This is a genomic window from Pseudoalteromonas sp. H71, from assembly GCF_001468485.1.
Taxonomy (GTDB): Bacteria; Pseudomonadota; Gammaproteobacteria; order Enterobacterales; family Alteromonadaceae; genus Pseudoalteromonas.
Genome location: NZ_LODI01000001.1, coordinates 104,237 through 219,579 on the forward strand (window position 1 = coordinate 104,237; position 115,343 = coordinate 219,579).

The 115,343-nt window shown below is 39.9% G+C and carries 108 protein-coding genes, 1 tRNA gene and 4 pseudogenes (2 of these 113 running past the window's edge); 48 read left to right on the top strand and 65 right to left on the bottom strand.

The annotated features are described in order from the left end of the window. Positions 1 to 972: the 5' portion of a phosphoserine phosphatase SerB gene (serB, locus tag ATS71_RS00480; protein ID WP_058403048.1), read on the bottom strand. 48 nt of this gene lie to the left of the window's left edge; the window shows 972 of its 1,020 coding nt (coding positions 1–972); it begins with the start codon at positions 970 to 972; its stop codon lies beyond the left edge, outside the window. 142 nt (positions 973 to 1,114) lie between these two features. Between serB and ATS71_RS00485 the strand changes: the two genes are divergently transcribed. Continuing rightward, positions 1,115 to 1,735 carry an AhpA/YtjB family protein gene (locus ATS71_RS00485; RefSeq protein ID WP_058403049.1) on the top strand — a complete coding sequence of 207 codons (621 nt, stop codon included), beginning with the start codon at positions 1,115 to 1,117 and terminating at the stop codon, positions 1,733 to 1,735. Here the strand turns inward: ATS71_RS00485 and ATS71_RS00490 are convergent. The 5 genes and pseudogenes from ATS71_RS00490 to prfC all read right to left on the bottom strand — a co-directional run bounded on the left by ATS71_RS00490 (position 1,702) and on the right by prfC (position 6,975). Then, a complete protein-coding gene (locus ATS71_RS00490) occupies positions 1,702 to 2,469 on the bottom strand; it encodes a TatD family hydrolase (protein ID WP_058403050.1) in 768 nt (255 codons plus the stop codon). The genes ATS71_RS00485 and ATS71_RS00490 overlap by 34 nt on opposite strands. Positions 2,470 to 2,481: 12 nt before the next feature. Then, a complete protein-coding gene (gene pdxH / locus ATS71_RS00495) occupies positions 2,482 to 3,120 on the bottom strand; it encodes a pyridoxamine 5'-phosphate oxidase (protein ID WP_058403051.1) in 639 nt (212 codons plus the stop codon). Between the two features lie 385 nt (positions 3,121 to 3,505). Next, a pseudogene (gene argS / locus ATS71_RS18360) lies at positions 3,506 to 4,093 on the bottom strand (arginine--tRNA ligase domain-containing protein); the annotation flags it as partial. 1 nt (position 4,094) lies between these two features. Beyond that, positions 4,095 to 5,323 (bottom strand): annotated as a pseudogene (argS, locus tag ATS71_RS00500) (arginine--tRNA ligase); the annotation flags it as partial. Between the two features lie 62 nt (positions 5,324 to 5,385). Continuing rightward, positions 5,386 to 6,975 carry a peptide chain release factor 3 gene (gene prfC, locus ATS71_RS00505; protein ID WP_058403052.1) on the bottom strand — a complete coding sequence of 530 codons (1,590 nt, stop codon included), beginning with the start codon at positions 6,973 to 6,975 and terminating at the stop codon, positions 5,386 to 5,388. A gap of 424 nt (positions 6,976 to 7,399) precedes the next feature. Between prfC and ATS71_RS00510 the strand changes: the two genes are divergently transcribed. Next, complete coding sequence (locus ATS71_RS00510) at positions 7,400 to 10,060, top strand: ATP-binding protein (protein ID WP_058403053.1); 2,661 nt, start codon at positions 7,400 to 7,402, stop codon at positions 10,058 to 10,060. 26 nt (positions 10,061 to 10,086) lie between these two features. On the opposite strand, the gene rimI is transcribed toward ATS71_RS00510, so the two are convergent. The 6 genes and pseudogenes from rimI to guaB all read right to left on the bottom strand — a co-directional run. Further along, entirely contained in the window at positions 10,087 to 10,554 is a 468-nt protein-coding gene (rimI, locus tag ATS71_RS00515; RefSeq protein WP_058403054.1) for a ribosomal protein S18-alanine N-acetyltransferase, read from the bottom strand. Beyond that, positions 10,541 to 10,858: a hypothetical protein gene (locus tag ATS71_RS00520; RefSeq protein WP_058403055.1), complete on the bottom strand. Its 318-nt coding sequence runs from the start codon at positions 10,856 to 10,858 to the stop codon at positions 10,541 to 10,543. The genes rimI and ATS71_RS00520 overlap by 14 nt, the downstream gene beginning before the upstream one ends. A gap of 65 nt (positions 10,859 to 10,923) precedes the next feature. After that, a tRNA-Trp gene (locus ATS71_RS00525) sits at positions 10,924 to 11,000 on the bottom strand. Positions 11,001 to 11,154: 154 nt separating this feature from the next. Further along, positions 11,155 to 12,732: a glutamine-hydrolyzing GMP synthase gene (guaA, locus tag ATS71_RS00530; RefSeq protein ID WP_058403056.1), complete on the bottom strand. Its 1,578-nt coding sequence runs from the start codon at positions 12,730 to 12,732 to the stop codon at positions 11,155 to 11,157. Between the two features lie 267 nt (positions 12,733 to 12,999). Then, the coding region (locus tag ATS71_RS18735) for an IMP dehydrogenase (protein ID WP_235591383.1) at positions 13,000 to 13,268 on the bottom strand (269 nt) is incomplete at its 5' end. A gap of 1 nt (position 13,269) precedes the next feature. Continuing rightward, positions 13,270 to 14,471: pseudogene (gene guaB / locus ATS71_RS00535) on the bottom strand (IMP dehydrogenase); the annotation flags it as partial. A 135-nt stretch (positions 14,472 to 14,606) separates the two neighbouring features. On the opposite strand from guaB, the gene xseA reads away from it, so the two are divergent. Next, positions 14,607 to 15,938, top strand: coding sequence for an exodeoxyribonuclease VII large subunit (gene xseA / locus ATS71_RS00540; protein WP_058403057.1), 1,332 nt, complete (start codon positions 14,607 to 14,609; stop codon positions 15,936 to 15,938). Positions 15,939 to 15,951: 13 nt separating this feature from the next. Here the strand turns inward: xseA and ATS71_RS00545 are convergent, their stop codons facing one another. The 3 genes from ATS71_RS00545 to ATS71_RS00555 all read right to left on the bottom strand — a co-directional run bounded on the left by ATS71_RS00545 (position 15,952) and on the right by ATS71_RS00555 (position 18,558). Continuing rightward, a complete protein-coding gene (locus ATS71_RS00545; RefSeq protein WP_058403058.1) occupies positions 15,952 to 16,638 on the bottom strand; it encodes a hypothetical protein in 687 nt (228 codons plus the stop codon). Positions 16,639 to 16,671: 33 nt separating this feature from the next. Beyond that, positions 16,672 to 17,490 carry a serine O-acetyltransferase gene (gene cysE / locus ATS71_RS00550; RefSeq protein WP_058403059.1) on the bottom strand — a complete coding sequence of 273 codons (819 nt, stop codon included), beginning with the start codon at positions 17,488 to 17,490 and terminating at the stop codon, positions 16,672 to 16,674. A gap of 138 nt (positions 17,491 to 17,628) precedes the next feature. Next, positions 17,629 to 18,558 (bottom strand): sensor domain-containing diguanylate cyclase, encoded by a 930-nt coding sequence (locus ATS71_RS00555; protein WP_058403060.1) that lies wholly within the window; start codon positions 18,556 to 18,558, stop codon positions 17,629 to 17,631. Between the two features lie 302 nt (positions 18,559 to 18,860). On the opposite strand from ATS71_RS00555, the gene ATS71_RS00560 reads away from it, so the two are divergent. Further along, positions 18,861 to 19,268, top strand: coding sequence for a hypothetical protein (locus ATS71_RS00560; RefSeq protein WP_058403061.1), 408 nt, complete (start codon positions 18,861 to 18,863; stop codon positions 19,266 to 19,268). A 1-nt stretch (position 19,269) separates the two neighbouring features. Next, positions 19,270 to 19,590, top strand: a complete 321-nt coding sequence (locus ATS71_RS00565; protein ID WP_058403062.1) for a helix-turn-helix domain-containing protein — start codon at positions 19,270 to 19,272, stop codon at positions 19,588 to 19,590. Between the two features lie 174 nt (positions 19,591 to 19,764). Here the strand turns inward: ATS71_RS00565 and ATS71_RS00570 are convergent. Then, a pseudogene (locus ATS71_RS00570) lies at positions 19,765 to 22,639 on the bottom strand (M16 family metallopeptidase). A 257-nt stretch (positions 22,640 to 22,896) separates the two neighbouring features. Here ATS71_RS00570 and ATS71_RS00575 point away from each other — a divergent pair. Continuing rightward, positions 22,897 to 23,853 (top strand): methylenetetrahydrofolate reductase, encoded by a 957-nt coding sequence (locus tag ATS71_RS00575; protein WP_058403063.1) that lies wholly within the window; start codon positions 22,897 to 22,899, stop codon positions 23,851 to 23,853. 85 nt (positions 23,854 to 23,938) lie between these two features. Here ATS71_RS00575 and ATS71_RS18740 read toward each other — a convergent pair whose 3' ends face one another. The 6 genes from ATS71_RS18740 to ATS71_RS00595 form a co-directional block, all read right to left on the bottom strand. Next, complete coding sequence (locus ATS71_RS18740) at positions 23,939 to 24,379, bottom strand: response regulator (protein ID WP_235591384.1); 441 nt, start codon at positions 24,377 to 24,379, stop codon at positions 23,939 to 23,941. Between the two features lie 119 nt (positions 24,380 to 24,498). Continuing rightward, entirely contained in the window at positions 24,499 to 24,666 is a 168-nt protein-coding gene (locus tag ATS71_RS18745) for a hypothetical protein (protein ID WP_235591385.1), read from the bottom strand. A 21-nt stretch (positions 24,667 to 24,687) separates the two neighbouring features. Beyond that, positions 24,688 to 25,671, bottom strand: coding sequence for an ATP-binding protein (locus ATS71_RS18750; RefSeq protein ID WP_235591386.1), 984 nt, complete (start codon positions 25,669 to 25,671; stop codon positions 24,688 to 24,690). Positions 25,672 to 25,774: 103 nt separating this feature from the next. Continuing rightward, positions 25,775 to 26,212 (bottom strand): heme NO-binding domain-containing protein, encoded by a 438-nt coding sequence (locus tag ATS71_RS00585; protein WP_235591387.1) that lies wholly within the window; start codon positions 26,210 to 26,212, stop codon positions 25,775 to 25,777. Between the two features lie 242 nt (positions 26,213 to 26,454). Further along, positions 26,455 to 27,702, bottom strand: coding sequence for a DEAD/DEAH box helicase (locus tag ATS71_RS00590; RefSeq protein ID WP_058403064.1), 1,248 nt, complete (start codon positions 27,700 to 27,702; stop codon positions 26,455 to 26,457). 93 nt (positions 27,703 to 27,795) lie between these two features. Beyond that, positions 27,796 to 28,497: a DUF3581 domain-containing protein gene (locus ATS71_RS00595; protein WP_058403065.1), complete on the bottom strand. Its 702-nt coding sequence runs from the start codon at positions 28,495 to 28,497 to the stop codon at positions 27,796 to 27,798. Between the two features lie 176 nt (positions 28,498 to 28,673). Here ATS71_RS00595 and ATS71_RS00600 point away from each other — a divergent pair, with 176 nt between their 5' ends. Beyond that, positions 28,674 to 29,072 carry a hypothetical protein gene (locus ATS71_RS00600; RefSeq protein WP_058403323.1) on the top strand — a complete coding sequence of 133 codons (399 nt, stop codon included), beginning with the start codon at positions 28,674 to 28,676 and terminating at the stop codon, positions 29,070 to 29,072. A 97-nt stretch (positions 29,073 to 29,169) separates the two neighbouring features. On the opposite strand, the gene gltX is transcribed toward ATS71_RS00600, so the two are convergent. From gltX to proB, 4 genes are all read right to left on the bottom strand, one after another. After that, a complete protein-coding gene (gltX, locus tag ATS71_RS00605; RefSeq protein WP_058403066.1) occupies positions 29,170 to 30,654 on the bottom strand; it encodes a glutamate--tRNA ligase in 1,485 nt (494 codons plus the stop codon). Positions 30,655 to 30,700: 46 nt separating this feature from the next. Continuing rightward, entirely contained in the window at positions 30,701 to 31,060 is a 360-nt protein-coding gene (locus ATS71_RS00610; RefSeq protein WP_058403067.1) for a glutaredoxin family protein, read from the bottom strand. 72 nt (positions 31,061 to 31,132) lie between these two features. Continuing rightward, positions 31,133 to 32,092: a GGDEF domain-containing protein gene (locus ATS71_RS00615; protein ID WP_058403068.1), complete on the bottom strand. Its 960-nt coding sequence runs from the start codon at positions 32,090 to 32,092 to the stop codon at positions 31,133 to 31,135. Positions 32,093 to 32,195: 103 nt separating this feature from the next. After that, positions 32,196 to 33,299: a glutamate 5-kinase gene (gene proB / locus ATS71_RS00620; protein ID WP_058403069.1), complete on the bottom strand. Its 1,104-nt coding sequence runs from the start codon at positions 33,297 to 33,299 to the stop codon at positions 32,196 to 32,198. 116 nt (positions 33,300 to 33,415) lie between these two features. On the opposite strand from proB, the gene ATS71_RS00625 reads away from it, so the two are divergent. Continuing rightward, on the top strand, positions 33,416 to 34,375 hold the full coding sequence (locus ATS71_RS00625; RefSeq protein WP_058403070.1) for a DMT family transporter: 960 nt from the start codon (positions 33,416 to 33,418) through the stop codon (positions 34,373 to 34,375). Here ATS71_RS00625 and ATS71_RS00630 read toward each other — a convergent pair. Genes ATS71_RS00630 through pdsO form a run of 3 tightly spaced genes read right to left on the bottom strand, consistent with a single transcriptional unit; the run spans position 34,270 to position 37,626 of the window. Beyond that, positions 34,270 to 34,863 carry a class GN sortase gene (locus ATS71_RS00630; RefSeq protein ID WP_058403071.1) on the bottom strand — a complete coding sequence of 198 codons (594 nt, stop codon included), beginning with the start codon at positions 34,861 to 34,863 and terminating at the stop codon, positions 34,270 to 34,272. The genes ATS71_RS00625 and ATS71_RS00630 overlap by 106 nt on opposite strands. Continuing rightward, positions 34,860 to 36,866 carry a marine proteobacterial sortase target protein gene (locus ATS71_RS00635; protein WP_058403072.1) on the bottom strand — a complete coding sequence of 669 codons (2,007 nt, stop codon included), beginning with the start codon at positions 36,864 to 36,866 and terminating at the stop codon, positions 34,860 to 34,862. Before ATS71_RS00635 ends, ATS71_RS00630 begins: the two co-directional genes overlap by 4 nt. 25 nt (positions 36,867 to 36,891) lie before the next feature. Then, positions 36,892 to 37,626 carry a sortase-associated OmpA-like protein PdsO gene (gene pdsO, locus ATS71_RS00640; protein WP_058403073.1) on the bottom strand — a complete coding sequence of 245 codons (735 nt, stop codon included), beginning with the start codon at positions 37,624 to 37,626 and terminating at the stop codon, positions 36,892 to 36,894. 202 nt (positions 37,627 to 37,828) lie between these two features. On the opposite strand from pdsO, the gene pdsR reads away from it, so the two are divergent. Continuing rightward, a complete protein-coding gene (gene pdsR, locus ATS71_RS00645) occupies positions 37,829 to 38,518 on the top strand; it encodes a proteobacterial dedicated sortase system response regulator (RefSeq protein ID WP_058403074.1) in 690 nt (229 codons plus the stop codon). Beyond that, a complete protein-coding gene (gene pdsS, locus ATS71_RS00650; RefSeq protein WP_058403075.1) occupies positions 38,518 to 40,647 on the top strand; it encodes a proteobacterial dedicated sortase system histidine kinase in 2,130 nt (709 codons plus the stop codon). Before pdsR ends, pdsS begins: the two co-directional genes overlap by 1 nt. A 188-nt stretch (positions 40,648 to 40,835) precedes the next feature. On the opposite strand, the gene ATS71_RS00655 is transcribed toward pdsS, so the two are convergent. The 4 genes from ATS71_RS00655 to ATS71_RS00675 all read right to left on the bottom strand — a co-directional run bounded on the left by ATS71_RS00655 (position 40,836) and on the right by ATS71_RS00675 (position 44,539). Further along, positions 40,836 to 41,174: a hypothetical protein gene (locus tag ATS71_RS00655; protein WP_058403076.1), complete on the bottom strand. Its 339-nt coding sequence runs from the start codon at positions 41,172 to 41,174 to the stop codon at positions 40,836 to 40,838. A gap of 357 nt (positions 41,175 to 41,531) precedes the next feature. Continuing rightward, entirely contained in the window at positions 41,532 to 41,966 is a 435-nt protein-coding gene (locus ATS71_RS00665; protein WP_058403078.1) for a hypothetical protein, read from the bottom strand. Between the two features lie 115 nt (positions 41,967 to 42,081). Next, positions 42,082 to 42,708: a hypothetical protein gene (locus ATS71_RS00670; RefSeq protein ID WP_058403079.1), complete on the bottom strand. Its 627-nt coding sequence runs from the start codon at positions 42,706 to 42,708 to the stop codon at positions 42,082 to 42,084. Positions 42,709 to 43,285: 577 nt separating this feature from the next. After that, positions 43,286 to 44,539 (bottom strand): multifunctional CCA addition/repair protein, encoded by a 1,254-nt coding sequence (locus ATS71_RS00675; protein WP_058403080.1) that lies wholly within the window; start codon positions 44,537 to 44,539, stop codon positions 43,286 to 43,288. 124 nt (positions 44,540 to 44,663) lie between these two features. On the opposite strand from ATS71_RS00675, the gene ATS71_RS00680 reads away from it, so the two are divergent. Next, the gene (locus ATS71_RS00680) at positions 44,664 to 44,891 is read left to right on the top strand and encodes a hypothetical protein (protein WP_058403081.1); all 228 of its coding nucleotides are present in this window, start codon (positions 44,664 to 44,666) and stop codon (positions 44,889 to 44,891) included. 42 nt (positions 44,892 to 44,933) lie between these two features. Here ATS71_RS00680 and ATS71_RS00685 read toward each other — a convergent pair whose 3' ends face one another. From ATS71_RS00685 to ATS71_RS00700, 4 genes are read right to left on the bottom strand one after another with little or no spacing between them, the layout of a single operon-like run. Beyond that, positions 44,934 to 45,434, bottom strand: a complete 501-nt coding sequence (locus tag ATS71_RS00685) for a DUF1543 domain-containing protein (RefSeq protein ID WP_058403082.1) — start codon at positions 45,432 to 45,434, stop codon at positions 44,934 to 44,936. A 20-nt stretch (positions 45,435 to 45,454) separates the two neighbouring features. Continuing rightward, positions 45,455 to 46,804, bottom strand: coding sequence for a sigma 54-interacting transcriptional regulator (locus tag ATS71_RS00690; RefSeq protein ID WP_058403083.1), 1,350 nt, complete (start codon positions 46,802 to 46,804; stop codon positions 45,455 to 45,457). A gap of 2 nt (positions 46,805 to 46,806) precedes the next feature. Continuing rightward, positions 46,807 to 47,322 (bottom strand): hypothetical protein, encoded by a 516-nt coding sequence (locus tag ATS71_RS00695; protein ID WP_058403084.1) that lies wholly within the window; start codon positions 47,320 to 47,322, stop codon positions 46,807 to 46,809. A gap of 2 nt (positions 47,323 to 47,324) precedes the next feature. Then, on the bottom strand, positions 47,325 to 48,782 hold the full coding sequence (locus ATS71_RS00700; protein ID WP_058403085.1) for a sensor histidine kinase: 1,458 nt from the start codon (positions 48,780 to 48,782) through the stop codon (positions 47,325 to 47,327). Positions 48,783 to 49,090: 308 nt separating this feature from the next. Here ATS71_RS00700 and ATS71_RS00705 point away from each other — a divergent pair, with 308 nt between their 5' ends. From ATS71_RS00705 to ATS71_RS00725, 5 genes are all read left to right on the top strand, one after another. After that, positions 49,091 to 49,324: an EF-hand domain-containing protein gene (locus ATS71_RS00705; protein WP_058403086.1), complete on the top strand. Its 234-nt coding sequence runs from the start codon at positions 49,091 to 49,093 to the stop codon at positions 49,322 to 49,324. Positions 49,325 to 49,348: 24 nt separating this feature from the next. After that, on the top strand, positions 49,349 to 49,576 hold the full coding sequence (locus ATS71_RS00710; RefSeq protein ID WP_058403087.1) for a hypothetical protein: 228 nt from the start codon (positions 49,349 to 49,351) through the stop codon (positions 49,574 to 49,576). A 180-nt stretch (positions 49,577 to 49,756) separates the two neighbouring features. After that, positions 49,757 to 49,993, top strand: a complete 237-nt coding sequence (locus ATS71_RS00715; protein ID WP_058403088.1) for an EF-hand domain-containing protein — start codon at positions 49,757 to 49,759, stop codon at positions 49,991 to 49,993. Positions 49,994 to 50,001: 8 nt separating this feature from the next. Continuing rightward, positions 50,002 to 50,238 carry a calcium-binding protein gene (locus ATS71_RS00720; RefSeq protein ID WP_058403089.1) on the top strand — a complete coding sequence of 79 codons (237 nt, stop codon included), beginning with the start codon at positions 50,002 to 50,004 and terminating at the stop codon, positions 50,236 to 50,238. 167 nt (positions 50,239 to 50,405) lie between these two features. Then, positions 50,406 to 52,094, top strand: a complete 1,689-nt coding sequence (locus ATS71_RS00725; RefSeq protein ID WP_058403090.1) for an amidohydrolase — start codon at positions 50,406 to 50,408, stop codon at positions 52,092 to 52,094. A gap of 52 nt (positions 52,095 to 52,146) precedes the next feature. On the opposite strand, the gene ATS71_RS00730 is transcribed toward ATS71_RS00725, so the two are convergent. Next, complete coding sequence (locus ATS71_RS00730) at positions 52,147 to 52,398, bottom strand: YgjV family protein (RefSeq protein WP_058403091.1); 252 nt, start codon at positions 52,396 to 52,398, stop codon at positions 52,147 to 52,149. 383 nt (positions 52,399 to 52,781) lie between these two features. Here ATS71_RS00730 and ATS71_RS00735 point away from each other — a divergent pair, with 383 nt between their 5' ends. Further along, positions 52,782 to 53,438: a Crp/Fnr family transcriptional regulator gene (locus tag ATS71_RS00735; protein WP_008130963.1), complete on the top strand. Its 657-nt coding sequence runs from the start codon at positions 52,782 to 52,784 to the stop codon at positions 53,436 to 53,438. 97 nt (positions 53,439 to 53,535) lie between these two features. Here ATS71_RS00735 and ATS71_RS00740 read toward each other — a convergent pair whose 3' ends face one another. Both ATS71_RS00740 and pepB read right to left on the bottom strand, forming a co-directional pair. Beyond that, a complete protein-coding gene (locus ATS71_RS00740; protein ID WP_006791881.1) occupies positions 53,536 to 54,102 on the bottom strand; it encodes a phosphoribosyltransferase in 567 nt (188 codons plus the stop codon). A gap of 178 nt (positions 54,103 to 54,280) precedes the next feature. After that, a complete protein-coding gene (gene pepB / locus ATS71_RS00745) occupies positions 54,281 to 55,570 on the bottom strand; it encodes an aminopeptidase PepB (protein WP_058403092.1) in 1,290 nt (429 codons plus the stop codon). A gap of 113 nt (positions 55,571 to 55,683) precedes the next feature. On the opposite strand from pepB, the gene sfsA reads away from it, so the two are divergent. From sfsA to ATS71_RS00785, 8 genes are all read left to right on the top strand, one after another. Then, the gene (gene sfsA / locus ATS71_RS00750; protein WP_058403093.1) at positions 55,684 to 56,403 is read left to right on the top strand and encodes a DNA/RNA nuclease SfsA; all 720 of its coding nucleotides are present in this window, start codon (positions 55,684 to 55,686) and stop codon (positions 56,401 to 56,403) included. A 300-nt stretch (positions 56,404 to 56,703) separates the two neighbouring features. After that, positions 56,704 to 57,147: an RNA polymerase-binding protein DksA gene (gene dksA / locus ATS71_RS00755; RefSeq protein ID WP_006791878.1), complete on the top strand. Its 444-nt coding sequence runs from the start codon at positions 56,704 to 56,706 to the stop codon at positions 57,145 to 57,147. A gap of 18 nt (positions 57,148 to 57,165) precedes the next feature. Then, the gene (gene gluQRS / locus ATS71_RS00760; RefSeq protein ID WP_058403094.1) at positions 57,166 to 58,068 is read left to right on the top strand and encodes a tRNA glutamyl-Q(34) synthetase GluQRS; all 903 of its coding nucleotides are present in this window, start codon (positions 57,166 to 57,168) and stop codon (positions 58,066 to 58,068) included. Positions 58,069 to 58,255: 187 nt separating this feature from the next. Further along, positions 58,256 to 59,677: a polynucleotide adenylyltransferase PcnB gene (gene pcnB, locus ATS71_RS00765; RefSeq protein ID WP_201020852.1), complete on the top strand. Its 1,422-nt coding sequence runs from the start codon at positions 58,256 to 58,258 to the stop codon at positions 59,675 to 59,677. 4 nt (positions 59,678 to 59,681) lie between these two features. Continuing rightward, positions 59,682 to 60,167, top strand: coding sequence for a 2-amino-4-hydroxy-6-hydroxymethyldihydropteridine diphosphokinase (gene folK / locus ATS71_RS00770; RefSeq protein WP_058403095.1), 486 nt, complete (start codon positions 59,682 to 59,684; stop codon positions 60,165 to 60,167). A gap of 31 nt (positions 60,168 to 60,198) precedes the next feature. After that, positions 60,199 to 60,993, top strand: a complete 795-nt coding sequence (gene panB / locus ATS71_RS00775; RefSeq protein WP_058403096.1) for a 3-methyl-2-oxobutanoate hydroxymethyltransferase — start codon at positions 60,199 to 60,201, stop codon at positions 60,991 to 60,993. Next, entirely contained in the window at positions 60,993 to 61,841 is an 849-nt protein-coding gene (gene panC, locus ATS71_RS00780; protein ID WP_058403097.1) for a pantoate--beta-alanine ligase, read from the top strand. The genes panB and panC overlap by 1 nt, the downstream gene beginning before the upstream one ends. Before the next feature lie 28 nt (positions 61,842 to 61,869). Beyond that, positions 61,870 to 62,106: a hypothetical protein gene (locus ATS71_RS00785; RefSeq protein WP_058403098.1), complete on the top strand. Its 237-nt coding sequence runs from the start codon at positions 61,870 to 61,872 to the stop codon at positions 62,104 to 62,106. A gap of 138 nt (positions 62,107 to 62,244) precedes the next feature. On the opposite strand, the gene ATS71_RS00790 is transcribed toward ATS71_RS00785, so the two are convergent. From ATS71_RS00790 to ATS71_RS00845, 12 genes are all read right to left on the bottom strand, one after another. Then, the gene (locus tag ATS71_RS00790; RefSeq protein ID WP_058403099.1) at positions 62,245 to 63,213 is read right to left on the bottom strand and encodes a PstS family phosphate ABC transporter substrate-binding protein; all 969 of its coding nucleotides are present in this window, start codon (positions 63,211 to 63,213) and stop codon (positions 62,245 to 62,247) included. A 90-nt stretch (positions 63,214 to 63,303) separates the two neighbouring features. Next, complete coding sequence (gene phoR, locus ATS71_RS00795) at positions 63,304 to 64,635, bottom strand: phosphate regulon sensor histidine kinase PhoR (protein ID WP_058403100.1); 1,332 nt, start codon at positions 64,633 to 64,635, stop codon at positions 63,304 to 63,306. A 60-nt stretch (positions 64,636 to 64,695) separates the two neighbouring features. Next, complete coding sequence (gene phoB / locus ATS71_RS00800) at positions 64,696 to 65,385, bottom strand: phosphate regulon transcriptional regulator PhoB (protein ID WP_006791869.1); 690 nt, start codon at positions 65,383 to 65,385, stop codon at positions 64,696 to 64,698. A gap of 803 nt (positions 65,386 to 66,188) precedes the next feature. Next, positions 66,189 to 67,253 carry a class II fructose-bisphosphate aldolase gene (gene fba / locus ATS71_RS00805; RefSeq protein ID WP_058403101.1) on the bottom strand — a complete coding sequence of 355 codons (1,065 nt, stop codon included), beginning with the start codon at positions 67,251 to 67,253 and terminating at the stop codon, positions 66,189 to 66,191. Between the two features lie 201 nt (positions 67,254 to 67,454). Next, the gene (locus ATS71_RS00810; RefSeq protein WP_058403102.1) at positions 67,455 to 68,630 is read right to left on the bottom strand and encodes a phosphoglycerate kinase; all 1,176 of its coding nucleotides are present in this window, start codon (positions 68,628 to 68,630) and stop codon (positions 67,455 to 67,457) included. Positions 68,631 to 68,698: 68 nt separating this feature from the next. Further along, complete coding sequence (gene epd, locus ATS71_RS00815; RefSeq protein ID WP_058403103.1) at positions 68,699 to 69,715, bottom strand: erythrose-4-phosphate dehydrogenase; 1,017 nt, start codon at positions 69,713 to 69,715, stop codon at positions 68,699 to 68,701. A gap of 157 nt (positions 69,716 to 69,872) precedes the next feature. Continuing rightward, positions 69,873 to 70,133, bottom strand: coding sequence for a hypothetical protein (locus ATS71_RS00820; protein WP_058403104.1), 261 nt, complete (start codon positions 70,131 to 70,133; stop codon positions 69,873 to 69,875). 26 nt (positions 70,134 to 70,159) lie between these two features. Next, positions 70,160 to 70,891 (bottom strand): SIMPL domain-containing protein, encoded by a 732-nt coding sequence (locus ATS71_RS00825; protein WP_058403105.1) that lies wholly within the window; start codon positions 70,889 to 70,891, stop codon positions 70,160 to 70,162. A 147-nt stretch (positions 70,892 to 71,038) separates the two neighbouring features. Next, positions 71,039 to 71,662, bottom strand: a complete 624-nt coding sequence (locus ATS71_RS00830; protein ID WP_058403106.1) for a 3'-5' exonuclease — start codon at positions 71,660 to 71,662, stop codon at positions 71,039 to 71,041. A gap of 7 nt (positions 71,663 to 71,669) precedes the next feature. After that, positions 71,670 to 73,508 (bottom strand): DUF294 nucleotidyltransferase-like domain-containing protein, encoded by a 1,839-nt coding sequence (locus ATS71_RS00835; protein WP_058403107.1) that lies wholly within the window; start codon positions 73,506 to 73,508, stop codon positions 71,670 to 71,672. A gap of 105 nt (positions 73,509 to 73,613) precedes the next feature. Further along, positions 73,614 to 75,186 (bottom strand): sodium:solute symporter family protein (locus ATS71_RS00840; RefSeq protein WP_235591388.1); only part of this gene is annotated, 1,573 nt, incomplete at its 5' end. Positions 75,187 to 75,347: 161 nt separating this feature from the next. Then, the gene (locus ATS71_RS00845) at positions 75,348 to 75,611 is read right to left on the bottom strand and encodes a DUF4212 domain-containing protein (RefSeq protein ID WP_004586074.1); all 264 of its coding nucleotides are present in this window, start codon (positions 75,609 to 75,611) and stop codon (positions 75,348 to 75,350) included. A gap of 413 nt (positions 75,612 to 76,024) precedes the next feature. On the opposite strand from ATS71_RS00845, the gene ATS71_RS00850 reads away from it, so the two are divergent. Beyond that, positions 76,025 to 79,465: a PAS domain-containing hybrid sensor histidine kinase/response regulator gene (locus ATS71_RS00850; RefSeq protein WP_058403108.1), complete on the top strand. Its 3,441-nt coding sequence runs from the start codon at positions 76,025 to 76,027 to the stop codon at positions 79,463 to 79,465. Between the two features lie 74 nt (positions 79,466 to 79,539). Here ATS71_RS00850 and ATS71_RS00855 read toward each other — a convergent pair whose 3' ends face one another. From ATS71_RS00855 to ATS71_RS00870, 4 genes are all read right to left on the bottom strand, one after another. Continuing rightward, positions 79,540 to 82,182, bottom strand: a complete 2,643-nt coding sequence (locus tag ATS71_RS00855; protein ID WP_058403109.1) for a DUF2339 domain-containing protein — start codon at positions 82,180 to 82,182, stop codon at positions 79,540 to 79,542. A 117-nt stretch (positions 82,183 to 82,299) separates the two neighbouring features. Beyond that, complete coding sequence (locus tag ATS71_RS00860; protein ID WP_058403110.1) at positions 82,300 to 83,661, bottom strand: hypothetical protein; 1,362 nt, start codon at positions 83,659 to 83,661, stop codon at positions 82,300 to 82,302. A gap of 147 nt (positions 83,662 to 83,808) precedes the next feature. Beyond that, positions 83,809 to 84,717, bottom strand: a complete 909-nt coding sequence (locus ATS71_RS00865) for a GGDEF domain-containing protein (RefSeq protein ID WP_058403111.1) — start codon at positions 84,715 to 84,717, stop codon at positions 83,809 to 83,811. A gap of 70 nt (positions 84,718 to 84,787) precedes the next feature. Continuing rightward, entirely contained in the window at positions 84,788 to 85,372 is a 585-nt protein-coding gene (locus tag ATS71_RS00870; protein ID WP_058403112.1) for a YqaA family protein, read from the bottom strand. Positions 85,373 to 85,567: 195 nt separating this feature from the next. Between ATS71_RS00870 and ATS71_RS00875 the strand changes: the two genes are divergently transcribed. Then, positions 85,568 to 86,803 (top strand): TMEM143 family protein, encoded by a 1,236-nt coding sequence (locus ATS71_RS00875; protein WP_058403113.1) that lies wholly within the window; start codon positions 85,568 to 85,570, stop codon positions 86,801 to 86,803. A 5-nt stretch (positions 86,804 to 86,808) separates the two neighbouring features. Here ATS71_RS00875 and ATS71_RS00880 read toward each other — a convergent pair whose 3' ends face one another. Beyond that, a complete protein-coding gene (locus tag ATS71_RS00880) occupies positions 86,809 to 87,636 on the bottom strand; it encodes a helix-turn-helix transcriptional regulator (protein WP_058403114.1) in 828 nt (275 codons plus the stop codon). A gap of 112 nt (positions 87,637 to 87,748) precedes the next feature. On the opposite strand from ATS71_RS00880, the gene ATS71_RS00885 reads away from it, so the two are divergent. After that, positions 87,749 to 90,844 (top strand): beta-galactosidase, encoded by a 3,096-nt coding sequence (locus tag ATS71_RS00885; RefSeq protein ID WP_058403115.1) that lies wholly within the window; start codon positions 87,749 to 87,751, stop codon positions 90,842 to 90,844. A 63-nt stretch (positions 90,845 to 90,907) separates the two neighbouring features. Here ATS71_RS00885 and ATS71_RS00890 read toward each other — a convergent pair whose 3' ends face one another. Both ATS71_RS00890 and ATS71_RS00895 read right to left on the bottom strand, forming a co-directional pair. Continuing rightward, positions 90,908 to 91,354, bottom strand: a complete 447-nt coding sequence (locus tag ATS71_RS00890) for a DoxX family protein (RefSeq protein ID WP_058403116.1) — start codon at positions 91,352 to 91,354, stop codon at positions 90,908 to 90,910. Between the two features lie 194 nt (positions 91,355 to 91,548). Next, the gene (locus ATS71_RS00895; RefSeq protein WP_058403117.1) at positions 91,549 to 92,694 is read right to left on the bottom strand and encodes an iron-containing alcohol dehydrogenase; all 1,146 of its coding nucleotides are present in this window, start codon (positions 92,692 to 92,694) and stop codon (positions 91,549 to 91,551) included. A gap of 450 nt (positions 92,695 to 93,144) precedes the next feature. On the opposite strand from ATS71_RS00895, the gene ATS71_RS00900 reads away from it, so the two are divergent. Beyond that, positions 93,145 to 94,029, top strand: a complete 885-nt coding sequence (locus tag ATS71_RS00900; protein ID WP_058403325.1) for an AraC family transcriptional regulator — start codon at positions 93,145 to 93,147, stop codon at positions 94,027 to 94,029. A gap of 48 nt (positions 94,030 to 94,077) precedes the next feature. Here the strand turns inward: ATS71_RS00900 and ATS71_RS00905 are convergent, their stop codons facing one another. Further along, the gene (locus tag ATS71_RS00905) at positions 94,078 to 94,497 is read right to left on the bottom strand and encodes a VOC family protein (RefSeq protein WP_058403118.1); all 420 of its coding nucleotides are present in this window, start codon (positions 94,495 to 94,497) and stop codon (positions 94,078 to 94,080) included. Between the two features lie 193 nt (positions 94,498 to 94,690). On the opposite strand from ATS71_RS00905, the gene ATS71_RS00910 reads away from it, so the two are divergent. The 3 genes from ATS71_RS00910 (at position 94,691) to ATS71_RS00920 (ending at position 97,753) form a co-directional block, all read left to right on the top strand. Further along, positions 94,691 to 95,059: a hypothetical protein gene (locus ATS71_RS00910; RefSeq protein WP_171034591.1), complete on the top strand. Its 369-nt coding sequence runs from the start codon at positions 94,691 to 94,693 to the stop codon at positions 95,057 to 95,059. Then, entirely contained in the window at positions 95,056 to 95,430 is a 375-nt protein-coding gene (locus ATS71_RS00915; RefSeq protein WP_058403120.1) for a hypothetical protein, read from the top strand. The genes ATS71_RS00910 and ATS71_RS00915 overlap by 4 nt, the downstream gene beginning before the upstream one ends. A gap of 133 nt (positions 95,431 to 95,563) precedes the next feature. Continuing rightward, positions 95,564 to 97,753: a fasciclin domain-containing protein gene (locus ATS71_RS00920; RefSeq protein ID WP_058403121.1), complete on the top strand. Its 2,190-nt coding sequence runs from the start codon at positions 95,564 to 95,566 to the stop codon at positions 97,751 to 97,753. Positions 97,754 to 97,795: 42 nt separating this feature from the next. On the opposite strand, the gene ATS71_RS00925 is transcribed toward ATS71_RS00920, so the two are convergent. Both ATS71_RS00925 and ATS71_RS00930 read right to left on the bottom strand, forming a co-directional pair. After that, the gene (locus ATS71_RS00925; RefSeq protein ID WP_058403122.1) at positions 97,796 to 98,641 is read right to left on the bottom strand and encodes a sterol desaturase family protein; all 846 of its coding nucleotides are present in this window, start codon (positions 98,639 to 98,641) and stop codon (positions 97,796 to 97,798) included. Further along, positions 98,638 to 99,084 (bottom strand): SRPBCC family protein, encoded by a 447-nt coding sequence (locus tag ATS71_RS00930; protein ID WP_058403123.1) that lies wholly within the window; start codon positions 99,082 to 99,084, stop codon positions 98,638 to 98,640. Before ATS71_RS00930 ends, ATS71_RS00925 begins: the two co-directional genes overlap by 4 nt. Before the next feature lie 94 nt (positions 99,085 to 99,178). Between ATS71_RS00930 and ATS71_RS00935 the strand changes: the two genes are divergently transcribed. The 4 genes from ATS71_RS00935 to ATS71_RS00950 all read left to right on the top strand — a co-directional run bounded on the left by ATS71_RS00935 (position 99,179) and on the right by ATS71_RS00950 (position 103,322). Beyond that, entirely contained in the window at positions 99,179 to 100,180 is a 1,002-nt protein-coding gene (locus tag ATS71_RS00935) for an AraC family transcriptional regulator (RefSeq protein ID WP_058403124.1), read from the top strand. A gap of 165 nt (positions 100,181 to 100,345) precedes the next feature. Continuing rightward, the gene (locus ATS71_RS00940; RefSeq protein ID WP_058403125.1) at positions 100,346 to 101,116 is read left to right on the top strand and encodes a substrate-binding periplasmic protein; all 771 of its coding nucleotides are present in this window, start codon (positions 100,346 to 100,348) and stop codon (positions 101,114 to 101,116) included. A gap of 45 nt (positions 101,117 to 101,161) precedes the next feature. After that, positions 101,162 to 102,106 (top strand): alpha/beta fold hydrolase, encoded by a 945-nt coding sequence (locus ATS71_RS00945; RefSeq protein ID WP_058403126.1) that lies wholly within the window; start codon positions 101,162 to 101,164, stop codon positions 102,104 to 102,106. Between the two features lie 127 nt (positions 102,107 to 102,233). Next, positions 102,234 to 103,322 carry a polysaccharide lyase family 7 protein gene (locus ATS71_RS00950; protein ID WP_058403127.1) on the top strand — a complete coding sequence of 363 codons (1,089 nt, stop codon included), beginning with the start codon at positions 102,234 to 102,236 and terminating at the stop codon, positions 103,320 to 103,322. On the opposite strand, the gene ATS71_RS00955 is transcribed toward ATS71_RS00950, so the two are convergent. Then, positions 103,312 to 103,716, bottom strand: a complete 405-nt coding sequence (locus tag ATS71_RS00955; RefSeq protein ID WP_058403128.1) for a nucleotide triphosphate diphosphatase NUDT15 — start codon at positions 103,714 to 103,716, stop codon at positions 103,312 to 103,314. The genes ATS71_RS00950 and ATS71_RS00955 overlap by 11 nt on opposite strands. 181 nt (positions 103,717 to 103,897) lie before the next feature. Between ATS71_RS00955 and ATS71_RS00960 the strand changes: the two genes are divergently transcribed. The 3 genes from ATS71_RS00960 (at position 103,898) to ATS71_RS00965 (ending at position 106,869) form a co-directional block, all read left to right on the top strand. Continuing rightward, positions 103,898 to 105,781: a propionyl-CoA synthetase gene (locus tag ATS71_RS00960; protein ID WP_058403129.1), complete on the top strand. Its 1,884-nt coding sequence runs from the start codon at positions 103,898 to 103,900 to the stop codon at positions 105,779 to 105,781. A 140-nt stretch (positions 105,782 to 105,921) separates the two neighbouring features. Further along, positions 105,922 to 106,212, top strand: coding sequence for a hypothetical protein (locus tag ATS71_RS18755; RefSeq protein ID WP_235591389.1), 291 nt, complete (start codon positions 105,922 to 105,924; stop codon positions 106,210 to 106,212). A 6-nt stretch (positions 106,213 to 106,218) separates the two neighbouring features. Continuing rightward, positions 106,219 to 106,869 (top strand): alpha/beta hydrolase, encoded by a 651-nt coding sequence (locus tag ATS71_RS00965; protein ID WP_235591390.1) that lies wholly within the window; start codon positions 106,219 to 106,221, stop codon positions 106,867 to 106,869. A gap of 154 nt (positions 106,870 to 107,023) precedes the next feature. Here the strand turns inward: ATS71_RS00965 and ATS71_RS00970 are convergent, their stop codons facing one another. Further along, positions 107,024 to 107,368 (bottom strand): PDZ domain-containing protein, encoded by a 345-nt coding sequence (locus tag ATS71_RS00970; RefSeq protein ID WP_058403130.1) that lies wholly within the window; start codon positions 107,366 to 107,368, stop codon positions 107,024 to 107,026. A 77-nt stretch (positions 107,369 to 107,445) separates the two neighbouring features. Next, a complete protein-coding gene (locus tag ATS71_RS00975) occupies positions 107,446 to 107,904 on the bottom strand; it encodes a hypothetical protein (protein ID WP_058403131.1) in 459 nt (152 codons plus the stop codon). A gap of 155 nt (positions 107,905 to 108,059) precedes the next feature. Between ATS71_RS00975 and ATS71_RS00980 the strand changes: the two genes are divergently transcribed. The 9 genes from ATS71_RS00980 to ATS71_RS01020 all read left to right on the top strand — a co-directional run. After that, the gene (locus tag ATS71_RS00980) at positions 108,060 to 108,584 is read left to right on the top strand and encodes a cytochrome-c peroxidase (protein WP_235591391.1); all 525 of its coding nucleotides are present in this window, start codon (positions 108,060 to 108,062) and stop codon (positions 108,582 to 108,584) included. A gap of 177 nt (positions 108,585 to 108,761) precedes the next feature. Beyond that, positions 108,762 to 109,841 carry a methyl-accepting chemotaxis protein gene (locus ATS71_RS00985; RefSeq protein ID WP_058403326.1) on the top strand — a complete coding sequence of 360 codons (1,080 nt, stop codon included), beginning with the start codon at positions 108,762 to 108,764 and terminating at the stop codon, positions 109,839 to 109,841. Between the two features lie 276 nt (positions 109,842 to 110,117). Continuing rightward, complete coding sequence (locus tag ATS71_RS00990) at positions 110,118 to 110,879, top strand: DUF6515 family protein (RefSeq protein WP_058403132.1); 762 nt, start codon at positions 110,118 to 110,120, stop codon at positions 110,877 to 110,879. A gap of 226 nt (positions 110,880 to 111,105) precedes the next feature. Continuing rightward, entirely contained in the window at positions 111,106 to 111,885 is a 780-nt protein-coding gene (locus ATS71_RS00995; RefSeq protein ID WP_058403133.1) for a DUF2189 domain-containing protein, read from the top strand. 202 nt (positions 111,886 to 112,087) lie between these two features. After that, positions 112,088 to 112,450: a DUF2237 family protein gene (locus ATS71_RS01000; RefSeq protein WP_058403134.1), complete on the top strand. Its 363-nt coding sequence runs from the start codon at positions 112,088 to 112,090 to the stop codon at positions 112,448 to 112,450. Between the two features lie 242 nt (positions 112,451 to 112,692). Then, on the top strand, positions 112,693 to 113,208 hold the full coding sequence (gene dps, locus ATS71_RS01005; RefSeq protein ID WP_058403135.1) for a DNA starvation/stationary phase protection protein Dps: 516 nt from the start codon (positions 112,693 to 112,695) through the stop codon (positions 113,206 to 113,208). Between the two features lie 163 nt (positions 113,209 to 113,371). After that, a complete protein-coding gene (locus tag ATS71_RS01010; protein WP_058403327.1) occupies positions 113,372 to 114,163 on the top strand; it encodes a hypothetical protein in 792 nt (263 codons plus the stop codon). Positions 114,164 to 114,274: 111 nt separating this feature from the next. Beyond that, positions 114,275 to 114,982 (top strand): hypothetical protein, encoded by a 708-nt coding sequence (locus tag ATS71_RS01015; RefSeq protein ID WP_058403136.1) that lies wholly within the window; start codon positions 114,275 to 114,277, stop codon positions 114,980 to 114,982. Beyond that, positions 114,982 to 115,343, top strand: the 5' portion of a protein-coding gene (locus ATS71_RS01020; protein WP_058403137.1) for an RNA polymerase sigma factor. 124 nt of this gene lie beyond the right edge of the window; 362 of the gene's 486 nt are visible here — the first part of the coding sequence; it begins with the start codon at positions 114,982 to 114,984; its stop codon lies beyond the right edge, outside the window. Before ATS71_RS01015 ends, ATS71_RS01020 begins: the two co-directional genes overlap by 1 nt.

Below are 115,343 nucleotides of genomic sequence, written 5' to 3' on the forward strand. Positions count from 1 at the left end.
CGAGCCTTTACAAATAGCGGCTTGCGCTTGTTCAACAACCTTAGGTTTACCATGCACTGCAACACCAAGGCCAGCTTTTGCCATCATAACAAGGTCGTTAGCGCCATCGCCAATCGCCACGGTTTGTGTTGTTTTGAGACCTAACTTAGCCTGCAAGGACTCTAAAATAATTGCCTTTTGCTGTGCATCTACAATAGTACCTAACACTTTACCTGTTAGCTTATCGTCTTCGAATTCAAGCACATTTGCATGTACTTCGTCTAAATCAATAAGCTGCTGAACACGCTCTGCAAATGGTACAAAACCACCAGAGGCAATAGCTAAATACCAATTGTGATGTTTTAATACTTGGCATAAAGCTTTTATGCCTGGCATAAGTGGTAAGGTACTTTTTAACTCATCTATAAGGCTTTTTTCAATACCTTTAAGCTTAGCGACTCGTTGATTTAAGCTTTCACTAAAATCAAGTTTACCCGCCATGGCAAGTGCAGTTACGGATGCTACATCATCATAAACATTTGCTAAGCGCGCTATTTCATCGATGCATTCAATAGTAATCGCTGTTGAATCCATATCCATCACTAGCAAGCCTGGCTCGTATAAGTTAGGCGGGGTATTAATTTGTACTAGTTGACATTCTAGTGTTTCTGAAAACGCTTTAAGCGTTAGTGGGTTGATAGATTGCATTGTATTTTGGGTATAAAAGCACAGTGCTGGTGATAACCCTAAATCAGGTTGGTATTTGCAAAGCGCAGTAACCGTTTGCCCATGGTGAGCTAAAAACTGAATGAATGTATCTATACTCGTTGCATTAAAATCACCTGCAAACGCAATGCTAAATAACCCGTCTTGTGTATTTGGTACACCGTCAAACAGCGTAAAAACCCCATTTTTATGAGCAAACCATTGGTTAAGCGTTAACATTGATAATGATTGCTGTGAAATAAGCTGTGCCATGCTGATTTGCGACATGGGATCTCCGTGTTTATTTTTATTTACCTGATTTAAAAAAGTTGATGAAAATAGTGCTAAATTCGCCATCAGGGTCAGTTTAAGGTTATAGTAGTAGTTGTAACATCAAATCAAAATTCTGTCAGCAGCATATACGGTGACTATGAAAAATAACCATCTAAAAAATCCAATATCAGCATCACAAAAAAAGCGACTCTTGCGGTTATTGCTAGCTGCGGGCTGTTTTGTATTGCTTAGCTGGGTTGGTGTAAATAGTAGCTTTCAAAGTCATCAATTGTTGTACGATAGCGCCGATAACACGGCAAAAAGTTTAACCCAATTTATGGCATTAAATGTTAAAACGCCACTGATAGAAAAAAACAAACCCGAACTAAATGCGATATGTAACGATATAGCTAAAGACGAATTTGTACTTTCGGCTACCATTTATGATCATCAAGGCATTTTAGTTGCCAGTAGCGATAATTGGCAGTCGCACCACATTTTAGGTCAACTTCCAGAGTCGACTCCAGGAATAAGTAAACTAAAAACCCCTTTTGTAGAGCCTGTTATAAGTGATGATGACCGTCCTATTGGCTTTGTGTCTGTAACGTATCTAACGCGTGCAGCTATATCGAACAGCCACAGTCATTTTCACGATTTAGGTAGGCAAGTTTTATTAATGCTGGTTATTGCGTGTATTTTTACATGGCAATTAGGGCGTGGTTTAAAACGTTGGCAGGTAAACCGCTATATGCAAAAAACCTCTGAGCAAGATTTATAAAGCGCTTTAGCAAGTGCCTTTTTATCACTAATTTGTTTTAAACCACATAGTACGTTGAACACATTTGGAATGTGTAGCGGCGTATTAATTTCACCTTGATGCCCACTCAGTGGCATTGAGGGCGAGTCGGTTTCGAGCACTAAATGTTGTGGCTCAATTTGAGCAATAACATTACGGGTTTTTAATGCGCGCTCGTAAGTTATAATCCCACCTACACCTAGTTTAAAGCCCTGTTTAATATAATAGTGCGCTTGCTGTAGTGACCCCGAAAACGCATGTATCACCCCACCATATTTTGGTTTACAACGTTTAAACGATTGCGCAATTAAATCATGGCTTTGCCTATGGTGGATAATAAGTGGCAAATTTAGCTCATTAGCAATCGTTATTTGCTGCTCAAATAACCACGTTTGCTTTGTAAGGGCTTCAATGCTTCTATCAAGCCCACACTCACCTATTGCCACCAGCTGGTTAATGTTTGCTTTTGCAAAATCAAACAGCTGCGCAAGATGAGACTCTTTATGATCAGCTAAAAAGTAAGGATGAAGCCCTGCGGCTATATGCAAGTGTGGGTATTTACTTTTAAACTCAATTAACTGTTTAGATTGCGCCAAACTAATACCTGGCACAATAAAGCGCTCAACGCCCTTTGCCACACACGCTTTTATAAGTGATTCGCGCTCTGCGTCAAACTCAGTAAAATCAAGGTGGCAGTGGGAGTCTATAAATTTCATAGCGTAAACCGCTTAAGGGTTTAAGCGTGTTATTTGCCAGCTATTATCATCCTGGCGCTGGTACATAAAGCGGTCGTGTAGACGGTGAGCGCCGCCTTGCCAAAACTCAATTTTAGTAGGCACTACACAGTACCCCCCCCAAAAGTCTGGCAATGGGATTTCACCTTTGGCAAACTTGCTTTTCATATTCGCAAAGGTTTCCATAAGTACTTTTCGCGACGACACGGGCCTGCTTTGTGCTGAAGCCCATGCGGCTAATTGGCTTTCTTTAGGGCGCGATAAAAAGTATTTTGCCACGGCAGATGTAGGCAGCGGTTTAGCCTCGCCGTACACAATTACTTGGCGCTCCATGTGGTGCCACGGAAAATGCAACGATATTTTATTATTACTTTTTAGCTCTTGTGCTTTACGAGAGCCCGTATTAGTAAAAAACACAAACCCATTATCATCAAGGTGTTTTAACAGCACAATACGCTGCGAAGGCTGCCCTGTTTCATCAACCGTTGCCACAACCATGGCCGTTGGGTCTGGAATATTACTATCCACTGCATGCTCAAGCCACGTTTCAAATTGTTTAAATGGGTCATCTTGCAACGTATCTTCGCTTAGCGCGTCTTGTAGGTATTCACGGCGGATATCTTCGAGTTTCATAAACAAATCCTTCTCTGTTTATTAAAGCGTATGTGGGTAAGTAAGGTCAGGCAATTAATCGTTATAAGAACAAAAATAAAAGTGTTTTGTTTAATGTTAGTTTAGTGTTGGGTTTCGTTTCACTCTACCCAACCTACGGTGCTATCAGCTATCAGCTATCAGCTACAAAATTGATTAACTTACAAGAGCTCGTCAAGTAAAGCCTAAAATCACCTGCAAGTGTAGAAGTGCTGATAAAGTGAACTTCACACAGCAGACGTTCACCTAAGTAGCTTAGCCTAAGACAAGGCATCCAACCCTACTTATCCCTATGAGCATACGGTTTGTATGTAATTAGGGTAAGTCGGGGTGGATAACGCAGTATTAGGTTAAAATACGACGGTGATTACATTTGCTCCATAACTTCAATGCCTAACAAATCCAATCCTATTTTTAACGTATCTGCCACCAAATTACACAACACTAAACGGCTGTCACGAACGCTTGGCTCTACGCCTTCTTTAAGTACTGGGCAAGCTTCGTAGAATGTCATGTATAAGCTGGCTAGCTCGTATAAGTAACCACATAATACGTGCGGAGTGGCCTCAGAGATCATTAAATCAAGCACTTCTTCAAGCTGAAGTAGTTTAAGTGCGAGTGCTTTTTCTTGCGGCTCAGCGATGGCTACATCAGCATTTAGCGAAGCGGCATCGACACCTGATTTACGGAAAATACTACGTACGCGAGTATAAGCATATTGTAAGTAAGGTGCTGTAGCGCCTTCAAAGCTTAACATGCTGTCCCAGTTAAATATGTAATCACTGGTACGGTGCTTAGAAAGATCAGCATATTTAACTGCGCCAATACCTACTTTACGCGCAATTTCGCTGCGATCATGATGCCAAACGGGCAAAACTCGTAGCTTGTTTCATCGCGTAAAAGGCCTGCTTTACGTGCTGTAAGCTCTACTTGGTTAAAGTGAAGGCTCTGGCGCNTAACATGCTGTCCCAGTTAAATATGTAATCACTGGTACGGTGCTTAGAAAGATCAGCATATTTAACTGCGCCAATACCTACTTTACGCGCAATTTGGCGCCCATCATGGTGCCAAACGGGCAAAACTCGTAGCTTGTTTCATCGCGTAAAAGGCCTGCTTTACGTGCTGTAAGCTCTACTTGGTTAAAGTGAAGGCTCTGGCGCGCATCAACAAATATTAAAATACGTTCAGCACCCAATTTATTTGAGCGGTAATCACACGCGGCTAAATCGGTGGTTGCATATAAAAAGCCACCGCCTGATTTTTGCACGATAAACGCAGATGGCTCGCCGTCTTTATTTGCAAGCTGATCTAAAAACACCACTTGTGCGCCTTGCGACTCTACTGCAATGTTTTTATCTTTTAATAAGCTAATAATATCGTTAAGCTCGCTGTTGTAGGCACTTTCAGCCATAATATCAGCTTGAGTAAGCGTTACATTTAGACGTTTGTAAACTTCTTCAGAGTGCTTAACAGAGGTTGCTATAAATAGCTTCCATAGCTTTTCACAGTGCGCATCGCCGCCTTGTAGTTTAACGACGTAATCACGGGCTTTATCTGCAAAGCCTTCTTCATCGTCAAAGCGTTTTTTAGCGTCGCGGTAAAACGTTTCTAAATCAGCAAGCGCTACCGACTCTAAGTCTACGCCTTGGCTAATTTGATCTTCTAAATGCGCAATCAGCATACCAAATTGTGTGCCCCAATCGCCCATGTGGTTTTGACGAATGACTTTATCGCCTCTAAATTCTAGTGCGCGTACAATGGCATCACCAATAATGGTTGAACGTAAATGGCCTACGTGCATTTCTTTTGCAAGGTTTGGCGATGAGTAATCTACCACAACAGTTTGCGGGTTAGCGTGCTCGTTTACGGCAAGCTTTGCATCTCTGTTAGCCGCTTCTACGCTTTTGGCTAAAAACTCAGGCTTTAAATGAATATTTATAAAACCAGGGCCAGCAATTTCTGTTTTTTCAGCAATGTCGCTTACATCTAGGTTATCAATAATTTTTTTCGCAAGCTCACGTGGGTTGCTTTTCATTTTTTTAGCGGCGCCCATTGCACCATTAATTTGGTAATCACCAAACTGTGGGCGTGTGCTTTGTGTAACCGCTGGGTTTGTATCTTCAGGTAGGCCTGCTGCGGTCATAGCTGCAATGGCTTTTTCTACTAAAATAGTACGAATGTTCATTATATTATTTACCTTTGTAAGCCCGCCTAAGCAGGCTTTCAGTTGACTGTAGTCAGTTGATTTTAGTTTTCGCGCGTATGGTTAAAGGTTACTTCTGGGTAACGCTCTGTTGATAAATTAAGGTTTACACGGCTCGGTGCTATGTAAGTTAGGTTATCGCCACCATCAAGTGCTAAGTTGCTTTCGCACTTACGTTTAAACTCTTCAAACTTTTTAACGTCAGTTGAGCTTACCCAGCGCGCTGTATTGACGTTTACACCTTCGTAAATAGCATCTACGTTGTACTCAGCTTTTAAGCGCGCTACAACTACATCAAACTGTAGTACACCTACCGCGCCTACAATTAAGTCGTTATTAATCAGCGGTCTAAATACTTGTACTGCACCTTCTTCAGAAAGCTGCACTAAACCTTTTAATAGCTGCTTTTGCTTAAGCGGATCGCGCAAACGAATGCGACGAAACAGTTCAGGCGCAAAGTTAGGAATACCGCTAAATTTAAGCTTTTCGCCTTGCGTAAAGGTATCGCCAATTTGAATTGTACCGTGGTTATGTAGGCCTATAATGTCGCCCGCGAATGCATCTGCTGCACGCTCACGATCGCCCGCCATAAACGTTACCGCATCAGAAATACTGACCTGTTTACCAAGGCGTACATGGTTCATTTTCATGCCTTGGCTGTATTTACCCGACACAATACGCATAAAGGCAATACGGTCACGGTGTTTAGGGTCCATGTTGGCCTGAATTTTAAACACAAAACCAGTAAAGTTTTCTTCTGATGCGACGACTTGGCGGTCTTCTGTTTCACGCGGTAATGGCGTAGGCGCCCACTGCGTTAAACCATCAAGCACGTGGTCAACACCAAAGTTACCTAGGGCTGTACCAAAGTACACTGGCGAAAGTTCACCCGCTAAAAATAGTTCAAGATCAAATTCGTTTGAAGCACCAATTACAAGCTCTAACTCTTCACGTAGTTGCTCAGCGAGTTCTTCACCAATAGCAGTATCAAGCTCTGGGTTATCAAGGCCTTTTACTGTACGTACTTCTTGAATAGTATGGCCTTGGCCTGTTTTATATAAAACCGCTTCGTCGTTATGAATATGGTAAACACCTTTAAACTCTTTACCACAACCAATTGGCCACGTAATAGGCGCACAGGCAATGTTTAGCTCTGTTTCTACTTCATCAAGGAGCTCCATTGGGTCACGAATATCACGGTCACACTTATTCATAAAGGTAACAATAGGGGTAGTACGTAGGCGCGTAACTTCCATCAGTTTACGAGTACGTTCTTCTACACCTTTTGCGGCATCAATAACCATTAAGCACGAATCTACCGCAGTCAGCGTACGGTAAGTATCTTCTGAAAAGTCTTCGTGTCCAGGAGTATCAAGTAAATTAACCAGCGCATTGTTATACGGAAATTGCATTACAGAGGTCGTAACCGATATACCACGCTCTTTTTCCATTTCCATCCAATCAGACTTTGCATGCTGATTAGAGCCACGGCCTTTTACAGTGCCGGCTTTTTGAATCGCTTGTCCGAACAATAGTACTTTTTCGGTGATGGTGGTTTTACCCGCATCCGGATGCGAGATGATTGCGAAGGTACGTCGTTTACTTATTTCGCTAAGGAGATTTTGGTCTGCCATTAAAAAGTTCTTATAGTTTAAATACGGATAATGTCACTATGAAGTGTGCAGACGTTTAAAGGCTAAAATAACTAAACCTCGAAACCTCAACACACCAAAACAAAGAGCAAATTAGCGCCTCATTTGCGATCCGTTATGTTAATCGTAATTGAAGACTATTTTCGCTGATCTTGACCCTTTAAACAATCAATGGTTAGTTATTAACTGATCTTTTTTATTAATATTTAAGCTTAAGCCATTTTGTTTGTAAAAAGACACTGCCTAAATACAAACTATCGACTAATTAAGTAATTAAAACCTCTGTTTATTGGAGCGTATATCTCTAATTAAAGTGTATATTTTAACGATGAGCAAATCGTAGGCTTGTTTAATAAACTTGTAACGCATACTATAAAAAGATTGCGTAAAGGATATTAGTTAGTTAATGAAAACCAGTAAGTTAAGCATTAGATTATTATGGTATATAACCCCGCTTGTTATATTGCCCCTGCTATTTTTAGGTGGCTTTACGTTAACTAATGTAACGAACTCAACTCAAAAACAAGCTGATTTGATCATGAGCCGCTTTGTTGAGCAGCAGCAACAAAAAGCGTTTAACTATATAGACTCTTTTCACTCTACGACTAAGTTACTTTCTCGTTCTCCGGTACTTAACGACTTTTTAGCCAATGACGCCCTTTCAGACGGAAATTATACACGTAGGCTTGGCGCTCTAATGGATGTATTTGCCAGTTATAATGAAGCCTACCCTGATATTATTAGCATAAATTTAGTGTCGGCTAGCGGTAAAAGTGACGCCTATCATTCAAATAATTTAACGATAGCGCCTAAAAACTACCCCTTTTTTAATCAGGTTATACAAAGTAATTTAAGCCAACAGCAGTTTATGGTTCAAAAACCCGACGGCACCACTAGCTTATATTTTGTTCAGCGAATCGACAGCGTGGGTTATTACCTAAAGCGTCCTCAACAACTGGGCTTTATTGTTGTAAATGTTGAACCTTCAATTTTAAATACCAGTATTTTAGAAGCGCCCTATAACAACACGCTTAATTTGTTACTGACCAAAGACGGTAAAATATTATTTAGCTCTAACTATAATTTACGTGGCCAATATATTAGCGAATACGAACTTAACAAGGTTCATGATTTAGCTGACATCGGCACACTTTCTACTATTGAGCTGTCGAGTATAGATAAAATAGAACGTATGATTTTTGCCGTACAAATGAGCGGTGGTTACTATTACGTATCAACGATCCCCAAAGCGGTGCTTCACCAGTCGGGCAAGGCAATTAGTTTAATTACAGGTCTGATTGTTATTATTTCAGTGATCTCGTTACCCATTTTAATATTTGTTGTTGTACGTAACTTATTGTTAAACCCAATAGAGCTATTAGGTGCAGCCAGCCACAGAGTCGGTGACGGAGACTTAGCGGTAAGCTTACCTGCTCATACCGATGACGAAGTGGGAATATTGTTTAACGACTTTAATCACATGGTTAATCAAATTAGGCATTATCAGCAACAGCTCGAAGAATACAAACACCATCTAGAAGACAAGGTAGAAAGCCGAACTCAAGCGCTTGAGTCAATGAACAGCCAACTTGAACTCGCTATTACTCAAGCAGAGCAAGCTAACCAACTTAAAAGCCGTTTTTTAGCAAACATGAGCCATGAAATTCGAACCCCTCTCACCGCTATTATGGGCTTTACGGAGCAGTTGCTACATAACGATAAAATAGTAAACGACAAACAACATTTAAGTACTATTTTACGAAATTCAAAGCACTTACTTGAACTAATTAACAATATTTTGGATTTATCTAAAATTGAGGCTGAAAAGTTAGCTGTCGAGCAAACCTCAGTGAGCGTTGTACAGTTAATTCATGATATTGAATCAATCATAACGCCGTTGGCTCAAGAAAAGCGTTTAGAACTTAATATTATTTTTGACTTACCAATACCGCAAACTATATACACGGATGTAACACGCTTAAAGCAAATTTTAATCAATGTAGCAAACAACGCTGTTAAATTTACAGAGCAAGGGCATGTCACTATTTGTGTACATTATCATGCTAAAAGCAACCTTATTGAATTTGTAATCACCGATACCGGTATTGGTATGTCTGAGCATCAAATTTCTCGTGTATTTAAGCCATTTGAACAAGCAGATGCGACAACCACGCGACGCTTTGGTGGTACAGGATTAGGATTATGCATATCTAAAAACCTTGCACAATTACTTGGCGGCAACATAAAACTAGAAAGCGAAGTCGGCGAAGGAAGTAAATTTTCTATTAGTGCTGCTTGCCACTTAACAGGCAAAACACCAGCGCTTGAGCTCCTTGAAGAGCATTCACAATTAACTCCTGAAAAAGACCCTCTTTTATCATTTGCTACTAACAGCTTTGACGCAAATATTTTGGTAGCCGAAGATAACCCAGATAATCAGTTACTCATTAAGTTGCTTTTGCAAACTTGGGGGCTTGAGCCTGATATAGCAAATAATGGTGCACAAGCCGTAGAAATGGCACTAGTAAACGACTATCAGCTAATTATTATGGATATGCAAATGCCTGTTATGGGTGGGCTTGAAGCCACTAAAATGCTGCGACATGCTGCGTACGACGGTCCTATTATTGCGCTTACCGCAAACGTAATGAATCACGATATTGGCACCTATATTGAGGCTGGCTGCGACAAAGCTCTAGGAAAACCAATAGACAAAGATGCGCTCGAAAACGTACTTGTTAGCTACTTGCATCTTGAAAAAGATAATCAAAATAAGTGGGATGATTTGTTGAAAAGTGAAAAATTTCAGCAAATATCTAATAATTACTTAGCTAATTTACCTGATTATTTGAAGCAAATAAAAACGTTGCATCACACGCAAGATTGGGAAAGCCTAAAAGCAGTAGCACATAGTGTTAAAGGCAGCGCAGGATGTTTTAACTTTGATGCTATTTACAAAAGCGCAGGCGACCTTGAAGAAAACCTAAAAAGTAACGATAAATCACAAAGAGATGAAATTATAAACTCAGTAATAGTGGCAATACAGCAGGCAATTAACTCAAAATAAAACCGTTAGCTGCACGCAACTAAATATCACATAAACCCTAAGCTTAATGCCATACCCATTAAAATGGCATCTTCAAAGCCGTTTTTAGTTGCATCGTCACTTGGGTAATAATTCTTTCGTACCGACATCTCTATAAATCCGGCCTGCTCATAAAGCTTAATTGCGCGTGTATTTGACTCGCGTACTTCTAAAAATAAATTCTCTGCATTTTGCTGTTCACCGTGCTCTATAAATTTACTCAATAGCTGCTTAGCAATCCCCTTACCTTGATGCTCGGGCGTCACGCATATATCCATAAGCGTAAAATCAGGCCCCGCTTTTTCACCAATGTAAAAACCAACGAGTACATCACCATCAAAGGCGGCTAAATTAAAATAACGTCCACCAATACATGAACTCATTGTTTTTAAAGTCCAAGGATGACTGTGGCATGCCTTTTCGATAGCCATCAGCATCTCTACAGCATCGTTATTTACAGGTTTAAAGTTTATCAAGGTGTTCACTTATTAAAGCCCACAAAGCCCGTTTTTGGGTTGCGTTAAGTTGTGAGGATGGTAATTCGAGCTGATCACCCGTTAATTGCATGTGCTCACCTTTAACCACGCTATTTATAGCTACAGGCACTGCTGCACGATGAATATCTGCAAGTAATGAGCTAGAAAGCTCAAGGGATTCAAATAAAACAGGTGTTAATTCATTTTCCACATTACTTATAGGATTTTCAGAGCTGGCAGGTAAAAAATGAGTATTTAGTTCGAGGTTTTCAATACCAAAAACAGCTGCGTACCGTGAATGCATAACGACTCGATGAAATTAGTAAGTAAGATAATATAAGAATTAATAAATACGATGTAAAGAAGAAATGGCAGGGGCGGAGAGATTCGAACTCCCAACCGTCGGTTTTGGAGACCGCTGTTCTACCAATTGGAACTACGCCCCTGCAATGACGACGAATTATAGAGAAGTTTCGCTAAAGGTAAAGAGAAAAATCACACATTTAGTTCAACTGCTTTTTTAATAAGCAAAACGGTGAATTAGCATGCTAATTCACCGTTTTTTATCAGTTTAATTTACCAAACTTAATGCAGGGTAAGTTATTCCCATTCAATAGTTGCAGGTGGCTTACCTGAAATATCGTAAACTACACGTGAAATACCATCTATCTCGTTAATGATACGGTTAGAAACCACACCTAAAAACTCATAGGGTAAATGTGACCAACGCGCAGTCATAAAGTCGATAGTTTCAACACAACGAAGTGAAACAACCCAATCGTATTTACGTGCATCACCCATAACCCCTACCGATTTAACCGGTAAGAACACGGTAAACGCTTGGCTAACTTTATGGTAAAGCTCGGCTTTGTGTAGCTCTTCAATGAAGATAGCATCAGCACGGCGTAATAAATCACAGTACTCTTTTTTAATTTCACCTAGTACACGTACACCTAAACCTGGTCCAGGGAACGGGTGGCGGTAAAGCATGTCGTACGGTAAACCTAGCTCTAAACCAATTTTACGTACTTCATCTTTAAATAACTCACGAAGTGGCTCAACTAGGCCCATTTTCATGTCATCTGGTAATCCGCCCACATTGTGGTGAGATTTAATAACGTGCGCTTTACCAGTCGCTGAAGCTGCTGATTCAATTACGTCAGGGTAAATAGTACCTTGACCTAACCATTTTGCGTTTTTAAGCTTTTTAGCTTGCTCATCAAATACATTAATAAACGTGTGGCCAATAGCCTTACGTTTATCTTCTGGATCTGATTTACCAGCTAAATCATTTAAAAACTGATCTTCAGCATCTACTTTTACAATGTTTAAGCCAAATTTATTGCCAAACATATCCATTACTTGCTGACCTTCGTTTAAACGAAGCAGCCCGTTATCAACAAATACACAGGTTAGTCGCTCACCAATAGCACGATGAATAAGCATAGCCACAACCGATGAATCAACACCACCTGATAAGCCTAAAATAACTTCATCATCGCCAACAGTGTCTTTGATACGCTCAATGGCATCATCAATAATTTTTGCTGGAGTCCACAGTTTTTCACAACCACAAATATCAATTGCAAAGCGCTCTAGTAAACGTTGCCCTTGATGAGTGTGCGTTACTTCTGGGTGAAACTGTACGCCGTAAAAACGTTTTTCTTCATTAGACATAGCAGCATGCGGACACGTTGGTGTTTTAGCTGTTGTGCTAAAGCTTGCTGGTACTTCCATAACTTTATCGCCATGGCTCATCCATACGTCTAAAACGCCGTTGCCGCCATCGGTAATATGATCTTCAATTGCATCAAACAATGCACAATTGCCGACCTTTTCAACTTGCGCGTAACCAAATTCTTTTTTGTCAGAGCTGTGAACGCTGCCACCAAGTTGAGTTGCCATTGTTTGCATACCGTAACAAATGCCTAATACAGGAACGCCTGCATTAAACACATACTCAGGAGCGCGCGGGCTGTTTTCAAGTGTTGTTGATTCTGGGCCACCAGAAAGAATGATACCTTGTGGGTTAAACTCGCGGATTTGCTCTTCAGTCACATCCCATGCCCACAGCTCACAGTAAACACCAATTTCGCGTATACGGCGCGCGATTAATTGCGTGTATTGTGAACCAAAGTCTAAAATGAGAATTCGTGAATCGTGAATATCTTTGCTCATGGAGTATCTCGTAAAGTAGATGCTAATGCTAAATGCCGCTTTGAATACCAATTTTATTAAACATTACTAATTCTTGCAGGCTAAATAACTCACTAACCACGTTAAAAACTTCTTATTTAGGAGAAACTAAAAATCGAAATTTTTGCCTCGTTATTGAGCCATTTATCTGTCGCAATAATTGACCACTTTATTAATGCAATTGGTATTTATATAAACGACTAAAAAGAGGGCTTGCAAAGCAAGCCCAATAAATTATTAATTACGCGCTTAACCTAAGCGGTAATTTGGTGCTTCTTTGGTAATTTGCACATCATGTACGTGCGACTCACCCATACCTGCAGATGTAACACGTACAAACTGAGGTTTTGTATTAAGCTCTTCAATAGTTGCACAACCCGTTAAGCCCATTGCACTACGAAGACCGCCTACCTGCTGGTGAATAATAGTCGCAATTGGCCCTTTATAAGCTACGCGACCTTCAATACCTTCAGGTACCAACTTGTCTGCTTCATTTGATTTTTGGAAGTAACGATCCGNGATGAACCTTCTTTTTGGTCCATCGCGCCTAAGCTCCCCATACCACGGTATGATTTGTAGTAACGCCCTTGGTATAGTTCTACTTCACCAGGCGCCTCTTCAGTACCAGCAAGCATTGAGCCCACCATCACACACGAAGCACCTGCAACAAGCGCTTTTACGATGTCACCTGAGAAACGAATACCGCCATCAGCAATTACTGGAATGTCGCGACCTTTTAAACCATCAACTGCATCAGAAATAGCCGTAATTTGTGGTACACCACAACCAGTAACAATACGCGTTGTACAAATTGAACCTGGGCCGATACCTACTTTTACTGCATCAACACCTGCATCAGCAAGCGCTATTGCTCCTTCAGCAGTTGCAACATTACCCGCTACAATTTGAAGATCTGGATAAGCTTGACGAGTTTGCGATACACGGTCAATTACGCCTTGAGAGTGGCCATGAGAAGTATCAATAAGTAATACATCAACACCCGCTTCAACTAATGCAGCAATACGCTCATCAGTACCGGCGCCAACACCTACAGCAGCACCTACGCGTAAACGACCTAACTCGTCTTTACATGCATGTGGTTTATCTTGCGCTTTTTGGTAATCTTTTACTGTGATCATGCCTTTAAGTTTAAACGCATCATCAACCACTAAAATCTTCTCAATACGATGCTCATGCATTAAGCCTAAAATTTCTTCGCGAGCTGCGCCTTCCTTAACGGTAACAAGCTTTTCTTTTTTAGTCATAACAGTCGAAATTGGCTGTTCAAGTTTTGTTTCAAAACGCATATCGCGACTCGTAACAATGCCTACTAAGGTGTTTTCTGGGTCGGTAACTGGAAAGCCTGAAAACCCTTTTTCTTCGGCAAGGTCCATAGCATCTGCAATTGTTAAATCAGCAGTCACTGTTACCGGGTAAGACACTATACCCGCTTCGTAGGTTTTAACTTTACGTACGTTTTTCGCTTGTTCTTCAATAGTCATGTTTTTATGAATAAAACCAAGACCACCTTCTTGCGCAAGGGCAATAGCTAAACGAGCTTCTGTAACAGTATCCATAGATGCTGAAATAAGCGGCAAGTTAAGTTTGATACCACGCGTTAAGCGAGTTGAAATATTTGCCGTGTGTGGCAAAACAGTAGAATGACTAGGTACTAAAAGTACGTCATCAAAGGTAAGAGCTTCTTTAGCAATTCTAAGCATTTTGGCAACTTCTCACATGTGGATCTAAGATAAGGAATTGCGGCCAAATTTTAACAGCGTTGTTGGCATTCGTAAATAATATTTCGCAAATATTTATGATAAACTTGCTTCATAAATAGTTTTAGGTTGTTTTTTATGTTTTCGAAGCCTTCGCAGACGGTTTATACCGTTTCGCGCCTTAATAGAGAGATCAGAACAGTATTAGAGCAAGGCTTTGCTTCATTAGTGCTGACTGGCGAAATTTCTAATTTTATTGCGCCAGCATCTGGACATTGGTATTTTTCGTTAAAAGATGACAAAGCACAAATTAAAGCCGCTATGTGGCGAGGTAACAACCGAAGCCAAAGTTACCGCCCAGAAAACGGCGCACAAGTAACAGTAAGAGCACGCGTCTCACTTTATGAGCCTCGTGGCGATTACCAGCTTATTGTTGAGCATATGGAACCCGCTGGCGAAGGCCAACTCAAGCAAGAGTTTGACGCGCTAAAAATGCGTCTTGCTGCTGAAGGGCTGTTTAGCTCTGCGCATAAAAAGCCTTTACCGCTAAATATAAACCGTATTGGTGTAATCACCTCTGCAACAGGCGCAGCCATAAAAGATATTTTAACCGTACTTAAACGCCGTGCGCCGCAATTAGAAGTTATCATTTATCCTGCTATGGTGCAGGGCAAAGAAGCTCATGTGCATTTAATTAATCAAATAGAATTAGCTAATGCACGTAATGAAGTAGACGTACTTATTTTAGGACGCGGCGGCGGTTCACTTGAAGATTTATGGTGTTTTAACCACGAACAACTTGCGCGTGCTATTTATCAAAGTGAATTACCCATAGTCAGTGCGGTAGGCCACGAGATAGACACAACCATCAGCGATTACGTTGCCGATGTTCGCGCTGCGACTCCATCAGCGGCTGCTGAGCTTGTAAGCCCTAACACGCAAGAGCTACATAACAAAGTAACGCAACTCATTAACCGTTTAAGCAATGCCTTTAAACACGATATTGCTGATAAGCGCGCGCTTGCTACGCAATTACAGCATCGTCTTAACTTGTGCCATCCGCGCAATCAGCTCAATCAAAAAGCGCAACGATTAGACGAGCTAAGCATTGCTTTACAACAAGCAATGCTGCAGCGTTTGTACCAACAAGAACGTAATCTAAACAGTTTAACATCGCGCTTAATGCGCCAATCACCGGATAAAAAGCTAGCGCAGGCTTCGCATCAACTGTCGCAGTTACAAGCAAGGTTAAAACAGGCTATTCAACAGCAATTACAGCAAGCCAATAATAGCCTAGCATTACAAGCAAGTAAGCTCGACTCAGTAAGCCCCCTTAATGTTCTAGCGCGTGGCTACAGCATCACTAAAACGCCACAGGGGAAAGTAGTTAAATCGGTGGGTCAAATTAAAACAGGCGATGTGTTAATTACAGAGCTTGGCGATGGCATAATAAAATCAACAGCATCATAAAATACGCTTTCAGTTAAAGCTCTGTTGTCATTAATAGAGTTAATTCACTGTCGCTCGAGGTGGAGGTTGTTCTTTTAAACTGTAACCAAAACTCTTGCTTCATTAACTTATCGTTAAGCTCTCGCCAATGGGTATGATCGAATATATCGTTACCCGTTGGCGCTGCTAGTTTAAATTTACAAACCGATGACTTACATTCTGCGCTCACAATATCAGGCATTGAGGTTAAATCTGCGGTAAGTAAAAAATCCTGCAATGCGGTTTCAGTTTGATAAGCCCATTCTTCATTACGTTGTTGTTCATCAAACTGAGCCTGTAAAGCGGCTTCAATATCATTTGGGGCACGCAACTGCTTCACCACATTTTCCATTAACGACTTTTGCTTAGCTAATTGCAGCTTAAGTTGTGTAACTTGTTCTTCTAGGGGGAGCTCATCAATTTCTTGAGGTTCTAAAGCGGTGGAGGTGGTATTTTCATTTTTTTCTAAACTAACGACCTCTTCAGTAACAGCTGGTATCACTTTATTTGGTGTTGCTTCATTGCTTTTAGATTGCTGGGCATGTTTTTTTTGCAAAATAGTATTAATTTGATGTGCCTGTGCTGACTCTAAATCATTTGGGACTAAGTTAAAATAGCCCCAAGTCAAAACTACACCAGCAATAAACCCAACCCCTAAAGTTAACAAGCTATTCTTGTTCATTTTAATTCCCTTAAGTTTTTTTCTACTTACATGTCAAAGCATAGCGCTGGTATGGGATTCGTTTTCAGGCTCTGGTGTCGCTAAAAAGTTTTGGTTCATACTTTGTGCAGGACACGGACAATCCGGTCTGCCAATAATTTTAGCCGGTACGCCGACCGCAGTGGTATGTGGCGGCACCGCGGTTAAAACGACTGACCCTGCGCCAATACGCGCGCCCTCGCCTACCTCAATATTACCCAGCACCTTAGCACCTGCACCAATAAGCACACCGGCTCTAATTTTAGGATGACGGTCGCCTTGCTCGTTACCAGTACCACCAAGCGTTACCGATTGCAGTATTGATACATTATCTTCAATAACTGCCGTTTCACCGATGACAATACCCGTTGCGTGGTCAAACATGATGCCTTTACCAACTTTACAGGCTGGATGAATATCTACGCCAAACACTTCAGAAGTTCGACTTTGGATAAAGCGCGCTAGTTCTTTACGATTCTGTTGCCATAGGCAATTAGCTAATCGGTGAGCCTGAATAGCATGAAAACCCTTTAAGTTTAAAATAACAGTGAGGTAGGTTTCAGCGGCAGGGTCTCTATCTTTCACAGCTTTTATGTCTTCTGCAACAAAAGACAGCATACGGTCGCATTTTACAAATGATTGATCGAATAATTCGCGAATAGTGAATGCCGATACAACTGCATCCGCCAATTTATTAGCAACAATAAAGCTTAACGCCGAACCCAAGCACTCATGATTCAAAATACATGAATACACGTGACTTGCCAAAAGAGGTTCGCGAGTGACGACTTCATTTGCTTCACTTCGAAGCTGTTGCCAAATTTCATGACGCATAATACTGAACTGCCTTAAATTGATATAAAAAAGAGCCTTTAGTCAAGTCTAACGGATTTAAAGGCCTAAGTGTTAACGCCTTAGTTATTTGTTCTGGTTATTAGGTATAACAAAGCATAACTCATAACAACTTATCATTTAGTCAACCACGGTTAAATCGGCCACACATAATAAGTTTTTACCTGTGGCTTTTGCTTTGTACAATAAGTCATCAGCCTCTTTAATCATACTTTCTATCGTGTAATCACTACAAGGAACAACACTTGCCAAACCAATACTGACTGTAAGTGTTTTACTGGGTAAAGACAGTTCGTTACAAATGTTAAGCTGTTTTAGCTGCTCTACAATAGCGTTAATAACCGTGGTTGCTTGTTCAGAGCTTGTGTTGCCATAAACAAGTGCAAACTCCTCCCCGCCAAAACGAGCACAAATATCGCTAGGTCTTTTTGTATATTGCTCAAGAATTGCCGCAACTTGCTTTAAACACTCATCACCTTGTTGATGACCATAAGTGTCGTTTAGTAATTTAAAATCGTCTAAGTCAATGATTGCTAATGAAAGGGGCATATTTAAACGCTTGCACCTATTCCACTCTTGCTCTAAAAAGCTATCAAAATAACCTCGATTAAATATATCGGTTAATCCATCAATATTTGCCAGTTGCTGAACTTCTTCTTCAGCGAGTTTTCGCTCTGTAATATTTTGATGCGTAATTACATAGTAAAAATCGGTATTAAGTTTAAATGGTACAACACGCATCATAAACCAGCGTTTTTCATCATCACTATGACATGGGTATTCTAAATATAAATCGCCTTGCTGCTCGTTAATGACAGCATTAATTCCTTCCAATGCCCTTAAGCCTATTTCGTCACCATTGTCTGCTGCTTTTTTACAGGTAAATAAATAATTTTCTTTTTCCCAAGCACCGCATGAGCAGTCATTTTCTTCACCAAAGTTTTGCCATCCCTTATTTATAAAAACTATTTCTCCTTCTTTATTAATTACGACAACCTGTTCTGGCATGGTATCCAATACCAACTTTAAAAATAATTTATCATCTAGCACGCTTACCTTCAGATTTATTAGAATAATTGTCAGAAAGTATATGTACTTAGCGTTTTTTTGACAAAAATAAATCCGCACTTTTCTTTAATTTTTTTATTTACCTAACCAATAGTTAAAAATGACATGACAGCAACACTAATTTTCAATCAGATCAAAAAGTAAATAAAACATATTAAAATCAGTAATTAAACATACATGACATACACAGTGTCATATGCCAAACTGTTTGCTGGCATACTCCTGACGGCGTAAAAAATAAAAACAAACGCTAAATTAGCATCATCAACTCAACAAGGATAACGATGATGAAAAACGACATATTAAATACTAAAAAACTCGGCTATAAATTTTACTTTCAAGATGGTGATAATCAGATAGCCTGCTTTGGAAGTTACTTTACCGGTAAAGAAGAAGTGTTTATAAATGATGATTTATTTAGTAAAGAGCGCAATATAAATTGTACAAGCACCCACTCTTTTGATTTTGAGAGCTCACAGTACCAAGTAAAGTTTGACATGCTCAACATACTCACAGGGCGAATGGAGTGCACACTTTATAAAGATACAAAAGTCGTTGCCAAACAAATTCAATGCAGTCTTCCTGACGATCCTAAAAAGGCTTTCTTTTTTATTGCTGGTTGCGCACTAGGCGGTGCGGTGTTTGGCTATGCAATTGCAACCATTATTGAACTATTTGTGGGGAAGCTTTAACGTGCAATTAAATCCTACAACTGTTAAATCACTCAGAGGCCAGTTAAATTGGACTCAGCAGCAACTTGCTGACGCTTGCGATGTTAGTTTACGAACAATTCAACGGGTAGAGAAAGAAGGTGCAGCATCAAAAGAAACAACGATGGCTTTATGTGCAGTATTAGAAGTACGTCAAGGTGAATTAATTAAACTTGAAGATGACACTAACTCTTCTACTGTTAATCCAGCTTTAAGCACACAAAATATAACCTCAATTTTAGCATTGTCGTCAGTCATCAGCTTTATATTAGGAATGATCACTGTATTTTTTATAATGAGTTAAGGTAGCAAAAAATGTCGAAATATAAAGCAAAAGAACGACGAGGCCACATTACTTTAATAGCCATAGCAAGCGCAATAATACTTTTAGGGTTAGGGATAAAGGTTGGCTCAATGCTATAAAAAAGCCCCAAATGTGGGGCTTTTCATTATCTACAAGTAGTTTTCGTTTAATGTTTTATTTAAAAACACTGTCCACTTTTACTACTTCGATGTTGTTAGCCTCAATGGCTAATTTATAATCGGCAATGATTTTATCTTCTGCAACAAGCTCTGCTGGTTTTTCTGTGTTGTAAACCATTGGCGAGGTTTGCTCTGACGCTAAACGTTTTTTCATGTCTTCGCCGTCACCGGTAATAAACACATACTGCACGTTATCAGTTTGCAGATTATCTTTAATTACGCGATTCACATCACCAAGCGTTAGCTTTTCAAGCTTACTTGTCACGTATTTTACAAACGATTCTGTGTTATAAAATTCGCTATCCAATGCATAACCTAACTGACGGTTTTGACTTGCTACAAGCTGCGGCACGTAGTTAATTAAAAAGTTACGTGTTGCCTCAAAGTCTTTTTCGGTCATGCCATTTTTAATTAATCTATCTAGCTCAAATAATGCGGTACGCGTTGCAAAGTGTGCATCGTTATTAGAGCGCAGCGGGCGCAACCAAATTTGGAATATTTGCTCAGAGCGTCCTAAATTTGCATCTGGTTTAGTTTGAAACATACCACGTGGGAAGTATTCTATGTACGAATAATCACCGTAATTCATACCGCGTGTTTGACGAATTCGCTCATACAAGTATGAGTTAGAACTACGATGCTCACCAAAGTATGAGCGCACAAGCCAAAGTGCTGTCCAATCTTCGCTGCTACGAATAGTATCAATAGGGAAACCAAACGATACCGCAGTAGATTGCGCCGATTTTTCAACAATAGTAGCATGATGACCTTTAAGTTCTGGTGCATCAGGGATACTTAAACGGCTTTGCTCGCCTTTAGGTAGGGTTGCTAAATCGCTCATCATTTCGGCTTTAAGCGCGTTAGGCACAGCGCCAATTAAACCCAATGTTAGTTTAGATTGGGTAAGCTCTGTGTTGTAAAATGCTTTTACATCATCAAGAGTAAGTGCTTCTAAGTCTGAAATATCACCATAGTTGTAGCTCTCGTATGGGTGGCCTTTATAAAGCGTACTGTAAAGTACTTCTTTACCTAGCTCTTCATCATTAGAGGCTTTTAAGCCAGACTTAATACCGTCGATCATTTCTTTTTTAAGGCGTTTAAAGTCATCGTCTCTAAAACCTGGGTTAAGTAGTTGCTCGCTTATAAGTGCATACCAAGTTTCAGCGTTATCTTTATGAATACGCCCCTGGAACGACAGCATTTCTTTATCTATTTGGTAACCAAAGCTACCCGCAAGCGGATAAAGCGCTTTTTGGATTTCCTTGTAGCTGGTACTTTGCGAACCACCTCGAGCAAGCATAGCGGCGGTAAGTGCGGCTACACCTTTTTTACCCTTCGGCGGCTGCACCTGTATTGAATAAAAAGTTTACATCAACCAGCACCGAGCTATTAGTTTTATCAAGCACTTTAAATGCCGGTGCCTCTGGCGCTTGCTCAAGCTTTGCAACCACCTCGCTTAAACTCGCCTCTTGCTCAAACCCCGGTGCTTTCTCAAGTGCCGACATTGTCACTGTAGTGCGGGTGTTATCTACAAAGTATTTATTAGCAACCGCTTTAATATCCTCAGCGGTGATGCTGTCGGCTGATTTATAAAGCTGGTTAATAACCTCAGGGTCGCGCTCAAAATGCATGTAACTCGCAAGCGTTGATGCTATTGCTTGCGACGAATCTAAACCATTAATAAAGCTATATTTAAGATTAGATTTTAAGTCACTTAATTTTTGTGCATCAACCAATTCTGTACGTGCTTTTGCGTAAGTGCGATTAATTGCATCGCGTGCTTTAGCTAAATCTTCTTCGTTTTCTACTTTTACAAATACATGCAGTAGGCCCGGATCTTTGGTTTCTGGATTATAGGTAAACATTTGGCTAGCAATTTGTTTATCAACAACCAGCTCTTGGTATAAATCTGAGTTGTTTGAAAAATAAAGCTGTGAGATTAAATCAAGCGCAGCTCGGTCTTTTTTAGCAGGCTCCCACGGCGCACCTTTGTACGATACCAGTAACCAATGCCCTGGTAAGGCTTTATTTTGCTCATGTAAATATTTAGGTGCTTGCTGTTTTGGCTCAGCTTTAATATCGGCAACGTAATCGCCTTTTTCCCAACCACCCCAGTGCTTTTTAACCATTGCCATAGTGGCTTTAGGGTCAACATCACCCACAATAACTAGCGATACATATTCTGGCTTATAAAATTTATCAAAAAATTCTTTACCGTAAGCCATTTGGTCTGGCATGGCTTCTATGTCTTCAAAAAAGCCCATTGTGGTGTGTTTGTAAGTATGCTTTTCAAAAGCCTCTGCACGCACAGCACTTAATAACTTGCGAATCGGGCTGGCGTTATTTTTTAAGTACTCACCTTTTACCGTCAATGCTTCGGTTCTAAATTGCTCTTCGGTGTAGGTTAAGTTTTGGAAAATATCAGCTTCAATCTCAAGTACTTTATCAAGGTGCTGCTTTGAAAAGTTTAAATGGTAGTTAGTGTAATCGTTGGTGGTGTATGCACGGTTATCAACCCCTGCATTTTTGAATATGGCGGTGTATTCGTCTTGCGGAAATTTTTTAGATCCTTTAAATACCATATGCTCAAAAAAGTGAGCAAAGCCGGTCTTGCCCGCCTCAACTTCGTTGCGAGATCCAACAGAAACCGGTATTTGCAGCGAAACTACATCAGGGTAATCCGTTTTAACAACCATGACTCGAAGGCCATTATCAAGCTCTTTAATAAGGTAATCTTGTGAAAAAACACGGTCATCAGCTTTTTTTATTTGTTCTTGTTTTGCTGTTTGCGTTATTTCATTTTTTTGCATTGCACAGCCAGTTAAAGCGAGTGATACCGCAAGGCTTGTTGCTAATAATTTAAATTTCATAATTGTCCTTTAGTAAATTGAGCAAAGTTGTTGTCAAAATATTTACAATTTCACTGCTAATTATGCCCCAAAGCCAATAAATATAAGAGCCCTCAGCGACTTTATTATGTAAACAACTGTGTCATGCACTTAATTTAGGAACATCTTTGTATGAATAATCCTCACGATGCTTGAAAAACTTTCACTTAAAAAATCTATCTAGACGTCTAAATGGCTGCTATATTAATTCTATCAACCATTGAGCTGGAATGAGGATTATGGCTTTATCACTGCAAGAGAAAATTGAGGACACTAATCAAGGTGTTTATCTTATTGGTACAACGCCCCCTAAAATAGGCACTGATGAAGCGCAATTAAAAACCATTGCAGAAAAACTATTAGGCCGCTTACACGAAATTGAATACGACGGTGTTGTTATTTACGATATTCAAGATGAGAGTAGCCGTACTAATCAGGCTCGTCCGTTTCCATTTAAGCAAACTGTTGATCCGCGTGAATACAGTAAGTTGTTAAAAGATTTATCACGCCTAGATGTAATTACATATAAAAGTGTAGCTCAGCGCGGTGTAGCAGAATTTAAAGATTGGCTAAATGAAACTAAAAATGAATTTGATTTAAAAAACGTTGTTTTAGTAGGTAGCCCATCGTCAGTAGGTGATATAAAACTAAGCCTACCCGACGCTTATAAAACATTAGCGAAGCAAAGTGATGACTTCTTTTTAGGAGGCGTAACCATTGCAGAGCGACATGCAAGTAAACGTAATGAACACGAACGCTTAATAGAAAAAACAACGCAAGGTTGTCAGTTTTTTATATCGCAAGCAGTTTATAACGCACAAGCCACTATTGATTTAATAACAAGTTACGCGCGTACCTGCAAGGCACAAGGCGTTGCACCAAAACGTATTATACTCACGTTTACACCATGTGGCGGTGAAAAAACCCTAGAGTTCATGCAGTGGCTAGGTATTTCAGTACCAGAGGCGACTAAATGGCGCATGCTTGACGCCGACAACACCTTGAGTGAATCGGTGCGTATTTGCCGCGAAAATCTCGATTCAATTTTAAAAAGCTGTGCACACTTAGACGTGCCACTAGGTTTAAACATTGAAAGCTTAACAAACCGAAAAGAAGAAATTGACGCATCAATAAACTTATACCGTTTATTAAAAGCAACAATGGAACTCAACCTAGCTGAAAAACAAATTGCTTAATAGTTAAACAACCCCCCCCCTTCTTGGCAAGCTACAGGCTTGCTTTTATTATCTCACCAACCTTAAAAAAACTTAAAAACAAAAATTAAATACACACCCACTTTGCTATTACCTCAAACATACTTTCAACTTTAATGGGTTTTGAAATATAGCCATTCATACCGCAATCTTGCGCCTTTAATAAATCGGTTTCTCTAGTATTAGCAGTCATTGCAATAATGGGTAAGTTTTTAAACTTAGCTTGTTTTTTTATTTCTATGGCTGCCGTATAGCCATCCATTCTAGGCATTTGGCAATCCATCATCACCCCATCGTAAGTTTTTTGTTTTAGCGCGTCTAACGCCTCAAAGCCATCATTGGCAATATCAACAATTAGGCCATTCTTACGAAGTATTTGTGTTGCTACTTGTTGATTAAGTAGGTTATCTTCAACCAATAAAATATGAAAACATTGCAGTTTTTGTAGTGTATTTTGTGTATTTGAGCTCTCTAATAATTCTGGTTTTTTTAGTGTTTTTATATGCATAATTTGTAAAAGCACGTTATGCAATGTGCTTTTAATTATTGGTTTTATAAGTACTTTATAAGTGTTTTCACCAAACCCTAATAGGCTTTCGTTAAGTGCTTTATTTTCACAAGGCGCTACTACAATAAGTTTTTTGCATTTAACTTAAGCTCATTACGAAGAGACTGTGCAGCACTGTCATGATTTAAATTTAACGTTCGCCAATCTATAAATATAAAATCGTAATTTTGCAGTCCGCTTAACCGGTCTAGTACTTGGTTGATGTTATTTACAATATCAAATTTCACTTCAAAACCTAAAAGCAGCGTTTATAATGATGTTAACTGACTATCTGAACTTTCAATAACAAGTGCCCGCTTGGCTCTAATATGTGATATATCAAACTCACTTTGCTTAGTCGAATAATTAAGTGGAATAGTAAAACTAAAGCAGCTCCCCTTATTTAACTTGCTATTTACTGCAATATCTCCCTGCATTAGTTCAACCAATGTTTTGCTTATTACCAAACCAAGCCCCGTTCCACCAAACTTTCGGGTTGTCGATACATCAGCCTGAGTAAAAGGTTTAAACAGTGAGTCAACTTGTGCTTGGGTCATCCCAATGCCGTTATCTGAAATAGAAAAAGCGACGCTGCAACAGCTATCTACTTTTTGAACTAATTTAACAGCTAGAATAACCTTACCGCGGGTCGAAAATTTAAGCGCGTTATTAAGTAGGTTTAACAGCACTTGGTTAAGCCTTAATGCATCGCCAATAAAGAAATCAGGCAGCAGAGGGTCAATATCAAACACCACTTCAATTTTTCTTTGTGATGCTAACGTACTAATAATATTTATAAGATTTTCTAGGAAGGTATTAAAATTAAATTCTTTTTTTTCAAGCTCTATTTTACCCGCTTCGACCTTTGAAAAGTCTAAAATATCATTAATTATCCCTAATAAAGACTCTGCCGAATAATGAATTTTTTCAACATAGTCTCTCTGTTTATCCGAAAGTTCAGTATCTAAAACCAAATAAGCCATACCTATTATGGCATTCATCGGGGTGCGAATCTCATGGCTCATGTTTGCTAAAAAGTCTGATTTAGCCTCATTAGCAGCTTCTGCATCTTGTTTAGCAAGTTTAAGATCGTGGGTCCTATTGGCAACTTCTTGCTCCAAGTTTTCAGCCGCACCTTTAAGCACCTCATTGGCTTCGTAAAGCTGTAATGATTTGGCTTCAAGCAGCTTTTTGGCTTCTTTTCGCGCCAAGCGCTCTCGCTCTAACCTCCGCTGTAAAAGGGCTACATCCATATTTAACCTACCAGTGTTAAGTTAAACGTAGCCACTTGATGATCGTCACTGATCTCGCTGCTTATGCTTATATTTTCCTTAAAATGTTCGGCTGCACCTTCTATTAACCCTTCAGCAAGTACAGCAAAGGGTTACTCGAATGGTAAATCATCCGCATTTGGGTATCACTTAATCGTTTGGTTTGAAAGCTAGGTAACTCAACGTCGGTATATAGTTTTTCAACTTCTACATGCACGTGCCTATCTATGGTACATAAAAAGTCAAATGTGGTAGTGAGCTCTTCAAAAAATTGTGGATAGTAGACTAAAAAACGCTTTAACAAATATTTCCCGTACTCTTTAACAAGTACATCAATCGGAATATTAACAATGCCACTCAGTGAAGTTACTAACTTTAAAAGCTCCTGCTTGTTATAGTTACCGACACTGGTATAAACCCCATTAGAATCCAGCTCGTTTTGCTCAATAATTTGATCGGCAACGGCTGGTGAAAATGTGATCTCGACCATTTCTAAAAATTCAGTAAAAATAATGCCTTTCATCGCTCTAGCAACTTATTAGTCGTAGATTAAGTATAGATTTAAACTGTAGTAATGCACATTTGTAAGAAGAAAAAACACTTACAATGTATTCCTATTTAAAGGGGGTTTTACTTATTTAGCCGCTTTATGTAAAAGTGACTATTAAAATAAGCGCAGCTGATGTGTATAAAATTGCTAAATACTATTTAAAAACTAATTTTTTATCACTAAATGGGGCATTAACAGCCCCATACTATTGGCTATTATTTACGGCGCCTGCTTGGAGCCCTTTTTCCTGTAATACGTTTTTTATCGCGATCTTTACGCGCTTTGTTGGTGTTTTTGCGGTTATCTTTAGGTGGCTTATTTAAATCAGGTTCATAACCTTCAAGCCATTGTGGTGTTAAGCGGGTATCAAGCAGTACTTCAATTTCTTCAAGTAGCCATTGCTCATCAATACTAACTAATGACATAGCAAGCCCTTGCTCACCTGCACGACCAGTGCGGCCTATGCGGTGTACGTAGTCTTCTGCTATGTATGGCAGCTCAAAGTTTATTACGTATTTAAGCGCAGGAATATCAAGCCCGCGCGCTGCTACATCAGTGGCAACTAATACGCGTGTAGTGCCCTCTTTAAAGTTTTGTAGTGCACGGTCGCGCGCGCCTTGCGATTTATCGCCATGAATAGATTCTGTTTTTAAACCGTCTTTACACATTTCTTTGGCAAGCTTATCGGCCATTTGCTTGGTGCGCGTGAATATAAGTACTTGGCGCCAATTTTTCATGCCAATCATGTGCGATACCAGCTCGCGTTTTCTGTCTTCATCAACAGCGTAAATAACCTGTTCGACTTCAACGGCAGCCGAGTTACGTTTATCTACTTCAATCAACTCAGGGTTTTTAAGTAGCTTTTTACTTAGCTCAAACACGCCGTCATCAAAGGTAGCTGAGAATAATAAGGTTTGGCGATCGCCTGGAATGTGGCGCAAAATACGTTTTATTTCATCAATAAAGCCCATGTCGAGCATGCGGTCGGCTTCATCAAATACCAATGAATCAACACTTGAAAGCACCACACTGCCTTTAACGATATGATCAAGTAAACGCCCTGGCGTTGCAACTATCACTTGCGCCGTTTTAAGTGCTTTAATTTGCGGGCCAATACTTGCACCGCCATACGCTAAAGCGCCCTGAATATTGCTGCCTTGGGCGTATTTTTCAAAACTTGCAAACACTTGCTGAGCAAGCTCACGCGTTGGCGTTAAAATAACCACTCGAGCAATACCTGGCTCATCTTTTTTTGGTGTATTTAAAAGCTTATGAAGAAGCGGTAATACAAAGGCTGCTGTTTTACCTGTGCCTGTTTGCGCGCTGCCCATTACATCGTTGCCCGCTAAAATAGGCGGAATAGTTTTAATCTGAATTGCGGTAGGCGTGGTGTAATTATTTTGCTCAATCGCTGTTAGTAATAACGAATCGAGATTAAGTGATGAAAATGATGTGGCAGACATAGGCTTAGCTTTAAAATAACAAAGAGCGCCATTATACCTGAGCTTTAGCAATAAAAAAGGCGCTATCAATAGCGCCCCATTTAAATGCTAATGTTAAACCGGTTTTAAGGTCGCTTTTCGCTCGTTATAAAATGCAATTAAATCATCAACCGTTGCTTGGCAGTATTCACGAATACCCGACACCACCATGTGCTTTTCACCAAAACCGACTTTTTCGCCGTTTTCTAGTAAATTAAAGCGTAAGGTAATTTTGCCGCGCTTGCCTGTGTATTCAAAACTTGGCTCAGCAAATTCAAGCGTTGGTGCTTTAATCTCAATGTTATCGAGGTTAATAATCATTGACTCGTAAATAACCATAGGCCGCGCAGGGTTAATCATCACCTCTTGCTTGCCCATTAGTGGAATAATGACATGTGGGAAAGCCGTACCAGAAAACTCAACATAGTTTTTTATTAAGCTATTAGTAAGTGTTGGGCATTTGCTTGTTTTACCTTCGCGTTTTACCTTTAAAATTACTTTATCGCCATTGGTTACATCAAACTCGTCCCCCCCTTCAGGGAAGCTAAGTTTGGTGTTTTCGTCAACCATACCAGCAAAGGTAAATTCCATTCGCTCACTAATACCATAGCGGTCTAACACTAAAGAAAAAAGCAAGTCTCCTGGCGCGCAAAACTTTTTGGCATCTTTATCATGAAGTGGATTGTAATCATCGGCAACGCATTTTGCGAAACGACACCCTTGCTCACGAGAAATAGAAACATAATCAGCGTGCTGCTGAAAGTAAGGACTTAACATAGTTTGTTCACTGCTTAAACTGCTTATAACTTACCCATACTACCAGAAAAAAATTAAAGAGAGGTCGAATCACTTACAAAATGATACAACTTACTTTTATTTTTGCTTTGCTTGCTTTTGTTTTTATTGATAATTTGTTGATGGGCCTACAAATAATAACTAAGGGATTGATCATTATGCTGCGTATTTTTGCTTTAACCTGTGTAATAACAACATTAACAGGGTGTTCTGGCGTTACCTATCATACCAATATAAACAACGATGTTTTAGCTGATGAAATTGGTACTTATGTAAATAAAAGAGATCTGCATCAATTTTATAGTGACCAACAAGCTCACGAAAGCGGTGCTTTATTGTTAGGTCGAATTGAAGGCGAGAGCTGTAATGGAGATGGCCGAGGTGAAAGCAGTAACGTTAGTTATAATCGCGCAAAATCAAGTGCCATAGATTCACTTAAAGCGGATGCAATGCGCAGAGGCGGTAATGCCTTTACTATTAATTCTTGTAGTGAAACTCCTCAATCTTATTGCGACATTTCGGTTACTTGTACGGGTCAAGCTTACGATTTGGAATAAATGCAGTAATACCGGAACTATTTAACACTGGCTCCCAAAAACAAAAAAGCCGAACTTATTTACTAAGCTCGGCTTTTAAAAATGCATCATTTAGTCATTATGCACTTGGATATGTGCGGTACGCACGCTCAATATTTTTAGCCTGCTTTTTAGAAATACCTAAATGAGCAAGCGCTACACGTAAACGCGCACGTGATAGGTCAGAGCCCAAAATTTCCATTGCATCAAGTACCGACGTCGATGACGTTTTACCGGTAATTGCTACAAATATCGGCTCTAAAAAGTCTTTAATTTTAAGCTCGTGGAATGTAGCAACCTCTTTTGCAATGGCAAAAATAGCTGGCTTTTCAAAGCTACGTAAGCCTTCTAATTGCCATACAAAAAATTGTAGCGCTTGGCGTATTACGTTTTCGTCAGCTTTGCCCGCTGTTAACAGTGCAGGGTCGTAAGTTGGAATACCGCCAACAAAGTGTCCGGCTAAATCAACCATATCCGACAGCGTGTTAATACGCGTTTTAGCTTCTGGTAATACTTTAGCTAGCATGACACCGTTAAACTTCCAATCAACAAAGCGCTTCACAAGCTCTTCGTCGGTTAGGTTTTCGCGGATCCACGTACCGTTTAACCAGCTTAACTTATCTACGTCAAATACTGGGCCACCAAGCGATACACGCTTCATGTCAAAGTGTTCAATCATTTCATCAAGTGTGAATTTTTCACGCTCGTCTGGCATTGACCACCCCATGCGGCCTAAGTAGTTGAGCACGGCTTCTGGTAGGTAACCCATTTCTTTATAGTAATTAATACTCGTTGGGTTTTTACGCTTAGAAAGCTTTGATTTATCTGGGTTACGTAATAATGGTAGGTGGCCAAGTACCGGCGCTTCCCAACCAAAATCTTCGTAAAGTTTTAATAGTTTAGGTGCTGAGTTAATCCACTCTTCGCCACGAAAAATATGGCTAATTTGCATGTGATGATCGTCTACCACATTAGCTAAAAAGTACGTTGGAAAACCATCGGCTTTTAATAGCACTTGCATGTCTACGTTTTCCCACGGGATCTCAATTTCGTCGCGTAGGTAGTCGTTAAATTTAAAGGTGCCTTCGCTTGGTATTTTCATACGTATAACGTAAGGCTTACCTGCAGCTAAGTTTGCTTTAATTTCGTCTTCGGTGTGGTTCAAACCACGACCATCGTACTTAGGGCGCAGACCTTCGGCCATTTGCTCTTCGCGCATTTGGTCAAGCTCTTCACTGGTTGCAAAACAGTAAAATGCTTTACCTTGCTCAACTAACTGATGCGCGTATTTTTTATATAAATCGCTACGTTCAGACTGACGGTACGGGCCAAAATCACCACCTACATCAGGGCCATGATCCCACTCAAGGCCTAACCAACGCAGGCTATCCATAATAGCTTGCTCTGATTCTGGTGTGCTGCGCACTTGGTCGGTGTCTTCTATACGAAGCACAAACTCGCCGCCTTGCTGTTTAGCAAAACAGTAGTTAAATAAAGCAATGTAAGCTGTGCCAAGATGCGGATCACCTGTTGGCGACGGGGCAACACGAGTACGGATTGTCATGGTAATGTCTCTTTAAATAAGTGAGATAAAAATTATATGGTTACGTTTAAGCAGCTACTTTATTTAAGTACGCAATAATATCGTTAGATTCGTAAAGCCATTGAGTTTGGCCATTTTGCTCTATACGTAAGCAAGGCACTTTAACTTTGCCACCTTGCTCTAATAACTCTTGTCGATATTGCTCATTGTCTTTTGCATCGCGTGTTTCTATGTTCAAGCCTTCGCGCTTAATAGCACGGCGTACTTTCACACAAAACGGGCATGCTTTAAATTGATAAAGTTTAAAATGAGAGGTTTGCAGATCAAGCTTGGCTTGCTCGTCGCTTGCACGCTTTTTACTACGAGGAGTAAATATAAAATTAAAGAATAAAATTATACAACCTAAAAACCAACGAACGAATTTCATGCTTAATACTCTGACTACAACAATTTAAGGAGCCAGATTTTAGCACAAATTTACAATCAAAAAAGCTCAATACTAATGAGAAACCCTGACTTGTTCGCTGAGCGTAAGCTCGTAACATGATGTCACCTTATTCCGTCCTGTTTTTTTTGAGTGATATAACGCCATGTCGGCTTGGTTTACTATGCTTGAAACGGTATCAGCGCTCTGCAGCTTTAAAAAGCCAATACTAATTGTTAACTGCTGTATGTGCTCAAAATCATGGCTGGCCACCCGCTGTTGTAAACGAGTTAGCGCATTAAGTGCATCCGTATTTGTTTGCGACTGAAATACGATTGCAAACTCTTCCCCTCCGTATCTAAAAGCATAATCTTCAATTCTAAAATTATTTTTTATGAGTTTAGCAACTTGTGCAATAACACCGTCGCCAACTACATGGCCAAATGTATCGTTAACATTTTTAAATAAATCAATGTCAACAATGGCTAAATACCAACAGCGTTTTTTATGTACTTGCTCTCGGGGTAATAAAAAACCATTGCCGGTGACTATTTCCATTACTTTTTTGTCAAAGGTTTGACGATTTAAAAGCCCCGTTAAAGGGTCTAAGCGCGACTTATGCAAAATCCATAATTGATTCGCGTATACATTTAAAATGTACATAGCTAATGCACTTATTCTATCGGTTATTAACTGCTTGGTTTTAATAATTAAAACACCCAGAATAGTATCGCTATGATTAACTGGGATGTATGTTGTTACATCATCAGTCGTATGAATAACTCTTGTTTTACTAGGCGTTGCTTTATTGAGTATTAATTGGGCTTGACTGGGCTCTAAGTATGTTAAGTTGCTTTGAGTGTTTAAAAGCAGAGGTGGGGCTTTCAAAGTAACGTGCTTATTTATGTAAATCGCAAAATTATTTTCGCTTAGTAAGTCACCTAACACGTCTATTAAAGCCGAATCTAAATGGCTTTCGTCTTCCTGACAAGTGAGTTCGACTACCCACTCGTGGCCACATGAATTGGCTTGCATTGCCACACCCTGTCTTGAATAATTTTTAACCAGTGTAGACGTAATCTATAACTTTACTAAATAATTAGACAGTTAATTAAAATTCATTCTTTTTAGTTAAGCATTAAAGTAGTACCAAGTCGTCTCTATGCAATACTTCTGAACCAGCGTCATAACTAAGCAACTGAGCAATATTATTTGAATGTGCGCCTTTAATTTTATTAACCTCCGAGCGACTAAAGCGGGTTAAACCGCGCGCAATTACTTGGTTATTTGTATCAATCAAATCTATTAAGTCCCCACGTTCAAAATCCCCAAAGGCATTGGTGACCCCTTTGGCCAATAAACTTGCCCCATTATTTTGCAGCGCACTAATAGCGCCTGCGTCTATTGCTATTTGCCCATTACTTTTAGGCCCGGCTAATAACCATTTTTTGCGACCATCTTTAGGCGCTGTTAACTTTAAAAAGCGCGTACCCGGTAATTTCTCGCTCATGCATTTTAAAATAACGTTGCTGCCAGCGCCTTTGGCAATAATAACTTCAACGCCTGCACGCCTGGCCACATCGGCCGCTTGCAGCTTTGTTGCCATACCGCCGGTACCTAAGTGTGTTCCGCTGCCACCAGCAAGTAGGCGAAGTTCATCGTTTATGTGAGCTACTTCGTCAATAAGCTTTGCATCGGCATTGATGCGCGGATCGCTGGTAAACAAGCCGTCTTGGTCGGTTAATAATAGCAATTTGTCTGCGTTGGCTAATATTGCCACCAAGGCTGATAGGTTATCGTTGTCACCTACTTTAATTTCGCTTGTGGCAACGGCGTCATTTTCATTAATAATAGGCACTACATCGTAGCTTAGTAAGGCCGTTAATGTATCGCGTGCGTTTAAGTAGCGCTCTCTGTCATCAACATCAGCGCGTGTTAACAGCATTTGCCCTACGTTTACGCCATACAAGGCAAATAAACTTTGCCATATATGAATAAGTTGGCCCTGCCCTATTGCGGCTAACATTTGTTTATCAACTAAGCTCGTACCACAGGGTTTTAATAATTGTTCGCGGCCTGCAGCTACAGCCCCACTTGATACTACAATAACCCGATGCCCTTGTTTTTTAAGCTCACAACATTGGCGAACTAACTCAACCATATGGGCTTTATCTAGTTTATCGGTGCCACCAGTTAGTACGCTCGTACCTAACTTTACAACTATTACCTGTTCCCTTTGCATTGTTTTTAGCTATTAAAATTTTATTATGATTTAATTTATACCAGCTCGGTATTTTTGAACAAGTTAAAAATTTTCATGCTAGGATCGCGCTATATTTTATCGTTTAAATAAGTCTTATGCCTGCTAGTTTATGTTTAATTATTGCCACTTTTTTATGGGGCAGTTCGTTCATAGCGCTTAAATACGCCATTGCCATTTACGATCCGGCATTAGTGATATTTTTACGTATGCTTACTACGCTCGTTATTTCATTGTGTTTATGGCGTTATGTTATTCGCTTTGAATATCAAAAAGGTGATTGGAAGTATTTAGTGGGCATGTCGCTTGCTGAGCCTTGCTTGTACTTTTTATTTGAAGGCCACGCAATGGAATATACATCGGCATCTCAGGCGGGTGTTATTGTGTCGTGCTTGCCAATAATAATCGCATTTTTAGCATTTTTTATGCTCAAAGAATACATAAGTAAAGCCATTGTGGTGGGCTTTACGCTATGTATTGGCGGCAGTATTTTACTTACGCTTCTCTCTCCTAGCTCAGAACAAGCGCCTAACCCTATATTAGGTAACTTTTTAGAGCTAATGGCTATGGTGTGCGCTGCTTTTTATACCGTTAGCATTAAACACTTAGCAAACCGGTATTCACCACTGACTTTAATTGCATTACAAGGCATTAGCGGAAGTTTGTTTTTTGCCCCCTTTCTATTTTTTATTGACCTACCCAGCGAAAATCAACACGACCTAACAGCACTTATGAGTATTTTATATTTAGGCTCTTGCGTTACCCTAGGCGGCTACGGTATGTATAACTATGCCATTAGCAAGGTATCGGTGCTTACAGCGGCGGCGTATTCAAATTTAATCCCCATATTTACACTTATTTTATCGGCTATTATTTTGGGAGAGGTACTTACACTTTGGCAGTGGCTTAGTATTTTTGTAGTCTTTATTGGCGTTATGGTTAGCCAGCGCCATCAAGAGCTTGTTGTTGATATACCACTTAGTGAATCCGGTGAAGATATTTCTGCCGATACCAATAACCTCAAATCGGTGCCCGACGCTAATGCATCAAAGGGATAACAGGTAAGTAAATAAAGCCCCGGTGTGCGTAAAAAATCATGCTGCGATTGATGAATTATATCAACCGCCGTGACTGTATACTGCTGTAATTCCCCGCTTTGTAACTGCATAGTAAACTGTTCACCCACTTTAGCGTGCTGCAAAAACGCAAAGTGGGTGTCGTTATGGCCTGCTATTAACGCTCCCTTTTGGCGATCACCCAATTCCCCAGCGGGCAAAAAATGGCTTGGTGCAAATGCTAAATTTCGACCACTCGCACCACCGAGCACACTTAATGTTTTATTATGCGATGGAAAATGAAGCTGCGCGGTTACAAAACTGTCAGCATAAAACCACGGTTTTACTTTTTCACTGGGCCGGCTTAGGGCTTGCTGCCACGCACGCTCAATAAGCACTTGTGCAAACCATGCCTTTGTTTGCATATAAGCTCCGTGGCCAAACAAGCTGAGCCCTATAATTAATAGCCCTGCACTTAACCACTTTTTCATGTTTTAACGCGTCTTTTTAATTTAAGTACACCAAGTGTTATAAGTAACATACTACCTAACATTATATGCAGCCTACTTTGACCATCGGTTTGCGGCAAACGCATTTTCATCCCTTGCGGCACTTGGTTAGCGACTTGAGCAGTTTGATCTGCAACGTCTTTAATTTGAGCATGTTCAATGGCAATAAACGCAGTAAATGGACTTAATAGTTGATGCGTTAATGCTAATTTTTGCACCTTGTCTTTAACACTACTTTGCTCGTTATATAAAAGTAGTGACTTAATTTTTTGACGCGCCCACAGTTTCGCTATGCCTTGAGCACTTGAGCTATTTTGTGTGCTTAATTTAATACTTAAAGGCCCTTGTGCTGTTTGCCCTGTAAGTATCACACTTTTAGCATCATTAAGTTTTATAGCGACCATGATAGGCTCGCCAAAATATAAATCAGGTAAGGGTGATGGCCAAAAATCTAAAGGGTTACCGTTTTCATCGCTTAAAGCTAGCTCAGTAATGGCTGGGTGGGCGAGCTTATCAAATAACTGCTGCATTTTAGGCTGTACTTCTTGTGTGCTGCCAATAAAAGTAAATGTGCCTTTTCCTATATCTGCTGCACGGCGCATAAAAAAGCTATTAGGGGCGCTACCAATTCCTACTGTAAATAAACGGCTATCACCTAATTTAGCCTGAATATTTTTAAATAAAGTAGCTTCGTTACTTACACTGCCGTCGGTTAAAAACACCACTTGGCGTACAAAACCATCAAACGAACTGCCATCAAGTACCGCATCAAGCGCGCCTTGTATTTCTGTGCCGCCATCGGCCTCTAGGCTGTAAATAAAACGCTCAGCTCGGCGTAAGTTAAAATCACTGGCTATAAGAGGCCTATCACTCATGGCTGTGACATTATTATCAAAACCAATAATGTTAAAGCTGTCGTCGCTTTCAAGTAACGACAGCGCATAAAATAACGCTTTTTTTGCCTGCTCAATAGACTGCCCATGCATTGAGCCTGAGGTATCTACTACAAATACCATTTCTCGGGGTAAGCGTTGAGTTTGCGTAAAGTGATCAGCAGGCGGCATTAGCATTGCAAGTCCGTATCGATCGCCATTGTCAAACTGCTGGGTAAAAAAGGCAGCTTGCGCGCTTTCTTTTTGCAGCGGTTTAAACTCAAGAACAAAGTCGCGGTTTATGGCATTTTGCTCGTTTAATGCAACGGTGTATTGGCCAAATGCAGGGTTATGAATATCTACGTTATGAAATTTAGAGTTTATATCCACCAACTCTAACCCAACGTCTATATCTATATTTAAACTAAATTTACTACTAGGTTCGTCGTCATCGTTACACGCCGCGCTTTGTATACTGTAAACAGGGCTTAACCAGCCGCTTGGTGCAGTATTGACGGGAGCTTGGTTTTGCTCATTAAACTCAACTTCACCGCTAATTGCGTGGTAACGTGGCGTAATGGTGGTAGGAAAACGAATGGCAAAAGTGCCACTGCGGTAACTAATAATTTCTTGATACTCAAGCTCAATAACCACCTGCTCACCAGGACCAATATTTGACACATTAGTGACAAACATATTTGCCCGTTGTTGACGCACAAGTGCGGCCTGTTTCCCTGCCTTTTGTGCGTGTGCGTATTTTTTTTCAGCCTCTATTTTTTTATCAATTTGGCCTTTGATGACTCGCTCACCTACACGCATTGTCATGGCATGTACTGCACTTTCGTCGGGTAAGGGAAATACATAACGCGCATTCACCGCAAACGGGTTTTCGTTTTGATAAGTTTGCTTGACAACAACATGGTTAATTAACCCTGTTACAGTCATTTGTGCGTCGCTTTTTAATATAATAGCTGGGCTAACGGGCTTACCTAAGGTGTCGGTTAGTTCAAGCTTTGGCGATTGCGCATAGCTGCTTTTGCTTGCTAATAGCGATATAGCCATGAATATAAAAATGCTTGCCTTAACAAGCATTTTGGTTGGGTTACTCAACATAAAATCACTCCATCGAACGCTAAAGTTAGTTACTCGCCGTTTGGCCATTTACAGATGTTAGTGAACGGGTAGTCAGCGTTACTCGACGGTCAAAAAAGTTATCTTCTAGGGTATTACTGTTTGCCAGTGTGTGTTGCTCACCAAAGGCTTGCGCGCTTAAACGTGTGTGGCTAACGCCGTGTTTTATTAAATAACTTTGCACTGCATTTACACGTTTTTTAGACAGTAAAAAATTAGCCTGTTCATCTCCTCGTTGGTCGGCAAAGCCACTTAAATCAAGCGCTAATTGAGGTTGGTTGTTTAAAAGCACAACTAACTGGTCGAGCTGTTTAGCGAAGTGGGGGGCTATTGCGCTTGAACCCGTTTTAAATTGAACGGTCATCGCAAGCAGGTTATTAATTTGAGATTGTGTTAACTGCTCATTTTGCTGTGCAAGGACCTCTAACTGCTGCTCTAACAGATTGTTATGATTAAGCACATGTTGGTAATCTTTAGTTTTTTGTTTCATTACTGCCAAGGCGCGTTGCTGCTCGTTAATTTTGTTGTCAGCAACCTTTGCATCCCCTATTAATCCACCAGCAAATGCGCCTATAAATGCGCCAATTGGTCCACCAACCACACCCCCAACAATCGCGCCTGCACCTAAGCCTATTGCAGTTTCTTGGGTTGCTTCTTTTGAGGGCGAGTGCTTAGACGTTGCTGACAATGCCGGTGCAGAAAAACTAGCAACAAGCGTTAGCGCGATTAATGCCTTCTTCATAATATGATCCTTAAAATTGATGTTAACTTTGTGATGTTTTGTTTCGATAGATGTATTAAAACAACCTCAAGTGGCAACAAAGGGGATCAAAAATGGCAAACCGCTGAGCAATTGTGGCAAAAAAATGGCAATTGCCTTTTTAACCGTACATAGCTAAAAAACTTCGATATAGTGCGCTTTATAATAAATAGGGGTGTGTAAAATGAAAAAAATAGCCATCATTGAAGATGAAACCGCAATCCGCGAAAACTACATGGAAATGTTAGGCGCACAGGGCTATCAGGTAAGTGGTTACAGCGACCGCATAACAGCAGAAAATGCATTTAAAGACGCACTCCCCGATTTAGCCATTGTTGATATAGGCCTTGGCCACGAAATTGATGGCGGTTTTTTACTATGCCAAACCCTGCGTACTTTATCTAAAACGCTCCCTATTATTTTTTTAACCGCACGCGATAGCGAAATAGACACAGTTTGCGGCCTGCGTATGGGCGCCGACGACTACCTAACAAAAGACATTAGCTTGGCTCATTTAGCTGCCCGAATAGGCGCATTGTTTCGCAGAATGGAAGCTCTTGAACAACCCGCCGATGCCAATGCACTTATAACCCGCGGGCAGCTGGTGCTCGACACGCAACGCATGCAAGTGTTTTGGCAGCAGCAATTAGTGGATTTAACCGTGACCGAGTTTTGGATGCTACATTCACTGGCGCAGCGCCCGGGCCATGTTAAAAGCCGTAACGATTTAATGAGCGATGCAAAAATATATGTGGACGACAGCACCATCACCTCCCACGTAAAACGTATTCGTAAAAAGTTTATCGCCCTTGACTCGCAGTTTGACTGTATCGATACCGTGTATGGCATGGGTTATAGGTGGGAGCAACATTAATGCTTAGATTTGGCCTGCGCAGTAAGTTTATTGTGCTTTCTTGTTTTTTATTTTTACTGCCATGGCTAGGTTACGAATATGTGTGGGAAATGGAAAAGTTTTTACGCCAAGGCCAAGAAAAAACCCTCGTAGGCACAACGCGTGCACTTGCCACTGCTCTGCACGAACGTCCTGCTTTATTTGACGAGCAAACCAACTTTCTAGACCAAGTAATAAAAGGCCGCGATTTATACGCCTATAACCTAAAAAACCCTATTCAGCTCGATGGCAAACTAACCGACTGGGAACCCTACAAAGCGTTGTTCTGGCATTACGATAAACGCTATTTACAAAAAACCAATAAAAACCACCAAGCCAGCGATTTATCGTTCGACCACATGGTAGGTAAATTTGATAACTACTTATACGCCGTTTTTAATGTGACCGACAACACACTTATTTATCGTGCTAAAAACAGCTTAAGCATCACTAATAACGACCATTTAAAAATTGGTTTAAAAACCCCTGATGGCCAGTTTAATACGTATATCATAGCCCCTAGGCAAGACGGCTGGGTTAATGCATTTAATGCAAACACCAAAGCGCCATTTACAAAAATTCAGGGCTATTTTAAACGCACCCAAACAGGTTACACCGTTGAACTGCGCTTTCCGTTAGCCATGCTAGGAAACAAACTGGGTTTTGCTATTGTAGATACCGATAGCTTAAACGAGTTAACTAACGTTATGTCGACCTCTAACTTAAATAACCCAAGCGATTTAGGCTCGGTGCTAGTGCCTTCACCAGAAATTAGCCGAATTTTAAAAGGAATGGGCCACAGCGGCAGCCGTATATGGGTCGTAGACAATCACCACCGCGTGCTTGCACAATCGGGCACCATTCAAAACGCTGATGGTGTATGGGCAGATGGCCTTAAAAATCAGCCGCCTCAAAATGCATGGCAACGTTTTGAGCAAACCTATTTGCACCCACTTTATTATAAAATTTTAACCCGCCCTGAAAACGAATTTATAGATACCCTACACGACGTAGCATCTATGCAAGGCAGTCATTTAGCCAATGCACTAAAAGGCCAACCTGCATCGTCTTGGCGGCTCACCCCCGATAGCAAAGCCGTTATTTTATCAGCGGCCTACCCTATTTGGATTGAAGACAACGTTATTGGTGCAGTAATAGCAGAAGAAACCACCAACGGTGTTCGCACGCTTCGTAATAAATCGCTCGAAAAGTTATTTAACGTTATTTTAGCCGTCATGCTAATAGGGACTGTGACTTTATTCTTTTTTGCATCACGAATATCGAGCCGCATCAGGCGCCTTCGCGATACCGCAGAGCAAGCAATAGATGCACAAGGGCGTGTTACAGGCAGTATTAGTTACAGTGATTCTAATGATGAAATTGGCGACCTGTCGCGTAGCTTTGCAAATATTGTAAGCCGATTGGGCGGCTATACCGACTATTTAGAAAATATGTCGTCGCGTTTATCTCACGAACTACGTACGCCAGTTGCGGTAGTGCGTTCTTCTCTTGAAAACTTACAAAGTTTGGAGCAAACCGAGCTTAGTCAAAAATACCTCGATCGCGCCAGTGAAGGCGTAGAGCGCCTAGGTAAAATAATTACCACCATGAGTGAGGCTACTCGCCTTGAGCAAAGCATTCAAAGCAATGACCCCGAACCATTTGACCTACGCTCTGTTATTAACGGCTGTATGCAAGGGTATTTACTCACTTACCCTAAGCAATTATTTACGCTTGATATATGCCCAAATTCATTACCTATGCAAGGCGCACCAGAGTTTATAGCGCAGCTGCTTGATAAGCTCATTAATAACGCTTTGGAATTTAGTGAAGCTAACACAGCAATTGAAGTCAACCTGAAGCAAAGCGAAAACAAAGCAACATTAACGGTAAGTAATACAGGTACTTTATTGCCTGAAGGGTTGAGCGAGCATATATTTGATTCTATGGTGTCTGTGCGCAGCCAGCACATGCAGCAACAACCGCATTTAGGCTTAGGACTTTATATTGTAAGGCTAGTGTGCGATTACCATAAAGGCAGTGTAAGTGCGCAAAATAATACACAAAATAATGGGGTCACTTTTACAGTAAGTTTGCCGTTAGCAAATTAGTTGAATGATTTTTAGTCTTCATTAGTTTTAACCTGCTCTAGCAGGGGGAACTAATAAGACTCAATTAAACCAAAGAGCTTAATACCAGCTGATTACAAATCATTAGTAAAACGACTAGCAAAGCAGAAAAATAGTGGGTAAACGGGCATAAAAACATAAACGTTATGCTCTGAAGTTTAATACCAGTGCTAGTTACTGACTTTTAAAGTTAAGTAAATATAACCAATATATAAAATTACAAATACATACCCTACAGATATCAAACCATTAAGGCCCCAAACACCATACCAAAACTTACCATAAAAATAAGTACTCTTTCTTAACTTGGTATTAAATAGTGCGATAGATGAAGGAATTAACAACAAGGCTGAAAAACCAAAAAGTGGCGCTACAAAAAACATTAAAAACAAGCCAATAGCACCTTCTGCTGAAGCGCTACTGTCAGGCGAAAGCGGAGCTAAGGCCCAAAACAAACACAAAAATGACACTATTGATGTCAATAAACCTAAAAATTGAATTGAACGCATACCTTCCTTGTTATTACACCTTTATCAATCTTATGTCTTTAATCATATTCACGGACATTTTTGCCCACAAGAGAATACCAATAAAACCTAAACCAAGTAACAAGTAGTGCTTAATGTTGCTTAACCCATCAGCATACATAAAGATAATAAAACTGTACCCAAATAAAAACACCGCAAATAATGGGATGGTAATTATTGCAGCAAATATTCTAAATTTACGTGATTGGCGAACCATAGTATTTCCTAATTTTTATATGTAAAATTGGCTTAAAATGGTTGGCTAAAATGAAGCGAGGCGAACAGCCCGCTGATATTTAGCCTTTGTTAAATTACTCTTTATATTTTTGTTATTTCAATTCAAAGACAATTTTTTATATTTTTGTTAAGAGAATCTTTTTCAAATGCTATAGAAACCATTGAAAGTTTCACCACCAGCTTTTCTCCCTTAAATAGAGCTAAGTCGGTTACTATCTCAGCACCATCAATATCGGAAAGTAAAATAGTTTCATCAATTTTTTTCCAGCCCGATAACCCTTTGAGTAAGATTAATTTACTGTCTATTTTGATTTCGTATTGACGAAAACTGGTTACCATCCACCAAGCAAAAGTAGATGTTGTAAACAAAGCTAGAATTAGCGCCAAGAGTTGTTCAATTAGCGATAACGAAATATTGTTCTCACTAACTAATAAAAGAGCACCTGCGTAAATCAGAAAGAATCCGATAAAGTTAAATAGTAGTAAAAATATCGATTTAAAAATAATTTGAAAAACTGAACTACGGATAACAGACATAGACTCTCTATTAATTTTACGCCCTAATAATGGGCAAAAAATTGTTGGCTAAAATGTTCAGGAACGAAAACAACCAACTGTTTTTTTTCCTTATTTATTAGCTTTTTAGGCATATTTAATACTCAACATACTTTACAATATTGTTTATAAATAAACCCGTATTTTCAACAGAAAGATGTAATATCCAACGGATATGTGGGCTTTCTTTAGATGATACAAAAATACTAAATGGATCGTTAATACTTGAACCTACGCTATTAACAACAAACTTTGAATTAGGAACTGCATTTATAAACTCCTTACAGTCCGAACAAAACCATAAAGAGTAAAATGGAATTCGGTTAATTAATTCAAATTCATTGGCGTTTAATTTTGATATGAAGTTCGTTAAATTATCAAAAAACAGATCTTTATTATATTCACTAGGAAGGTAATACAGTGACACATATTCATTTTCATTTATTCGAGGGCAAGCATTACCAATTACAGATGACCAAAGATATTTATCAGTTGAATCCTCTTTTCCTAAGGCATACTTTGTAATTTGACAGTTCCCGCGTGGGGTTTTGATCGGAGCAGATACGACTAGTGCAACATTGTGAAGAGTTAATTTTTTCTTTTCAGAAGTAGGACAGTAAAATATTGCATCAATATCTTCTTTAATAGGGACATTTAAGAAGAGTATATCTTCTTTTCCCGTAATATATTTACAGTGTGATACAGAGATTGTTTCAGCATACAATTTACTAGCAAAACTAGTAATCAGAACGACAAAGAAAATAAGTGTTTTACGATTTAAAATTGTGAACTTCCTCTAGAACCAAACACCTCAACTGAATATATGCCTAACAACTTTGTATTCGACATATGCCGCTTTATAAGCCGGCACATGTCCAAATATTACAATCAATCTAATGTAGCCAGCTAGTAAGCGCATGTAAACAAATAGTTATATCGCATTTAAATATTCTAAATGTAAAAGTGCCCTAAAATGGTAGAGTTCAGTAATATTGAACAAAAAAGTAATGCGCTAATAAACAGTGAGGAAATAAACAGTCACCTTTCTTTGTAACTATTCACTTTTAATTCAGTCGCGTTCACATACTCTGGGGCTATATTAACACATTAAGCAGTAGGATTTGCCGTGACCCCATCACTTGAACGAGAAGAGCTCGACTTTATTTTTAGTTTATATAAATCAGATAAAAATGCTGAGCCTGAGGCAACTAAACCACAGCACACGCAAGTAAACGACCTTTAAAAAGTACCGCGCCTTGAGGTGCAAGGCATATCGCGGTACTTAATTTAATCTACACAAATTAATTTGCTGTACTTGGCTCACCGCTTAAAAACGCTTTAATACAGTTTATTTCTGCCAGCTTTACCGCTTCGCCTATTGCTGGGCCTTTTTTGCCACTTTTAAGTGCCTGTTGCACTATGTGCTTTTTATCCATTTGCTGTAATTTACTATGAATGGCGCGCAACTTAATTGCCTGCGGGTAAGGCTTATTAACCAGTGTTTCCCCGCGCCCTTGCGCATCACATTGGCAGGCTTGGGTAAAGGCTAAAAAGCGCTCAGGGTGCACCAACCCATTTAAATTAGTGACAATTAATTTATGAATAGTTTGCGGCCTAAGCTGATCAATCGTATGGCATAAAGTGTGGTTATCGCTGGTAAGCATGCCAATATCACGAAAGCGATTAGGCACTTTTAAACGATTACAAAATGACTCTACTACCGCTACACCTTCGCGTTCATGACCGCGTAAATTGCCGCGTATTTTATAGCTAAGGGCTTTACCAAAATCGTGTGTAAGCGCAGCAAAGCGGGTTTCTAAATTAAAATTTAAGTCGGCCGCACGCCTAAGCACCAACATTGTATGCACAAATACATCGCCTTCAGGGTGATGATTGGCAGGTTGTGGTACATTTTTCATTTGTTCAATTTCTGGAAAAATGCCCAGCCCATCTAATGCTTGAAAATAAAGCTCGGGGTACTTTTCGCCAAGCGCTTTTTCGGTTTCTAGCCATACCCGTTCGGGCACTAAATGGTTAAGCTCACCTTTATTTTTAAGCTCTCGCATTAACGCATAGGTACTTGGGTGGATTTGCCAATCACTGCCATAACGTGCTAAAAATCGCGCAATGCGTAACACGCGTACCGGATCTTCTACAAATGCGTGTGTGGTGTGGCGCAGTATTTTATTTTGTAAATCGTGTTGCCCATTAAAGGGGTCAATAATTTTACCGTTTTCGTCAAGCGCCATAGAGTTTATGGTTAAGTCGCGCCTTGCTAAGTCTTCTTCGAGTGTTACGCTAGGGCTGGCGTCTACAACAAAGCCAGTATAGCCTTTACCGCTTTTTCGCTCGGTACGCCCTAATGCGTACTCTTCTTTTGTTTTGGGGTGTAAATAAACAGGAAAGTCGCTACCTATTGGTAAAAAACCAAGCGATTCCATGGTACTTGGCGTTTCGCCAATAACCACATAATCGTTATCTTTTGATGCAATGTTTAGCAGTTTGTCGCGTACTGCCCCGCCAACTAGGTAAACGTTTTTTAAGCTACTTTTCACGTTGTTTCCACACTGATTTACAAACTTCATTTATAGCAATCATATCATTAAAAGCGCTGCTGTTTGCCAAGCATATGTAAGCTCATTACAATAGCGCATCATTTTTTGTTTAAGCAATTATTCAATGAAAAATCATTCATCAAAAAAAGAACTTATGCTGCTGCCAATTTTGTTGGTCGTTATTGTTATGTGTGTAGCGGGTCACTTTTTATTGCAAGCTAATTTTCAAGACAGCAACATGGTTGAATACATGTTAGCAGCTCTGCCGTTCGCTATGTTTGGCTTGGTTATTGTAGCCTTTAAGCTGGCATCGAACAGTGAAAAAGATGAACAAAACGAGCAAGAAAAATAGCAGCGTGAGATAGCTTTATTATTCAAAGTTCAGGTTACTTACTTATAAAACATGGTAACCAAACCAATCCGGTTTTATAGGCTGAGAAAGCCCGCTTGGGGTAAGCTTTATTGTTAATTGACTGTCGAGCAAGTCTATTGCAAAGCAATCGTCTACGTCGTGTAAGTCGTCTTTATGTATATGGCTCAGGCCTGCGAGCAAATCGTGTTTAGCGCGCTGTTTTGCCTCTTCACGGCTGCTTGCTACATACAATGCAAAGTCGTGTTGCTCCGCCATTGAGTCGCTTCTGTAAGCGCCTAAATTTACAAAATAAAGCTGCTTATTTTGTTCAACATAACCGTCTACCACTTCTACTTTGTAGCCATCAATATTATTAACAGCCATAAAACTATCCATGTGTACGCTGTTTTTATCGCCAACCCATTGGCTTTTTAATTTGGTGTAGGTTTGCTCTATGTTTTGCCCAACCACAAACCGAATGTCGTGCATTTCTATGTGGCAACCTTGAATTCGCCCGCCTAAATACACCATAAATAACTGCATGAAGATTCCTTTAATGTTTTTTACGCCAAACTCTCAACATCAATATTGTGTTTTTTAATGAGTTTATAAAAGTCTGAACGATTACGCTTAGCAAGTTTGGCGCCTTCTGCTACGTTGCCGCCGGCCATTTTTAGCGTATTAATAACGTAATCACGTTCAAATTCTTTTTTAGCGTCGTTTAATGAGAGTGGCTCTACGCTTTTTTCGTTACTATCGAGTGCGGCTAACACTAAATGCGCTGAAATAACCTCGCCCGGTGTTAAGGCTACCACTTGTTCAACAACGTTTTGTAACTGACGAATATTTCCTGGCCAATCATAACGTACCAATGCGTGCATGGCATCATTGGCAAAGTGTTTTTCATTTTGGTTCATGCGTTTAGCGATACTTGCGCTAAAGTATTGGGCCAAGAGGCTTATATCTTCACGGCGTTCACACAGTGGTGGTAATTTTAAATTAACCACATTTAGGCGGTAGTATAAATCTTCTCTAAACTGTTGGTTTTTAATGGCTTCGGGCAAGTTTTTGTGAGTTGCCGATACAATACGCACATCAATTGGGATCTCTTCTTGAAAACCCACTGGGCGAATGGTTTTTTCTTGTAGCACACGCAGTAGCTTTACTTGTAAGTTAAGGGGCATATCGCCAATTTCATCTAAAAATAATGTACCGCCCTGCGCTTGCTGAAATAAACCTTGGTGATCTTTTACAGCACCAGTAAACGCTCCTTTTTTGTGGCCAAATAATTCAGACTCTAAAAGTTCCCCTGGTACAGCACCACAATTTATAGCTACAAAGGGCCCGTTACTAACTTGGCTATGCTGGTGAATAGCTTGCGCTAGTAACTCCTTTCCCGTTCCACTGGCCCCCGAAATAAGCACATTAACTTGAGTAGGCCCAAGTAACTTAACTTGTTCAAGCAAGTGCAACATGGCACCACTGCGCGTTACTATATTACTTTTTGATGGGGCTTCATCGGTATTTACACCGTGAATGTCTATTGCATTTGCAAGGCTATCGAATAGCTCGTCTTTATCGACCGGTTTAGTAATAAAAGCAAAAATACCTTGTTTGGTGGCTTCAACCGCATCAGGAATAGAGCCATGCGCCGTCATCATAATTACTGGTAATGCAGGGTATCGACTTTGCAGTTGACGATGCAGCGCCATGCCGTCCATTTCATCCATTCGTAAGTCCGTAATGACGGCATCAAACACGTGGCTTTTTAAAATTTGTAGTGCTGCTAAGCCACTTTCACAAGTTGTTACTTGATAGCCTTTTGATTCAATACGAATAGCAAGTAACTTTAATAAACTTGCATCGTCGTCAACTAATAACACTTTTGCTTGGTGCGGGCTATTTCTGGTCATGGTTACTGCTCCTTAGTGTCTTCGCGAAGTAATAGCTGCTGCTCTATATCTGCTAGCGACGACAGGGTTTTCTGCATTTGGTTATTAAGTGCTTGCTGCTCTTTTTGCGCGTTTATTTGTAAGGTGATTTGCTGTTTTTGCAGCCATAAATACTGTTTTATATCATCAGGCCAAAAATAGGCTAGGTCGAGTTTAAGTAACTTGGTCATTACTGTATTTGGGTCGGTACTTACGTTTAAGCACATAAATTTAAAAAATGCTTTTAGCTCATTTTCACCTTTAAATGACCGCTTTGTTGGTGGCAATGTAAAACCGCCGCATTGATTTGCATGCAGCGCTATAACCCGCTCAGCGGAGGGGTAAACAGGGGCTAATTTAGGCATTGGCTTGGGGCTAGGAGATACATTTTTAGTATTTGATATTTTAGTATCGCCCAGCGCTTGCGTGCCATCATTAAGCTCACAACCCGATACAATTAGGCTACCTGCAAGCACACATAAAATAGTGAGTATGCGCATTGTTAATTAACTCCTAAATTTTTACTGATTGGTATTTTTATTAAAAAACGGCAACCGTGTGGTTTATTTTTCTCAACACTTAATGTGCCTTGTAGCTGCTCAACCGTCTCTTTTACTATTGTTAGGCCCAAACCACTGCCTTGTAAGGTAATACTTTGCTCATGTTTACCTTGATAAAACGCACTAAAAATATGCTTTATTTCGTGCTCTTTAATGCCACAGCCATTATCGGCCACCTCCAAACACAGCTGATGTTGCTCGCATTTTAAATTTACAATCACACCTTGGTTATCATCAGAAAATTTTAAGCTATTTGAAATTAACTGAATTAGCATCATTTCTATTAGTTCATTAGGAAGCGCAAGGACAGTGCTTGAAACAGAGTTTTGCCACTGAATAAGTTGCTTTCGAGCCGTTAGACGATGCTCAAAATGACCATTAATTTTTTTAATTAAATGATTAATATTAACCTCGCTTGAGCTGTTTATTGTTGCTCTAATAGCGTTATAACTGAGTAGGCTATCTATCATCATGCGAAGGCGCACCGTAGATTGAGTTATAAGGGAAAGCACCGCTTTTTGTTCGTTATTAATAGGGCCAACAATTTCATCGGTGAGTAAATCGGTTCCTTCAACCATAGAGGCAAGTGGTGTTTTAAGTTCGTGTGTTACGTGGCGTAAAAACGTATCCTTTTGTTGCTCAAGCATATACAGCTGAGTTTGTACCCACTGTAGTTTTTCTCCGAGTTCGACTAACTCTGACGAGCCTTTTACTGCTATCTTTTGCTGCCAATCCCCCTGCCCGAGCTTATCAATAACCCTAGTAAGCCCTTTTAAGCGCAAACTTATACGCCATAAAAAGCCGCCGCCAACCAATAAAGTAAGAGGAATAAGTGCCACTAGCCAATTTATAAACGACGCTTGTAGGCTGGCTAGCTCGTTTTGGTTATGGGTTATTTGCGCTTCGTTTTTATTTTTGAGCCACACTGTGAGCTCTGTAATTGACTCGCTTATGGGTAAAAAGAGCGCTGCTTTTTGCTGTTTTTTCTCAACGAGCTGGTGTTGTGCTGTTTGCAAAATAGTTAAAAGCTGTGTCCATTGGTTTATGTAGTCTGGGTTTGCATTAATGTATTTGAGTTCATTTATGCTCTGCACAGACGATTGCCATTTATCAACAATGAGGGTGTTGAGCGCATCACTTTTTAACACCCAATTTTGCCTTGTTGCGCGTTCAAGGCTATTAAGGTCTTGCTTTAAATTAGCGAACGATTTTGTGAGCTGGTAATGGTTACTCACAATTTGCTGGGTGGTTGCTAGCTGTTTATTTAACGCATTTAAAAAAACAATAACCACAATAGAGAGTGGCAATAACGACAGCAGCATGCTTAAAGCAAACTGCCCTATTAAATTAGGGCGCCAATTAAGCATTGCATTGTAATGTTTAGCAAACGTTGCAGCCATTGCAGTAAACTCTGTAAGTAAATAACTCGCCTATTATTATCAATACCGCCTATACACATGCTGAACCATATTCATTTTAAATCGCCATAATGTTGCTAAACAGCAACAGCACAACTGATTGATTTAACTAAGATCACAAAAAATACCTTCAACCCTGTTGCTGTATTTACACAAAATTACACACAGTCAGTGTAATTTTTACCTACAAACCCAAACTAAAAAACACAACTCATTGAAAGTAAATAAAAATAAAATTTGGCACCCTTTTTGTAATGGGTGTAATAAATAAATTTAATAGGGAAATACACATGAACATTAACACTTTGGTTTTTTCAACATTACTTGCGTTGGGTTTTGTGAATACAGGCGCATACGCTATGGACGTTGACGCTACGTTTAATGAACTAGATAAGGACAGAAACGGCCTGTTAAGCGAAGCCGAGGCAAAAATGGACGCCGTGCTTAAGGAAAACTTTGCACAAATAGACACAGACCAAAATGGTCAGTTGTCGCTAAATGAATTCAGAAAATTTATTCAATAAATTAACTTCAAAAGGAATGAAATTATGAAACAACTTATTGCTGCTTTTTTATTATTATTTTTAGCTATCAGTGCAACGGTATTAGCTTCTCCTTCGGCCGTGCGATTTGCACACTTAGATACAAACATGGACGGAAGTATCTCGTTTGTTGAAGCTAGGCAAGATAAAGAGCTACTTAGACAGTTTACCGATTTAGACGAAGACAACGACGAGATGATCTCTAAAGCAGAGTTTGAAAACTTTAAGCCATAACAGATTAAGTTTTGCTTAAGCTTTTAACTTGTAAAGTGTACTAAAGCATTTGCCATAATCCCTGAGGGAATGTGTAAAAGGATTTAATGTTGGGAGTTAAATTATGGCAAGTGCTTTATCTAATTAAGCGTAATACCTCATTATTCAATACAACTTAATTAACCTTTTGGAAGGACTACCATGAAGATACGTTACTTTGTAACCACCATAGCGTTGCTTTTAAGTTTTAATGCTTCTGCACTTGATGTAAAACAGCGCTTTGATCACCTCGATACTGATAAAAACGGTTACCTTACTCATAACGAACTAGAACGCCAGCCCCAGTTACTTAGCACGTTTATAATGTGGGATAAAAATCAAGATAAACAAATTTCATTAATTGAATTTAAAAATTACCTTACTAACAATCTTTACTGAGTACTTTAATGAATCCCATACACTTTTTTATTTTATGCGCTCTACTGGTATTTAGCGCATCAAGTTTTGCCATCAGTGACAGCATTAATAACCAATTTAAAAAAATAGACAGAAATAAAGACGGATTTTTAACTCGCTCTGAAGCCTCAATAGACCCAGCCTTGTGGTCTAAATTTGTAAGTTACGACCAAGATAAAGACGGCCGGCTAACACTGAGCGAATACCATTTATATGCCAGCAAGTAGCACAAATTTAATTAACCTTTTTAACCTAACGTTTTAGGCAATTAATTTAATAGCTAAGCAGCTAGCTTAGCTTTAACTGTCTATTTTACGAGCTTATCGCATCCTATTGGTATTCTAAAAAAGAGTTTGCTAGTGTTATTGCACTAAAAATAACAAATCAGTGCACTATGTTACTCAAAAAATTACTTAAACCACTTATACTTGCCAGTCTCTGTGCAGGATCTAGCTTTGCGATTGCGCAAACCAAAGTTATTTATAATGCCAATGGTTATACTCCGCTTCATAAAGGCAAAATGCAAAAAGGCGAGCTTCAACAATTTAGCACTTTGGTTATAAAAGATGGCAAGGTTGTTAAAGTAGGCGGCGACACACTCAAAGAAAGCTTTCCAGATGCCAAGCTAATAGACGCGAAAGGCAACACATTACTACCCGGCTTAATTGATGCCCATGGCCATGTTATTGGGCTAGGCGATAACTTATCGCAGTTAGATGTACGCGGTGCGAAGTCGGTTGATGACGTTACAAATAAATTAAAGCAATTTGCGCAAGGCAAACAAGGTTGGATCATCGGCCGTGGCTGGAACCAAGAGTTATGGCCAGATACACGTTTCCCTAGCGCTAAAGATTTAGACAAAGTGGTAAGCGATCGTCCGGTTGTTCTATCTCGTGTTGATAGCCATGCAATTTGGGTTAACTCAAAAGCGCTTGAACTTGCAGGCATTAACGCCGACACAAAATCGCCAAAAGGCGGTGAGGTAGTTAAAGATGAATTTGGTAACCCTACCGGTATTTTTGTTGATAAAGCTGAATCGTTAATTGTTCAGCACTTGCCAGCCCCTTCAAAACAAGATATTAGCAACTCACTCGATGCCGCAGGTAAGCATTTATTAAGTTTAGGTATTACCTCTACTCACGATGCAGGGATAGATAAAGCCACATGGGAAGTGTACAAAGAGCGCGGTGAACAAGGCAATTTACCTTTACGTATTGTGGCAATGCTAAGCGGTGCTAGCCCAGACTTACCGGCTATGCTAAAAGCCGGGCCATATCACGATAACTACGACTTTATGGAAATTCGTAGTGTAAAAGTATATGCCGATGGTGCATTAGGCTCGCGTGGCGCAGCGCTTATTGAAGATTATGCCGACCGTGCTGGCCATCATGGGTTAATGCTTGAAACCCAAGAGAAACTCGAAGCTTTATTTACGCAAAGCTTTAAAAATGGCTTTACCGCCAACACCCATGCCATTGGTGACAAAGCCAATCGTGTGGTTTTAGACGCTTACGAAAATGTGTTTAAAAAAACAGGCGGTATTTTGCTGCGCAACCGAATTGAGCACGCACAAATAGTAACGCCAGACGATATACCTCGATTTAAAGCACTAAAAATTATTCCATCTATGCAACCTGTGCATGCAACATCTGACATGCATATGGCAGAGCAACGCCTAACTGAAAAGCAACTTAGCTTTGCGTACGCATGGCAAACATTTTTACAACAAGGTTCAGTGGTTGCTGCGGGCTCTGATTACCCTGTAGAGCTTGCAAATCCATTTGATGGTTTATATTCAGCAATAACGCGAATGGATCATAACAAACTGCCTGAAAACGGCTGGCGTCCAAGCGAAATATTAAGCCGCGAAGATGCACTACGTGCATTTACACTGGGCGGTGCTTATGCGGCGCATCAAGAGTTTAAAATAGGAAGCCTAGAACAAGGTAAATGGGCCGACTTTATTTTAGTGGATAAAGATTATTTTAAAGTACCCGTTGAAGATATTTACAAAACTCAAGTACTACAAACATGGATTGCCGGTATGAAGCGATTCGATAACAAAGAGAGCGCAGCTAAATAAACAAAAAAAGGGTTAACGCAAGTTAACCCTTTTTTAATACAAACCATGTCATTTAGCTTTTTGGCTGCTGTGCCTCTGGCTGATCAACTTTTGGCTGGCGATATAATTTTACAATGTGATACAAGTTAACCAATGCCAGTAGCGCGTTGGTAAAAACAACAGGAACAGCACCAATAGCTACGCCATAAGCCGTAAACACAATACACCCTAACATGTTGTACCAACGAAGCTTTACTACATCGGTCATAGTGAGTGATGCAACCAATAAAGCTGACGCAATATAGCCTAAATATTCCCAACTCAATTGTTCTCTCCTAACCTTTGGGTTAGCATTATACTAATGCTACATTATTACAGTTGTAAGTATTGCAAAGTAATAGCACTTTGCTTAATTATGAGCGTTATTTAGAGTTTGAAAATAATTGGCTAGTAAGAGAGTAGCTCTCTTATATTAATAATTAAGCGAAGTGACATACGTAAATAAAAAGCTAACTTGCTTAAAAACCTGAAAAAGTTTGCCGGCAAAAAAACCAACAAATTCTTAAATCATTACACGGGAAATGAAGGTAAAATAATACCCATAGCAAAGCTAAAAGTATTAGTAGCAAGTTAGCGTAAATTCTTAATGTGTTAATGCTACCGTCATTAAAACATAATAAATAGGACAAATGTCCGAAGAGCATATTGATGTTTCAATACCATTTTTCTAGTTATCTTGTTGAACAGTTACTCACCTTTGCCGGTAGTAGTTATCAACAATCAAAAAAAGAAGTGCTGATCCATCAAGATCAGCCTTTAAGCAAGCTTGTGCTTGTGCGCAGCGGCACTGTGTCATTTAGTTATGACGTAGGAAACGGACGACGCCTGCTGCTAGGACAACTCGATTGTAATAATACCCTGATAGGCGAAATAGAAGCGCTCAACAACAATCCGTGTATTTATACGGTAACCTGCTTTAGCGATGTAACTTACAACCTGATTGAATTAAGACACTGGCGTGCATTATTGCTCGAAAAACCAGAGCTTAGCTTATACACGGCACAAACGATTGCTGCTAAGTTTCAAGAAAACCAAAAAATCAACTTAGATAAGTTATTACTGCCACTTAGCTATAACATAGCCAAAGACTGCTTACTGAGAGCCGAGAACAACAACCCTACACTGCTTAGAGCCTACCCAACTGTTAACGCTGAGGCTGAACGCTTTGCAACCACTGAGCGAGCTTACAGGCGTGTTGTGACAGAATTAGTCGAAAAGGGCTTAGTGCAAAGAAGCACAACAGGTTTACAAGCGGTCGATATTCCAATGCTTAGTGAATATGTAGATAGCTTTGCGCAGCTTTAAACACGCAATAAAAAAGGCCAATTAAGGCCTTTTTTATTGCCCTAAAAACGAATAATCAGTTCATAAGGCTAAATGTATATTTAATGTGCTAGGTGTATTAGTCTTCTAGTAAAATGTCGTGAATTTTTACTAAGTCAGATTTACCTTCAATAATTTCATCCGGTGTTAAACCCGATAACTCATGCGGGAATACTAACCACTCTTCCGACTCATGAATGTAGTAGTCAGGTACGGTATCTACTTTTGAATTTTTTGGTTTGTAGTATGGACAAGCAATTCGAATATCGCGCGGTAAGTTTAAGCGCATTAGCTCTGAAAGCTTTTCTTTTAGTGCAACAATACTGCGTCCTGAGTCAAATACATCGTCAACAATAAGCAGTGAATCACCCGCATTGGCGTTTTCTACAATGTAATGTAAACCATGTACTTTAATTTCTTTTGATTGTTGGCCAATACCGTAATAAGACGATGTACGCACTGCAATATGGTCAGTTTCAATGCCTTTGTAATCGTAATATTCTTGAACCGCAATACCAATCGGTGCACCACCTCGCCAAATACCTATAATAAAATCAGGACGAAAGCCGTCTTTGTATACTTGTGCCGCTACGCGGAATGAATCTTCAAGTAACTGTTGAGCTGTGATATAGCACTTATCTGACATAGTTAGAAACCCCAGTGGTGGATATAATATTTGAGTGTAGTTTAGAGTAAAACCAAATTAGTCACTCAAACAGGTATTGGCGAGGGATTTTACCGTAAATTAAATAAAATTGCTTGCTTGTGGATCAAAAAAGGCACCAAACGGTGCCTAATTTCTCTGAATAACGTATTTTTTAGCGTTACGCTTTTTCAAGCAACGTACGAGCAACTGTACGCATACCCTGTGTTGTTGCGCCGGCAGCCCACTGGCTTGTGCTACCCATATTAAATGCAGCCGCTAAGTCAATGTGTACCCAACCTTTGCCATCGTTTGGTACAAAGAAGAAGCCAGCAGCATTTGATGCACCGCCATAGCCGCCACCTTTTTGTGCGCGGCTATTAGCCGTGTCAGCATAAGGTGATGGACAGTTTTGTTGGTGCCACTTTTCAAGTGGTAATGGCCAAGCGGCTTCCATTTCTTGAGAAGCAAAGCCTTCAACTTCGCGTGCCAGCTCTTTATCAAGTGCAAACAGCGCATTGTATTCTTGGCCAACAGCAACCAACGCTGCACCTGTTAATGTTGCTGCGTCAATAATTAAAGGTGCGCCCGTTTCGCCGGCAGCCATTAGACCATCGGCAAGCACTAAACGCCCTTCTGCATCGGTGTTTACAATTTCAACGGTTGTGCCATTTTTGTAAGTAAGAATGTCGCCTAATTTGTAAGCGTGGCCAGAAATTAAGTTCTCAGCACAGCATAAAAATAATTTAATACGCTTTTCAATACCACGATTAATAGCAAGTGCTAAACCAGCTGTTACTGTTGCAGCACCGCCCATATCACACTTCATCCCTAGCATGCCTTCGCTTGACTTAATTGAATAACCGCCCGAATCAAACGTAATACCTTTACCCACAAGGGCTGCACTGACTGGTGCGTTATCGTCGCCTGTAGGGTTGTAATCAAGCTCTAACAATACCGGTGGGCGAACACTCCCACGACCAACAGCATGAATACCAATCCATTGTTGCTCTAATAACGCATCGCCTTTAATTATTTGGTAGCTTACGTGCTCAGGGGCCAGTGATTGAATAAACTCAGCGGCTTTTTCTGCAAGGCTTTCAGGGTAAATATCGTCTGCAGTGCCGTTAACCATTTCACGCGCCCACGTTGCTGAGCTTTTTAAATGCGCAAGTTCTTGCAGATCAGATTGTGCGTTATCAACAAACTCAACACCGTTTAATAGTTTAGGTGTGACAAAACCTTGATAAAAAGCCCATTGGCTTTCTGTGCACCATGTATCGCCCGCAAGTTCAACGTATTTAACGCCTTGATTGGCAATAGTACGCGCTGCTTTTTGAACATTTTTTAATGTTTCTTGCTCAGATAAATGAACGGTTGCACCACGTTCGTTAAATGACAACGTTGCGCTTTCGCCCCAATGACTCGGTGCTGCGTGTTCGCTTAGTTGAACAACAAATTTTTCACTCATGTTAGAATATCCTTGCACTTAAATGTGCTGTTGAGTTTACTATAGTGCGCCTAAGTTCCCAACAGCTTGAGATAAATAACACTCATCACACTATTAACCACATTGGACATACCATGAAGTACACACCAGCATTGCAATCGGCCACATTAATTAAACGCTACAAGCGGTTTTTGGCTGATTTAAAACTCGGTGATGGCGCTGAGTTTACCGCGCATTGTGCTAACACTGGAAAAATGACAGGCTGCGCTGAGCCAGGCTTTACTGCTTTTTATTCAACAAGCGATAACGTAAAACGAAAGTATCCACATTCATTAGAGCTGACCCAAAATGATTTAGGGCACCTTATATGTGTTAATACAGCGGTCGCTAATAAGGTGGTAGAAGAAGCAATTAATCATAATGTAATTAATGAACTAACTGGCTATGAGCAACTTCAAAGTGAAGTTAAATATGGCAGTGAAAACAGTCGCATCGACTTTTTACTCACAAGCCCAAATACTAAAAACTGCTACGTTGAAGTTAAATCAGTCACCTTGCTAAGCCAAGATGAACCGCATAGCGGCCAAGGCTATTTTCCTGATGCACAAACATTACGTGGACAAAAACACCTTCGCGAGCTCATTGAAGTGGTCGAACAAGGCCATCGCGCCGTACTACTGTTCGCTGTTTTACATGAAGGTATAAATGCAGTGAGCGCAGCAGCGCATATCGATGAAAAATACGCACAACTTTTACAAAAAGCCATTGCTAGCGGTGTTGAAGTAGTAGTGTATAAAGCACTCATTTGTGAGAATGAAGTGGTGCTTCATAAAAAAATAGCATTTATACAGTAATGTATAACCAAACAATTACATCAGGTAATTAGAACAAACAACGCGATGAAAATGATTGATGCAATAAAAATCAGTTCCAGAGTTAGCCTTGTTTTTTAAAATTTTGCCCATATGTAAAGGCAAGTTTTACAAACCAGTAAGTTAGTTAATTAAGCACCATCATTAACGCACTTTTTACTCGCAAAGCATGGTTGAAGCTAATTCGTATAATTAAAAATAAATTTGCCTAGGGTATAAGTTTCTGTTATTTATACCGCCGGCTAATGCTGAGGCATTAAATTAAGGATTTAGGAGAGAGTTATGCCAGACCAAAAGAAACATGGTTTATTGGCTCAAGCCGGTTTAGAACCATACCAAGAAAAACCAGGCGAAGAGTATATGAATGAAGCACAACGTGCTCATTTCAAAACGATTTTAGAAACTTGGCGTAACGATTTACGTAACGAAGTTGATCGTACAAAGTCGCATATGCAAGACGAAGCTGCTAACTTTCCTGACCCAGTTGACCGCGCTGCACAAGAAGAAGAGTTCTCTTTAGAACTTCGCACTCGTGACCGCGAACGCAAATTAATTAAAAAAATTGAAAAAACAATTATTTTAATTAAAGAAGATGATTTTGGCTTTTGTGAGTCTTGTGGAATCGAAATTGGTATTCGCCGCTTAGAAGCGCGACCAACTGCTGATTTATGCGTAGACTGTAAAACACTTGCAGAAATTAAAGAAAAACAAGCTGGACGCGGCTAATTAACCTCATTAATTAGCATGTCACCTGCAGCCGTTACTGCGCCTATGCGCAACTATCGCGGTCGTTTTGCACCGTCTCCTTCTGGGCCTCTTCATTTTGGCTCACTTGTTGCGGCTGTAGGCAGCTACCTTGATGCAAAATCAAATAAAGGGTCTTGGCTCGTCCGTATCGAAGATATAGACACCACTCGAGTGGTAAAAGATGCCGACACCGATATCCTAAATACCTTACAAGCCTATTGCCTCCACTGGGATGAACCGGTTGTTTATCAAACCAAACGGCTCGATTTATACCAAGACGTCGTCAGCTCACTTGAAAATCAAAAATGTGTTTATGCCTGCCAATGTAGCCGAAAAGAAATAAAAGCATTGGGTGGAATTTATCAAGGCCAGTGTAAAAATCTTGGGCACTCAACCGATTCAGGCGCACTTCGTTTAACACAATGCCATGCAACCACATATTTTAACGATCTGATTCAAGGTGATATCAGTGTTTGTAGTGAGCTGGCCCACGAAGATTACATAATAAAACGAAGTGATGGCTTATTTGCCTACCAATTAGTGGTTGTTGTTGACGATATTGATCAAGGCATAAATCGCATTGTTAGAGGCGCCGATTTAATAGAACCCACAGCACGACAAATCAGTTTATTTAAGCAGCTCAATCATCCTATCCCTGAGTTTGCCCACTTACCTTTAGCCGTTGCCAAGCCGGGCTTTAAACTATCTAAACAAAACTACGCCCCTGCAATTAGTAAAATAGAGCCAAAACCCACATTAATAAGTACCTTTGAATTTTTAGGCTTGCCAACTCATGCTGATTTAATGGATTTAACCACCGAGCAGCTAGTTGAATGGGGTGTAAATACCTTTGAGTTAAAGCAAGTACCTAAAGTTGCTGAAATACAAATTTCTCAGTAGCAAACAACTCAAGTCAACTAATTTACTAAACTGTGTAAATAAAATCGCGAAAAACAGCTTAATTTCAACACATCAACTTAATTTTTAAACCCTGCTGGTATATGATAGCCGCCTAAATATATGCTATTTAAGTAAGACAGTAAGTATTGGGGTTTAATACCACTATTTGCGGTTGTTTTTGATTGCGATGACATGCCAATCAACACCTTCTAGGAGACGGATTATTATTTCCAAGCTTTTTCAATTTTGCCGACAGATAATCGGCCCAAATACGAGTGCTGAAAATGCCTCTGTAAGCAGCGAACCACTAGTAATCACACGCGGTGAGCATGGTATTTCTCGTAAACAATTTAGCCCAAATGCAATCAAAGTGTTATACCGATTAAAAGACGGTGGCTACGATGCCTACCTGGTTGGTGGTTGTATTCGCGATATATTGTTAGGCCAACAACCTAAAGACTTTGATGTAGTCACTAACGCAACACCCGACCAAGTTAAAAAGCTATTTAGGAACTGCCGATTAATTGGTCGCCGCTTTCGTTTAGCGCACATTGTTTTTGGCCGAGAAATTATTGAAGTGGCAACCATGCGTGGCCATCACGAAGCGCCTGAGTCTAAAAACCAAATAAGCCAATCAAGTACTGAAGGGCAATTATTACGCGACAACGTATTTGGTAGCATTGAAGAAGATGCCGAGCGCCGCGATTTTTCAATTAATGCTTTGTATTACTCAATTAACGACTTTAGCATTCACGATTACGCCAATGGTTTGGCCGCTATTAAAGCAAAACAAATTGAGCTTATTGGCGATCCCGAAACACGATACCGTGAAGATCCAGTGCGTATGTTACGCGCTGTACGATTTGCAACAAAGCTTGATATGAGCATTGCGCCTAATAGCGAAAAACCGATTAGCGAGCTTGCCAGCTTACTTGATAATATTCCGCCGGCGCGTTTGTTTGAAGAAGTGCTAAAACTGTTTTTAAACGGTAAGGCCGAAGCTAACTTTTTAATGCTTCGCCAATACGGACTTTTCCGTGCATTATTTCCTGCGCTTGATAAAATTTTAGAAGCTAACCCTAATGGGCTAGAGCATACCTTTGTTCAGCAAATGTTTCAAAATACCGACAAACGCATAAACGCTGATAAAAAAGTAACACCTGCATTTATTTTTGCCGCGCTACTGTGGTTCCCGCTTTTAGCAATAACCAAAAAGCTTCAAGCAGAAGAAAAACTTAGCGAGTACGATGCCTTTGCACAAGCAATGAATAAAGTACTCAGCGAAAGCGCCCAACATATAGCGGTACCAAAACGCTTTACACTGGGTGCTCGCGATATTTGGCACATTCAGCATCGCCTAGATAAACGTGCAGGCCAACGTGCATACAGGTTAACGCAACAACCACGCTTTAAAGCCGCTTACGACTTTTTATTGTTGCGCGTTGATGCGGGTGAAACTGAGCATGAAGAACTTGCACAGTGGTGGACTCAATACCTTAGCCAAGATATTAACGGTCAAAAAGACATGGTTAAAAACTTAGGTCATCAAGGTGGTCCAAAACCGCGTAAACGTTCTCGTCGCCGCGCACCAAGAAAGCCAGCAGAGTAATAACATGAACTGTGTTTATTTAGGATTAGGTGCAAACTTAAACTCACCTAAAAAGCAGCTTGATAATGCGGTTGCGGCACTTAAAAATCTGCCGCATAGCGAGCTTGTAAGCGTGTCTCATTATTACGCAAGTAAGCCCATGGGGCCACAAGACCAGCCAGACTATATTAACGCTGTTGCCTGTATTAATACCCACCTTGAACCAGAGCAGCTACTTGATTTAACTCAAGAAATAGAACTTAAGCATGGCCGTGTAAGAAAAGCAGAACGTTGGGGTCCACGAACGCTAGACATAGATACCCTTTTGTTTGGCAATAAAATTATTAATACCGCACGCTTGACTGTGCCCCATTATGGCTTGAATGAGCGCGAGTTTGTTGTGTATCCGTTGCTTGAACTTGCGCCTGAACTTATTTTACCTAGCGGAATTGCACTAAAAACCATTGCAACTAATTTACCGCTCAACGACTTACAACAATTACCTCTGTAATTAACCTAGGCTTATGCCTGCGAGGAATATTATGTCTAAAATAACCGTTTCTACTTTAAATAAAATGAAAGCAGAAAATAACAAAATCACGGCATTAACCGCTTACGATGCGAGCTTTGCAAAGTTATTTCATGATAATGGCGTTGACGTTATTTTAGTCGGTGACTCGTTGGGTATGGTGCTACAAGGCGGTGATGACACCCTTGGCGTAACCAACCAGGATATTGCTTATCATACTCGCTGTGTACGTGCAGGAAGCCGTGAATTATTTGTTATTGCCGATATGCCATTTATGACTTATTCAAGCGTTAACGACACCTGTAAAAATGCCGCAGAACTTATGCGAGCAGGTGCAAACATGGTAAAACTTGAAGGTGGTGAATGGCTTTACGACAGCATTAAAGCGCTTACTGAACAAGGTATTCCTGTGTGCGGGCACTTAGGCCTTACCCCTCAATCTGTGCATGTATTTGGCGGTTTTAAAATCCAAGGCCGCGAAGAAGACAAAGCACAAAAAATGATTGAAGACGCCAAAGCATTAGAAGCTGCTGGCGCACAATTATTGGTACTTGAGTGTATTCCTAGTGTATTGGCAAAGCGAATCACTGATGCGCTTAGTATTCCAACCATAGGCATTGGTGCGGGTAATGTGACCGACGGTCAAATATTAGTAATGCACGACCTAGTCGGTATTTCGGCAGGTTATATTCCAAAATTTTCAAAAAACTTTTTATTAGAAACTGGCAACATGCCTGCGGCCGTTCAGAAATATTGTACCGATGTAAAAAGTGGCGCTTTTCCAAGCGCTGAACATGAGTTTAAATAATGCAGTCAATTACTGAAATTAAATCACTACGTAGTCAAATTAAAGCCTGGCGACAAGCAGGCTTAAGTGTGGCGTTTGTGCCAACAATGGGCAACTTACATCGAGGACACTTTTCACTCGTTGAAAAAGCAAAAAACGTAGCCGATAAAGTGGTTGTTAGTATTTTTGTAAACCCGATGCAGTTTGGTGCTAACGAAGATTTAGATAATTATCCCCGTACATTATCAGAAGATAAACAAGGCCTTGCAGAGTTAGGTACTGATATAGTATTTACCCCAAGCGTAGACACAATTTACCCAAATGGGCTTGGCGAGCAGAGCTTTGTTGACGTGCCTGGCGTGTCACTTGGGTACTGTGGCGGTTCGCGCCCTGGGCATTTTAAAGGCGTAGCTACGGTTGTTACTAAGCTATTTAACTTGGTGCAACCTGACTACGCTTGCTTTGGTGAAAAAGACTTTCAGCAACTTCAAGTGATTAAAACGATGACTCGCGATCTATCTATACCAGTTGAAATTATTGGCGTACCTACCATGCGTGAAATATCTGGTTTGGCAATGAGTTCACGTAATGGCTACTTATCAGACGAGCAAAAAATAACAGCCACCGCTTTATTTAAAGCGCTAACCCATTGTGCCGAGCAGCTTAAGCAAGGCAATAAAGATTTCACCGCGCTTAAAACTCGCGCTAAACAAAGCCTAGAGCAAGCTGGCTTAAAACCAGACTATTTTGAGATAGCTCAACGAGATACCTTAAAAACTGCTACACTCGATGATAACCATTTTGTTATTTTAGCCGCAGCCTTTTTAGGCTCTGTTAGATTAATTGACAACATGCAGGTCGATATTTAATTTATTGAGCTCACTTTAAGGATTAAAAATGCATATATTAATAAAAACAAGCGTAGTTGCCCTCACTTTTTTTGTTTTAGCGGGTTGTCAGAATCACGTTGAAAATGCTGAGATGAACCAATGTGCTCAACAAAATTTTCGCTGTGAAAGCACCTGTGATCAGCAAACAACGGCTGAAGGTCTTAAGCAACAAGTGTGCTCTGCAAAATGTGTAGAAACATACAATCAATGTAAAGCACGCGCTGAAAAGTTAGGTGGTATTTAATTCCCTCAAGCTTAAAATTTTAGACACAAAAAAACCGCTCAATATTGAGGTTTTTTTGTGTCTAAAATTACAACCTAACACTTATTCCATGTAATTTTCAGGTAAATCAATGAGCGGTTTTTTTATTGCTTGGATTTATTATTTTAAACCTAGCTTTTTAAGCTCTACTTCAACTAACTTTGCAGAAAGAGGCACATAACCGTCTTTTTCTACAATTTGTTGACCGTCTTTTGAAAGAATCATTTTTAAGAATTCAGCTTCCATTGGAGACAAGGCTTTATTTGGGTGCTTATTAACATATACGTATAAAAAGCGAGAAAGTGGGTATTTGCCTTGCGCAACGTTATCAAGTGTTGCATCAACAAAGTTAGTACCTTTTTTAGATAATGGAACTGTACGTACACCTGACGTTTTGTAACCAATACCTGAGTAACCAATTGCATTTAATGAAGACGAAATTGATTGTACTACAGACGCAGAACCCGGTTGCTCGTTTACATTGTTGCGGAAGTCACCTTTACACAGTGCTTTTTTCTTAAAGTAACCGTAAGTGCCCGATACAGAGTTACGTCCGTATAATTGAATATCACGAGCTGCCCAGCTACCTTCAAGGCCCACATCGCTCCAACGGTTAACTTGCTCTGGCGCACCACATTTACGAGTTGATGAGAAAATAGCATCAACTTGGTCAATACGAAGACCTTCAATTGGGTTATCTTTATGTACGTAAACAGCAAGTGCATCAATAGCTACGCGAACTGCCGTTGGTTTGTAACCGTAACGTTTTTCAAACGCTTCGATTTCTTTTGATTTCATTGCACGGCTCATTGGACCTAGGTTAGCTGTACCTTCGGTTAATGCTGGAGGTGCTGTAGAAGAACCTGCCGCTTGAATTTGAATGTTTACATTTGGGTAAATACGTTTGTACTCTTCAGCCCAAAAAGTCATCATGTTAGCTAAAGTGTCAGAACCTACTGATGAAAAGTTGCCTGATACGCCGCTGATTTTTTGATACTCAGGAATGTCTTGATCTAAAGCCACTGCTTGAGCAGATACGAAAGTTGTAACAGCCACACCCATTGCGGCAACTAAGTTTTTAAATTTCATGTGGGTTCTCCGATTTGTTCGTCCCATTTTCTAACTGCTGCTCACTCTAAAGCGAGTACATGACAATGATATGACTCTTAAATGACACTTTTATGACTTTACTGGATCTTGTTGTTTATTTATCAAATCAACAATCTTATCTGTTGAAAAATAGAAAGAAAAACAAGAGCCTTTACCCACTTCACTCGTAATATTTAATTTACTATCGTGTCGTGTTAATACATGTTTTGTAATTGCCAACCCTAAACCTGAGCCACCGGTGGTTCTGCTTCGTGCTTTATCAACACGATAAAAGCGCTCAGTAAGTCGGTTAATATGCTCTGCAGCAATACCATCACCGTTATCAATAACAGTAAAACAAGCCATATTATTTTTACGAAGCCAACTAACTTGTATTTTCCCACCTGGTTTAGTGTAATGAATAGCATTAAATACTAGGTTAGAAAACGCACTGCGTAGTTCATCTTCAGAGCCTTTAATGTCTAGTGTGCTATCTATATCAAATATTAATTCGTGACCTTTATCTTGGTTAATTGACTGAGCCTCAGTTTGAATATAACCCAGTAACTGGGGCACATTAATGGCTTTATCGTTATCTTGTCGGCGTGAGCCTTCTATGCGGGAAAGAGATAATAACTGGCTTACCAAGCTATCCATGCGTTTACACTGCTCAAGCATCGTCGTTTGTGCTTTATTCCACATTGCTGGGGGCGGTAAGTTATCGCTGTCCATCATTTCTAGATAGCCTGTAACCACCGTAAGCGGCGTACGCAACTCATGCGACACATTGGCAACAAAGTCTTTACGCATTTGTTCAAGCTGCTTTAAACGGGTTACGTCGCGCACCACAACCATTAGCTGTGTGGTTGCATAAGGCATTACCCTAAACTCAAGTACTTGTTCAATAGCATGACCGTTATCAAGCTCTAGTGCTTCGTCAAAATTCCCCTTGTGCATATATTTTGCAAACTTAGGTTCGCGTATTAAGTTATCAAGACGTTGTCCATGATCGGTTGGCCACTGAAGTCCTAACACTTTAAGCGCCAGTTGATTACACCACACAATGCTTAAATCATTTTGAAGCACAATAACGGCATCGGGTACCGCTTCGGCCCCATCACGAAATCGCCTAATTAAATCGGCCAGTTCATTTCGTTTTTTACGGTTACGGTGTTGCAGATGGTAAATACCTTCAAACACCTGCTCCCATGCCCCTTCTCCTTCAGGCGGGTTGAAACTGCGCTGATTTAAAAGCCAATCGCTCAAACGGTATAATTGATGATAATGCCAAACAAGAAGTGAAAAAGAGCCTAAAAATAAAAGCAAAAAAGGTGCGCCAACAAGCACACCAATTAATAATAAGGGCAAAAAATAGATAAACAGGCGTTTAATTAACGCCTGTTTATTAACAACTCGATACATACACTCACTTTACCTTAGAGTAGTCATACACGTATAAAACTAAGCTGGTGATGAAGTAGGTTATAGTTTACTTGAAAAACGATACCCTGCACCACGAACGGTTTGAACCAGACGATCGTGTCCTAATGGGCCAATTGCTTTGCGTAAACGACGAATGTGAACATCAACAGTACGATCTTCAACATACACATTGGTTCCCCACACATGATCTAACAATTGTTCACGGCTGTAAACCCGTTCAGGATGAGTCATAAAAAAGTGAAGGAGCCTGAATTCTGTTGGCCCCATATCAAGCTCATTACCTTCAGAGGTAACACGGTGAGAAATTGGGTCTAAACGCAAGCCATGCACTTCAATAGCTTCTTCTAAAGACGTTGGTGACACACGGCGAATAACCGCTTTAATACGCGCCATTAATTCTTTTGGCGAAAACGGTTTAGTCACGTAATCGTCAGCGCCTACTTCTAAGCCACGTACTTTATCTTCTTCTTCGCCGCGGGCTGTAAGCATAATAATAGGTATTTGGCGCGTGTGCTCGTTTTGCTTAAACTTTTTAGCAATTTGAATACCGCTTCCGCCAGGCAACATCCAATCAAGCAATACCATATCGGGGTAAGGCTCAACCATTGCAGCAATAGCAGAATCATAATCTTCAGCTTCAATTGCCTGAAATCCATTTTGCTCTAATACAAAAACAAGCATCTCTCTGATAGGCGCTTCGTCGTCTACGACTAGTACTTTACGTGACATTCCAATTTATCTCTTAAGCTATCGAATAAGTTTTCATTATTATGACTAAGTATTACATTTTTATGAAAGTGTAACGTGTAAATTAAAATCGGGGTAAAAAAAAGCCAAATTAATAATAAAAACCTCATTCCTGTCACAAATTTATATATTTTAAAATTGATTAACGTTATTAGGGTCTGTTGTTCTTTGCGCATTAAAATTCGTTCGAACTAGGGCTATTTAATCGCGGCGCGAGGTTTGTAATCTAGTGGGCCCGATAACTGCTTCTGCGTTATTCTAGTGGCTTACATACATATAAGAATAGGTAAACTAGGTAAAGCTTCCGCGTCCTGCTCACGCCACTTACCTACATCTATGTAGGTAACAAAAAACTAGATAAACCCTCGTGTTAGCACTTTGCAAAACTAACTTTTTAATATGATCGAATACTGAGATCATTACTTTACTAAGTCTGCCTATGTTTGCAATTACTCAGATTTGAATAGATCTTGATTTTACTAAGCTTAACTTCAAAGATCAGATTTTTACCAAGGTGATCAATTTTGAGATCAACGCTCTACCTACTCAAAAAGTTAAGCTGTTGATTGTTTGTGCAAATTAAAAAAGATCTGATTACTTTTAATGCTAAATAAAACGAAAAATTTAATTAACTTAGTAAAGTAATGATCCAAAAAAGCCTGTGTTAGTAAATGAGTGATCCCTAATAACACAGTTGGTAATTGAATGATCTGCTATGGGCTGGTAATAAAAAAGCCAGTAATACTATTACTGGCCTTTAAATATTGATGAGTTTAATCGATCGATTATTTGATCTGTGGTGCTAACTCGCCGCTTAAGTACTTAAGATGCATGTCATCTAGAGAAATTGGTTTAATTTTACCTGCCTGCCCTGCCGTTCCAAACGAGTTGTAACGCGCAACACAAATCTCTGTCATCGCTTTTGTGGCTTCTGCTAGATATTTACGTGGATCAAAGTTAGATGGGTTAAGCGCTAAATGACGACGAATAGCACCTGTAGACGCTAAACGTAAATCGGTATCAATATTTACCTTACGAACACCGTGCTTAATACCTTCAACAATTTGCTCAACTGGCACACCGTAGGTTTCAGGAATCTCGCCACCGTACTGGTTTATGATCTCTAACCATTCTTGTGGTACAGACGACGATCCATGCATTACTAAATGCGTGTTTGGAATTCGAGCGTGAATCGCTTTAATACGATCAATTGCTAAAATATCGTCCGTTGGTGGGCGTGTAAATTTGTAAGCCCCGTGCGATGTACCACATGCAATAGCAAGGGCATCAACATGGGTTTTATTTACAAAGTCTGCTGCTTCTTCAGGGTCAGTTAGCATTTGGTCGGTCGTTAATTTACCCTCTGCGCCAACACCATCTTCTTCACCGGCTTCACCTGTTTCAAGTGAACCTAATACACCTAACTCGCCCTCAACCGATACGCCACAGGCATGTGCCATAGCAACGGTTTCGCGAGTAACTTCAACGTTGTATTCATAGCTTGAAGGCGTTTTACCATCACTCATTAACGAGCCATCCATCATTACTGATGAAAAACCAAGTTGGATTGAACGCTGACAAACACCCGGTGAGGTGCCGTGATCTTGATGCATTACCACGGGGATATGTGGCCACTCTTCAACGGCTGCTAAAATCATATGGCGAATAAATGGTGCACCGGCGTAAGCACGTGCGCCCGCTGATCCTTGAACGATTACTGGGCTGTTTGTTTTGTCAGCCGCTTCCATTATTGCGCGCATTTGCTCTTGGTTATTCACGTTAAAAGCGGGGACGCCGTAACCATGCTCAGCTGCATGATCTAAAAGTTGTCGCATACTGATTAAAGCCATTGGGTATTCTCCAATTTATCGATAGCATTTCACTGCCATCTAGTTTGAACGGATGTGTTAGTTTGGCGTTTGAATAACACCACGAAAAATCACTGCTCAGCAGTAAAATTACGTCAAAATCAGTTATTAAATTAGGGTGAGAGGTATTTAATAACTAATTGTCGGCGAGGGTTTCCCCTCACCTTACACGGCTAAATAAATTTATTTAGCACGCGACTCTAGCATTTCCACTGCTGGAAGTTTTTTGCCTTCTAAAAACTCTAAGAACGCACCACCACCGGTAGAAATGTAAGAAACTTTATCGGCAATGCCGTATTTATCAATTGCAGCTAAGGTATCACCGCCACCCGCAATTGAAAATGCGTTTGAGTTAGCAATTGCTTGAGCAATAGCACGTGTGCCGTTACCAAACTGATCGAACTCAAATACACCTACAGGACCATTCCATACCACCGTGCCAGCATTTGCAATAATTTTAGCAAGTTGGCTGGCAGTATCTGGGCCAATATCAAAAATCATATCGTCACTAGTTACTTCGCTTACATCTTTAAGCGTAGCAACTGCTGACTCTGAAAACTCATTACCTACAACTACATCGGTAGGAACTGGAATTTCACCATCGTTTGCTTTAGCTGCTGCACATAGACGATTTGCTTCATCCATTAAATCAGCTTCAAAAAGTGATTTACCTACCGGGTTGCCTGCAGCTGCAATAAACGTATTAGCAATCCCGCCGCCTGTTACTAGCTGATCTACAATTTTAGAAAGCGAGTCTAATACTGTTAGTTTAGTTGAAACTTTTGAACCACCAACAATAGCCACTAATGGGCGAGCAGGGTTATCAAGTGCTTTGCCTAGTGCTTCAAGTTCAGCCGATAGTAATGGGCCTGCACAGGCTACATCTGCAAATAAGCCAACGCCATGAGTAGAGGCTTGTGCGCGGTGAGCTGTACCAAAGGCATCCATTACGTATACATCACATAATGCTGCAAGTTGTTTTGATAACGTTTCGTCGTTTTTCTTCTCGCCTTTGTTAAAGCGCACGTTTTCAAATACAACCACTTCGTTATCAGCTACATCTACGCCATTTAAGTAGTCTTTTTCAAGACGTACTGTTTGCTCTAAGGCATCGTTTAAATAGTCAGCTACAGGGGCAAGCGAGTATTCTTCATCGTATTCCCCTTCCGTAGGACGGCCTAGGTGTGACATAACCATTACTTTAGCACCTTTCTCAAGCGCTAATTTAATAGTAGGTAGTGCAGCGCGAATACGCGCATCTGACGTCACTTTACCTGCTTTAACTGGTACATTTAAATCTTCACGAATTAATACGCGTTTGCCGTTTAAATCTAAATCTGCCATTTTTATGACCGACATGAATATCTCCTTAGTTAACGATACTGAACCTGAAAAATACGTTTTAAATTATTATACTAAATATAAAATTAGTGGCTTACAGCAACCATCGCACGCGCGGTGTCGAGCATACGGTTTGCAAATCCCCACTCGTTATCACACCAAACAAGTAACTTTATCAGCCGTTTGTGACTAACACGTGTCTGTGTGCCATCAATAATACAAGAATGTGGATCGTGATTAAAATCAACCGATACAAGCGGCTCTTCGGTGTAACTTAAAATACCTTCTAAGCGGTCTTTCGCTTGTGCTTTGAGTGCATTATTTACTGCATTTAAATCAACATCGGCGTTAACCGTTACACTTAAATCCATCGCCGTAACATTAATTGTTGGTACACGCACAGCAATGGCTTCAAAGCGGCCTTCAAATTTAGGTAATATGCGGTCTATACCACGCGCAAGTTTTGTATCTACCGGAATAATAGACTGACTCGCAGCACGGGTACGGCGTAAATCATGATGGTACGCGTCAATCACTTGTTGATCGTTCATCGACGCGTGAATGGTAGTAATAGCACCCGACTCAATACCAAACGCATCATCTAAAACCTTTATAACTGGCACTACACAGTTAGTAGTACACGAGCCGCTAGATACAATAGTGTGCTCGCTTTTAAGCTCATCGTCGTTTATGCCGTAAACAATAGTGGCATCTACGTCGTTATCAGCCGGATGCGAAAACAACACCTTTTTAGCACCAGCGGTAATGTGTAATTGTGCATGCTCACGCGAGTGATAAACACCGGTACATTCAAGTACAACGTCTACATCAAGGGTTTGCCAAGGTAACTCTACTGGGTTTTCTTCACAAAAAAGTGCAATGGTATCGCCTGCCACACTAATGGTGTCTTCACCAAGTTTTACAGGAAAAGAAAAACGACCGTGGGACGTGTCGTATTTTAATAAATGAGCAATAGCTTCAGGGTCAGCAAGTTCGTTAATCGCAACAATTTTAATCTCGTTGCTCAAACCTGACTCGTATAACGCGCGGACAATATTTCGACCAATACGACCAAAACCATTAATTGCAAGTTTGATTGCCATGAAATATAAAATCCACTCTTTTAGCGTGCAGATAAAGGCTATGTGCCTTTTAGATGGTTGTATTGTAATCGACCTTGCGCCTGATTATAAGAGGGGGCGATCAGAAACTTTAAATTAACGTTTAAAATAACCCCCTATCACTCACATTAAAACTTGTTCATAGCCCGCTGCCGTTGTATGTGCTCGTACCAGAAGATGTTCCTCCACCAAAGCTTTTAGGCGGACTTTTGGGCTTATCCTGTGAGCGATAAAATAACCATAAGCCAACCGCAGCAAAAAACGGAATTAACCAAACCAATATTACTTGCACTACTTTTTGAAACACCTCTAAATCATCGCGCTTTATCAGAAGAACACTAACGATGACGTTCAGTAATACAATGACACCAAACCCAATATAAAAATAATTTAATTCCATTACTCTAATGCCTCCTACCCTAATTGTTATTTTATCTCTAAATCAAACACCACGTTTATAGATGATTTAAATGTAATCGTTTCTTGCAGGTATCTACCTTGCTCGAATGAATTTCTAGTAACTTTAGAGCCGGTCACAACTATTCGCTCAAAACTATCTGCGCCATAACCATAACTTGAACGGTTAAAATTTGAATTAATACTGTAAATTTGTCCAAGTTCTGCCCCAAATGCTTTAGCAAGTTCGCTTGCTTTAACTATAGCGTTTTCTATTGCGCCTTGTGTTGCTTCAGCTTCTAATTGCGCAGCTTTTGAAGACATAAGCTCAATATTCGTCACTTCATTAATTTTTACACTTAGTGCAAAATCGATAAAATCGTTCACTTTTTCAATATCTCTTAATGTTACTTTAAGTGTTCTTGTTGCTACATACCCTGCATTAATTGCTGTACCACTCTCAACATTAAACATATCGTCATCATTATGAGTTAACAGGCTCGAAGCAAAAACATCAGTCTCCTTAACACCATACTTGCTTAACCCTTTAAGTAACAAATTCACTCGGTTATCAACATCACGTTTAGCATCAAGTGATTTGTCTTTAAAGCTTATTACTTCAAAAGAAACTTGAGCCATATCGGGCTTTGCTAATACCTCTGCAGTGCCCTGCATTGCAATATGACGATTAGCAGGCACGCTTGAATTAGCAAAAGTGATAAGTGGTGAAAAGAGTAGAAAAATAGTAATAATAAGTTTCATATTCGTTCCTTGGAGTAACTTGGAGTAATCAGTTAAATAATGACGATATAACTGTACCTATAGTCATACTAATAACTATAAAAGTAAACTGCTCTTTATTGTAAGCGGGAGTTTATCTCGCGCGGCATCCCCCCGCCTTCAGCCAACCTACGTCAGCTCACCTACTTTTAGCTTTTTACCACAACTTATTTGATGACATTGGGCTAAAAGCAGCTCAGCTGTCGCTTGTGCATCGGTAAGCGCATGATGGCAATGATAGCTTGGTAACTCATAGCGAGTGCGGCATGCGTTTAGGGTTAAATCGTCTTGTTTTATTTCAGTTGATTGGTTAAGTAGCCGCTTTTTTTCTATGTGGAGGGTATCGAGTATTAGTTTAGGGCGGGTGGTTATATTGGCTTGTTTTAAAGCAACTTTTAAAAACCCCCAATCAAGAGCTGCATTATGGAACACTAAAATACAATCGTTAAAATGGGCGCTTAAGCTTTTTAAAATACTGTTTAAGCTACGCCCATTAGTAATGGCCTCGTTACTAATGCCATGAAAAATAGGGCTTTGTTCTAGGCTTTTTACGTCTTTATTAATAAAATGCTGCGACTCACTCATTTTTATACATTGATTATCAATCACAACCCATGCAACCGACACTATTTCGTGCTGTTTTGGGTCAAGCCCCGTGAGCTCTAAATCAATCACTAAATAGCGCTGCGATAATGCATTTTGTGCCAGTAGTTGACGGCGTTTTATATACCGCGTAAGTAGCGTTTTTACCATGTGAGCCTCACAAACTGCCTCGCGCAAATTTAAACGCCGCGCCTTGCTGTGCTTGTTTTACCAGATAAAAAGCCTCTTTAAGCTGATGACGCTCTAATGAGTTTAACTTGTTAGGGTTTATGCAGTTACTTGGGAGCCCTTCTTCATTTATTTGTGTACTTAAGCGCAGTTGGGTTAAAAAACGCCAACAGTCTTTTAAGTTGTAAATATCGTCTTTATTGATGAGGTTATACTTTAATAATGCTTCTAGGCGCTCTTGAGTGTTAGCACGTTTGATACCGGCTTTTAATGCGTATAAACGCACAATGTCGTTAATAATCACCACGCCGCGTTTTTTCAAGTCTATGTATTTATGGTTGTTGTCATCTTTTTGTGTTTTAAACTTGTTAAACAGCCCTATGGGCACGCTGTTGTTATTTATATCGGTCGCCATGGCAGCATAAAATAAATCGTTTCGCGATATACGCACTAATTGCTCACAAAATGCGGTGTATAACGAATTTGATCCTTCTATAAAACGTAAATCAAAAAATATTTTACAGTTAAGCATGGCTTCGGGAGTTGGGCTTTTTATCCATTTAAAAAAACGCTCCGACCAATCGTTTACGCTCATGCGGCATAAATCACTACTTGCCATAATGTTACCAGGGCAACGCCTAATACCGCATTCAACTAAATGCTCACAAACAAACTCTCCCATTTTTTTAAAATAAGCATGTTGTTCTTGGGTTAAATCGTTGGGAAGCAGTAGGCCGTTATCTTGATCCGAGTGCAGTGTTTGCTCTTCTCGTGCCTGTGAGCCAAAACAAATAAAGCTAAAACTGGTTGGCGCTGCGCCATGATCTTCTTGAAATAACCTGATCAAGCGCGATGTTAGCGCATCGGTTAATCCACTTAGTAGTTTTCCAATAAGTGAAATATCGTCGATATTATGAGAAAAGCTCTTAAGTAAATCGGGTACCTCTTTTGCGTAACGTTTTAAATCGGTCACGTTATGCGCTTTATAAATGCGGCCAATGAGTTGCACAGGGTCACTTTTTTGTTGGCGCAGTAAATCAGTGCTAGTAAGCATACCTATAGGATTATGGCTTTCATCAAGCACTGGCAAGTGGTGAATATTATATTTGAGCATTAAATGTAGTGCAGAAAAAACACGGTTGTTTTCAAATATAAATTTAGGATTTGTGGTCATTATGCTACTAACTGCATCTTGTGGGTCGACTTCGTCGGCAAGCACACGATTACGCAAATCGCGGTCTGTGACCACGCCAACTAAATGGGCATGTTGAATAACCATGATTGACGATACACCGTGCTCTTTCATTTTTTTAGCGCTTTGGCGAATACTCGCATCGGGCGAAAGTGTAATGGCTGTGCGGGTCATGAGTTCAGATATTCTGCGCTCTGACCAACTGTCGTTTTTACTTTTATAATGTGATGAGAGTAAACGGTTTGCGTGAGCTCTTACAAAATATTGCTCAAACGGTTTGTACTCTCGGCGTAAAAAATCAAAGTGTTCTTGGTTGAGCATATACACTATGCCCTCTTTTTGAACCGCCAATTTATTTTGTATGGCCTCGCCGGTTAAAAGCGAGGGAAAACCAAAATAATCACCTTGCGCTAAACGCGTTACTACATTGCCTTTTGCATCAACTAAATCGTAAAGGCCTGAACGAATTAAAAATAGCTTTGGGTGTTCACTTTGCAGCCACTGCGCCTGATTTTCTCGCGTTAAATAAATAACATCAAGATGGTTTACAAAATAGTCGCAAGCACTGCTATCAAGCATGCTAAATGGCGCCTGAAGGTAAACATATTGGGCCACTTCTTGTTGTTCTACACTCATTGTTACACTCACTAAAAAGTATACACAGCACCAATGTACTCATTATTTATACAAATAAAAAGCCCGACTAAAGTCGGGCTTTTGGTACTTTACATATAAGTTGGCTTAATGCGCGTGCGCTTCTGCCGACCCTTTAGGATTACGAATACCTTCTACCATTTCTTGTATTTCAACTGGTGTTGGCTGAGTGAATTTCAGTACTACGGCAGCAACAACAAAGTTAATTACCATACCGACTAAACCTATACCTTCAGGCGAAATACCTAAGAACCAGTTCTCTGGGCTGTTAAGCTCTGGGCTCACAAATTTAAAGAAGATAATATACGCAGCGGTAAAACCAATACCCGTTATCATGCCTGCAATAGCGCCTTCTCTGTTCATTGTTTTAGAGAATATTCCCATGATAATTGCTGGGAAGAAACTCGCCGCGGCTAAACCAAAGGCAAAGGCCACCACCGACGCTACAAAGCCAGGCGGATTAATACCAAAGTAAGCAGATATAACAATGGCAATCATCGCGGCTAATCGTGCGGCCAGTAGCTCTTGTTTATCACTTATATCGGGTTTCAGAGTACGTTTGAGTAAATCGTGCGAAACAGAAGTCGAAATAACCAGTAGTAAACCCGCTGTTGTCGACAGTGCTGCAGCAATCCCCCCTGCGGCTACAAGTGCAACAACCCATGCAGGTAAATTAGCTATCTCAGGATTAGCCAATACCATAATATCGCGGTCTACTTTTACTTCATTTGCGCTATTTGGATCTTCTATTTTACCTGCTGTGTAGAACATTTTGCCGTCACCATTTTTATCATTAAACGTGATTAGGCCTGTGCGTTCCCAGTTTTTGATCCATGCTGGCGCTTCTGCATACGCTGTACCGCTGCCGTCTTTACCATTGATTGTGTCAATCATGTTTACACGTGCAAATGAGGCAACCGCCGGTGCTGTAGTATAAACAATAGCAATAAATACTAACGTCCATGCTGCTGAGATACGCGTATCTTTCACGCGTGGTACAGTGAAAAAGCGAACAATTACATGTGGTAAACCTGCAGTACCCACCATTAATGCACCCGTAATGGCAAATACGTCAATCATACTTTTTGAACCTTCGGTGTATTGAGCAAAACCAAGTTCTGCGCTTAACCCATCAAGTTTATCAAGCACATACATACCCGAACCGTCACTCAATGTGGCACCAAAGCCTGTTTGTGGAAAAAAGTGACCCGTCATCATCATCGAGATAAAAATAGCCGGTACAAGGTAGGCAAATACAAGTACACAATACTGCGCTACTTGCGTGTAGGTAATGCCCTTCATGCCGCCAAGAACCGCATAGAAGAATACAATCACCATGCCAATGTAAACACCGGTTTCAATTTCTACTTCTAAAAAGCGAGAAAACACAACGCCTACGCCGCGCATTTGCCCTGCAATGTAAGTAAAACAAATGAATATGGCACATAAAATTGCGACTAAACGTGCTGTGCGCGAGTAGTAACGGTCACCAATAAAGTCAGGCACCGTGAATTTGCCGAATTTACGTAAGTAAGGCGCTAAACACATAGCGAGCAATACATAGCCGCCTGTCCACCCCATTAAGTAAACGCCGCCATCATACCCTGCGAACGAAATAATGCCTGCCATAGAAATAAATGACGCGGCGCTCATCCAATCGNTGCGGTTGCCATACCATTAGCAAGTGGAGGCACGCCGCCGCCCGCTACGTAAAATTCGTTAGTTGAACCCGCACGGGCCCAAATTGCAATGCCGATATAAAGCGCAAAGCTTAAACCGACGATTATAAATGTGAGTGTTTGAACATCCATTGCTTAGCTCCTATTCGTCTACGCCGTATTTTTTATCTAACGTATTCATTTTGAAAACGTACACAAAAATCAAAGCAACAAAGGTGTAAATCGCGCCTTGCTGGGAGAACCAGAAGCCAAGTTTAAACCCAAAAAAACGTACTTCATTAAGTACATCAACCAGTAATATGCCAAAGCCAAATGAGACCACAAACCACACTGCGAGTAGTTTAAACAGTAGTGAAATGTTTTCTGCCCAATAAGCTTTTGCTTGTTCTTCGTCTTTAAAAGCCATTTTTATTTTCCCCTTTAAGCACCGCAGTATCGCGATGGGTGGTTTTTTATCTTCGCTAATCAATTTAGCAACGCAGCTCACATATTGAATTGAGACCATAGTCGTAACAGCTAATTAACGTTTACGTAAACTGTATTTAACCTGCTTGATGAAAGCTGTTCTTTTTATTTAATATCAGCATGTTACGCTCACAGCACCTGCTATGTTTGTTGCCTAGTTACCGAGCAACTCATAAATGCGACATTAGTCTAATACGCGGCCGACTTTATTTTTTATTGTTATTATTCAGTAAGATAAATTTAAGTTTTATTAAACAATATAAAATCAGCCCTCACACTTAAGCTCAGTTCTGGTATTGTGTAATGGCCTCTTGGGTTGAGGGGCATTTAAAAATAATAAGGGTTAATAACAACATGACTGCCGTTCTGATAATTGTTGCATTAGGGTATATAGGGGTACTGTTTTGGCTCGCTAACTGGGGTGATAAAACCACGCCTTTGGCAAAGCGTATTAGTCATCACCCTTTTGTGTATTCGTTTGCAATTGGTATTTACTGTACCTCTTGGACCTATTACGGCTCAGTAGGTACCGCGGCCACCAGCAGTTGGAGCTACTTACCTATTTTACTGGGGCCTGCCTTATTGTTTTTTTTCGGGCAAGGATTTTTGCGTAAATTAGTTTTGGTGAGTAAAAAACAAAACATTACCACCATTGCTGACTTCATTTCAGCGCGGTATGGCAAACGCCAAACCACCGCTATTATGGTTACTCTTATAGCCCTGCTGGCAACGATCCCCTACATTGCGTTACAACTTAAAGCGCTAAGCACTAGCTTTTTGCTATTGCAAAACAGCAATAAAATATCAGGCGATATGCTGGCACTTTCTGCCACACTCATCATGGCATTATTTGCAATATTTTTTGGCACCCGCAAAGTAGACGTAACCGAATATCGCTCTGGGTTAATGCTCGCTGTTGCATTCGAATCTTTAATCAAACTTTTTGCATTAATGGCTGTGGCAGGGCTAGCAATTTATACGTTGTTTAATCTACCCGAGGCTACATCGTCCCAGTTGACTGAATCTGCTTGGTCGCACTGGAGCAACTTTAACTTTTTTAGTTTTAACTTTATTGGCCAATCGCTCATGGCAGCGGCGGCTATTATTTGTTTACCACGCCAGTTTCATGTAACCGTGGTCGACAACCAAAATAAGCGCCATTTAAACACCGCTCGCTGGGCGTTTCCGCTTTATTTATTGCTAACCGCAGCAATGATTTTACCTATAGCCACTGCCGCTATTCATCCAAGCATTGGTATTGGCTATTCGCCAGATAGCTTTGTACTGGCACTGCCATTAATTAACGACAACGCCTTTTTAACGACCTTTGTATTTATTGGTGGCTTATCGGCTGCAACGGCCATGATTGTGGTTGCAACACTGACCCTAAGTACCATGATCTCTAACGATGTTGTACTGCCATTAATACTGCGCCGAAAGTTTAAGCGAAATTTAATTACCACCAGCTATAAGGCACAAATTTTATTAGTCAGGCGTTTTACCATTGCCGGTATTTTAATTTTGGCTTACTTTTATCAGCAATGGTTTGGCCATAGCAGCGCACTGGCCAGTATGGGCTTAGTTGCCTTTTCGTTGGTTACTCAATTATTGCCCTCAATAGTGGGGGGGTTATATTGGCGAAAAGGCCATGCCTATGGCGTGTATGCAGGCCTTTTAGCCGGAATAACTTGCTGGGTGCTGTTTTTAATGCTCCCCATTTTAGACGCCGGTAATACGTTAAATAGTGAACTACAACAAACATTAATAACCCGAGGAACACTAATAGCATTATTTGCAAATATTGGCTGCTACATTAGCTTTTCATTGGGAGCTGAAGAGCGTCTTATTGACAAAATTCAGGCCGCTGCATTTGTAAACCCAAAAGATCAGGCCATTTTATCGCGCCGCTTAAACAAAAATGTTAAAGCCACGGTTTACGACTTTAAAATATTACTGCAAACCTTTTTGGGCATACAACGCAGCCAACAGATTTTGGCACATTATGCACTTGCACATCATTTAAACGACAACAACGCCCACCCAGAGCCCGAATTTATTGCCTATTGCGAGCGCGCGTTAACCGGTGTTTTAGGTGCGTCATCTGCACAAGCCCTTATTCATACGGTATCGTCGGGAAAACGTATGGCATTTGAAGAGGTTGTTAACTTTTTTGATGAAACCACACAAGCGCTGCAATTTAACCAAAACCTATTATTTACCTCTTTAGAAAACTTAAGCCATGGAATTTCGGTTGTTGATAAAAACTTAAAGCTCGTGGCATGGAATAAGCGCTACAGTGCCATGTTTAACTACCCTGAGGGTTTTTTAGAAGTTGGCCAACCTATAGAAGATATTATTAGGTATAACGCTAAACGCGGTGAATGTGGGCCTGGCGAAATAGAACGCCAAATAGAAAAACGTGTGCAGCATTTAAAAAACGGCAGCTCTCATCACTTTATTCGTCATCGCCGTAATGGCCAAGTGTTTGAGATGATAGGTAATCCGCTACCTGATGGCGGGTTTGTAACGAGCTTTTCCGATATCACAACTCACATAAGCACGCAAAATGCGCTTGAAGAAATCAATATGGATCTAGAAAACCGTATTGAGGCCCGAACCCAAGAAGTACAAACAATAAATAAAGACTTACAAGCGCAAATAGATAGCCGAGTACAAACGGAGGAAGCACTCACTTTAGCAAAAAAAGAGGCAGAACAAGCAAACGACAGTAAAACACGTTTTTTAGCACTCGCTAGCCACGATATTTTACAACCGCTTAATGCTGCACGTTTATACCTTGCTGCCATTGACGAAAAACAGCTTGATGCCACTAATGCTAATAACTTTAACAAGCTTGGCGACAGCCTCGATTCAACTGTACATTTAATGTCAGCCTTGCTTGAAATAGCCAAACTAGAACAAGGCGCAATGACCCCCACACCGCGCCACTTTTACATTGAAGACATTTTAGCGCCGCTAAAAAGTGAGTACGCTATTTTATCAAGCGATAAAGGCCTTAAGCTCACCGTGCGATCTAAGGCGCAAGTTGTACATAGCGACATTACCTACCTTCGCCGAATTATCCAAAACTTAGTGTCTAATGCTGTTAAATATACAGATTCGGGCCGTGTAGTAGTTGCATGTAGAAACCGAAAACACAGCTTACGGATTGAAGTTTGGGATACAGGGCCTGGTATTAGCGACGTTGAACAAGCCAAAATATTTAATGATTTTTACCGTGTCGAGTCAGGCGATAACAAAGGTGTTGGGCTAGGCCTTGGGGTAGTAAAGCGTATGGCCGACCTGCTTAGCTTGCCGCTAAGCGTGCATTCTGTACCAAATAAAGGAAGCCGCTTTAGTATTGACGTACCTTACGGCGACGCCCAGTTTGTACAGCAAAAAAGTGCAGCGAGTAACCTAATAGAAAACCGCACAGCAATAAATATTATTGCCGTTGACGACGATCCAGAAAACCTAGCAGCCATGGCAAGTTTACTTAAAAAGTGGCAAGCCAATTATACCCTGTTCGATAATGTAGAAAGTGTAATGTCGCATGCTAAAGCACATAGCGCACCCGATGTTATTTTAATGGACTACCAGTTAGGCAATGAGTGCGATGGCATCACTTTAATTAAAACGCTTAGAGAAATATGGCAAGGCGATATTCCGGCTATTTTAATTACCGCAGTGCGCGACACCGAGCTAAAACAAGAAACCAAAGCGGCTAATATTCATTACTTAAGTAAACCTATTAAACCAGGAAAGTTAAAAGCACTGCTTAATCACAGTACTTAATTTTGTTAGTTACTCAGAGCTGAGTAAGCAAAGCCCAGTATATTTACTGGGCTTTGCTTTATAAAATATCAATATTATATAACTTTTGAGCGGCTTCTAAGCTTTTGAAATAACCAACTCAACCCCACTAAAGAGAGCCCTAAACCAATAAACGAAAACGCTTTTAACAGCCCAGTTAAATTAGCCATATCAATTAAAAACACTTTTACAATTACCGCTGCAAGTAACCCTAAGCCTATTTTTTGAATGAGTAACTGGTTTTTAAGGTGCCCTAATATAACCGTACCGGCGCCTAGTATTAGCCAAATAATAGAGTAGCTATACAGCTCTTCATTAGTGGCCCCTTTTGATAGATAAATATAAGGCCCTTGCCAGTATTGGCGAATAAAACTATTAATAGCAATTAAGCCAAGTAAACCTGCCACACCCAGTACAAACGGCGCTACCTTAGCGTTTATAGATTTTATAAGTGAATATAACCACACCGTTAAGCCTGCAGGTACTAACCAAAGCAAAAACAGCCAATTTAGTACAGGGAGTTCACCAATATTGATAGAGGTTAATAACGGGTTATCGTCGAGTAGTGTTTTAACTGAAATAAAACCCGCCCCGCCTGCTAATACACACCCTGCAATTTGATACAGTTTTGCTAAGCTCCCCGCAACACGTGCGCGATGCAAATAAACACAGCCCAGCGCAAGCCAATTACACGTAAGTAATACTTGCTCATAAAAACTAAGCGAGTCAAATTGTGGGTAATGCCCTACTAGCTGGTAACTGGTTTCGGTAGTAATAAATAACGCAAAACAATGAAGAGCGGCCCCTTCTAACCACACTTTTAATTGTGATGTTTTATAGCATTTAGCGGCGGCAAAAAATAATGCGGTACACAGCGGATATACAATAATGCTCCAGTGCAAGCCAAATAATGTAAGCGCTTCGTAACTTGGTGTCCATGGCGTGAGCGTTAAACGCAGTAATAATGCAGCCACTAACGCCTTAATTGGCCAATGCGGCATAGGCACATTAAAACGTTTTATAAGCACACTAATTAACAGTACTTGAATTGCTAATGCAATGGTTAAACCGCTGTCGCTTAATAGCATGGTGATAGCTAAGGTAATATTAGCATTTGCCCCTACCCAATAAGTAAAGCGCTGAAATAGCGTTGTATTATGCTGCGCACACTTAATTAAAATAGCCGCTACAACAAATAATACAAAAGCCCAAAAAGGGTAAGCAGTACTTAATGCGCTATTTGGAATGAGTACATACAAGGTACTTATCATTACAAAAACGCTAAACGCCGCACTAATATGAAAGGCTAATCGTTTTATCTGTTTTTTACCAAAATAAAGCCCGTAGGCCATAAAACCAAAACCAAGCAATAACCCTAGGCCGTATTCGCTTTTAAATATAAATAATCCATCATCAAAAAAAGCAGATAAAGAACTTATTTGCTCTGCACTTATAACCATTAGCGTAGCAATAACAAGAGATAGCCCTTGCCATAAATCCCAGCGACTATTTTTGAGTACTAAAAATAACAACAACCCAATGCTTAAAACACCAATGGTTTGCCATTCTAAATTGTAGTAGCTTATACACATGGTAAAAATTAACGGGACTATAAAAGCCAATAATAAGAGGTGATCGGGTAATACTTTTAAAAGGCGTTTTAAAGAGTGCGGACGATGTTCAATGTTTCTTAATTTAAAGCCCAAACGCGGTATGACAATGAGCCCTATAATACTGAGTAACGCAAAAGTACCAAACAGCCATGGTGTGTCGCTTTTTATCTGCATAATAATAAAACCGACTAAATACCAACCAATGTGCCCTGCCCATAATAAGTACCAAAGCCAAGCTCGCTGCACTTTTTGAGCAACCAACGAGGCAGACAAACTAACAAAGCCCACATACATAAATAACGCAAATACATTATTACTGCCGGTATTAACCCAAATAGGCACGCTGTAAGCACCAATAATTCCGAGCACTGCCAGCAATGGGCCAAGTGTTAGTGCCATCACACTCGCACTTATGGCAATAATAGCTAACAAAATAAACGCGGTTGTTGGGCTAAGCATTTGATAGCTACTGTAAGCTAAAAGCGTTAACGCAAAGCAGGTAATAAAACCACCACTGGCAAGTGCTGCAGGTATGTAATTGTTAAAGCCTTCAAAAACAATACGTTTATAATGTAAGTAACCTGCAACACTAATTAAGCCAAGACCAAATAAGCCACCTAAACTAAGCCTCATTACGGGTGATAAAAGCCCTGCCTCTAAACTGTACTTAGCTAAAAATATGCCACCAAAGGCAAGTGCTATTGCACCTATCCACGTCATCCAGTTCTGCTCAAAGCCAGTGCGTAATGTTTCAAACAATGTGGTAATAAATGAAGGCGTGGCTGGTTTAGTTTTTTTAGGCGCTGCAGGCTTTTGTTTTGCTGTGCCAATGGGTGCGCTTTGCACGGCTAAAGTTGGCTCGGTATTTATAGTAGTGGCTTGAAGTTTAGAATCAGGGGCTTTTACTTCACTCTGTACATTATTAAATGACGCTGCTTTAGAGGCTTGTAATTTAGTTACTTTAGCCCTCAATACTGCAATTTCTTGCTTTAATCCGTTTACTTGTATTAATGCAATTAATCCACACAAAGCACCGGTTGCAATAATCAGCATGACTATCACTATTAACCCAATAAAATCATCCATGGCACACTCTTATTATTTTTTATGCTCTGAGTGTACATAATTATTACTAAGCCGTTAAATTTTGTTCAATAAAAAGCCTAAATACACTCTGTATTTAGGCTTTTAACTCTCATTTTATTATTCAACACTGTTTGTAATTGTGCGATCTAAAGACATTTTATAACCCGATGCCGTGGTTTCATCATGCTCTAAAATGAGTATGTAATTTCCCTCTTGGGTAAAGTCCATATCGCTTTGTTGAATGAGTACAATTTGCTGGCCGTTATCCTCAAAAACAGCATACACCGTATAAATTTCGTTATCGACTACTTGCTCTTCTTGATCGTAGCGGTCTAAGCCATCAACTACATTACTGGTGTCCTCAACAGTTTCACCGTTAAGGGTAAAGTACACATCAATATCAGTTACCGACTGTCCTGCGTAACTTTCAATAAGGTTAATAACCGACACCGTATGACTATAACTGCTTGGTGTTAAATGCTCTTCAACACTCATCATCCGCAAGCCATTATCTGCATCGTTGTAAAAAATACCCACCGCGCTTTGCTCACGTTCAAGGGTCATTAAAAAGTTATCGGCCAGCTTGATACCTTGCTCATCAAACATCGCCACGCTATAACTGTTTGGTAATAGCTCAACGTAGTCGGTATAGTTGTCACTTGAAACTGAATTAGTTGGGGTTGCTGTAGTGCCACGCGTTACACTAAAACTAACTGGTGAGTAGTCATCAATAGTATTAATAAAACGCAGTTGACCTAATGCAGATTGATGCTTAAGTTCAGTAACGTAGTTATTGTCGGTTACTACATCAAGCGTGATACCACTTAACTCGGTGGCATAACTTGGGCGAATAATGGCTACGTAGCTTGCCTCATCATACAAATAAACTGACGATGACTCGTAAACCACATCGCTACTGCCCGCAGGGGTAATAAAAATAGTGTAATAACCTTCATCTACACTTTGTAAATCTAATTCATTTAAGTACTGCGCAGATGCAAACAATGTTGCGCTTTCAAATACGCCATCGTCTGTTGCCAGATAAATATCGTAGCTGGTGTCCTCACCCGTGATGTTAAAAAAGCCAAGGTTAAACTCGCCGGCGTCACTACTAATAGGCACGCTTAATTCAGTAAAAGTGGGTTCTGCAAAATCGCCACTCATAACAACCAATTGCGTTTTATCATCTTTAATTGAAATTTCTTGATCGCTAATAGCGATGTAGCTATCGTTAGCGTCTAAATATTCAAAGCTAACATCAAATGTGCCAGTACTGTAATTATGGCGCGTGGTTACGTCGGCAAAGTCGGCACCTGAACGTTCTGTTTCTTCAACAAATAAGCGCGTATAAGGGCTGTTGTACGAGCCATTATACATTTGAATATAGCCTGTAGAGCTTGCGCTATCATCAGAGCCACAGCCAGATAAAACACCAAGTAAGCTAAGAGGTAAAACCACTTTTAAAAGAGAGTTGGTCATCAAGGGGATTCCTTATTATTAATATCCCCTCTACGACCTTTGCATTTTAATTTAATTTCATGCTTTACAAAGTATTACCTAAGCTGACATTTACTTACGAAAACGTAAAAAAGTGTAGCAAATGTGCAAACAATAAGGACCCGCTATTTACGGCTTCGCTGCGATTTCAAATTGATTCCGGCCATTGTTTTTAGCTTTGTATAAAGCTTGGTCTGCGCGCTTCATTACGCTATCAAATGATTCATTTTTGAAGCGTTTAGCTACCCCAACACTTGCACTAGTATAAAGCTTATCGGTAACCTCAATAGTGCGAGCACTCGCCAATACCGTCTCAGCAAACGCCTGCATTTGCTCCAGAGTGCAATTTGGTAAGTAGCCTGCAAACTCCTCACCTCCAATACGCGCAAAAATATTGCCATCTTCAAACAGAGCGTCTACTTTGCTAGCAAAAGCTTTAAGCACCTTGTCGCCCTTGCTATGACCATAGGTATCGTTAATAGATTTAAAGTGATCAATATCGATGATGATTACCGCGTAAGATTCATCGGTTTCGTTTTCAACGTATTCGTAAAAACATCGCCGATTGTAAACTTGGGTGAGATCATCAATTATAAACTCTTGGGCTAGCCTATTGTGCATTTTTTGCATAAACAACATGGTTTTAAATAAGCCATAAGCCGTAATAACGACCCCTACAGAAATGCATAAATTTTTTATATACAAGGTAACCCACGCAGGCTGAACAACAAGTTCATCAAGCACATCGACCGTCATTCCCACTATCCATAACATTAAACCAATGGTGACATACTGGTAGGCTTTTTTAGCTAATTTGGAACACTGCACAACCCAAAAAACAGTCATTATGACAATAAGATTGATGAGTTCACTGGCAAAGGCAGGGATGCTTTTTTTTGCACCTAACAGAGGAAAATAAGTGAAGTTATAAATGGTGAATACCACTATAAATACTAGCAGCGCAAACATAAGCAATTTATTTAACCGCGTTATACGAGTAAAGCGGGTCAACTTAAGGCTGACAGTTTCAACATTCATCATATAAATAGATTACACTTGAGTTTATAAATCATCTTTAAGAACTATAACACACCTTACAAATTTAGCCTCAAAGTAAGGTGCTGATCCCCCATCCCAGTAAAACTAAAATAGTTAAACTAATCATGGCTTTAACTTTATGCTTACTAATTATACGTTCAGCTTGGTTTCCTGCATAAAACACAACAATAGCAAGTCCAAAGTAACGAATTGAACGAGCAATTGCGCTGGCCAGTAAAAACAGGCCAAGTGAATACTTGGTAGCGCCCGCCGCAAGCATCGCTATTTGAAATGGAATAGGTACTATTCCTAAAGTAATAACAAACCAAAAACCTTGGTTGTCCATTTTTTGTTTAACATTTTCGAACTGTTCAGGGCTTGAAAAAGCACTAATCACCCAATCCCCAACTGCATCAAATAAATAGTAGCCAAGGGCATAACCAAATAATGCCCCAACAACACAGCCCAGCGTTGCCATTAATGCAATCAACCATAGTTTTTCTCGTTGTGCCTGCATAAGTGGCACCATAATCGCTTCTAAAGGAATAGGGACAATTGTGGATTCTAAAAACGACGCAACCGTAATGCCACTGAGCATATGTTTAGACTCTATAAAATTACGTGTTTTTTGTTTTAATTTTTTTTGTAAAGCCACAATTAACTCCTGCCCTATGCTTAATTATCCTGTATTTACATATTAATAATGACACAGTTAAGTTAATACACCCTGAAACTATTAAAACTTGATACAAACAATACCCACTTAACAGGTTAACAAAATAGCAATATTTATAAGAATATTTTACTATGTGCTAATAACGTTAAGCCCTATTTAAGTAGTTAAAAATTTATGCAAAATGCGCGTTTTATTCCCTTTCGCAAGCAAGACATTATTGAAATGTGTAGCAATGAGCTTGAAAACAACACACAACAAACCTCGTTTAAACAATTTTGTGACCTACTTGCTAGCTTTATTCATTTCGATTACCACGCCACACTTGAGTCGCTAAAAAATAACTACGCGCCCTTTGATCCTAATAGCGATACACGCTCTTTAGCGCCGGTATCAAATGCTCAAAAAGCGCAGTGCCAACGTGACTTTGCAAAAGATTTTGCTAAAGTTTTAAACGCGGCTAATTTTGAAGTGGTCACCAATCAAGACTTACAAGATGCACTCAACGAAGAATCCCTTTTTAAAGTGCGCCTTGAGGTGGAATTTGACGACTTTGAAGAAGTGGTTTTTTATCGCCGCGGCGAGTCGCAGCTCACTGAAACCATAACCAGCTTTTGGGGGCTTCGTAAAAAGCCACTGCACTTTACTAATTACGACCGCGTTGCGGTGTTTATTCGTTTTAAAGATAAAGCCCACTTTGACGCTAAAAATAAAACGCCTTTAGGGTTTGAGCCAAGCTCGACCATCGTTAAGCTGTTTCAAAATGTACCTAAAGCCGACCTTGAAATGCTATTTCCTAATAGCGAAGTACGTATGCGCCCTATTGATAAGGTGATTATTGGCTCATCGGCTTTAATTGGCGGTGCCGTGGTTTTAATTACAAAGCTAGGCGCATCAATTTTATTATTATTTGCTTTGTTTGCTTTTTGGGGTGGCTTTACAGATAAAGCCGTAGAAATGACCCAACAACACTTTATTACCTTTACTATTGGCATGGGGGTATTTGGCAGCTTTATTTTTAAAGAGTGGAGTAAATTTAAAAACCGTAAAATTAAATTTATGAAAGCCCTTAGTGATAACCTTTACTTTAAAAATCTTGATAACAACGCCGGTGTTTTTCATACCCTTATAGACGCCGCCGAAGAAGAAGACATAAAAGAAGCTCTACTTGCCTATACGTTTTTATTAAAATCTAAAAGTGGCCTAAACGCTCAAATGCTTGATGAGCAAATAGAGGCGTGGTTTAAAACAAAGTATAAATGCGAACTCGACTTTGAAATTAGCGATGCACTTGAAAAGCTCACCCGGATGCGTTTAGTAACCTGCACTAACGATGTGTATAGCGCAATAAGCCTAGACCATGCAAAAACCATTTTAGATGAGCGCTGGGATAACCTGTTTCAATATAATTAAAATGTTTAAACTAACTTTTTTCTAAACTCTGTGGGTGAAACGCCCACTGATTTTTTAAACCGTTTTGAAAAATTAAATATATTAGGGTACCCCACGTAAGCGGCAATATGGGCAATTGGCCAGCGGGTATTTAAAAGCAAGTTTTTAGCCCGTTTAATACGTAAATAAATAAGCTGCTGCATAGGGCTTTTGCCAAATTGTGCCTGGCATAACCTGTGTAAATGCGGTGCTGAGTAATGTACTTGTTCGCACATAGCCTCTATTGTCCAATCAAACTGCAGGCGCTCTTCTACCTCTAAAAATAAGCTGGTTAATCTATTTTGCCCGCCTATTTGTGGCTCGCTTTGAAGCGTAGTGTTTAAGTAATGACTTAAAATAGGCATTACGCCTTCACGCAAAGTCGCATTTCCTTCGCTGTATAAAAGCTCCATTGCTAAGTGCAGTGGTGTTAATTGTTGATCAGTTAATACCTTAGCGTGCGCTAAATTTAAATGCTGCCAACGCTTGGTATTTGCAAGATTTAGCCAAATCACATCCCACTTTTCGCTTGCTATTTCAACCTCAAAACTTTGCCGTGCTGGCAATATAGCTAAGCTATTTTCGATTAATGGGTATTGGTTATTAATAGTTTTAAGCGTGCCCTGACCACCCAAAGTATAAAACAAAGTGTGTTCAAGCGGGTTAGTACGCGCAACACAATAATCACCCAGTAAATTTGAGCAACCTGCCAGCTCTATTTCAAGGCTTGGCATTTGCGAAAGCGTGTTTAAATCAATAAACCGCTCTGTACACTCTGGGCCAATATCGAGTACATCTTTAATGGTGTTGCGCATAATTTAAAATGATAGTTTTGGACAAATAAAAGAGAGCTTTAAGCATAACCTCAACGTATTATTTTAGCTATATTTAAGCCACTATAATTGCCACACATGCAATAGGACACTAATGAACTCACTACAGCACATAATTAACCGCCGCGATTGGGAAAACCCAATTTCGGTGCAAGTTAATCAAGTAAAAGCGCACAGCCCACTTAATGGTTTTAAAATCGTTGACCATGCCCGTACAAACACGCAATCACAAAAACAAAGTTTAAACGGCCAATGGGATTTTAAATTATTTGATAAACCCGAAGCGGTTGATGAGTCATTACTAAGTGAAACACTCGCCAGCGACTGGCAAAGTATTCCTGTGCCTTCTAACTGGCAATTACACGGCTTTGATAAACCTATTTATTGCAATGTTAAATACCCCTTTGCCGTAAACCCGCCTTTTGTTCCTAGCGATAACCCAACGGGTTGCTACCGCACTGAGTTTACTATTACGGCGGGTCAATTAGCTCAGCGAAACCATATTATTTTTGAAGGCGTAAACTCGGCGTTTCACCTTTGGTGTAACGGTCAATGGGTGGGCTACTCGCAAGATAGCCGCTTACCAAGCGAATTTGATTTAAGCGAACTGTTAGTGGCTGGCACCAACCGCATTGCGGTTATGGTTATTCGCTGGAGCGATGGCAGTTACCTCGAAGATCAAGACATGTGGTGGCTAAGTGGTATATTCCGCGATGTTAATTTACTTACCAAACCGCAACACCAAATACGCGATGTATTTATAACCCCTGATTTAGACGCATGCTACCGCGATGCGACTTTGCATATAAAAACCGCAATAGATGCGCCAAATAACTACCAAGTAGCAGTACAGGTTTTTGATGGTGAACAAGCATTGTGTGAGCCACAAATACAAAGCACTAACAATAAACGCGTTGATGAAAAAGGCGGTTGGAGCGATGTCGTATTTCAAACAATTGATATACAAAGCCCTAAAAAGTGGACCGCCGAAACCCCGACCTTATATCGCTGTGTTGTAAGCCTGTTAGATGAGCAAGGCAGAACCGTAGACGCCGAAGCCTATAACATTGGCTTTAGAAAAGTAGAAATGCTTAACGGGCAGCTTTGCTTAAACGGCAAACCGCTACTAATTCGCGGTGTTAACCGCCACGAACATCACCCTGAAAACGGCCACACAGTGAGCACCGCCGACATGATTGAAGATATTAAGCTGATGAAGCAAAATAACTTTAATGCTGTACGTACTGCTCACTACCCTAACCACCCGCGTTTTTACGAGCTGTGTGACGAGCTAGGTTTATACGTAGTGGACGAGGCCAATATAGAAACCCACGGTATGTTTCCTATGGGTAGGCTTGCAAGCGATCCGCAGTTGGCTGGTGCATTTATGTCGCGCTATACACAAATGGTTGAGCGCGATAAAAACCACGCCTCTATTATTATTTGGTCACTGGGGAACGAATGCGGGCACGGTGCCAACCACGATGCTATGTACGGTTGGTCAAAAAGCTTTGACCCATCGCGTCCAGTGCAATACGAAGGTGGCGGCGCAAATACCACCGCAACCGATATTATTTGCCCTATGTATGCCCGTGTAGATACCCACCTTGCCGATGACGCAGTACCTAAATACTCTATTAAAAAGTGGCTAAGCCTACCAGGCGAAACCCGTCCTCTCATTTTATGTGAGTACGCACACGCAATGGGTAACAGCCTAGGTAGCTTTGACGATTACTGGCAAGCATTTAGAGAGTACCCGCGCCTGCAAGGTGGCTTTATTTGGGATTGGGTAGACCAAGGTTTATCTAAAACTGATGAAAACGGTAAGCATTATTGGGCTTACGGTGGCGATTTTGGTGATGAACTAAACGACCGCCAATTTTGTATAAACGGCTTATTATTTCCAGATCGTACGCCGCACCCTAGCCTGTTTGAAGCTAAATACAGCCAACAGCATTTACAATTCACGCTGCGCGAGCAAACTCAAAACCACTATACCGTTGATGTATTTAGTGATTATTTATTTAGGGCAACCGATAACGAAAAACTGGTTTGGCAGTTAATAGAAAATGGCCAATGTATAGAGCAAGGCGAGCAAATCATTAATATTGCCCCGCAAAGTACGCAAACGCTAACTGTTAATACAGAAACGGTGTTTAAAGCCGGTGCGCAATATCACCTTAATTTAGATGTAGTAATGATTAACGACTCAAGCTTTGCAAGTGCCGAGCATGTATTAAACACCGAGCAATTTAAACTTATAAATAGCCAAAGTTTAAGCGCTGATACATTTAAGCCCACTCTAAACGCTTCAGCACATGGCACACTAAATATTAGTGAGACCGATACACAGCTAAGTATTGAAGGCGATACCTTTAAACTCGTGTTTAATAGCCAATCAGGCCTTATTGAGCAATGGTTACACAATCAAACCCACGTTATTAAAAGTCCACTAGTTGATAATTTTTACCGCGCCCCGCTTGATAATGACATAGGCGTAAGCGAAGTAGACAATCTAGACCCTAACGCATGGGAAGCGCGCTGGCTAAGAGCCGGTATTGGGCAGTGGCAGCGTACATGTCGCTTGTTTGAAGTCGTGCAATCAAACAAAGATATACGTATTACCTGTGTGTTTAGTTATGAATTTAATGGCGTGGTACAAGCAAAAACAACTTGGCTTTATACACTTAATAATAACGGTGAAATTAACTTAAATGTTGATGTACAACTCAACGACACTTTGCCACCCATGCCACGCATAGGGTTAAGTACAACGCTTAATAAACAAAGCGATACACAAGTAAATTGGCTTGGTTTAGGCCCATTTGAAAACTACCCAGATCGCAAAGCGGCTGCGCGTTTAGGTTATTACAATGCGCAACATAATGAGCTACATACACCGTATATATTCCCAACCGATAACGGCGTGCGTAGTGATTGCCAATTACTGAGTATTAATAACTTAACCGTGACCGGTGCGTTTTTATTTGCCGCCAGTGAATACTCTCAAAGCATGCTTACGCAAGCAAAACACACCAATGAGCTAGTAGCTGATGATTGCTTACATGTCCATATTGATCATCAACATATGGGTGTTGGCGGCGATGATTCGTGGAGCCCAAGTACCCATAAAGAATATTTACTTGAGCAAACGCAGTACAACTACTCTTTAACTTTTTCGGCTAAGTAAAATAACGCTTAACCCATGCAAAAATAGCGGCTAAATAAGCCGCTATTTTTTTAATTATAAACGTTATTTATCAGCTAGTTTTTTAGCAATAACACTATCAACCGAAAAGCTACCTGCACCTTGAATAGCAAGCGCTGCAGTTGCAACTAATAAAGTAAGGGCATATTCGTAACCGTTGTTAGCCATAAATAAACCATTGTTAATGTGTACACTAAATATTGCAATCAACATTGTAAACGCCGTAACTATGGCTGCTGGGCGTGTTAATATACCAAGTGCTAATGCAATGCCGCCAAAAAATTCAGCGCTGCCTGCCATTAAAGCTAACCAGTAACCTGGCTCTAAGCCAATACTTGCCATCCACTGCCCTGTGCCTTCAAGGCCGTAACCGCCAAACCAAGCAAATAATTTTTGCGCGCCATGCGCTGCTAAAATTAAACCGACTGGTACACGTAAAATAAGTGCTGCTGCGCCTGCTTTAGAGTTTAATATTTTTTGTAGTAGTGTCATGAGTTTTTATCCTGTGTAAATTTATAAGGTGTTAGTTTTGCTAACCGATGAACACAGTTTACTATCATCATTTTAAAACATTAATACCGATATTATTGGTTAATTATAAACACAGTGTTTTTAATTTATTTTATGCATAAAAAAGCCGCTAACGTAAACGCTAGCGGCTTTTAGTTTTGTATTACTTTAAGCGCTTAAGCAATTGCTTGCTCTAAAATTTCGCGGCTTTGTGTAAGTGTAATTGCTTGGTTTTCACCAAGGGCTACCATGCCGTGAGCTTCAAGCTTAGCAAGTACGTTTTCTACTGCAGCTGCTTTGTCACCGCCATGTTCAGTAAGCACAGTGGCTACATCTAAGCTGTGGTAAAACGCTTCAATTGCTTGAATTGTTTGCTCTGCTAAATCATCCGATTGTGCAAGACCAAATACGTTTTTACCCATTTGCTCTAGCTTCGCTTTTTTAACTGCAAATTGGTTACGTAGTAAAGAAGGCTGAACAATAGCCAGTGAACGTGCATGATCAACACCGTAAGCAGCTGTAAGCTCATGGCCAATCATGTGTGTTGCCCAATCTTGCGATACACCAGAACCAATTAAACCATTAAGTGCTTGGTTTGCTGCCCACATAAGGTTTGCACGCCATGCATCGTCTTGGTTTTCAAAGTTATCGCCCAGCGTTTTAAGCGTTCTTAAAAGTGCCTCTGCGTAACCTTCTTGAACCAATGCTGTTTCAGGGAATGTTAGGTACTGCTCACACGTATGAACCCATGCATCTACTAAACCATTCACAAGTTGGCGCTGCGGTAATGTTTTCATTACATCAGGGTCCATAATCGCGAACTTTGGTAGCACTTTTGGTGATGCAAACGGTAGTTTTTGCTTCGTTGCTTCTTTGCTCACAACTGAATTTTGGTTAGACTCAGAACCCGTTGCAGGTAATGTTAATATTGCACCGATTGGTAATGCGCTAGTAATAGTATGCTTACCAGTAGGGATATCCCAACCTTCGCCATCATAAACTGCCGACGCTGCAATGTATTTAACGCCGTCAATTACAGAGCCACCGCCTACACCTAATACAAAGTCGATATTTTGTTCTTTACAAATTTTTACTGCTTGGTCTAACACTTCAATTGTTGGATTGGCACCAACACCTGAGAACTCTACCCAATCAAAACCTTCAAGTGCCGCTGCAACTTGGTCGTACACGCCGTTCTTTTTAATAGAACCGCCGCCGTACACTACTAAAACTTTTTGATCTTTTGCGATCAAATCGGTTACTGATGCAATTTGCTGTTGGCCGAACTGAATAAGTGTTGGGTTTACGTAGCTAAATTTCATTATTTTGCTCCTAGGTAACGGTTAAATACTAGGGCGTGTTGATCTTTGCGGATTGAAATTTGTTCAATCTAGGGGCGATTAAATCGCGGCGCGAGGTTTGTAACTTAGTGGACTAAGTAAAAACCGAGTAACAAAGAGTTTATCGCCCCTAGGCAGAACCCGAAGGGCAGCGCATGTTTGGCATTTATGCTGCGTTATCGCCTATTTATGGGGAGTAACCACACTTCATAGGCTCTGCCTTGCCTAAAAACCAAACATACTGCTGTAAATTCAACCATAAAAGATCAACACGCCTTAAATAGAATGCTTAGTTACTCACTAAGCTAAATTTCAATAGGTGCATATTAGTGGCAAAACAAACATTAAAAAAGCCTAATAAATGCCTAAAGTTTGCCTAATACTGCCAACATTGTTATTTTACGCAAAATTTGTACGATAAAATGTTTTTTAATGCCCACTATAGCCAGCATGTTGCAGCAATACGCCGAGCACAATGATTTGCTCAATTTTGAGGGCGTTAAGAAAACGATTATTCCCGGGGTTTACTTTCATCGTGCGAGTAAAAGTTCACCTCGTCAGCCACTCATTTACAACTCTGGTATTATTTTAGTTGGCCAAGGGCATAAAATAATTCATTTCCCTGATCATCAAATAAAATATGGTGCTGGCGACTACCTGGTTTTAGGTGTACCCGTACCACTTGAATGCGAAGCCTTTACTGATAATGGCCTACCTGTAATGGGCGTAGTTGTTGATATTAACCCAGCAACATTACATAAGTTAGTAAACCAAATGGGCGAACATACGCCGTTTACTTCTGGGCAAATGAGCGGTGTGCAATCAGCAAAAGTAGATGGTGCTATGGAGCAAGTAACTCATCGTTTATTAAGCGCACTAAATAGCCCGCTAGAAGCCGATATTTTTGGTGAAGATATAATTAAAGAATTGGTATACCGTGTACTTTGTGGTCCTCAGGGCCATACTTTAATTGGCCTTGCCATGCACGATGGGCACTACGCCCGAATAGCACGCACACTGTCTACTATGCATAAAAACTATGCAGATCAAATTACTGTTGAAGGCTTAGCTGAAGAGGTAAACATGAGTGTGTCGTCATTTCATCGCGCCTTTAAACAAGTGACCTTTGAATCGCCATTGCAATACTTAAAAAAAGTACGCTTAGCAAAAGCAAAAGAACTCATTACAAACAACGGTAGTAAAGCAAATGAGGCCGCATTGAAGGTAGGTTACACCAGCCCCTCGCAGTTTAGCCGTGAGTTTAAGCGCCACTTTAATAAAACGCCAAGCGAGGTCATACCTCAATTACAGAGCTAAACCTCAACAAAGCCACTATAAAAGTGGCTTTGAATACATAAAAACTAGTTAGACTTTTTTGAATAAAACCTCAGGATTAACCATGGTTTTCATTTCGAGTACATTGCCATTAGTATCTTCGATAAAAAAGGTTTCTTGTTCAAACTCATCTCCTACAAATCGGCGATAAGGCTTATCAAGGTATTCTAAACCTGCATCTTCTATACGTTTTTTTAAATTGTTAAATTCATCCTCAGATAAGTGAATACCAAAATGAGGAACCGCAACTGCCCCCATATCTACATCATGGCGAACAGTAGGTAATCGTTCAACGCTTTGGTGTAATGTAAGCTCGTTACCCCAAAAGTCGATATCTACCCAACGACCCTCTTCACTATTACCGGTTTTACAACCGAGTACGTCACAATAAAATGTTTTAGCTACTTCTAAGTCGCCGGCCGGAATTGCCAAATGCAAACAATTAGACATAAATTACCTTTGGTTATTTCTTAATCTTTAATAAGTTTTCTATATTATACATAAATTGTAATTTATATTACACAAAACACTTTTTTTGAGCATATTTAAGCCTTCATACATTTCATATGATCTTTTTAACTATTTGCCCGCAATGTTAAGCGCTGCTGTTAAACACTCCCCGGTTACTTTAAACTGACTAGCTATGCTTAAATTTTTCTTTATAAAATTCGGTGCTTTTTTTTCAGGCTGTTTGCTGTGCTTTGTGATGCATACTGAATTTAATTTTCCTGCTGTTATTGCTGCCTCTATGGTTGGCCTTTTTGGTTCTTTTATTTCTTTTCCAAAGTCTCTTATTATTCATCCAAACGCTGCTATTTACGCAGGAAGTTTTGCTGGTATGTGTTCTTCTAGTTTAATTAACAGTTACTGGGAACTGGGTTTTGTTTCACTCTTAGGTGCTTGTTTGTATGTACTTACTTTAAATTTATTTTCTGGCTTTGGAGGGAAGTTAGGGAGTATTGCATTTGTAAGCGTTGCTGTCTTTGCGCTAGCAAAAGGAATATTTGTATGACAATAGAATACCCGGCAATTGCATTTTTTGGCGCTTTATTAACATTTTTACTCGCCAAACATAGGCTTTTTAGCGCTATTAGCGCCTCTTCGAGTTTATCTATAATTGCTTACTGCATTTTTTATGGTTTTAATTTACACCCCGAGCTTTACAGTGCCATTTTTTTTGGTGGTACGTTTATTGGTATGAGTGCACCTAAGCGTTTTGGTTTGTATACAATAACCTGCGCTGCAGTGATTTTTGCGATTCTATTTGAATATTTAGTCCCTAAAATAAGTAACTATGGTGGAGCACTAGGTATAAGTGCATTTTTATCTGTATGTGCTTGTCATATATTTATTTTATTTGGGGCACCACGTAGTAAAAAGTAATAAATAATACGAATACCTTTCAAATTTAAAATTCAGAAGTTTAAAAAACACTCAAATAAATCTGATCTCTTGTAAAAGTACTCCCGTAACGTTACGAGATTGTTAATTACATCTCACACAGAAGGATCAGGTCATGAACAAATTACTGAAGGTATGTCTCATAACACTTCCCTTGTTATTAGCACAAGGTTGTAGTGACGATGATGACGATAACATACCCGTACAAGTTGAACCCGAAGCATCTTCAACCATTGTTGATGTAGCAAGAAATGCGGGTAACTTTACTACCCTAGTTGCAGCGCTAGAGGCAACAGGCTTGGACGATACACTTGCCGATACGAGTCAAGAATTTACTGTTTTTGCACCAACAGATGATGCCTTTGGACTTCTCGGCGAAGACACAATAAATGACCTACTAGCCGACACAGATACACTAAGCTCAATATTAACCTACCACGTTGTATCAGGAAGTGTTAACGCAGAAGCAGCTATAGGCCTTGCAGGTACGACCATCGACACGGTAAACGGCGGAAAAGTTGCATTATCATTAAGCGGCGAGAGTTTGTTAATTAATACAAGCACAGTAACCATGACTGATATTACAACAGACAATGGCATTATCCATGTGATAGACGCAGTACTTATGCCTATTGCCACTGCTGAATCAGCTCCTACCGCTAATATTGTAGAAACAGCGAATCAAGCAGGCGACTTCACTACCTTACTTGCCGCATTAGACGCTTCGGGTTTAACATCGGCATTGAGCGATGAGTCAGCGCAGTTCACCGTTTTTGCACCTACAGATGCAGCTTTTGATGCTGTTGGTAGAAAAATGATTAACACACTTTTAGCAAACCCAGAGGTACTAGCCGACATCTTAAAGCAGCATGTTTTAACGGGCACGGTTGATTCGGTAACGGCTATGTCATTAAATGGTCAATCTGCAGAAACGCTGCTAGGCAACTCTCTTCCAATTACAATTAATACTGAAACAGACATGCTTATGTTTGGTGGTGCCAATATTGTGGTTAAAGATATTGCTACAACCAACGGAGTGATTCATGTAATAGATTCGGTCATTGTAGCTGATGTAACTTTGCCTGAAAGCTTTGGTACAATTGCCGACGTTGCCAGCGAAAATGGTAACTTTACAACATTAATTGCTGCGCTCGGTGCAACTGGCTTGGACACGTTAGTCGCAAATCCTACTAATACTTTTACGGTATTTGCTCCTACCGATGATGCTTTTGCAGCGCTTGGGCAAGACACCATTGATGCGCTACTTGCAGACACTGATACCCTTCGCGATATTTTACTTTACCATGTAGTTGCCGACGCAAGTGTTTTGTCTGACGCAGCAGTCGCCATTGCAAATAGCGAAAACAATAAAGTTGAAATGGCAAATGGCGATATGGCTGCCCTTTCATATGTAGATAGCGCATTATTCATCAACGACTCGGCAGTAACCACTGCAAATGTAACAGCTGATAATGGTGTAATTCATGTGCTCAATAAGGTAATTATGCCACCCACTGAAGTAGGTACACCTACTAAAACAATTGCCACCGTTGCGACAGAAACAGACGCTCTTTCAACATTAGTTACTGCTCTACAAGCTGCTGACTTGGTTGATACGTTTAACGATACAACAAAATCGTTCACCGTATTTGCTCCAACCAACGCCGCATTCAGCAAAATCCCAACCGACACCTTAAACGCGCTACTAGCCGATAAAGACGCATTAACCGGCGTATTAACACAGCACGTATTAGGCGCTCAAGTAGGCAGCACGGATGCATTTGCAGCTAATGGTAAAATGGTCACCACCCTTGCTGAAAATATGCTAAGTGTAAATATTGTCGACTTTACTAACACCACTAACGCTGAAACAGACAGTGTTGCATACGATGCAGACAATGCGCGTTTAGTAACAGGCATGGCTGATACAACACCGGGTAAAACAGTTTACGTTTTTGACAACGACTTAGGCGAGTCGATGAGCGTATGTGAAGATACCTGTGCAGCAACGTGGCCACCTGTGTTAGGCACCGCTGATTCCATCGAAAACATACCAAGTTTATCACTTATTGCTCGCGCAGATAGCACTATGCAGGTAGCGTACCTCGGTCGTCCACTGTATACCTACTCTGGCGACACGGCCCCTGGTGATGAAAACGGCCAAGGTGTTGGCAACATTTGGTGGCAGGTGAGTTTATCTGCAACGTCATTACAAGTTGCAGGAAGCAATGTAACAACCACCGACATATACACAAGTAATGGCGTGGTACATTTAATTGATACGGTTATTACTACTGCACAATAGTTTCTTTCCTTAGACAACAAAGTTAAGAGTGGATAACCACTCTTAACTTTTATATTTCACGCTATTATCATTCTTCTTTTGCGAGCTAGTTGGGTAACCAAACAAAATTTTTAACTTAGCTTCAAATCCTTTAGTTATGTAAGTTAGCTTAATTAAGTGCCGCCATTGATGAAATGTAATAGTAATTGGATTATTGCTATTTAGCTGCCCCACAATGCCATACTTACACGGCTGGTTTTTATCCTCTTTTACAAATGTACCAAATAACTTATCCCAAATTATAAGTACGCCAGCAAAGTTTTTATCTAAGTAGCTTTTATTAATTGCATGATGAACCCGATGATGTGACGGTGTATTAAATATAAATTCAAACCACCCGAGCTTATTTACTACCTGTGTATGCACAAAAAACTGATACGCCAAATTTAACGCAACAACGCTAAGCACAGTTATAGGGTTAAAGCCGATTAAAATCATAGGCAACCAAAATACCCACATACCGGCTAAGGGGTACATTAAACTTTGCCTAAATGCCGTTGTAAAATTCATTTTTGTAGAGCTATGATGCACGACATGTGCAGCCCACAACCAATGAATGTGATGCGACGCCCTATGAAACCAATAATATAAAAAGTCTTGCAAAATAAAGGCGAAAAAAACACCAAGTACCGACAGCTCAATATCAAACACGCGATATTCATACAACCAATTAAATAATGGCATCAGTAATATTAAAGAAAGCGCATCGGCAGCTTGATGCAATAACGCCAAGGCCGTATTCGCCATGCTGTCTTTTATATCGTAAAAACGCCTGTATTTAATAAATTCAACACTAACAAACACTAAAAAAACAGGACTAAGCGCGAGTAAAATCATCTCAATGGTCATACATTATGCTCCTTAAAATACCGCGCTAGTTTATTAAGCGCTTGCGAAATGTCATGTCTAACAAATAACTTAATCAGGCTACTTGGCATCCACCATGGTGGCTTAAAAGTAATGCAATACCTGAGCACTGTAGCTGTATTACCTTCATGCTCAATGGGAGTTAAATATATGTCTCCTTGATGATTGGCCACCGGCTTATCACCCATTATGCGATAGCAAATATACTTATTGCTGGCACTTATAATTTGTTCACTAAAAATAGCAAGCGGGGTTTTAACTTGCCTTATGGCACCTGCTCCACCTTTCATTTCACCTTTATTATGTGATTTTAATTGTGAAAATTGGGCATTAAAAAAACGTCCTAAATAGGCATGTTCAAGTAATACAGCAGCCACTTTCTCTGGTGGAGCAAGTAAAGTACATTTTAAATTTATAGAAACCATAAGCTACTACTACTAAAAATAGGACCTATAGCATAATAAAATTTAACGTGGCAAACTTGCTCTTACACGACCATTTTTTAGCTTTAGGCGACAAATGCAAACTCTTGCCGATCATTACTTTTCGAGTATTCTTGACTACCTACAAAGCCGAGGATTAAATAGCGCAGATGCTTTAAAAGCAATTAACTTTAACGAATACAGTAATCGTGCAACACAACAGCTGTCACCACGCATAACGCTTAAAAGCTATAATTCATTGCTTGATTATGGTCAAAAAACACTTAAAGACCCTTTATTTGGGTTTCGGCTGGGCCAACATATTCGCACCGCTGACTATGGCGTTTTGGGATATTTAGTAGAATCGAGTAATGGGTTAGGTAACGCGATACAAGCACTTTTAAATTACGACCGTTTGGTGGCAGATATAGGTCAAGCACAATTTGAACAACACAAAAACCTAGCCACTATACGCTGGTTTCCCCATGCCCACTGCAATGAACAAGTAGTGTTAAGAAACATGACGGCTTGGGTGAGTGTGGTGCGCCAATTACTCAAGACCGAATTATCACCAACCCAAGTAAGCTTTAAATATCACTACACTTATGAGCAAATAAATACGCTAACAACATGGTTTAATTGCCCAATTTTAACTCATGCTAAACACAACGAAATTTGTTTTCCGAGTAGTTACTTAAGCCTAAACTTTAAAACCGATAATGCTGCTATACATTTAGCACTTAAGCAGGTATCTGATCAGCAATTAAGTCTTTTTACTAGCCAGCAAAATATGTCTGAAAATGTTAGTCAAATTTTAATGGCAAAGCTCGATTTACAACATTGTACGTTAGCACGCACTGCAAATGCCTTAAGCATGACCCCAAGGACCTTGCAGCGACATTTAAAATCACAAGAAACAACATTTTTACTTCTTCTTGAAACCGAGCGAAAACGACGTATAAATGAGTTATGCAATAAACCCAATTTAGCGCAGTTGGCTTTAGCACTCGGATTTAAAGACCAAAGCTCTTTTAATCGTGCTTTTAAACGCTGGTACACATGCAGTCCACTCGAATACTTTAAAACTAAACACACGTAACCACATTAAAAAGGCTCTACCTTGCCTAAGTACCAAGCTTACTGATGTAAATTTAACCTCGAAAGATAAATAAGCCACACTTATTTACTTTTATTAAACATTTAAGTTTATATTTCAGTCAACATTCTTTAAACTCGAAGCATATTAGTTATAAAAGATTGTTTTATGCACCCTCGTGTTGTAATTATCGCCTTTATGTTAATGTTTTGTACCGCGGTAAATGCAACGAGTACACTTAACTTTATTGCAGAAGACCTACACCCATATCATTTTAAAAATGAAAACGGCCAAGCCGATGGCGCGCTTGTGGATTTAGCCAAAGCAGTTTTAAAAAACACAACGTTAAGTGCTTCATTTGAAATAATGCCCATGGCGCGCGCATTTCACGAGCTTGAAAGCAACCCAAACACTATTTTACTTTCTTTGTTAAAAACCCCAACACGCACAAATAACTTTATATGGTTAGGCGACGTATATTTTACCGACGCCTACGTAGTTAGCTTAAAAAGTAGTAAAGCAGAGGCAACACACTTAAACCACACTAAGTTTTATAAAATAGGCACAATTCGCGGTTACTCCAGTGCTAAATATTTACAGCAAATGGGCTTTACAGAAGACAAAAATTTAGTGCTAGTGAGCTACTATCAACAACTGTGGCAAATGCTGTATAAAAAGCGTATTGATTTTGTATTAATGAATACACTCACCCTTAATAACGAACTAAAAATGTCGGGGTTAGATCCAAGCCTTATCACTAAGCGGATCCACCTAGAAGATTTCCCTTCTACGCTTTATTTTGCGGCGAATAAAATGCTCGACGCGCAAACAGCCAATACACTATCAGACGCTCTTGAAGCAATTAAACAAAGTGGCGAATACAATGCTATTTTAAATAAATGGCAACTGCCACTGCCTAATACTGCAAATAAGTTGTAATAAATACTCGCTACAATTTAGCAAAGCTAACTACACCTCTTGGCTATGCGCACAATTAAAACACCTCACGGTATAACGCTTCATTATCAAGACGAAGGCAATAAAAAATCTCCGCCAATCATTCTAATAATGGGGCTTGGCGCTCAAATGACCGTATGGCCAGACACGTTATATTATGGTTTAGTTAAAAACGGTTTTAGGGTAATTCGATTTGATAATCGCGATAGTGGTCTGTCAACTCATTGTGATCACGCACCGCCTGCAAGTTTATTTAAATCGTGGTTAAGTAAACGGCTCTCCATCCCGACTAAAACTCCCTACTTACTCGATGATATGGCAAACGATGTTTTAGCACTTATGTGCGCACTTAAAATAAAAAAAGCCCACTTTGTTGGCGCATCTATGGGTGGGATGATTGCCCAGTTAATCGCAGCGCAACATAAAAAAAAGGTACTCAGTTTAACAACAATTATGTCGAGCTCTAGCCTACCAAGGCTAAGTGCTAAGAGCATTGGTGTATTTATAAAACTAGCAAAATTAAGGCCTAAAACGCCAAATCTTGATGAAGCAATAAATTACAACATTAAGCTGAACCAACTAATTGGCAGCCCTGCTTACCCTCAAACAGAAGACACACTTCGCCACCATGCAACGCAAATAGTTAAGCGTTCATACAATCCCAATGGTTATAAACGCCAATTAGTTGCAATGGCCGCAAGTAAAAACAGGCAACATTTAATACGTAAAATTAAAACCCCAACACTCGTAATTCATGGCAGTGACGATGTGGTTATTCCGCTTAATGCAGGTAAAAATACAGCCGCACTTATAAAAAAGGCCAAGCTAAGAGTAGTCCCTGGTATGGGCCATAATTTTGCCCCTGAGCTAATGCCTAAAATGACAAAGTGGCTAACTAAGCACATAAAAAAAGCGCAGCGTAAACACTTAAATAAAAAGCGCAAAAAACAGCAAAAAAACACATTGGTATAACCAATAATCTTATTTGAAATAATAAAAACCAAAAATTGGTAATGTTGATATTTTAAATTGGTATGTTAAATTAAAGCTAAGCGAAGTTAATATCGTTTACTTTTAAAATCATCACACAGAGACAACCATGAAAAAATACACATCTACTTTTAAACTCGCAGTACTTGCCGCTGTTACTCCTTTATTATTTATGGGCTGCGCTAGTACAAATACTAAAGTTGAAAATAATGCAGCAGTCCCTGCGTCAAAATTTGATTTATCGCAATGGAAAATAAACGTACCGGTCGATTTAAACAACGATGGAAAAATAGATACAATCGACGTTGAAGAAATTCAAACTTACGCTCACCCTGATTTTTTCTATCTTGATGAGCAAGGCTATATGGTATTTACCTCGCCAAATAAAGCACTTACCAGCGCCAACTCTACCAATACACGTAGTGAATTAAGACAAATGATCCGCGGGTCAAATACCAAAATTAAAACAAAAAACTCAAAAAATAATTTTGCATTGGCTGTTCATCCCCTTTCAGAGCGTTTTGGCTCTGTAGGTGGAAAAATGGAAGCCACGTTGAAGGTTGATCATGTAGCACTTCGAGCCACAGATCCTAATAAAAAAGCAGCTTACTCTGTTGTTGTTGGTCAAATTCATGCAGGTAAAGACCAAGCATTAATTGATACAAAACTGGGTTATGGGTGGGGCAACGAACCGCTAAAAATTTACTATAAAAAATGGCCAGGTCATAAAACAGGCTCCGTTTTTTGGAACTACGAACGTAACCTCCCAAAAACAGATCCTAACCGTACAGACATTACCTACCCAGTATGGGGAAACACGTGGGAAAACCCAAATGATCCAGCGGATATGGGAATAGCCCTTGGCGAAGATTTTAGCTACACCGTGAACGTGCATGGTAATGTAATGCACCTAACCTTTACCGCACAGGGTAATAAAGACGTTAATTACTCAATTAACTTAGGGAACAATGTTGATGCATATGGCAAGGTGGATTATAAAGATCATCCACATGGTTATGCTGCCGACTGGCACTATTTTAAAGCCGGTGCTTATAACCAATGTAGCACTAAATCATCTAAAGGTATTTGGTACCCTGGCTGCTTAGGTACAGGCGAATGGGCACTCGACAAGCAAAATGGCGATTACGCACAAGTGAGCTTTAAAAAATTAGTATTAAGCCCATCAACTAAACCGTGAGAGTTGCTGTAGCTAAGTAATTTTTAAGTGATGTAAACAGTGGCGAAGGTAAATTATTAATATCACACCAGCGCCACTGAATACATTTATCAGGCTCGTAAAGAGTTGGCTCGCCACCTTCATACTCTGCTTTTACATATAATGTAATGTAGTGTTTATTTTCAGCACTGAAAATATCGTTAGTAAAATCAAGCTTAGTTATTTTACTTACATTTAACCCTGTTTCCTCACATACCTCGCGTATTGCACATTGCTCAACTGCCTCGCCAAACTCTAAATGCCCGCCGGGTGTTGCCCATGTATTTGCACCATGTGCACCAATACGCTCACCTAATAAAATAGTGTTTTGGCGCATAATAATAACCGCCACGCCTACTCTCACTTCGTTACTCATACAATTAACCCTTTACAAATATAAGGCTATGCTGAGCCCCGCGTCTTTATTTGTCAAACTTACTGCAACGCATACTAACCATGTGATTAACTTTTAGCCGACCAAGGTCGAATAGCCTACACGGATAAAAAAGCCTACCTTTTGTAAGGTCTCTCACACATATTAGTTTTAGGAGCCAGTTATGCCAGGCCTTTATAACCAGCAATACACTACCTTTAAGCAAAATCCAGCTCAGTTTTGGCTTGAACAAAGCAAAAGCATACCGTGGTATAAAACGCCAAAACAAGCCTACACAAAAGATAACGACGGCCTTTACCATTGGTTTAGTGATGGACAACTAAATAGCAGCTTTTTAGCCCTAGACCAGCATATTATTACAGGCTTTGGCGAACAAACTGCACTGATTTACGACTCACCTGTCACCAATACAAAGCAAATTTATACTTACAACCAACTACAACATCAAGTGGCTAAGTTTGCAGGTGTAATGAAATCATACGGTGTACAAAAAGGTGACCGCGTAGTGATTTACATGCCTATGATCCCACAAGCTGTTATTGGTATGTTAGCTTGCGCTCGCTTGGGCGCTATACACTCAGTGGTGTTTGGCGGCTTTGCTGCGCACGAACTAGCTGTGCGTATCGACGATGCTAAACCTAAACTGATACTTAGTGCTTCTTGCGGTGTAGAGGTCGATAGCATCATTGAATACAAACCACTGATTGATAACGCCATAGAACTTGCCAATCACAAAATAAATCACTGTATTATTTACCAGCGTGAACAGGTCACTGCAACCATGGTGAAAGTGCGCGATATAGATTGGATGCATGCCATGCAAACAGCACAAGCAGCCGACCCAATACCAGTAAATGGTGACGACCCGCTTTATATTTTATATACATCAGGTACCACAGGTACTCCCAAAGGCGTTGTGCGTGAAAATGGCGGGCACGCCGTTGCAATGAACTACAGCATGAAAACAGTTTATGGTATGGAGCCTGGAGAGGTGTTTTGGGCGGCATCAGATATTGGCTGGGTAGTTGGGCACTCTTATATTGTGTATGCACCATTAATGTACCGATGTGCAACCGTTTTGTATGAAGGAAAACCTGTTCGCACTCCCGATGCCAGCGCTTTCTGGCGTGTAGTTGAAGAATATAAAGTGAGTGCGTTATTTAGCGCACCCACTGCATTTAGAGCCATTAAAAAAGAAGATCCTAATGCTGAAGGCTTTAAAAAATATAATACCTCTAGCTTAAAGCGGTTGTTTTTAGCAGGCGAACGCCTCGATCCACCCACTTATCAATGGCTAAAAGAGAAAACTCAACTTCCGGTACTCGATCATTGGTGGCAAACCGAAACAGGCTGGGCGATTGCCTGTAATCCAGTAGGAATAGAAACATTAACAACCAAACCCGGCAGCTCAACCGTACCAACACCCGGGTTTGATGTTCGTATACTCGACATGAACGGTAATGAATGCGCCGCTAACGAACAAGGGGCTGTAGTTATAAAGCTTCCTTTACCGCCCGGATGCTTACCCACTATTTGGCAAGATAAAGCCCGATTTAAAGCCAGTTATTTAAGTGAATACGAGGGCTACTACCTCTCTGGAGATGGCGGTTATATAGATGAAGACGGCTACTTATTCATAATGGGCCGCACTGATGACGTTATAAATGTTGCAGGCCACAGGCTTTCTACCGGCGAAATGGAAGAAATTGTAGCGGCTCATCCTGCGGTTGCCGAATGCGCTGTATTTGGTGTAAACGACCCACTAAAAGGCCAGCTCCCAATGGGCATGATTGTACTTAAAAATGACTTCACAGGGTCAAGCCAAGAAGTCGAAAAAGCACTTGTTGCCTCCGTGCGTAATCAAATTGGCGCCATTGCATGTTTAAAAAATATAGTTAGCGTAGAGCGCTTACCTAAAACTCGTTCCGGAAAAATACTACGTAAAAATTTACGTCAACTTATAGATGGCGACGAACTACAAATCCCTTCAACCATAGACGACGCCGGTATTTTTGATGAAATAAACCAACAACTCACTATGCGTTAGTCCAACCAAACAAAGCCACTTTATAATTAATAAAAAAGTGGCTTTTACATTTACGCCCCCCTAACCAGTGCATACGTATTCACATTGGATTAACAATGATAGATTGTAATAGTGTACTTTTTGTATGCTAAGGCGCCACCATGAAATTAATTGCTTTACTGTTTAGCTTATCAATATTTGTAGTGCATACCTGCTATGCAAGCACAGCTAACGTGCAAGTAAGCAAAGGCCACATTGAAGTAATCGACAATATAGAATCACAGTTTGTAAAAAACCGTTTTTTAAATGTTTGGCTACCACCAGGTTACAACAAAAACACCAACTACGATGTGCTCTACATGCACGATGGCCGCATGCTATTTGATGCCAACAGCACATGGAACAAGCAAGAATGGCGCGTAGATGAAGTAGCTGGCACATTAATAGAGTAAGGCAAAGTGCGTCCGTTTATTGTGGTCGGCATTCCAAACGCCGTAGAAAACCGCCACAGAGAATACTACCCACAAAAACCGTTTGAGGCCCTAAGCAAGCAAAAGCAAAGCGCCCTTTCCCAGTTAGAAAAATACCCAGGCCATAAACTATTTGCCTCTAACGTATACTCAGATAACTACTCACGTTTTTTAGTTAAAGAAGTTATTCCTTACATAGAGTCTAACTACAACGTAAACAAAGGCGCGCAGTACCGTTATATTGGTGGTTCTAGCATGAGTGGGCTTATATCGTGGTACACACTACTTAATTACCCTAACGAATTTGCGGGTGCTATTAGTATGTCGACCCATTGGCCAGGTATTTTTAGCCACGACGACGAAGTAATTGCACAATTTAAACAGTACATTGCCAACAACATCGCAAAGCTAAGTAACCAAAAGGTTTATTTTGATTATGGCGACAGCACCTTAGATGCCATGTACCCTAAGTTACAAGCGCAAATTGATGATTTATTTATGGCGCATAAATACCCAGCAAAGTTATGGCAAAGCCAATACTTCCCAGGGGAAGATCATACCGAAAACGCGTGGGCAAAACGCCTACATATTCCGCTTGAGTTTATGTTTAGAAAAACCACACAGGCTAAGGCCGAGTAATCATTTACAAGTATTATCCTATCAGTAATAACAAAAAAGCGGCTTAACCTTCATTGCGTTAAGCCGCTTTATTAATAACTTTTAAACCGTTTTAAAACGTAGGTCGCAAGCGCAGCGCCATCCGACAATTAACGGCGCTTAAAGCTCATTAGGCTTACCAAGCATTCATAGGAACCTCTAAAGGAACTTGGCTACCATCCTCATTTTCTAAAACTAACTGTAAGATATCTCCTGACTCCTTGCGCATTAATTTTTTTGCTTTACTGGCAGGGCAGCCCGGAATTTTACAGCCTTCTATAGAAATAATTTTTTGCCCTGCAACAATCCCTGCTTTTTCAGCGGGAGAATTAGGCTCTACTTTTTCAATAATAAATGACATTACTTTTGGGCTAAAAAAGCCATCCGCCCCAACGTTCCCTACAACTCCAAGCTTCACTTCTTCTGCTGCCAAGGCATTAAAAGAAATAATTGCTATTAAAATAATTATAATTTTGAACATAAGAATAAACACTCCCTGTTAGCCAACACTAAATATGTTGGTATCGTTTTTTGTATTGTTTGCTAAATATATGACTATTAATCATTCTCTGGGTCGCCGGGTTTGTTATATCGCTCTTTGAATGACTCATAGTCTTCGCTTTCAAGTAATAAAACATTTTGTAAAGTATAACGAACCGCACCGTATGTAAAATCAGCTGATACTGAAACACCTTCCCCTATTTCAAAATCAGAACGATTAAATCCGCTAATTTCGGACTTGTTTATAGCAGAACACAACGAAGCTAACTTCTTTGGCCCACTATTAATACTTATGCATAACTCAGTTATTGATTGGCCTTGCTGATCAACTTCGGGATACATTAGTACTACCCAGCTATCGTCCAAATTTTCACTATTTCCATCAACTAGTCGATGAATGTGTAATTTGTTTGCTTGATCTGAGCTCAGTACATTTTCAGAAATAATAAGCGATGTGTTTTCAGCACTACATACCCAAAATGGGCAAAGTAATATAAAAACTAAAAGTATCTGCATACATTTCCTAAATAAAACATTAAATAATCGCAACTAGTTTGTAATTGATTGCCCTGATTACTATAGAGCAATTTCCCATTCCCAGCTTTACAGTCTACCGTCGCATACTATTTAATCAAAATGCTTTTAACAGTAATACCCTAACTTCAAAGCAAATGGCAAAAGCCTTAGTTGCGTTTGAGCGAACATTAGCCGCGCCAAATAGTCGCTATAAAACGTTTTTAACGCAGCTTAATAAAAACCCACAACACGCAATTAGTAGCTTAAGCGATAGTGAGCTAAATGGCCTGCACCTATTTAGAACTAAAGCTAAATGCATGACCTGCCATAACGGTGCACTACTGAGTGACAATCAATTTCATGGCACTGGGCTACATTACTATGGTCGACACTTTGAAGATAAAGGCCGCTTTGATGCCACAAATACCCCTGATCACATAGGGCAATTTAGAACCCCCTCTTTACTAGGCTTAATGCAAACATTTCCGTGGATGCACAATGGCTTATTTGAAGATTTAGCAGGCATTGTGAGTATGTATAACCATGGTGGGGCTAGACCAAAGCCACGGAAAAACCAACTAAACGACCCGCATTTCCCTAAAACCACCAACCTGCTTATTAAGCTTAATTTAACCAAGCAAGAACAAGCCGACCTAGTCACATTTTTACGGACTTTATAAAAGCAGCCTTTGAACAAGAATTTTGAATTTAATGATACACGGTGAAAACTAACAGAACATTTTTCACCGTATGGGCTTATTTAAGGAAAACAGTGATGATAAATATAGGCTCAATAAAATTTTACCTCTATAATGATAACTAAATGTAAATTATTATTTAAAAATCAAGGTCTAAATATGTTTGTTTTAAGTTCAACCTACTCGATATTGAAAAACGAAAATGACCAACTAAAAAAAGAAATTGAGAGTTTACGCAATAAAAATACATCGTTAATTAGTGAAAATACATCACTCATTGAAGAGCTTAACAATCCTAATAGTAATGAAGATCATAGTTTCACTCACTCTTTACTATTGAGTTCAATTAATGGTGTTAATCAAATTGATGAAATAAGACAAACCGTACTGGGCTCTTACACCAAAATTGATGAAGAAAACAAAGTAAGCGATAAAATTAATACCCTGCTCGAAAAATCAAATAGTTCACTCAATCATATTGTTAAAGAAATGGATTTAATGACAAACAAAATGGGTAGCATGACTGAAAACATTTCAGGCTTAGCCAGCATGGCTGGAAAAATTAGCACGTTTGTTTCGACCATTAGTAAAATATCTGATCAAACCAATTTACTAGCACTAAATGCTGCTATTGAAGCTGCACGAGCTGGTGAAGCAGGTCGAGGCTTTAGCGTTGTAGCAGACGAAGTAAGAGTATTGGCAACAAACACAAATAAATCGGCGCAAGAAGTAGCTGACCTTGTAAAAGAAATAATCAATAAAACAGACGAAACAGTGGTCTCTGTGGAAGGTATTAAAGAAAATAGTTCGCACTTAAGTGACAATTTTGATGCACTCAATACCGATTACACTTCAATTATTGATTTTTGCAACAATATGAAAAACACAATATCTCAAGCAGCGACCTTGTCATTTATACAAACCGTTAAACTTGACCATGTTGTGTGGAAAGGTGACGTATATGCTGTTGCAAATGGCCAAAGTAATAAATCGATTAATGACTTTAGCGATCACACAATGTGCCGATTAGGTCAGTGGTATAGTTCAGAACAATCTGCTGAATTTAAACACACCAATGCGTTTAAACAATTAGAAAACCCACATAGTGAAGTGCATAAAAATGGTGTTGCGGCTCTGCGCTCTATTCAAAATGGCGATAAAGAATCTGCAATTAAGCATATTCATAAAATGGAAGCTGCCAGCGAACGCGTAATGCATTTACTTGATGAGATTAGTTAACCACAGCTAAACAATAACGAACAAACTATTAAAATCATCTAAATTTTAATAGTTTGGCTCAAAAAGCCAGCCTTTAAATTTATCCTATTCTCTTTATCATCGCATACGCATTATTATTTAAAGCGCCCTGTTTAAAATTGTAATAAACGGTAAGAAACTGTGTGGTCTACGTAAAGCATTGTAAAGGGAACGCCAAAAAGTAAGTAGGTCAGTTAATGTTCAGTTTCAAGGGGTAATATTAAGTCTAGTTATGTAACAACATAAACGAGGCACACTATGAAACTTTCCTTTTTACTACCGGGCATAATTGCCATTGGCGCGCTTTCAAGCCCAGCTATTTCAGCACCCAACGAGCGAGAAAACCATATAAACTATAAGCGCGAAAATCCTAAACGCATTGAATATAAGCGCGATGAACGCCGCTATGAAAAAACGCTACGAATAGAGCAAAAAAAAGAAAAGCGTCAAGACCGCAAAAAAGAAAAAAACAAACAAAAAAAGAAGCAAGACAAGCGTAAACACTTACGTTACGACAACCATAAATATAACTACCTAACTAATAGATATAAACCACGCTATTACAAAGAAAATAAATATATAAGGCACTTACCTAGAAGAAGTACTTCTATCTGGTTTAATGGAATTTCGTTTAGTTTTAATGACGGTATTTATTACCGAAAAGCTAAAAAAGGCTACCATACTGTAATGCCACCTCATGGGCTACGAATTAAAAAGCTTCCAAGACATTATTCGCGTATTAAGCACCACAAATCCACGTATTATACTTATCAAAATGTTTACTATATTGCTGATAGAGGAGGCTATAAAGTCGTTGATAGACCAATAATACAGCGCAACAAAGCAATTAAAATAGGCAATGCTTACGATTACAGTTTGGGACAAATTTATGATGAGTTACCAACCTCAGCTGAGCCTATTACTATAAATTCTCAGCAGTATTTTAAATACAATGACATTTATTTTTTACCACAAATAAGTGGTGATGAAATAAAGTATTTAGCAATAAGTTTGGGCTGAATATTCTTTAGCTACTTAACCTGCCGCAGGTAAAGTAGCACCTTATTAATATTGATTTGCGTAATCCCCTTGTGCAATTTTTATTATGAAATACCCGCGACTAATAAATATACAGCGTTTATTTAGTGAACAATTTTAATTTTAGCTCCGTATCTATGTTTAATATTTGTAAATAAAGCATTTATGACCTAAACCTAAATAGAGGCTTTATAGAGGAGCTCCACTTATGCCTACAACAAAAACAATTGATAAAAATACCGAATTTGCCCGCTGTATAGAATGCAACAAAGTAGATACGTTCGCTGCTTTTCATTGGTTGGCACTTGCGTTTAAAGATATGACCAGCGCACCATTACTCACTGTGATTTATGGTCTAGTGTTTAGTATTATTCCTGCTGCTATTATTTACTCTGCATTTTTTGCACAAAGCGTATTTGTAATATTACCCGCCACCGTTGCGTTTGTATTAATTGGACCCGCTTTTGCAGCTGGCCTATACGACGTAGCATGGGAACTTGAAAAAGGTCACAAACCAACGTTAAAACATTCACTAAAATCAATGTTTAGAAATCCTGTTGGTGAATGGGGCTTTGCAATATTATTACTTGTAATAATGATAGCATGGATGCGCATTGCCGCTCTTGTTCACGCTTTGTACCCTAACTACGCTAACCCAACATTTGAAGAACTGTCAGCATTTTTAACGCTCGGGACAATTGCAGGTGGGGTTTTACTTGTGTCTGTTTTCTCTGTATCGGCTTTCACACCACAAATAATGATGGAAAGACGTGTGGACATAATGACAGCTATAGTTTCATCTATTAACGCCGTGAAAAATAACTTTGCGCCGATGGTTGTTTGGTCAATATGTATTTTTCTGCTGGTTGCGCTTGGGTTTGTAACTGGTGCTGTTGGGTTTATTGTAATTATGCCACTACTTAGCTACGCAAGCTGGCATGCATACATTGCAGTAATCAAAACTAAAAAAGCCAGAAAATACGAATAATAAACAAACTTTAACTTAACTTGTGCCACAATCTAGTTAATCTATCTTGTGGCACAAATCATACTTTTCCACCCTACTCTCCATTAAAGTATCTCGATTTCTTAAAAAGTTGTAATCAAACATCCTTACTTTAGTAGCTATACTTTTTAGTGCCTGATAAGGTTATTGTTATTTTATTAAACACAGTCACTTGAGGCACCTAATGGCAAACCAATTTAACGTTCTCGATACGCGGTTACAGTTATGTTGCGGAAATGGCGGGTATACTCGCGAGGGTTTTTGCTATGTACCGGATTCTGATCGCGGTAATCATAGTGTGTGTGCAGTTATGACCGAGGAATTTTTACAGTTTTCGAAGTCACAAGGTAATGACCTAATAACGCCCAATCCACTTTACGATTTTAAAGGCTTAAAAGCGGGTGATAAGTGGTGTTTATGCGCGATAAGGTGGCTTCATGCGCAACAAGCAAACCTTGCGCCGCCAGTATTACTGGAGGCCACAAATAAGATGTCGCTTGAAGTAATACCGCTTGAGTTATTAAAGGCACATGAATACACCCGTTAAAAATATTTTAGTTTAGTTTCAACAAATCTGTTTGGTCTGCAAATTTTACAAAAAAATGCAGACTTTTCATAACCACCTCATACTGTTAAAAAAACAAATCAAAAAAACAAAATGCAAACCATTGAATTTAAATAACTTTATTAAATTTAACTTCCGGCATATTGATTGCTTTATATAATTATCACGTATTTATTATGTAAAGGATTTACATAAAAATATTAAATAGTTAAGTAGGAGAAGTTATGAGTAACACAAATAAGCAAGCTAAATTTACTGCACCAGGTATGAGTAATGAATCAGCTGATAAAACTATCGCAGCCCTAGAAAACCGTATGGTTGCACTTATAGACCTTCAATTAACACTAAAACATATTCATTGGAATGTTGTTGGCCCTAATTTTATAGGTGTACATGAAATGCTAGACCCGCAGGTTGAAGCTGTGCGTGAAATGACAGATACAATAGCCGAGCGTATTGCCACTTTAGGCGGCGTACCAGTAGGTACACCTAAGTCAATTGTAGACCGTCGTACATGGAACGAATATTCACTAGGTAAAGGACTTGTTACCGAGCATTTAGGCGCGTTAGATAAGGTGTACAACGGCATTAATGCCGATCACCGTAAAGCCATCGAAACGGTATCAGATTTAGATCCAGTATCTGAAGATATGCTAGTAAGCCAACTTGCTGACCTTGAGCAGTTTCAATGGTTTGTAAGAGCACACATCGAGTCATCTACTGGTGAATTAACGCAATAATGCGTTTATTACGTAAATACCTCAGCCCAGCATTTTTGCTGGGCTTTTTGTTTAAATCATAAAACAAAATATCACTAAGATATTTGAACCGTGCAAGAACTTGCGGCATATGAATCGACCTACTAGTATCAGTAAATAGTTCTTATTATTGGTACAAATTGGCATGCTGAATTTTAAATACCCTAAACAATTTTGGTTTTTTTCTTTAATATTTTTATCAGCCTGTGGCTCAGGCAGCAGTAATATCAAAGTTCCGCAATCAAATACAAGTGTAAGTCTTACTCCAATTACACAAAACACTACCGAAGATAATTACAACATTATTATTTATGGCAATAGTCACAGCAGTCAGTTAGGGCGGATCATTGAGCATATAATCGAAAACCAATACCCAGATAAATCAGTTCATACAACCACCGTATCGGGACCTTTTTTAGATAATATTGTGAGTATTAGGGCAAATGTAGACAAGCTTAAAAACAACAACCTAAGCCATGCTATTTTTCAAGGCCAAAAATACTCTCAGTCTGGTTTAACAACGTACCCTACCGATGCCGCTGAGCATTTAATTTCATCAGCCAAGACACACAACATTACACCTATTTTATTCCCAGAACATCCACAAAGAGGCAACCCTGAAGAGGGCCTGCGTGTATACGACTTACACTTATCAATAAGCGCTAAACAACCTAGCTGCGTGGCTCCCATTGGCCTTGTTTGGAACAGGTTTTTAGTGTTAATGCCAAATGCAAAACTACATATGGATGATGGTAACCATGCCTCTTACGCAGGCAATGTATTAACAGCCATGACTTTTTCAGAAATAATTACTTCACAACCCGCCGACACCATGAAGTTTGACCCAACTATTAATTTATCTGAGCAAGAACAAGCTTTATTCGGTCAAGTAGTTACTGAGGTACTTGATTTACACCCTGCTTGTGGTGCGAGCTAATCTAAATTTATTTTTATGTTTAAAAATATTTTTTACTTTAATGAAAAATAAAATGTCAGGTTATTCTCATTGTTATCGACTAATAACATAACAATCAAAAGGAGAGTAACAATGAGTACATTAACAGTAAGCTCACTACATAATTTACCCGCTAGTAAAGCTAATAAATGGTTTCAAGACGGTTTTTCAATATTTAAACGCGCACCTGTAAAGCTTTTTTTATTTTTACTGCTTCCTTTAATTATTGAAGGTATTTTTCAAATACTACCCGCCCCTTATGGCATGCTAGCCTCTAAATGGGTCGCCACTTTTGTAGGCAGTAGCGCTGTAATAGTAATTCATCACTTGGCCACTCAAAAAGTATTTTCATTAAAGTCGATTTTTAAAGCTAAAAACTGGCTAAGTATGATTCCGCTTTCAGCAATTTTAGCATCTGCTTTTTTTATTCAGTTATTTGTAGCAAAGCTTTTACTAGGAAATGATGGCATCAATTTACTTTTGTTTTCGCAGCCTACTGAAGTGTCTCAATGGCAACTGGGTATTATTTTTGCGTCGATTATTCCTGTTACACTGCCAGTCAGCTTTGCAAGCTATTGTGTTTTACTAGGTGATAAAAATGTACTGCAAGCATTAAAAAGTAGCCTCAATGCTTTTTTCTATGCGTTTAAACCAATGTGTTTAATTGCGCTGATTTCTTTCTTAAGCCTATTATTAGCTCCTTACACTTTTTTATTAAGTGCAATTATTACGGGTCCTATACTCATGTGTATAAGCTATATTGCTTACAGCAATATATTCATAAAACACAAGGAAGCATAGTGAGTAAAAAGGATCATATTCATGAGGTACTACTGCAATACGCACCTTTAATGGCGCGTATTGCTGCAACACATGAAGCAGACCAAGCACTTAGAGAGGACCTACTGCAAGATATATCATTAGCTGTTTGGCATTCAGTAGAAAATTTTATAGGCGATTCAAGTATGAAGACCTTTATTGCCAAGGTCGCACACAACCGTGCCGTCGATCATGTTTTAAAAGAAACACGTCGCCAAGATCGTCATAATTTAAGCGACCCTTTACTTGACTTGGTTAGTACTGATTCTCACCAACACAGCGATAACACGTATGATTTAATGACAGCGATGAGACGGCTACCATTAAAATTTAGGCAAGTTAT

What these genes read in the sequence shown, in the direction of transcription:
- pepB (WP_058403092.1), bottom strand. Translation starts at nt 55,570, where the DNA reads ATGAGTGAAAAATTTGTTGTTCAACTAAGCGAACACGCAGCACCGAGT.
- ATS71_RS00710 (WP_058403087.1), top strand. Translation starts at nt 49,349, where the DNA reads ATGAAACAACTTATTGCTGCTTTTTTATTATTATTTTTAGCTATCAGT.
- ATS71_RS00695 (WP_058403084.1), bottom strand. Translation starts at nt 47,322, where the DNA reads ATGCGCATACTCACTATTTTATGTGTGCTTGCAGGTAGCCTAATTGTA.
- ATS71_RS00970 (WP_058403130.1), bottom strand. Translation starts at nt 107,368, where the DNA reads ATGTTCAAAATTATAATTATTTTAATAGCAATTATTTCTTTTAATGCC.
- ATS71_RS00655 (WP_058403076.1), bottom strand. Translation starts at nt 41,174, where the DNA reads ATGCGTTCAATTCAATTTTTAGGTTTATTGACATCAATAGTGTCATTT.
- ATS71_RS00610 (WP_058403067.1), bottom strand. Translation starts at nt 31,060, where the DNA reads ATGAAATTCGTTCGTTGGTTTTTAGGTTGTATAATTTTATTCTTTAAT.
- ATS71_RS00865 (WP_058403111.1), bottom strand. Translation starts at nt 84,717, where the DNA reads ATGAATGTTGAAACTGTCAGCCTTAAGTTGACCCGCTTTACTCGTATA.
- phoB (WP_006791869.1), bottom strand. Translation starts at nt 65,385, where the DNA reads ATGTCACGTAAAGTACTAGTCGTAGACGACGAAGCGCCTATCAGAGAG.
- ATS71_RS00485 (WP_058403049.1), top strand. Translation starts at nt 1,115, where the DNA reads ATGAAAAATAACCATCTAAAAAATCCAATATCAGCATCACAAAAAAAG.
- panC (WP_058403097.1), top strand. Translation starts at nt 60,993, where the DNA reads ATGCAGTCAATTACTGAAATTAAATCACTACGTAGTCAAATTAAAGCC.
- ATS71_RS00980 (WP_235591391.1), top strand. Translation starts at nt 108,060, where the DNA reads ATGGCAAAAGCCTTAGTTGCGTTTGAGCGAACATTAGCCGCGCCAAAT.
- ATS71_RS00850 (WP_058403108.1), top strand. Translation starts at nt 76,025, where the DNA reads ATGACTGCCGTTCTGATAATTGTTGCATTAGGGTATATAGGGGTACTG.
- ATS71_RS00785 (WP_058403098.1), top strand. Translation starts at nt 61,870, where the DNA reads ATGCATATATTAATAAAAACAAGCGTAGTTGCCCTCACTTTTTTTGTT.
- ATS71_RS00975 (WP_058403131.1), bottom strand. Translation starts at nt 107,904, where the DNA reads ATGCAGATACTTTTAGTTTTTATATTACTTTGCCCATTTTGGGTATGT.
- ATS71_RS00995 (WP_058403133.1), top strand. Translation starts at nt 111,106, where the DNA reads ATGCCTACAACAAAAACAATTGATAAAAATACCGAATTTGCCCGCTGT.
- ATS71_RS00910 (WP_171034591.1), top strand. Translation starts at nt 94,691, where the DNA reads ATGCTTAAATTTTTCTTTATAAAATTCGGTGCTTTTTTTTCAGGCTGT.
- folK (WP_058403095.1), top strand. Translation starts at nt 59,682, where the DNA reads ATGAACTGTGTTTATTTAGGATTAGGTGCAAACTTAAACTCACCTAAA.
- ATS71_RS00615 (WP_058403068.1), bottom strand. Translation starts at nt 32,092, where the DNA reads ATGCAAGCCAATTCATGTGGCCACGAGTGGGTAGTCGAACTCACTTGT.
- ATS71_RS00600 (WP_058403323.1), top strand. Translation starts at nt 28,674, where the DNA reads ATGCTGCGTATTTTTGCTTTAACCTGTGTAATAACAACATTAACAGGG.
- ATS71_RS18755 (WP_235591389.1), top strand. Translation starts at nt 105,922, where the DNA reads ATGAAATTAATTGCTTTACTGTTTAGCTTATCAATATTTGTAGTGCAT.
- pdsO (WP_058403073.1), bottom strand. Translation starts at nt 37,626, where the DNA reads ATGAAGAAGGCATTAATCGCGCTAACGCTTGTTGCTAGTTTTTCTGCA.
- dksA (WP_006791878.1), top strand. Translation starts at nt 56,704, where the DNA reads ATGCCAGACCAAAAGAAACATGGTTTATTGGCTCAAGCCGGTTTAGAA.
- ATS71_RS00835 (WP_058403107.1), bottom strand. Translation starts at nt 73,508, where the DNA reads ATGAGTGTAGAACAACAAGAAGTGGCCCAATATGTTTACCTTCAGGCG.
- prfC (WP_058403052.1), bottom strand. Translation starts at nt 6,975, where the DNA reads ATGGCAGACCAAAATCTCCTTAGCGAAATAAGTAAACGACGTACCTTC.
- ATS71_RS00920 (WP_058403121.1), top strand. Translation starts at nt 95,564, where the DNA reads ATGAACAAATTACTGAAGGTATGTCTCATAACACTTCCCTTGTTATTA.
- ATS71_RS00955 (WP_058403128.1), bottom strand. Translation starts at nt 103,716, where the DNA reads ATGAGTAACGAAGTGAGAGTAGGCGTGGCGGTTATTATTATGCGCCAA.
- guaA (WP_058403056.1), bottom strand. Translation starts at nt 12,732, where the DNA reads ATGAGCAAAGATATTCACGATTCACGAATTCTCATTTTAGACTTTGGT.
- ATS71_RS00930 (WP_058403123.1), bottom strand. Translation starts at nt 99,084, where the DNA reads ATGGTTTCTATAAATTTAAAATGTACTTTACTTGCTCCACCAGAGAAA.
- ATS71_RS00690 (WP_058403083.1), bottom strand. Translation starts at nt 46,804, where the DNA reads ATGACCAGAAATAGCCCGCACCAAGCAAAAGTGTTATTAGTTGACGAC.
- ATS71_RS00575 (WP_058403063.1), top strand. Translation starts at nt 22,897, where the DNA reads ATGGCTTTATCACTGCAAGAGAAAATTGAGGACACTAATCAAGGTGTT.
- ATS71_RS00810 (WP_058403102.1), bottom strand. Translation starts at nt 68,630, where the DNA reads ATGTCGGTCATAAAAATGGCAGATTTAGATTTAAACGGCAAACGCGTA.
- ATS71_RS00900 (WP_058403325.1), top strand. Translation starts at nt 93,145, where the DNA reads ATGCCCACTATAGCCAGCATGTTGCAGCAATACGCCGAGCACAATGAT.
- cysE (WP_058403059.1), bottom strand. Translation starts at nt 17,490, where the DNA reads ATGCGTCATGAAATTTGGCAACAGCTTCGAAGTGAAGCAAATGAAGTC.
- ATS71_RS18750 (WP_235591386.1), bottom strand. Translation starts at nt 25,671, where the DNA reads ATGGATGTAGCCCTTTTACAGCGGAGGTTAGAGCGAGAGCGCTTGGCG.
- pdsS (WP_058403075.1), top strand. Translation starts at nt 38,518, where the DNA reads ATGCTTAGATTTGGCCTGCGCAGTAAGTTTATTGTGCTTTCTTGTTTT.
- sfsA (WP_058403093.1), top strand. Translation starts at nt 55,684, where the DNA reads ATGAAGTACACACCAGCATTGCAATCGGCCACATTAATTAAACGCTAC.
- ATS71_RS00880 (WP_058403114.1), bottom strand. Translation starts at nt 87,636, where the DNA reads ATGCGCAACACCATTAAAGATGTACTCGATATTGGCCCAGAGTGTACA.
- ATS71_RS00905 (WP_058403118.1), bottom strand. Translation starts at nt 94,497, where the DNA reads ATGTCTAATTGTTTGCATTTGGCAATTCCGGCCGGCGACTTAGAAGTA.
- xseA (WP_058403057.1), top strand. Translation starts at nt 14,607, where the DNA reads ATGTTTTCGAAGCCTTCGCAGACGGTTTATACCGTTTCGCGCCTTAAT.
- ATS71_RS00700 (WP_058403085.1), bottom strand. Translation starts at nt 48,782, where the DNA reads ATGGCTGCAACGTTTGCTAAACATTACAATGCAATGCTTAATTGGCGC.
- ATS71_RS00960 (WP_058403129.1), top strand. Translation starts at nt 103,898, where the DNA reads ATGCCAGGCCTTTATAACCAGCAATACACTACCTTTAAGCAAAATCCA.
- ATS71_RS00890 (WP_058403116.1), bottom strand. Translation starts at nt 91,354, where the DNA reads ATGACACTACTACAAAAAATATTAAACTCTAAAGCAGGCGCAGCAGCA.
- ATS71_RS00630 (WP_058403071.1), bottom strand. Translation starts at nt 34,863, where the DNA reads ATGAAAAAGTGGTTAAGTGCAGGGCTATTAATTATAGGGCTCAGCTTG.
- pdxH (WP_058403051.1), bottom strand. Translation starts at nt 3,120, where the DNA reads ATGAAACTCGAAGATATCCGCCGTGAATACCTACAAGACGCGCTAAGC.
- ATS71_RS00585 (WP_235591387.1), bottom strand. Translation starts at nt 26,212, where the DNA reads ATGAAAGGCATTATTTTTACTGAATTTTTAGAAATGGTCGAGATCACA.
- ATS71_RS00790 (WP_058403099.1), bottom strand. Translation starts at nt 63,213, where the DNA reads ATGAAATTTAAAAACTTAGTTGCCGCAATGGGTGTGGCTGTTACAACT.
- ATS71_RS00490 (WP_058403050.1), bottom strand. Translation starts at nt 2,469, where the DNA reads ATGAAATTTATAGACTCCCACTGCCACCTTGATTTTACTGAGTTTGAC.
- phoR (WP_058403100.1), bottom strand. Translation starts at nt 64,635, where the DNA reads ATGTATCGAGTTGTTAATAAACAGGCGTTAATTAAACGCCTGTTTATC.
- ATS71_RS00510 (WP_058403053.1), top strand. Translation starts at nt 7,400, where the DNA reads ATGAAAACCAGTAAGTTAAGCATTAGATTATTATGGTATATAACCCCG.
- pdsR (WP_058403074.1), top strand. Translation starts at nt 37,829, where the DNA reads ATGAAAAAAATAGCCATCATTGAAGATGAAACCGCAATCCGCGAAAAC.
- ATS71_RS00935 (WP_058403124.1), top strand. Translation starts at nt 99,179, where the DNA reads ATGCAAACTCTTGCCGATCATTACTTTTCGAGTATTCTTGACTACCTA.
- ATS71_RS18740 (WP_235591384.1), bottom strand. Translation starts at nt 24,379, where the DNA reads ATGCATATAAAAACACTAAAAAAACCAGAATTATTAGAGAGCTCAAAT.
- ATS71_RS00665 (WP_058403078.1), bottom strand. Translation starts at nt 41,966, where the DNA reads ATGTCTGTTATCCGTAGTTCAGTTTTTCAAATTATTTTTAAATCGATA.
- gltX (WP_058403066.1), bottom strand. Translation starts at nt 30,654, where the DNA reads ATGACAATCCGTACTCGTGTTGCCCCGTCGCCAACAGGTGATCCGCAT.
- ATS71_RS00845 (WP_004586074.1), bottom strand. Translation starts at nt 75,611, where the DNA reads ATGGCTTTTAAAGACGAAGAACAAGCAAAAGCTTATTGGGCAGAAAAC.
- ATS71_RS00680 (WP_058403081.1), top strand. Translation starts at nt 44,664, where the DNA reads ATGAAAAATCATTCATCAAAAAAAGAACTTATGCTGCTGCCAATTTTG.
- ATS71_RS00545 (WP_058403058.1), bottom strand. Translation starts at nt 16,638, where the DNA reads ATGAACAAGAATAGCTTGTTAACTTTAGGGGTTGGGTTTATTGCTGGT.
- ATS71_RS00990 (WP_058403132.1), top strand. Translation starts at nt 110,118, where the DNA reads ATGAAACTTTCCTTTTTACTACCGGGCATAATTGCCATTGGCGCGCTT.
- ATS71_RS00735 (WP_008130963.1), top strand. Translation starts at nt 52,782, where the DNA reads ATGTTTCAATACCATTTTTCTAGTTATCTTGTTGAACAGTTACTCACC.
- ATS71_RS00625 (WP_058403070.1), top strand. Translation starts at nt 33,416, where the DNA reads ATGCCTGCTAGTTTATGTTTAATTATTGCCACTTTTTTATGGGGCAGT.
- panB (WP_058403096.1), top strand. Translation starts at nt 60,199, where the DNA reads ATGTCTAAAATAACCGTTTCTACTTTAAATAAAATGAAAGCAGAAAAT.
- fba (WP_058403101.1), bottom strand. Translation starts at nt 67,253, where the DNA reads ATGGCTTTAATCAGTATGCGACAACTTTTAGATCATGCAGCTGAGCAT.
- ATS71_RS00915 (WP_058403120.1), top strand. Translation starts at nt 95,056, where the DNA reads ATGACAATAGAATACCCGGCAATTGCATTTTTTGGCGCTTTATTAACA.
- ATS71_RS00635 (WP_058403072.1), bottom strand. Translation starts at nt 36,866, where the DNA reads ATGTTGAGTAACCCAACCAAAATGCTTGTTAAGGCAAGCATTTTTATA.
- ATS71_RS00825 (WP_058403105.1), bottom strand. Translation starts at nt 70,891, where the DNA reads ATGAAACTTATTATTACTATTTTTCTACTCTTTTCACCACTTATCACT.
- ATS71_RS01015 (WP_058403136.1), top strand. Translation starts at nt 114,275, where the DNA reads ATGAGTACATTAACAGTAAGCTCACTACATAATTTACCCGCTAGTAAA.
- gluQRS (WP_058403094.1), top strand. Translation starts at nt 57,166, where the DNA reads ATGTCACCTGCAGCCGTTACTGCGCCTATGCGCAACTATCGCGGTCGT.
- ATS71_RS00595 (WP_058403065.1), bottom strand. Translation starts at nt 28,497, where the DNA reads ATGTTAAGTCCTTACTTTCAGCAGCACGCTGATTATGTTTCTATTTCT.
- ATS71_RS00590 (WP_058403064.1), bottom strand. Translation starts at nt 27,702, where the DNA reads ATGTCTGCCACATCATTTTCATCACTTAATCTCGATTCGTTATTACTA.
- ATS71_RS00685 (WP_058403082.1), bottom strand. Translation starts at nt 45,434, where the DNA reads ATGCAGTTATTTATGGTGTATTTAGGCGGGCGAATTCAAGGTTGCCAC.
- ATS71_RS00940 (WP_058403125.1), top strand. Translation starts at nt 100,346, where the DNA reads ATGCACCCTCGTGTTGTAATTATCGCCTTTATGTTAATGTTTTGTACC.
- ATS71_RS00820 (WP_058403104.1), bottom strand. Translation starts at nt 70,133, where the DNA reads ATGGAATTAAATTATTTTTATATTGGGTTTGGTGTCATTGTATTACTG.
- ATS71_RS00520 (WP_058403055.1), bottom strand. Translation starts at nt 10,858, where the DNA reads ATGCATTCACGGTACGCAGCTGTTTTTGGTATTGAAAACCTCGAACTA.
- ATS71_RS00860 (WP_058403110.1), bottom strand. Translation starts at nt 83,661, where the DNA reads ATGACCAACTCTCTTTTAAAAGTGGTTTTACCTCTTAGCTTACTTGGT.
- ATS71_RS00830 (WP_058403106.1), bottom strand. Translation starts at nt 71,662, where the DNA reads ATGGTAAAAACGCTACTTACGCGGTATATAAAACGCCGTCAACTACTG.
- ATS71_RS00925 (WP_058403122.1), bottom strand. Translation starts at nt 98,641, where the DNA reads ATGACCATTGAGATGATTTTACTCGCGCTTAGTCCTGTTTTTTTAGTG.
- ATS71_RS00950 (WP_058403127.1), top strand. Translation starts at nt 102,234, where the DNA reads ATGAAAAAATACACATCTACTTTTAAACTCGCAGTACTTGCCGCTGTT.
- ATS71_RS00725 (WP_058403090.1), top strand. Translation starts at nt 50,406, where the DNA reads ATGTTACTCAAAAAATTACTTAAACCACTTATACTTGCCAGTCTCTGT.
- pcnB (WP_201020852.1), top strand. Translation starts at nt 58,256, where the DNA reads ATGACATGCCAATCAACACCTTCTAGGAGACGGATTATTATTTCCAAG.
- ATS71_RS00855 (WP_058403109.1), bottom strand. Translation starts at nt 82,182, where the DNA reads ATGGATGATTTTATTGGGTTAATAGTGATAGTCATGCTGATTATTGCA.
- proB (WP_058403069.1), bottom strand. Translation starts at nt 33,299, where the DNA reads ATGCAAAGGGAACAGGTAATAGTTGTAAAGTTAGGTACGAGCGTACTA.
- ATS71_RS00560 (WP_058403061.1), top strand. Translation starts at nt 18,861, where the DNA reads ATGATGAAAAACGACATATTAAATACTAAAAAACTCGGCTATAAATTT.
- ATS71_RS00705 (WP_058403086.1), top strand. Translation starts at nt 49,091, where the DNA reads ATGAACATTAACACTTTGGTTTTTTCAACATTACTTGCGTTGGGTTTT.
- ATS71_RS00720 (WP_058403089.1), top strand. Translation starts at nt 50,002, where the DNA reads ATGAATCCCATACACTTTTTTATTTTATGCGCTCTACTGGTATTTAGC.
- ATS71_RS00885 (WP_058403115.1), top strand. Translation starts at nt 87,749, where the DNA reads ATGAACTCACTACAGCACATAATTAACCGCCGCGATTGGGAAAACCCA.
- ATS71_RS00875 (WP_058403113.1), top strand. Translation starts at nt 85,568, where the DNA reads ATGCAAAATGCGCGTTTTATTCCCTTTCGCAAGCAAGACATTATTGAA.
- ATS71_RS01000 (WP_058403134.1), top strand. Translation starts at nt 112,088, where the DNA reads ATGGCAAACCAATTTAACGTTCTCGATACGCGGTTACAGTTATGTTGC.
- ATS71_RS00985 (WP_058403326.1), top strand. Translation starts at nt 108,762, where the DNA reads ATGTTTGTTTTAAGTTCAACCTACTCGATATTGAAAAACGAAAATGAC.
- ATS71_RS00740 (WP_006791881.1), bottom strand. Translation starts at nt 54,102, where the DNA reads ATGTCAGATAAGTGCTATATCACAGCTCAACAGTTACTTGAAGATTCA.
- ATS71_RS01010 (WP_058403327.1), top strand. Translation starts at nt 113,372, where the DNA reads ATGCTGAATTTTAAATACCCTAAACAATTTTGGTTTTTTTCTTTAATA.
- epd (WP_058403103.1), bottom strand. Translation starts at nt 69,715, where the DNA reads ATGGCAATCAAACTTGCAATTAATGGTTTTGGTCGTATTGGTCGAAAT.
- ATS71_RS00715 (WP_058403088.1), top strand. Translation starts at nt 49,757, where the DNA reads ATGAAGATACGTTACTTTGTAACCACCATAGCGTTGCTTTTAAGTTTT.
- ATS71_RS00895 (WP_058403117.1), bottom strand. Translation starts at nt 92,694, where the DNA reads ATGAAATTTAGCTACGTAAACCCAACACTTATTCAGTTCGGCCAACAG.
- dps (WP_058403135.1), top strand. Translation starts at nt 112,693, where the DNA reads ATGAGTAACACAAATAAGCAAGCTAAATTTACTGCACCAGGTATGAGT.
- ATS71_RS00945 (WP_058403126.1), top strand. Translation starts at nt 101,162, where the DNA reads ATGCGCACAATTAAAACACCTCACGGTATAACGCTTCATTATCAAGAC.